The 115343-nt window shown below is 48.4% G+C and carries 103 protein-coding genes and 1 other RNA gene (2 of these 104 only partly in view); 59 read left to right on the top strand and 45 right to left on the bottom strand.

Annotated features, from left to right (window positions below):
* The 13 genes from ACO0LC_RS06045 to bamC form a co-directional block, all read left to right on the top strand.
* Positions 1-69: the 3' end of an SPOR domain-containing protein gene (locus ACO0LC_RS06045; RefSeq protein WP_423001635.1), read on the top strand. It extends 984 nt beyond the left edge of the window; the window shows 69 of its 1053 coding nt (coding positions 985-1053); its start codon lies off the left edge, out of view; the stop codon is at positions 67-69.
* 23 nt (positions 70-92) lie between these two features.
* Positions 93-581, top strand: a complete 489-nt coding sequence (locus ACO0LC_RS06040) for a CvpA family protein (RefSeq protein ID WP_423001633.1) — start codon at positions 93-95, stop codon at positions 579-581.
* Between the two features lie 22 nt (positions 582-603).
* Positions 604-2124 (top strand): amidophosphoribosyltransferase, encoded by a 1521-nt coding sequence (gene purF / locus ACO0LC_RS06035; RefSeq protein WP_423001631.1) that lies wholly within the window; start codon positions 604-606, stop codon positions 2122-2124.
* Between the two features lie 178 nt (positions 2125-2302).
* Positions 2303-3250, top strand: coding sequence for an ABC transporter ATP-binding protein (locus ACO0LC_RS06030; protein WP_423001629.1), 948 nt, complete (start codon positions 2303-2305; stop codon positions 3248-3250).
* 52 nt (positions 3251-3302) lie between these two features.
* A complete protein-coding gene (locus tag ACO0LC_RS06025; protein ID WP_423001627.1) occupies positions 3303-4619 on the top strand; it encodes an ABC transporter permease in 1317 nt (438 codons plus the stop codon).
* A gap of 188 nt (positions 4620-4807) precedes the next feature.
* A complete protein-coding gene (locus tag ACO0LC_RS06020; RefSeq protein WP_423001625.1) occupies positions 4808-7123 on the top strand; it encodes a TonB-dependent receptor plug domain-containing protein in 2316 nt (771 codons plus the stop codon).
* Positions 7124-7300: 177 nt separating this feature from the next.
* Complete coding sequence (locus ACO0LC_RS06015; RefSeq protein WP_423001623.1) at positions 7301-8155, top strand: 3',5'-nucleoside bisphosphate phosphatase; 855 nt, start codon at positions 7301-7303, stop codon at positions 8153-8155.
* Positions 8156-8230: 75 nt separating this feature from the next.
* Positions 8231-9106 carry a protease HtpX gene (gene htpX, locus ACO0LC_RS06010; RefSeq protein ID WP_423001621.1) on the top strand — a complete coding sequence of 292 codons (876 nt, stop codon included), beginning with the start codon at positions 8231-8233 and terminating at the stop codon, positions 9104-9106.
* Between the two features lie 50 nt (positions 9107-9156).
* Entirely contained in the window at positions 9157-9780 is a 624-nt protein-coding gene (locus tag ACO0LC_RS06005) for an L-threonylcarbamoyladenylate synthase (RefSeq protein ID WP_423001619.1), read from the top strand.
* Positions 9781-9833: 53 nt separating this feature from the next.
* Positions 9834-10508 (top strand): site-2 protease family protein, encoded by a 675-nt coding sequence (locus ACO0LC_RS06000; RefSeq protein WP_423001617.1) that lies wholly within the window; start codon positions 9834-9836, stop codon positions 10506-10508.
* A 31-nt stretch (positions 10509-10539) separates the two neighbouring features.
* Positions 10540-11109: a class I SAM-dependent methyltransferase gene (locus tag ACO0LC_RS05995; RefSeq protein ID WP_423001615.1), complete on the top strand. Its 570-nt coding sequence runs from the start codon at positions 10540-10542 to the stop codon at positions 11107-11109.
* 99 nt (positions 11110-11208) lie between these two features.
* The gene (dapA, locus tag ACO0LC_RS05990; protein WP_423001613.1) at positions 11209-12093 is read left to right on the top strand and encodes a 4-hydroxy-tetrahydrodipicolinate synthase; all 885 of its coding nucleotides are present in this window, start codon (positions 11209-11211) and stop codon (positions 12091-12093) included.
* 76 nt (positions 12094-12169) lie between these two features.
* Positions 12170-13333: an outer membrane protein assembly factor BamC gene (bamC, locus tag ACO0LC_RS05985; RefSeq protein WP_423001611.1), complete on the top strand. Its 1164-nt coding sequence runs from the start codon at positions 12170-12172 to the stop codon at positions 13331-13333.
* A gap of 72 nt (positions 13334-13405) precedes the next feature.
* On the opposite strand, the gene ACO0LC_RS05980 is transcribed toward bamC, so the two are convergent.
* Positions 13406-13834 carry a DUF1841 family protein gene (locus ACO0LC_RS05980; protein ID WP_423001609.1) on the bottom strand — a complete coding sequence of 143 codons (429 nt, stop codon included), beginning with the start codon at positions 13832-13834 and terminating at the stop codon, positions 13406-13408.
* Between the two features lie 111 nt (positions 13835-13945).
* Between ACO0LC_RS05980 and ACO0LC_RS05975 the strand changes: the two genes are divergently transcribed.
* Complete coding sequence (locus ACO0LC_RS05975) at positions 13946-14527, top strand: malonic semialdehyde reductase (RefSeq protein ID WP_423001607.1); 582 nt, start codon at positions 13946-13948, stop codon at positions 14525-14527.
* Between the two features lie 79 nt (positions 14528-14606).
* Here ACO0LC_RS05975 and nth read toward each other — a convergent pair whose 3' ends face one another.
* The 3 genes from nth to ACO0LC_RS05960 all read right to left on the bottom strand — a co-directional run bounded on the left by nth (position 14607) and on the right by ACO0LC_RS05960 (position 17296).
* Entirely contained in the window at positions 14607-15254 is a 648-nt protein-coding gene (nth, locus tag ACO0LC_RS05970) for an endonuclease III (protein WP_423001605.1), read from the bottom strand.
* Positions 15251-15958 carry an electron transport complex subunit RsxB gene (gene rsxB, locus ACO0LC_RS05965; RefSeq protein ID WP_423001603.1) on the bottom strand — a complete coding sequence of 236 codons (708 nt, stop codon included), beginning with the start codon at positions 15956-15958 and terminating at the stop codon, positions 15251-15253. Before rsxB ends, nth begins: the two co-directional genes overlap by 4 nt.
* Before the next feature lie 102 nt (positions 15959-16060).
* Complete coding sequence (locus tag ACO0LC_RS05960; protein WP_423001601.1) at positions 16061-17296, bottom strand: polyhydroxyalkanoate depolymerase; 1236 nt, start codon at positions 17294-17296, stop codon at positions 16061-16063.
* A gap of 476 nt (positions 17297-17772) precedes the next feature.
* Here ACO0LC_RS05960 and ACO0LC_RS05955 point away from each other — a divergent pair, with 476 nt between their 5' ends.
* Together ACO0LC_RS05955 and ACO0LC_RS05950 are read left to right on the top strand one after the other, a co-directional pair.
* Positions 17773-22065 (top strand): response regulator, encoded by a 4293-nt coding sequence (locus ACO0LC_RS05955; RefSeq protein WP_423001599.1) that lies wholly within the window; start codon positions 17773-17775, stop codon positions 22063-22065.
* A gap of 71 nt (positions 22066-22136) precedes the next feature.
* Positions 22137-23261, top strand: a complete 1125-nt coding sequence (locus tag ACO0LC_RS05950) for a response regulator (protein WP_423001597.1) — start codon at positions 22137-22139, stop codon at positions 23259-23261.
* Positions 23262-23330: 69 nt separating this feature from the next.
* Here the strand turns inward: ACO0LC_RS05950 and ACO0LC_RS05945 are convergent, their stop codons facing one another.
* Both ACO0LC_RS05945 and fdxA read right to left on the bottom strand, forming a co-directional pair.
* Entirely contained in the window at positions 23331-24401 is a 1071-nt protein-coding gene (locus tag ACO0LC_RS05945; protein WP_423001595.1) for an NAD(P)/FAD-dependent oxidoreductase, read from the bottom strand.
* Positions 24402-24475: 74 nt separating this feature from the next.
* Positions 24476-24799 (bottom strand): ferredoxin FdxA, encoded by a 324-nt coding sequence (fdxA, locus tag ACO0LC_RS05940; protein WP_186951675.1) that lies wholly within the window; start codon positions 24797-24799, stop codon positions 24476-24478.
* 404 nt (positions 24800-25203) lie between these two features.
* Between fdxA and ACO0LC_RS05935 the strand changes: the two genes are divergently transcribed.
* Positions 25204-26175: a 2-hydroxyacid dehydrogenase gene (locus ACO0LC_RS05935; protein ID WP_423001592.1), complete on the top strand. Its 972-nt coding sequence runs from the start codon at positions 25204-25206 to the stop codon at positions 26173-26175.
* 9 nt (positions 26176-26184) lie between these two features.
* Here the strand turns inward: ACO0LC_RS05935 and ACO0LC_RS05930 are convergent, their stop codons facing one another.
* Positions 26185-26439, bottom strand: coding sequence for an acyl-CoA-binding protein (locus tag ACO0LC_RS05930; protein WP_423001590.1), 255 nt, complete (start codon positions 26437-26439; stop codon positions 26185-26187).
* Between the two features lie 107 nt (positions 26440-26546).
* A complete protein-coding gene (locus ACO0LC_RS05925) occupies positions 26547-27248 on the bottom strand; it encodes a UPF0149 family protein (RefSeq protein WP_423001588.1) in 702 nt (233 codons plus the stop codon).
* 111 nt (positions 27249-27359) lie between these two features.
* Between ACO0LC_RS05925 and ACO0LC_RS05920 the strand changes: the two genes are divergently transcribed.
* Together ACO0LC_RS05920 and rpiA are read left to right on the top strand one after the other, a co-directional pair.
* Entirely contained in the window at positions 27360-28367 is a 1008-nt protein-coding gene (locus tag ACO0LC_RS05920; RefSeq protein WP_423001586.1) for a serine/threonine protein kinase, read from the top strand.
* A gap of 82 nt (positions 28368-28449) precedes the next feature.
* Positions 28450-29121 carry a ribose-5-phosphate isomerase RpiA gene (gene rpiA / locus ACO0LC_RS05915; RefSeq protein WP_423001584.1) on the top strand — a complete coding sequence of 224 codons (672 nt, stop codon included), beginning with the start codon at positions 28450-28452 and terminating at the stop codon, positions 29119-29121.
* Between the two features lie 82 nt (positions 29122-29203).
* On the opposite strand, the gene ACO0LC_RS05910 is transcribed toward rpiA, so the two are convergent.
* From ACO0LC_RS05910 to ACO0LC_RS05900, 3 genes are all read right to left on the bottom strand, one after another.
* On the bottom strand, positions 29204-29476 hold the full coding sequence (locus tag ACO0LC_RS05910) for an oxidative damage protection protein (RefSeq protein ID WP_186951668.1): 273 nt from the start codon (positions 29474-29476) through the stop codon (positions 29204-29206).
* A 51-nt stretch (positions 29477-29527) separates the two neighbouring features.
* Complete coding sequence (gene argA, locus ACO0LC_RS05905) at positions 29528-30838, bottom strand: amino-acid N-acetyltransferase (RefSeq protein ID WP_423001581.1); 1311 nt, start codon at positions 30836-30838, stop codon at positions 29528-29530.
* Between the two features lie 115 nt (positions 30839-30953).
* On the bottom strand, positions 30954-32105 hold the full coding sequence (locus tag ACO0LC_RS05900) for a tetratricopeptide repeat protein (RefSeq protein ID WP_423001579.1): 1152 nt from the start codon (positions 32103-32105) through the stop codon (positions 30954-30956).
* 216 nt (positions 32106-32321) lie between these two features.
* Between ACO0LC_RS05900 and hrpA the strand changes: the two genes are divergently transcribed.
* On the top strand, positions 32322-36473 hold the full coding sequence (gene hrpA, locus ACO0LC_RS05895; RefSeq protein ID WP_423001577.1) for an ATP-dependent RNA helicase HrpA: 4152 nt from the start codon (positions 32322-32324) through the stop codon (positions 36471-36473).
* 118 nt (positions 36474-36591) lie between these two features.
* A complete protein-coding gene (locus ACO0LC_RS05890) occupies positions 36592-37488 on the top strand; it encodes a DMT family transporter (RefSeq protein WP_423001575.1) in 897 nt (298 codons plus the stop codon).
* A gap of 6 nt (positions 37489-37494) precedes the next feature.
* On the opposite strand, the gene ACO0LC_RS05885 is transcribed toward ACO0LC_RS05890, so the two are convergent.
* The 5 genes from ACO0LC_RS05885 to ACO0LC_RS05865 form a co-directional block, all read right to left on the bottom strand.
* Positions 37495-38094, bottom strand: a complete 600-nt coding sequence (locus ACO0LC_RS05885; protein ID WP_423001573.1) for a hemerythrin domain-containing protein — start codon at positions 38092-38094, stop codon at positions 37495-37497.
* Between the two features lie 156 nt (positions 38095-38250).
* Positions 38251-40305: a S46 family peptidase gene (locus ACO0LC_RS05880; RefSeq protein ID WP_423001571.1), complete on the bottom strand. Its 2055-nt coding sequence runs from the start codon at positions 40303-40305 to the stop codon at positions 38251-38253.
* Positions 40306-40411: 106 nt separating this feature from the next.
* Entirely contained in the window at positions 40412-42274 is a 1863-nt protein-coding gene (gene pepF / locus ACO0LC_RS05875; RefSeq protein ID WP_423001569.1) for an oligoendopeptidase F, read from the bottom strand.
* Between the two features lie 328 nt (positions 42275-42602).
* Positions 42603-46184, bottom strand: coding sequence for a M1 family aminopeptidase (locus ACO0LC_RS05870; protein WP_423001567.1), 3582 nt, complete (start codon positions 46182-46184; stop codon positions 42603-42605).
* A 9-nt stretch (positions 46185-46193) separates the two neighbouring features.
* Positions 46194-47096, bottom strand: a complete 903-nt coding sequence (locus tag ACO0LC_RS05865; RefSeq protein WP_423001565.1) for an ABC transporter ATP-binding protein — start codon at positions 47094-47096, stop codon at positions 46194-46196.
* Positions 47097-47324: 228 nt separating this feature from the next.
* On the opposite strand from ACO0LC_RS05865, the gene ffs reads away from it, so the two are divergent.
* An RNA gene (gene ffs / locus ACO0LC_RS05860) (signal recognition particle sRNA small type) lies at positions 47325-47423 on the top strand.
* A gap of 86 nt (positions 47424-47509) precedes the next feature.
* Here ffs and ACO0LC_RS05855 read toward each other — a convergent pair.
* The 7 genes from ACO0LC_RS05855 to ACO0LC_RS05825 all read right to left on the bottom strand — a co-directional run bounded on the left by ACO0LC_RS05855 (position 47510) and on the right by ACO0LC_RS05825 (position 55711).
* Positions 47510-49783: an ATP-binding protein gene (locus tag ACO0LC_RS05855; protein WP_423001563.1), complete on the bottom strand. Its 2274-nt coding sequence runs from the start codon at positions 49781-49783 to the stop codon at positions 47510-47512.
* A gap of 148 nt (positions 49784-49931) precedes the next feature.
* Positions 49932-50417: a cache domain-containing protein gene (locus tag ACO0LC_RS05850; protein ID WP_423001561.1), complete on the bottom strand. Its 486-nt coding sequence runs from the start codon at positions 50415-50417 to the stop codon at positions 49932-49934.
* A gap of 703 nt (positions 50418-51120) precedes the next feature.
* Positions 51121-52446: an MFS transporter gene (locus ACO0LC_RS05845; protein WP_423001559.1), complete on the bottom strand. Its 1326-nt coding sequence runs from the start codon at positions 52444-52446 to the stop codon at positions 51121-51123.
* 17 nt (positions 52447-52463) lie between these two features.
* Positions 52464-53504 carry a MerR family transcriptional regulator gene (locus ACO0LC_RS05840; protein ID WP_423001557.1) on the bottom strand — a complete coding sequence of 347 codons (1041 nt, stop codon included), beginning with the start codon at positions 53502-53504 and terminating at the stop codon, positions 52464-52466.
* A 175-nt stretch (positions 53505-53679) separates the two neighbouring features.
* Positions 53680-54096: a DoxX family protein gene (locus ACO0LC_RS05835; protein WP_423001555.1), complete on the bottom strand. Its 417-nt coding sequence runs from the start codon at positions 54094-54096 to the stop codon at positions 53680-53682.
* A gap of 150 nt (positions 54097-54246) precedes the next feature.
* The gene (gene hslO / locus ACO0LC_RS05830; protein WP_423001553.1) at positions 54247-55173 is read right to left on the bottom strand and encodes an Hsp33 family molecular chaperone HslO; all 927 of its coding nucleotides are present in this window, start codon (positions 55171-55173) and stop codon (positions 54247-54249) included.
* Positions 55174-55186: 13 nt separating this feature from the next.
* Positions 55187-55711 (bottom strand): gamma carbonic anhydrase family protein, encoded by a 525-nt coding sequence (locus ACO0LC_RS05825; protein ID WP_423001551.1) that lies wholly within the window; start codon positions 55709-55711, stop codon positions 55187-55189.
* 82 nt (positions 55712-55793) lie between these two features.
* On the opposite strand from ACO0LC_RS05825, the gene ACO0LC_RS05820 reads away from it, so the two are divergent.
* Positions 55794-56597: a ferritin-like domain-containing protein gene (locus tag ACO0LC_RS05820; protein WP_423001549.1), complete on the top strand. Its 804-nt coding sequence runs from the start codon at positions 55794-55796 to the stop codon at positions 56595-56597.
* Between the two features lie 30 nt (positions 56598-56627).
* Here the strand turns inward: ACO0LC_RS05820 and ACO0LC_RS05815 are convergent, their stop codons facing one another.
* Both ACO0LC_RS05815 and ACO0LC_RS05810 read right to left on the bottom strand, forming a co-directional pair.
* On the bottom strand, positions 56628-57248 hold the full coding sequence (locus ACO0LC_RS05815) for a GIN domain-containing protein (RefSeq protein WP_423001547.1): 621 nt from the start codon (positions 57246-57248) through the stop codon (positions 56628-56630).
* A 107-nt stretch (positions 57249-57355) separates the two neighbouring features.
* Positions 57356-57892: a GNAT family N-acetyltransferase gene (locus ACO0LC_RS05810; protein WP_423001544.1), complete on the bottom strand. Its 537-nt coding sequence runs from the start codon at positions 57890-57892 to the stop codon at positions 57356-57358.
* A 183-nt stretch (positions 57893-58075) separates the two neighbouring features.
* On the opposite strand from ACO0LC_RS05810, the gene ACO0LC_RS05805 reads away from it, so the two are divergent.
* The gene (locus tag ACO0LC_RS05805; RefSeq protein ID WP_423001542.1) at positions 58076-58618 is read left to right on the top strand and encodes a flagella assembly protein FlgT middle domain-containing protein; all 543 of its coding nucleotides are present in this window, start codon (positions 58076-58078) and stop codon (positions 58616-58618) included.
* Between the two features lie 11 nt (positions 58619-58629).
* Here the strand turns inward: ACO0LC_RS05805 and ACO0LC_RS05800 are convergent, their stop codons facing one another.
* Entirely contained in the window at positions 58630-60345 is a 1716-nt protein-coding gene (locus tag ACO0LC_RS05800; protein WP_423001540.1) for an acyl-CoA synthetase, read from the bottom strand.
* Positions 60346-60490: 145 nt separating this feature from the next.
* Between ACO0LC_RS05800 and ACO0LC_RS05795 the strand changes: the two genes are divergently transcribed.
* From ACO0LC_RS05795 to ACO0LC_RS05770, 6 genes are all read left to right on the top strand, one after another.
* Positions 60491-61384 (top strand): alpha/beta fold hydrolase, encoded by an 894-nt coding sequence (locus tag ACO0LC_RS05795; RefSeq protein ID WP_423001538.1) that lies wholly within the window; start codon positions 60491-60493, stop codon positions 61382-61384.
* A 98-nt stretch (positions 61385-61482) separates the two neighbouring features.
* Positions 61483-62736, top strand: coding sequence for a cystathionine gamma-synthase family protein (locus ACO0LC_RS05790; protein WP_423001536.1), 1254 nt, complete (start codon positions 61483-61485; stop codon positions 62734-62736).
* Positions 62737-62845: 109 nt separating this feature from the next.
* A complete protein-coding gene (locus ACO0LC_RS05785) occupies positions 62846-65344 on the top strand; it encodes an ABC transporter permease (RefSeq protein WP_423001534.1) in 2499 nt (832 codons plus the stop codon).
* A gap of 38 nt (positions 65345-65382) precedes the next feature.
* Positions 65383-66015 carry a glutathione transferase gene (yfcF, locus tag ACO0LC_RS05780; protein WP_423001532.1) on the top strand — a complete coding sequence of 211 codons (633 nt, stop codon included), beginning with the start codon at positions 65383-65385 and terminating at the stop codon, positions 66013-66015.
* A 12-nt stretch (positions 66016-66027) separates the two neighbouring features.
* Positions 66028-66441 carry a group II truncated hemoglobin gene (locus ACO0LC_RS05775; RefSeq protein ID WP_423001530.1) on the top strand — a complete coding sequence of 138 codons (414 nt, stop codon included), beginning with the start codon at positions 66028-66030 and terminating at the stop codon, positions 66439-66441.
* 52 nt (positions 66442-66493) lie between these two features.
* A complete protein-coding gene (locus ACO0LC_RS05770) occupies positions 66494-67963 on the top strand; it encodes a DNA recombination protein RmuC (RefSeq protein ID WP_423001527.1) in 1470 nt (489 codons plus the stop codon).
* 16 nt (positions 67964-67979) lie between these two features.
* Here ACO0LC_RS05770 and soxR read toward each other — a convergent pair whose 3' ends face one another.
* Positions 67980-68450 carry a redox-sensitive transcriptional activator SoxR gene (soxR, locus tag ACO0LC_RS05765; RefSeq protein ID WP_423001525.1) on the bottom strand — a complete coding sequence of 157 codons (471 nt, stop codon included), beginning with the start codon at positions 68448-68450 and terminating at the stop codon, positions 67980-67982.
* An 89-nt stretch (positions 68451-68539) separates the two neighbouring features.
* Here soxR and ACO0LC_RS05760 point away from each other — a divergent pair, with 89 nt between their 5' ends.
* Positions 68540-69598, top strand: a complete 1059-nt coding sequence (locus tag ACO0LC_RS05760) for a questin oxidase family protein (protein ID WP_423001523.1) — start codon at positions 68540-68542, stop codon at positions 69596-69598.
* Here the strand turns inward: ACO0LC_RS05760 and ACO0LC_RS05755 are convergent.
* The 10 genes from ACO0LC_RS05755 to ACO0LC_RS05710 form a co-directional block, all read right to left on the bottom strand.
* Positions 69577-71229, bottom strand: a complete 1653-nt coding sequence (locus ACO0LC_RS05755) for a diguanylate cyclase domain-containing protein (protein ID WP_423001521.1) — start codon at positions 71227-71229, stop codon at positions 69577-69579. The two genes, ACO0LC_RS05760 and ACO0LC_RS05755, sit on opposite strands and share 22 nt — an antisense overlap.
* 11 nt (positions 71230-71240) lie before the next feature.
* On the bottom strand, positions 71241-71669 hold the full coding sequence (locus tag ACO0LC_RS05750) for a hypothetical protein (RefSeq protein ID WP_423001518.1): 429 nt from the start codon (positions 71667-71669) through the stop codon (positions 71241-71243).
* 9 nt (positions 71670-71678) lie between these two features.
* On the bottom strand, positions 71679-72926 hold the full coding sequence (locus ACO0LC_RS05745; RefSeq protein WP_423001516.1) for a hypothetical protein: 1248 nt from the start codon (positions 72924-72926) through the stop codon (positions 71679-71681).
* Between the two features lie 100 nt (positions 72927-73026).
* Complete coding sequence (locus ACO0LC_RS05740) at positions 73027-73377, bottom strand: ComEA family DNA-binding protein (RefSeq protein ID WP_423001514.1); 351 nt, start codon at positions 73375-73377, stop codon at positions 73027-73029.
* 91 nt (positions 73378-73468) lie between these two features.
* Complete coding sequence (locus ACO0LC_RS05735; protein ID WP_423001512.1) at positions 73469-74311, bottom strand: peptidylprolyl isomerase; 843 nt, start codon at positions 74309-74311, stop codon at positions 73469-73471.
* Positions 74312-74419: 108 nt separating this feature from the next.
* A complete protein-coding gene (gene glp / locus ACO0LC_RS05730) occupies positions 74420-75721 on the bottom strand; it encodes a gephyrin-like molybdotransferase Glp (protein WP_423001510.1) in 1302 nt (433 codons plus the stop codon).
* A 1-nt stretch (position 75722) separates the two neighbouring features.
* On the bottom strand, positions 75723-76346 hold the full coding sequence (mobA, locus tag ACO0LC_RS05725) for a molybdenum cofactor guanylyltransferase MobA (RefSeq protein ID WP_423001507.1): 624 nt from the start codon (positions 76344-76346) through the stop codon (positions 75723-75725).
* Between the two features lie 44 nt (positions 76347-76390).
* Complete coding sequence (gene moaA, locus ACO0LC_RS05720; RefSeq protein ID WP_423001505.1) at positions 76391-77509, bottom strand: GTP 3',8-cyclase MoaA; 1119 nt, start codon at positions 77507-77509, stop codon at positions 76391-76393.
* Positions 77510-77593: 84 nt separating this feature from the next.
* Positions 77594-78901: a chromate efflux transporter gene (gene chrA / locus ACO0LC_RS05715; protein ID WP_423001503.1), complete on the bottom strand. Its 1308-nt coding sequence runs from the start codon at positions 78899-78901 to the stop codon at positions 77594-77596.
* Positions 78902-79050: 149 nt separating this feature from the next.
* A complete protein-coding gene (locus tag ACO0LC_RS05710; RefSeq protein ID WP_423001501.1) occupies positions 79051-82023 on the bottom strand; it encodes an Rne/Rng family ribonuclease in 2973 nt (990 codons plus the stop codon).
* Positions 82024-82659: 636 nt separating this feature from the next.
* Here ACO0LC_RS05710 and ACO0LC_RS05705 point away from each other — a divergent pair.
* The 7 genes from ACO0LC_RS05705 to ccoS all read left to right on the top strand — a co-directional run bounded on the left by ACO0LC_RS05705 (position 82660) and on the right by ccoS (position 88967).
* The gene (locus ACO0LC_RS05705; protein WP_423001499.1) at positions 82660-83667 is read left to right on the top strand and encodes an RluA family pseudouridine synthase; all 1008 of its coding nucleotides are present in this window, start codon (positions 82660-82662) and stop codon (positions 83665-83667) included.
* Between the two features lie 93 nt (positions 83668-83760).
* Complete coding sequence (locus tag ACO0LC_RS05700) at positions 83761-84420, top strand: HAD-IIIA family hydrolase (RefSeq protein ID WP_423001497.1); 660 nt, start codon at positions 83761-83763, stop codon at positions 84418-84420.
* Between the two features lie 15 nt (positions 84421-84435).
* Positions 84436-84801, top strand: a complete 366-nt coding sequence (locus tag ACO0LC_RS05695; RefSeq protein ID WP_423001495.1) for a Rieske (2Fe-2S) protein — start codon at positions 84436-84438, stop codon at positions 84799-84801.
* Positions 84801-85799: a S49 family peptidase gene (locus ACO0LC_RS05690; RefSeq protein WP_423001794.1), complete on the top strand. Its 999-nt coding sequence runs from the start codon at positions 84801-84803 to the stop codon at positions 85797-85799. Before ACO0LC_RS05695 ends, ACO0LC_RS05690 begins: the two co-directional genes overlap by 1 nt.
* 490 nt (positions 85800-86289) lie before the next feature.
* On the top strand, positions 86290-86532 hold the full coding sequence (locus ACO0LC_RS05685) for a heavy metal translocating P-type ATPase metal-binding domain-containing protein (RefSeq protein WP_423001493.1): 243 nt from the start codon (positions 86290-86292) through the stop codon (positions 86530-86532).
* Positions 86533-86536: 4 nt separating this feature from the next.
* Complete coding sequence (locus ACO0LC_RS05680) at positions 86537-88801, top strand: heavy metal translocating P-type ATPase (RefSeq protein ID WP_423001491.1); 2265 nt, start codon at positions 86537-86539, stop codon at positions 88799-88801.
* Positions 88802-88823: 22 nt separating this feature from the next.
* Entirely contained in the window at positions 88824-88967 is a 144-nt protein-coding gene (ccoS, locus tag ACO0LC_RS05675; RefSeq protein WP_423001488.1) for a cbb3-type cytochrome oxidase assembly protein CcoS, read from the top strand.
* 3 nt (positions 88968-88970) lie between these two features.
* On the opposite strand, the gene mnmH is transcribed toward ccoS, so the two are convergent.
* Together mnmH and ACO0LC_RS05665 are read right to left on the bottom strand one after the other, a co-directional pair.
* The gene (gene mnmH / locus ACO0LC_RS05670) at positions 88971-90041 is read right to left on the bottom strand and encodes a tRNA 2-selenouridine(34) synthase MnmH (RefSeq protein WP_423001486.1); all 1071 of its coding nucleotides are present in this window, start codon (positions 90039-90041) and stop codon (positions 88971-88973) included.
* 4 nt (positions 90042-90045) lie between these two features.
* The gene (locus ACO0LC_RS05665) at positions 90046-90705 is read right to left on the bottom strand and encodes an arylesterase (protein WP_423001484.1); all 660 of its coding nucleotides are present in this window, start codon (positions 90703-90705) and stop codon (positions 90046-90048) included.
* 13 nt (positions 90706-90718) lie between these two features.
* Here ACO0LC_RS05665 and ACO0LC_RS05660 point away from each other — a divergent pair, with 13 nt between their 5' ends.
* Positions 90719-91411: an ABC transporter ATP-binding protein gene (locus ACO0LC_RS05660; protein WP_423001482.1), complete on the top strand. Its 693-nt coding sequence runs from the start codon at positions 90719-90721 to the stop codon at positions 91409-91411.
* A 12-nt stretch (positions 91412-91423) separates the two neighbouring features.
* Here ACO0LC_RS05660 and ACO0LC_RS05655 read toward each other — a convergent pair whose 3' ends face one another.
* Genes ACO0LC_RS05655 through ACO0LC_RS05635 form a run of 5 tightly spaced genes read right to left on the bottom strand, consistent with a single transcriptional unit; the run spans position 91424 to position 95753 of the window.
* Positions 91424-92209 carry a UDP-2,3-diacylglucosamine diphosphatase gene (locus tag ACO0LC_RS05655; RefSeq protein ID WP_423001480.1) on the bottom strand — a complete coding sequence of 262 codons (786 nt, stop codon included), beginning with the start codon at positions 92207-92209 and terminating at the stop codon, positions 91424-91426.
* A gap of 18 nt (positions 92210-92227) precedes the next feature.
* Positions 92228-92716 carry a peptidylprolyl isomerase gene (locus tag ACO0LC_RS05650; RefSeq protein ID WP_423001478.1) on the bottom strand — a complete coding sequence of 163 codons (489 nt, stop codon included), beginning with the start codon at positions 92714-92716 and terminating at the stop codon, positions 92228-92230.
* Between the two features lie 35 nt (positions 92717-92751).
* Positions 92752-93423: a peptidylprolyl isomerase gene (locus tag ACO0LC_RS05645; RefSeq protein WP_423001476.1), complete on the bottom strand. Its 672-nt coding sequence runs from the start codon at positions 93421-93423 to the stop codon at positions 92752-92754.
* A 48-nt stretch (positions 93424-93471) separates the two neighbouring features.
* Positions 93472-94740 carry a L,D-transpeptidase family protein gene (locus ACO0LC_RS05640; protein ID WP_423001474.1) on the bottom strand — a complete coding sequence of 423 codons (1269 nt, stop codon included), beginning with the start codon at positions 94738-94740 and terminating at the stop codon, positions 93472-93474.
* The gene (locus ACO0LC_RS05635; protein ID WP_423001471.1) at positions 94740-95753 is read right to left on the bottom strand and encodes a L,D-transpeptidase Cds6 family protein; all 1014 of its coding nucleotides are present in this window, start codon (positions 95751-95753) and stop codon (positions 94740-94742) included. The genes ACO0LC_RS05640 and ACO0LC_RS05635 overlap by 1 nt, the downstream gene beginning before the upstream one ends.
* A gap of 479 nt (positions 95754-96232) precedes the next feature.
* On the opposite strand from ACO0LC_RS05635, the gene ACO0LC_RS05630 reads away from it, so the two are divergent.
* The 3 genes from ACO0LC_RS05630 to dnaQ are packed head-to-tail and all read left to right on the top strand — an operon-like array spanning position 96233 to position 99333.
* Positions 96233-97207, top strand: a complete 975-nt coding sequence (locus ACO0LC_RS05630) for an acetyl-CoA carboxylase carboxyltransferase subunit alpha (protein ID WP_422637547.1) — start codon at positions 96233-96235, stop codon at positions 97205-97207.
* Complete coding sequence (tilS, locus tag ACO0LC_RS05625) at positions 97204-98592, top strand: tRNA lysidine(34) synthetase TilS (RefSeq protein ID WP_423001468.1); 1389 nt, start codon at positions 97204-97206, stop codon at positions 98590-98592. Before ACO0LC_RS05630 ends, tilS begins: the two co-directional genes overlap by 4 nt.
* Positions 98593-98625: 33 nt before the next feature.
* Entirely contained in the window at positions 98626-99333 is a 708-nt protein-coding gene (gene dnaQ / locus ACO0LC_RS05620) for a DNA polymerase III subunit epsilon (protein ID WP_423001466.1), read from the top strand.
* A gap of 22 nt (positions 99334-99355) precedes the next feature.
* Here the strand turns inward: dnaQ and ACO0LC_RS05615 are convergent, their stop codons facing one another.
* Positions 99356-99631: a hypothetical protein gene (locus ACO0LC_RS05615; RefSeq protein WP_423001464.1), complete on the bottom strand. Its 276-nt coding sequence runs from the start codon at positions 99629-99631 to the stop codon at positions 99356-99358.
* Between the two features lie 238 nt (positions 99632-99869).
* On the opposite strand from ACO0LC_RS05615, the gene flhD reads away from it, so the two are divergent.
* From flhD to ACO0LC_RS05530, 17 genes are all read left to right on the top strand, one after another.
* Positions 99870-100187 (top strand): flagellar transcriptional regulator FlhD, encoded by a 318-nt coding sequence (gene flhD, locus ACO0LC_RS05610; protein WP_110254236.1) that lies wholly within the window; start codon positions 99870-99872, stop codon positions 100185-100187.
* A 39-nt stretch (positions 100188-100226) separates the two neighbouring features.
* On the top strand, positions 100227-100781 hold the full coding sequence (flhC, locus tag ACO0LC_RS05605; protein ID WP_423001462.1) for a flagellar transcriptional regulator FlhC: 555 nt from the start codon (positions 100227-100229) through the stop codon (positions 100779-100781).
* Between the two features lie 15 nt (positions 100782-100796).
* Positions 100797-101603 carry an SAM-dependent methyltransferase gene (locus ACO0LC_RS05600; protein ID WP_423001460.1) on the top strand — a complete coding sequence of 269 codons (807 nt, stop codon included), beginning with the start codon at positions 100797-100799 and terminating at the stop codon, positions 101601-101603.
* Positions 101604-101721: 118 nt separating this feature from the next.
* Complete coding sequence (motA, locus tag ACO0LC_RS05595; protein WP_423001458.1) at positions 101722-102582, top strand: flagellar motor stator protein MotA; 861 nt, start codon at positions 101722-101724, stop codon at positions 102580-102582.
* Between the two features lie 17 nt (positions 102583-102599).
* Positions 102600-103523 (top strand): flagellar motor protein MotB, encoded by a 924-nt coding sequence (gene motB, locus ACO0LC_RS05590; RefSeq protein WP_423001456.1) that lies wholly within the window; start codon positions 102600-102602, stop codon positions 103521-103523.
* Positions 103524-103576: 53 nt separating this feature from the next.
* On the top strand, positions 103577-104125 hold the full coding sequence (locus tag ACO0LC_RS05585; RefSeq protein WP_423001454.1) for a chemotaxis protein: 549 nt from the start codon (positions 103577-103579) through the stop codon (positions 104123-104125).
* 51 nt (positions 104126-104176) lie between these two features.
* Positions 104177-104542, top strand: a complete 366-nt coding sequence (locus tag ACO0LC_RS05580) for a response regulator (protein WP_110253733.1) — start codon at positions 104177-104179, stop codon at positions 104540-104542.
* A gap of 50 nt (positions 104543-104592) precedes the next feature.
* On the top strand, positions 104593-106620 hold the full coding sequence (cheA, locus tag ACO0LC_RS05575) for a chemotaxis protein CheA (protein WP_423001452.1): 2028 nt from the start codon (positions 104593-104595) through the stop codon (positions 106618-106620).
* A gap of 35 nt (positions 106621-106655) precedes the next feature.
* Entirely contained in the window at positions 106656-107165 is a 510-nt protein-coding gene (locus ACO0LC_RS05570; protein WP_423001449.1) for a chemotaxis protein CheW, read from the top strand.
* An 82-nt stretch (positions 107166-107247) separates the two neighbouring features.
* Positions 107248-108975, top strand: coding sequence for a methyl-accepting chemotaxis protein (locus tag ACO0LC_RS05565; RefSeq protein ID WP_423001447.1), 1728 nt, complete (start codon positions 107248-107250; stop codon positions 108973-108975).
* Positions 108976-109103: 128 nt separating this feature from the next.
* Positions 109104-110003: a CheR family methyltransferase gene (locus ACO0LC_RS05560; protein ID WP_423001445.1), complete on the top strand. Its 900-nt coding sequence runs from the start codon at positions 109104-109106 to the stop codon at positions 110001-110003.
* Positions 110000-110608: a chemoreceptor glutamine deamidase CheD gene (gene cheD / locus ACO0LC_RS05555; RefSeq protein ID WP_423001443.1), complete on the top strand. Its 609-nt coding sequence runs from the start codon at positions 110000-110002 to the stop codon at positions 110606-110608. The genes ACO0LC_RS05560 and cheD overlap by 4 nt, the downstream gene beginning before the upstream one ends.
* 48 nt (positions 110609-110656) lie before the next feature.
* Complete coding sequence (locus ACO0LC_RS05550; RefSeq protein WP_423001441.1) at positions 110657-111733, top strand: protein-glutamate methylesterase/protein-glutamine glutaminase; 1077 nt, start codon at positions 110657-110659, stop codon at positions 111731-111733.
* Positions 111734-111836: 103 nt separating this feature from the next.
* Positions 111837-112226, top strand: coding sequence for a chemotaxis response regulator CheY (gene cheY, locus ACO0LC_RS05545; protein WP_110253727.1), 390 nt, complete (start codon positions 111837-111839; stop codon positions 112224-112226).
* Between the two features lie 29 nt (positions 112227-112255).
* Positions 112256-112888 carry a protein phosphatase CheZ gene (gene cheZ, locus ACO0LC_RS05540; RefSeq protein ID WP_423001439.1) on the top strand — a complete coding sequence of 211 codons (633 nt, stop codon included), beginning with the start codon at positions 112256-112258 and terminating at the stop codon, positions 112886-112888.
* Between the two features lie 39 nt (positions 112889-112927).
* Positions 112928-114145: an EAL and HDOD domain-containing protein gene (locus ACO0LC_RS05535; RefSeq protein ID WP_423001437.1), complete on the top strand. Its 1218-nt coding sequence runs from the start codon at positions 112928-112930 to the stop codon at positions 114143-114145.
* 146 nt (positions 114146-114291) lie between these two features.
* On the top strand, positions 114292-115343 hold the 5' portion of the coding sequence (locus ACO0LC_RS05530; protein WP_423001435.1) for a glycosyltransferase family 39 protein. It continues 634 nt past the right edge of the window; the window shows 1052 of its 1686 coding nt (coding positions 1-1052); the start codon lies at positions 114292-114294; its stop codon lies beyond the right edge, outside the window.

The raw sequence follows: 115343 nt of genomic DNA, 5'->3' as shown, positions 1-115343 counted from the left end.
GAAGAGGCTGAGAAAATGCGTGCCAAGTTAAGCAAGTTGGGTTTGAGTGCCAGCCTGCCACCGAACTGAGTGAAAAGTAAGGAATACCCGGCGTGACCCTGTTTGATTATCTCGTATTGTTGATCCTGGTTTGCTCTATCGTTATCAGCACCATGCGCGGCTTGATCAAAGAAATTTTGTCGCTGTTGAGCTGGATAGTCGCATTTGTCATTGCCAATGCCTATAGTGATGTATTGGCGAGCTGGTTGCCATCCTCAGTGCCAGGGCAAGTATTAAGGCTGATTGTTGCCTTTATTGTCTTGTTCATCGGTGTGCGGCTGATCATGGCCCTGATCATGATGGCAGTGGATGCCTTGATCAAGGCCAGTGGCCTGACTCTGGCAGATCGCGGCCTGGGAGGATTATTTGGCCTGGCACGGGGCTGCATCCTGGTGCTGGCTGGCGTACTGGTATGTGGGATGACTTCCATACCTCAGCAGACATTTTGGACTGAAGCATGGCTCAGTCCGCTTGCAGAAGCCGCAGCGCGCACAGTGATACCGCTGTTGCCGACCTCGGTTTCGGAGCACGTAAAGTTTTAATTGTTTTTTTTAGGAGTCCACCATGTGTGGCATCGTAGGCGTATTCTCAAATAATCCTGTCAATCAATTGATTTATGACGCGCTGCTGTTGTTGCAGCACCGCGGTCAGGACGCAGCCGGTATCGCAACAAATCATGGCAATAAATTCGCCATGCACAAAGCGAATGGCCTGGTGCGCGACGTATTCCGTACCCGCAATATGCGTTCTCTACCCGGTAATGTTGGTATCGGCCAGGTTCGTTACCCAACTGCTGGTTCTACCAGCGAAGAAGAAGCGCAACCATTTTATGTCAATGCACCGTTTGGTATAGTGCTGGCACACAATGGCAACCTGACCAATGCGGTAGAGCTGAAGATAGAATTGTTCAAGAATGACCGCCGCCATTTGAATACGGATTCTGATTCTGAAGTTTTGCTCAATATCTTGGCACATCAGATACAGGAAGTCACTAGCGGTTATTCGCTGGATCCTGAAGGTCTGTTCCGTGCGGTATCCATGCTACATAGACGTGTACGTGGTTCTTACGCTGTCGTGGCGCAAATTTCCGGTTATGGCTTGCTGGCTTTCCGTGACCCATATGGTATTCGTCCTTTGTGTATCGGTGTTTCGCAAAGCGAAACCGGTGCCGAGTACATGATCGCCAGCGAATCTGTTGCCCTGGAAGGTCTGGGCTTCAAGTTCCTGCGTGATGTGGAGCCGGGTGAAGCCTTGTTCATCGACATGGATGGCAAACTGCATACCCAGCAATGTGCTGATAACCCTAGCCTGAATCCATGCGCATTTGAATACGTGTATCTGGCTCGTCCTGATTCGATTATCGATGGTGCTTCGGTCTACCTGACACGCCTGAAAATGGGTGAGTACCTGGCAGAGAAAGTGCGCCATCAATTCCGCGATGGTGAAATTGATGTCGTCATGCCTATCCCTGATTCTTCTCGTCCATCGGCGATGGAACTGGCACTGAAACTGAATCTGGATTATCGCGAAGGCTTTATCAAGAACCGTTACATAGGCCGCACCTTCATGATGCCAGGCCAGGCGATACGCCGCAAATCTGTGCGCCAGAAACTCAATGCCATTGGCTCTGAATTTAAAGGTAAGAGCGTCTTGCTGGTAGATGACTCCATCGTGCGTGGCACAACCAGCCGTGAAATTGTGCAAATGGCGCGTGAATCTGGTGCCAAGCGTGTGATTTTTGCTTCTGCTGCACCACCAGTGCAATTTCCTAACGTCTACGGCATAGATATGCCTACCCGTAGTGAATTGATCGCCTATGGTCGCAGTGAAGAAGAAGTTTGTCGCGAAATCACTGCCGACGCCCTGGTGTATCAGGATGTTGCCGCCATGAAGCGTTCGATTTCTGATGTCAATCCACGCTTGAAAAACATAGAAGCTTCTTGCTTTGATGGTTTTTACATCACTGGAGATGTCACATCTGCTTATCTCGATAAGCTGGAAACTGCACGTAATAGCCCTCGTCCCGAAACGGAAGACTTGCTGCGCTCGCAATTGAATTTAAATTTGGCTGCCCAGACTGACTAAGATATAGCTTCGCTCATTCAGCGAAAGAAAGCCTGTACATGTAAAGCGTGCAGGCTTTTTTCATTTTTTTACAGTATTTGTTGCAATCAGGTGCGCGCAGAGAGGATTCTTGTTTGCTGAAAAAGCAATGTTTGAATTACCATTGCCTACACCTGTTCTCCAAAAAAAAGGCAATCCCATGACTGCTATGCTGCTGGATGTGCAACACCTGACAAAAACCTATGGAAGCCGCAAGGTAGTCGATAACATCTCGTTTTCTGTCATGCGCGGGCGAACTCTGGGTTTGCTGGGGCCAAATGGGGCCGGCAAGTCGACTACGGTCAGCATGATCTGTGGTTTATTGCGGCCTGACCAAGGGCAGGTTTTGCTGGATGGCCAAACCATGGGTGCGGGTAATAATGCCGTCAAATTCAAAATAGGGCTGGTGCCACAAGACCTGGCGCTGTATGACGAATTGCCAGCAAGAGAAAACCTGAAGTTATTTGGTGCCTTGTACGGCCTTTCTGGCAGCAAGTTGCAAGAACGCTGCGATGTGGTGCTGGAATTGGTTAACTTGGCCGACAGGGCGGGTGACAAGCCTGCGACTTTTTCTGGTGGCATGAAACGGCGCCTGAATATTGCAGCAGCACTTTTGCATGATCCTGAATTGTTGATCCTTGACGAGCCAACAGTAGGTGTCGATCCGCAAAGTCGCAATGCCATTTTTGATAGTCTTGACGTACTGAAAGCGCAAGGCCGCACACTGATTTATACCAGCCACTACATGGAGGAGGTCGAGCGCCTGGCTGACCATATTGTGATTATCGACCATGGCAAAGTGATCGCCAATGAAACCCCGGCCGATTTGTATCGCCAGTTGCCTGCCAAGGCTGCACTGGAAGTGGACTTGCATAGAAAAATATCAGATATCGATGTTGCTGCCTTGAGTGTATTGCCCGGGGTGGATAGCGTGCATATGAATGATCATGGCAAGCATTTGCATGTGGCGCTGACTGAGCATGAGCTGGCGATGGGCTTGCTGAACTGGCTGGATAAAGCTGGTTACAAGACCAGTCATTTTGCCACTGCGAAGACCAATCTGGAGGCCGTGTTTCTGACCCTGACCGGACGCAGTTTGCGCGACTGATTGTATTTAATAAGCCCCACTCTATAACAATGCGGCAAACTGAGGAGCTACGATGACTGCCTTGATCGCACTGATCAGAAAAGACTTGATCCTGTTTCTGGCTGACCGCCGTGCCTTATTGCTAAATCTGGTGATGCCTATCTTGCTGGGTGCATTCTTTGGGTTCATCACTGGTGGTAGGGATACAAAAGATGCGGCCAAGATAGAGATTGCTGTAGTCAGCCAGGATGACCATGTCATCAGCCAAAAAATCGTCAAGGGTTTGAAAGAAGAATCTACTCTGCTGGTTAAGGAGATGTCTTTGGAGGAAGCCAAGGCTCTGGTATTAAAAGGCAAGCTGAATATGGCAGTGCTGATCCCGGAAAAATTTGGTGAGCGCACCGGTGGTGCTCTGTTTGGTGGTAGGGAAAAGCCCGAACTTGATATTTTCTATGACCCTTCACAAACCGCAGTGCTGGCCATGGTCAAGGGTATGTTGACGCAGCAAGTCATGCAAAGTGTCAGTGCTGAAATGTTTGGTGGCAAGACCGGCACTGCTTTCATAGACCAGAGTTTGAAAGAGCTGGAAAAGATAGATCAAGCTAAAAAAGACAATGGTGAATTGCATGATTTTCTGGGTAGCTTAAAAAAATTCCAGGTAAGCCAGCAAACTGGTAAGGACGCTAATGCTGCCGGCACCCCGGCATCCACTACAAATGCTGCAAATGCAGGATTAAGCATGCCCTTTGTCACCAGGGACCAGGCCATGACGGCAGGTGATCCCGTTGCGAATAAATACAATGGTTTTGCGCATTCTTTTGCTGGTATGAGTGTGCAATTTATTTTATTCATGGCCATTGATGCTGGCATAGGCATATTGCTGGCCAGGCGCCTGGGTTTGTGGAGTCGTTTATTGGCCGCGCCGGTAGGCTTGAATACCGTGCTGATCGCAAGAGCACTCTCATGTGCCTTGATCGCTTGTGGCCTCATGTGTTTTATATTCCTCGTCGCTGTTTTTGTATTTAACGTGCATATAGCAGGAAGCCTGCCAGGCTTCTTTGGTGTAGTCATTTCGTTTTCACTCATGACCGCCAGTTTTGGTTTATTGATTGCCGCCTTTGGTAAAACCCCCGAGGCTGCGCGGGGTATCTCTGTTTTTGCGACCTTGATCATGGTCATGCTCAGTGGTGCCTGGATGCCATCCTTCATGTTTCCTCAATGGTTGCAAAGCCTGACACTCATCGTGCCTACACGCTGGGCAGTGGATGGCCTGGATGCCATGACATGGCGCGGCCTGGGATTGGATGCTGCCTTGCCAGCCGTGGGCGTGCAACTGGCTTTTGCTGCGGTTTTTGGGGTGATTGCACTATGGCGTTTCCGTAAGGTCTGAGTTAGCCACGATTAACCACAGCTATTGTCTGGTATCGCAAAGTAACGGTAAAGTGCCTGCTGTTTCAATTCCATACAAATATGCGCCTGGCTTTACTGGTATTCATTCTTGCTTAAAAATACAATCTGGGCATGAGGGCGCGAGACTTGCTCACGCTCAAGCGGTTTTGTTTTTTAAGTTTGAAATCTATGTCTCCCAAATTAAGATTGCGTACCCTGGCATTGGCAGTTGCCAGTGTTTTTTCAGTAAGCTCATTTGCTTATGCGCAAACCACTCCTCCCGAATCTGTCAAAAATACTGAAGAAAATACTCAGGATGGCAAAGCCAGAGAAAAATCTGGCAATAAAAAAGTAGATGTATCTGCTGTCAAGGAAGGCATACAAAAAGTCACCATTAGCGGTGGTCGTACTGATCAGGAAGAGCGTCGCCAATCGACAGCTGCAAAAATTATTTTCGGTAGGGAAGAGCTCGATAGAAACGGCGATAGCAATCTGGGTGAAGTGCTCAAGCGCTTGCCTGGCGTGACCGTGGGTGGGCGGCCTGGACGAGGTGGCGATATACGCATGCGCGGCATGGGTAGCGGCTATACCCAGATTTTAATCAATGGTGAAAGAGCGCCACGCGGTTTTTCCATGGATAGCCTGTCGCCAGATCAGGTGGAGCGCATAGAAATCATCCGCGGTACTGTGGCGGAATACAGCACCCAGGCGGTAGCGGGCACGATCAATATCGTTTTGCGCGAAGAATACAAACAAAAAAACACAGACCTGAAACTGTCGCTTGGTGTAGAGCAGGGCAGGCTTGCTCCTAACGTGTCGGTTACGGTGCCGGGGGAATTGGGTAACCTGTCGTATGCCTTGAGTGGTTCGGTTTCCCAAAACCGCCAGCACGATGATGGCAGCACATTGACAGACGAAAAAGATCCGGTCGGCAATCACATGCTAGTGCAAAATCAGCATGACCAAACCAATCGCAAGACGACGGGCATACATCTGACTCCGCGTTTCAATTATAAATTTGAGAATGGCGACACCTTGATGGTGCAACCTTTCTTGATGAATTCACGCAGTGACTCCAATACTCACAGTGACGTTGCCGAGATTTTCCGAGATCCAAACGCGACCAATATCACCACGCAGAGTTTTGCCACGGCAAGCTCGGTCGCTCATGGGGAAACCACTTTCCTACGTGGTTTTGGTAACTGGCAGCACAAGTTTGAAGACAATGCCAAGCTGAATATCAAATTTGGCGGTGGCTTGGGCAAGATGGAAAGTTCCTCGCTGCGCTACCAGTTCGATAGCGCTGGCAATCAACTTGATGTCATCAGTGATGTCAATAATACGCGTGACAGCAGCCTCAATACCGGCGGCAAGTTCAGCAAGCCTTATGGGGAAGGCCATACTCTGGCGGCAGGCTGGGACCTGGAAATGGGTAAACGTAGCCAGACCCGTGTTTCGCTCGATAACGGCAAGCCACAATTTGCCGAGTCGGGTGATAATCTCGATGCCAGTACGCGGCGCATGGCGCTGTTTGCGCAAGATGAGTTTGATATCAATCCACAATTTTCTGCCTATGCTGGCTTGCGTTGGGAAGGTATCAAGACCAGTAGCACGACGGTCAATGGTGTGATAGAAAATACCAGTAGTGTCTGGAGCCCGGTGTTGCACGGTGTCTGGCGTATCCCCGGTGCTGGCAAAGATCAGGTCAGGCTGAGCCTGACACATAGCTATCGTGCGCCAGCCTTGAATGACTTGATTGCCTTGCCCAGCTATTCGAATCAAAACAGCAGATACCGTCCTGACCGCACTGGAAATCCTGACTTGAAGCCAGAATTGTCCAAGGGCCTGGACCTGGCCTTTGAGCATTATCTGACACGTGCCGGTATCATCAGTGCCAATTTCTTTGTGCGTGATATTGACAACTTGATACGCAGGCAAACAGATCCGGTGACTACCCTGGTGAATGGCCTGCCTGTGACTCGTGAAGTGTCCAAGCCGATCAATATCGGTCATGCCACGACCCGTGGCATAGAGCTGGAAGCTAAATTCCAGTTGCAGGAATTTTTCCCTGATGGCCCGGCGGTTGATGTGCGCAGCAACTATAGCCATTTCTGGTCCAAGGTCGATGAGATTCCAGGGCCAAATAATCGTCTGGATCAACAACCTAGTCAGACGGCAAATTTCGGCCTGGATTATCGCCCCGCGGGACTGCCTTTGACGCTAGGCGGCAATATCAACTGGACCCCCGCTTATGGGGTGCAGAGTAGTGCGGAGCAATTGAACACTACCGGCATAAAACGTCAGTTGGACTTGTATGGCTTGTGGAAATTCAGTTCGACTTTGCAAGTGCGCTTGTCTGCCAATAATCTGCGTGCCAATGACTACCTGACAAGTAGTTCGATAGTGGCTCCTGCTACACCTGTGTCTCCTGCGACCAACCGGGCTGATTACAATACATCAAGAACCTATACTACCTGGAGTTTGCGCGTAGAAATGAAGCTGTAATATAGCTAATGGAATGATGCTGTAAAAGCCTTATCGTGCAGTGCAGCACGAACCAGGCTGGGGGAGTACAATACTTGCTTATTGCGGTCTTGTGCACCTCCCCCTTGCTGCTAAGAGCAAATTATTGAAGGGGCGTTTGCAAGTCTGCCCTCTGTTTGCCTGCTAATATTACTCATCATGTTATCTCCAGAACTAAATGCCGATTTACATAGTCACTCCGTCGTTTCTGATGGTGTGTTGACACCTTCGCAACTGGCAGAACGCGCCAAGCTAAATGGGGTGGATGTCTGGGCGCTGACTGATCATGATGAGGTGCGTGGCATCCCTGAGGCGCGTGCTGCTGCCCTGGACCTGGGCATGGGATATATTCCTGGGGTAGAAATTTCCATTACCTGGGCTGGCAAGACCATTCACATTGTTGGCCTCAATATCGATGAAACCTGTCCTGACCTGGTCAATGGCCTGGCGCAAACACGCTCAGGCCGTGAGCGTCGTGCGCGTGATATGGCGGCAGAATTATTAAACAAGGCAGGCATTGCAAATGCTTATGAGGGCGCGCTCAAATATGTCGGCAATCCTGACTTGATTTCACGTTCGCACTTTGCCCGCTACTTGGTGGAGATTGGCGCTTGCGCTACGGTGTCGGATGTGTTCAGGCACTATTTGGCAGATGGCAAGCCAGGTTTTGTTCCTCATCGCTGGGCGATGTTGGCGGAAGCAGTTGGCTGGATACGTGGTGCCGGGGGTGTGGCCGTGGTGGCGCACCCTGGGCGTTATGATCTTAGCCCACTGGCTTACGATGCCTTTTTTACCGAATTCAAGAATCTTGGTGGTCTGGCAATAGAAACTGTGACTGGTAGTCATACGGTGGATCAGTATGAGGAGTACACCAGGATCGCTGCTCATTATGGTTTCTTGTCCTCACGCGGTACTGATTTTCATTCTCCTCAGGATGCCGAGATCGATATAGGGCGTTTGCCTCCTTTGCCAAAAATGGCCAGGCCTGTGTGGGAGCAGTGGTCTCTGGCTTGAGGATGCTGCCTTGAAAACGCGGGCTTAAGCCATATTTAACAGGGCATGAATCGTGTGTTCCTTTGGGAGGTATTCATGAAACGCATAGTCCTGTTCTTGTTGACAAATCTGGCGGTGATTGCCGTCATGTCTGTCGTACTGTCCGTACTGGGCGTTAACCGATTTTTGACGGCGAATGGCCTGCAATTATCGACCCTGCTGGCATTCTCTCTGGTAGTTGGTTTTACTGGCGCTATTTTCTCCTTGCTGATCAGTAAGCCCATGGCAAAATGGTCAACGGGTGCCAGGGTAATAGAATCTCCATCTACATCAACCGAACTCTGGCTGGTTAATACTGTCAGGGTCTTGTCTGAAAAAGCTGGCATCGGGATGCCAGAGGTGGCGATATATAATGGCGAGGCCAATGCCTTTGCCACTGGTGCTTTCAAGAACTCTGCCCTGGTTGCTGTTTCCACTGGCTTGCTGGAGGGCATGACGCGGGAGGAGGTAGAAGCCGTACTTGGTCATGAAGTGGCGCATATCGCCAATGGTGACATGGTGACCATGGCACTGATACAGGGTGTGGTGAATACTTTCGTGGTATTCCTGGCCCGGGTGGTTGGCTACGCAGTAGATAAGGCAGTATTTCGTAATAATGATGATGACAGGCCCGGCATAGGTTATATGCTCACAGTATTTGTATGTGAGATACTGTTTGGTATCGCTGCATCCATGATCGTTAACTGGTTTTCGCGTCAGCGTGAATTTCGTGCAGATGCCGGTTCGGCGAAGTTGCTGGGTAACCGCCAGCCCATGATGCATGCGCTGGCAAGACTTGGTGGTTTGCAACCGGGGGAGTTGCCAAAATCGATGGCGGCATTTGGTATTCGTGATACGCCTGGCTGGAGTGCTTTATTCTCCTCCCATCCGCCGCTTGAGCAACGTATTGCCGCATTACAGAACATGCGTTAATTTTATAATTATTTTGCGGCGGTAGCTGTGCTACCGCCTTTCTTCTTTTTATGAGCCAATTTTTTCAAATTCACCCTGATAACCCGCAACTGCGCTTGATCAGGCAGGCTGTACAGATTATTGACGATGGCGGCATCGTTGCCTTGCCTACCGATTCTTGTTATGCACTGGTTTGTCATCTGGATGATAAGGATGCTGTCACGCGCCTGCGCAAAATCCGTGGGGTCGATGAAAAACATCACCTGACCTTGTTGTGCCGCGACTTGTCTGAAATTGCACAATATGCCAAGGTTGATAATAGTCAGTACCGTATGTTGAAAGCAGCAACTCCGGGGCCGTATACCTTCATTCTGGAAGCGACCAAGGAAGTGCCGCGTCGTCTCAGTCACCCATCGCGCAAGACCATAGGCTTGCGCGTGCCAGAAAATTCCATCACTCATGCCTTGCTGGAAGAGTTGAAGCAACCTTTGCTAGGCACAACACTGATCTTGCCAGATGAAGAAGAGCCTTTGACTGATCCTGAACAAGTCAGGGAGAGGTTGGCAAAACTTGTTGACCTGGTAATCGATGGAGGTGCCTGCAGTCTGGTACCGACCACCGTGATCGATATGACTGGCGATGCCCCCGAACTGGTTCGACAGGGGCGCGGTGATGCGGCTTTGTTTGGATTGTAATGACTGGTTTTTGCTGCTGTTGCCTCAATGATTTACTTAAATAGAAATTCCCAATGGAACAAATAATTCAAACGATTGCCATTTTTGCCTTGCCTGTCATCTTCGCGATCACTTTACATGAAGCAGCTCATGCCTATGTGGCCAAATATTTTGGCGACCTGACTGCGTATAGCCAGGGGCGGGTGAGTTTAAACCCCATGGTGCATATTGATCCGGTTGGTACTATCCTGATACCGACAGTGCTGGCTATTATTTACGTTTCTACAGGTAGTGGTTTTTTGTTTGGCTATGCAAAACCTGTTCCTATCAATTACTCCAATTTGAAAAAGCCCAAACGTGATATGGCATGGGTTGCATTGGCCGGCCCAGGAGCAAACTTCATCATGGCATTTGCCTGGCTTTTACTTGCCACTTTGTTGCAGGTGCTGCATGTTCAGGAAGAATTTTTCATGAAAATGGCAAGCGCGGGAGTGACCACCAATCTGGTTATGTTTGCCTTTAATCTTTTCCCCATTCCGCCGCTGGATGGCGGCCGCATACTCTTTAGTCTTTTACCACATAAGCTGGCTTATCAATTCGCACAGATTGAACCCTATGGTTTTTTTATTGTCATGGGTCTGGTGATGATGCATGTGCTGCAATTTTGGATGGAGCCAGTGATGTTGATTGCCAATATCTTGCTATCACTGTGCATGTATCCGTTTAATCTGCTATTGGGTGCATTTTGAGTACGAGAAATGATCTTTTGGGGATTCATTTTTGATTGCGCAACAAAGTGCTCCCTCAGCCTGGCTCCGGCGCTTTCATCATTTGCTTAACGCAAATGCCGGACAAGTACTTGATCTTGCCTGTGGAGCAGGTAGAAATAGTTTCTACCTGCATTCCCTTGGTTTGCCTTTGCTGGCTTTAGACAGGGATACTGACAGCCTGCTTGGTTTGCAGGCCGAAGGTATAGAAACTAAAACGCACGATCTGGAAGCGGGTGATGAGGGGTATGACTGGCCGTTCGGTGAAAATCATTTCGCCGCCATCATCGTCTGCAATTACCTGCACCGGCGACTATTCCCGCATTTGCTCGCCAGCCTGAAGCCAGACGGCATCCTGATTTATGAAACCTTTGCTGCTGGCAATGAAAATTTTGGTAAACCCTCTAATCCGGCTTTTTTATTGCGTCCCGGCGAACTTCTGACACAAATGCAGTCTAATCCTGAAGTTGGCATGGCCGTTATCGCTTACGAAGATGGCTATGTGGAACAGCCCAAAGCTGCCATGGTGCAGCGTATTTGTGCCAGAAAAGCTGGAAAAGTCGGCGTTTTAAACCAGCTTTGAAGCAAATGCTCACAAGTTTAGAGGCTTATTCCAGCTATTTGCGCCCCGTTTAGCAGTGTATCCGCTACAATCAGGGTTTTACTTTTTTCTTGCATTAACATGACAAAGATTCAGGGTAGTCTGGTTGCGATCGTAACCCCCATGCATGCAGATGGCAGTCTTGATTTGCCATGTTTGCGCAAATTGATTGATTGGCATATTGCCGAAGGTACAGATGGTATCGTCATCGTTGGTACGACAGGTGAGTCTCCTACTGTTTCTGTCGAAGAACATTGCGAGTTGATACGTGCCGCTGTGGAGCATGCCAATAAGCGCATTCCTATTATTGCTGGCTCTGGCGGTAATTCAACTGAAGAAGCCATCAATCTGACCAAATTCGCCAAGCAGGCTGGCGCTGATGCTTCCTTGCAAGTCGTGCCTTATTACAACCGTCCTACCCAGGAAGGCATGTACCAGCATTTCAAAAAGATTGCTGAATCTGTTGATATTCCTATCATTTTGTACAATGTGCCTGGCCGTACCGTTGCAGACATGTCGAATGAGACTATACTGCGTCTGGCACAAGTCCCTGGCATTATTGGTGTCAAGGATGCTACCGGCAATATCGCCAGAGGCACCGACCTGATACGTCTGGCACCCGCTACTTTCGCTGTGTATTCCGGTGATGATGCAACTGCTGTGGCATTGATGTTGTACGGTGGTAAAGGCAATATCTCGGTAACGGCCAATGTTGCTCCTAAAGCCATGCATGAATTGTGCGCGGCCGCCATGCGTGGTGATGTCAAGGAAGCCATTGCCATCAATAATCGCCTGATTCCTTTGCATAATAAATTGTTTATTGAACCCAATCCTTTACCGGTGAAATGGGCGATGGTGGAAATGGGCTTGATACCAACTGGTATTCGTTTGCCTTTGGTGACTATGGCTGAGCAATATCATGAAACCGTTCGCGCAGCGATGCGTGAGGCTGGTGTATTACAATGATTCCCCTGAACGGCCGGGAAACCTGGCCGTTTGCTTCACGCAGTTTTAATTGATACTAATACGTAGGGACTTTCACATGGCAAAAAGCTTTGTTGCTAAAAACGGCATCATAGGCGCATTGGCGCTGGCAGGTTTGACTGGCTGTAGTTCAATCGGCAATATTCTCGAACCTAACAAGATCGACTATAGAAGCGCCAGTAAGGCAACGACCGCATCCCTGGAGGTGCCCCCCGATTTGACGCAAATTCGACGCGACAATCGTTTTTCTATTCCTGAAGCAAATAAAAGTAGTGCTACAGCATCCAGTTACAATCTGGAAAAAGGAAATAAAGTTGCCAGCAGTGGCGGCCTGGTCGCTGCCAAGCAAGTCCAGAACATGCACATAGAACGCAATGGCAATAGCCGCTGGCTGGTCGTGAAAGATACACCTGAAGCCCTGTGGCCACAGTTGAAAGACTTTTGGCAAGAACTGGGTTTCCTGATCAATGTGGAAAATCAGGAAGCGGGCGTCATGGAAACCGATTGGGCAGAAAATCGCGCCAAAATCCCGCAAGACATTATCCGCAATACCTTGGGCAAGGTATTGGATTCACTGTACTCTACTGGCGAGCGTGATAAATTCCGTACCCGCCTGGAACGTGGTGCCAATGGCGAGGTAGAAATCTATATCAGCCATCGCGGCGCTCAAGAAGTGCTGGTTGGTTCGCAAAAAGATGGTACCGTGTGGACGCCACGTGCAGCAGATCCTGGCCTGGAAGCTGAATTCCTTGCACGTCTGATGGTACGCCTGGGTTCAGATGGCGAAAAAGCTAAAACTGCTGTGGCTGCACCAAGTGCATCTGGCAAAGCCCATTCGCAATTGTTGAAAGATGATGGCAAAACCTACGTGGAAGTGGATGAGGCATTTGATCGTTCATGGCGCAGGGTAGGCCTGGCCCTGGACCGTATCGGTTTCACAGTCGAAGATCGTGACCGTTCACAAGGCTTGTACTTTGTCCGTTATGTAGATCAGGACATTGATGCCAAGACCAAGGGTGCCAGCGAAGGCTTCTTCTCACGTCTGTTCTCGTTTGGTTCTTCCAGCGACGCGGCCAAGAATGCGCAGAAGTACCGCATCCTGGTTAAAAACGCAGCAAATGGCGAAGTCAGTCATGTATCCGTGCATGGTAGTGATGGTAAGGTCGACTCTTCAGCAGTCGCAGAGAAAATCCTGCAATTGTTGAATGATCAACTGAAGTAATTTGTAGGCTGCATAAAAAAAAGCGAGGCTGGCCCTCGCTTTTTTGTTGTGTGCTGCGTTTTTATTGCTAACTTAACTGCAGCGCCGCTTTAGCGCTTCTATATAAGCTTGCCCATCTGGTGGCAAACCCGTTCTTTGGGAATTCCATATCATCTCACCCAGGCATTCCATGATTTCATGGTGAGCTTCATGCTCAGACTGATGCTTCCTGGCTAATATCTGAAATGCCTGCTTGATGCCCGGTGGCTGATCGACCGAAATTTGTTCGGCTATCGACAGATGCATGGACAGGTGCAGGAATGGATTGGTCTGCCCCTGGTCGACGCTGTAATTGGCTTGCAAGGCTTGCTCTACATCTGCCAGGTCGTGCTCATACTCGGGATGTTGCCGGATCCAGTCAGAGGCAATGATCTCCAGTGGGGTCAAGACCAGGTTTTCATGGGTTTTCCTGAAGGTTTCGCAAAAAAAGCGGCGTACATCGTGCTGGCTAGGGGTGAACATGAACAAGTCCAAATGAAAAAGTGCGCCTATTGTAAAAGGTATTTTCTTTTGCTGCCCTGAAGCTTTTGATGACTTGGGTTATTATCCACGGATTATTTGAAAGGGACTCCCATGTTATCCAAAGAAGCGCTGGACATTCTATTTACAACTGCACGCACACATAACGCCTGGCTTGATAAGCCAGTCACAGATGCGCAATTGCAAGAAATATATGATTTGATGAAGTGGGGCTCTACTTCAGCCAATTGTTCGCCTGCCCGTATCGTATTTGTCAGGTCTGACGCTGAAAAACAAAAATTGCTGGACTGTGTTTCCCAAGGTAATTTTGAAAAGACCAAAACTGCGCCAGTCACTGCCATCGTAGGCATGGATATGGAGTTTTTTGAAAAGCTGCCACAATTATTCCCACATGCGGATGCCCGTTCCTGGTTCGCTGGCAACCAGGCCAACATTGATGCGACGGCTTTCCGTAACTCGTCGCTGCAAGGTGCATACTTCATGCTCGCCGCACGCGCCTTGGGTCTGGATTGCGGTCCTATGTCGGGTTTTGATGCAGACAAACTCAATGCGACCTTTTTTGCTGGCACTACGGTTAAAGTCAATTTCATTTGCAACCTGGGTTATGGCGATGCACAGCAACTATTCCCACGTTCACCTCGTTTGAGTTTTGATGAGGCTTGCAAGATAGTTTGAATATCCTGATGTGCCGTAAAAAACAAAGAGCCTGCATTTTTGCAGGCTCTTTGTTTTTGTATGCGTGATGCGTGCTTCTTTAAACTGAATCAGGTAAGGGCGTCTTTTGCTTGAATTCACATAAGTCAGCGATCATGCAATTCCAGCATTTGGGTTTCCTGGCGATACAGGTATAGCGACCATGCAGTATCAGCCAGTGATGCGCATCCTGCTTGAATTCTGCCGGGACAAATTTCATCAACTTCTGCTCGACGATGTCGACATTTTTTCCGGGTGCTAAGCCAGTGCGGTTGGATACCCGGAAGATATGGGTATCCACGGCGATGGTCGGCTCGCCAAAGGCTGTATTCATGACCACATTGGCGGTTTTCCTGCCTACGCCGGGCAAGGCTTCCAGTGCTTCGCGCTGACGTGGTACTTCACCACCATGCTCTGCCATCAGGATGCGGCAAGTCTCGATGACATTCTTGGCCTTGGTACGGAACAGACCTATGGTTTGTATATAAGGGATCAGGCCGTCGACACCCAGGGCATGAATTTTCTCCGGAGTATTCGCCACAGGATACAGCAGGCGGGTAGCCTTGTTCACCGACACATCAGTGGCCTGGGCCGACAACAAGACGGCAATCAGTAATTCGAAGGGGGTGGTGTATTCCAGTTCGGTGGTAGGGTGCGGGTTTTGTTGTCGCAGTCGTTCAAAAATGGCCTGGCGTTTTGCTGCATTCATTGCTTGTCACCTTGTGCTTGGTCTTCTGATTGCGCTTGCAGTTTTTTGATGCGCGCTCTTTCTATGGCTGCTGCAATAATGGCTTTCTTGCGCTCTTTGCTGGCGATTTCTTCTTCGCTCAATGCTGGTTCAGCTTCCAGTGCAACAAGCTTGGCTGCAGCTTTGGCGGCCAGACGTTCATCATTCTCCTGCTTTTCGCGGATCAGGCGCTGATTGCGCAAAGTATAAAGCTGACGTGAGTGATCTGCTTGTGCCTGGCTCCAGGCATCCCAGCCAGTTTGCCCTATCGTGACAGGCAGCATGCTGATGCAATCGACAGGGCAGGGTGCAACACAAAGGTCGCAGCCAGTGCACAGTTCACTGATGATGCTATGCATTTGCTTGGGTGCGCCTATGATGGCATCGACAGGGCAGGCTTGTATGCATAGGGTGCAGCCTATGCAGTAGGCCTCCTCTATTATTGCTACTGGCCTTTCTCTTGCTAGCCCGTGGCTGGTATCTAGCAGAATAACTGGCTTGCCCAAGATGTTGGCAAGCCGCACTACGCCTTCCTGGCCACCAGGCGGGCATTGATTATAGTTGGCTGTGCCATTGGTGATGGCTTCAGCATAGGGGCGACAGGCTGGATAGCCGCACTTGGTGCACTGGGTTTGCGGCAAGGCGTTTTCAAGCTGGTCTGCGAGAGAATCTGACACGGTGTTCACAAAAAGCAATAAAGAGTCGTGATTATCCCCCTAAACATCAGCGCCCACAAACAAAAAGCCACGACGCTTTGCGGGTCGTGGCTAAGTTTTGTCTTGGATTTATCAAGAGTGCTGCTTGATGAAGTCACCAATTTTCGGGCAAATGATATCGCGCCAGCGACGGCCAGAGAAGATGCCGTAATGACCTGCGCCTGGTGCCACATAATCCTGCTTCATATTGGCTGGGATGCCACTGCACAAGTCATGGGCAGCCTGGGTTTGACCAGGGCCGGAAATATCGTCCAGTTCACCTTCTACGGTGAACAAGGCCACGCTCTTGATATCTTGTGGCCTGACCAGCTTGCCCTCGACTTCCCAAGTGCCAGTCGGCAAGCGGAATTCCTGGAATACGGATTTAATGGTTTCCAGGTAATACTCAGCTGGCATATCCAGTACAGCATTGTATTCATTATAGAATTTACGATGTTGCTCTGCCGACTCGTCGTCACCCTGTATCAGGTGCTGGTAGAAATCCCAGTGACTTTGCGCATGGCGGTCGGGATTCATGGCGACAAAGCCGGTATGCTGCAGGAAACCCGGATACACCTTGCGACCATAACCAGGATAATTTGCTGGCACACTGTAAATGACGGTGTTTTCAAACCAGGAAAATTTCTTTTCCGTTGCCAGGTTATTGACCTGGGTTGGTGATTTGCGTGGATCTATCGGCCCACCCATAAGCGTCATGGTTTTTGGCAGCAAAGGATCTTTGGCAGTCGCCATCAGCGAAATTGCAGCCAGTACCGGCACGGTAGGCTGGCATACTGAAATCACATGCGTGCCTTCGCCCAGGAAATGGATAAAGTCTTGAACGTAATAAATATAATCATGCAGATGGAAAGGTCCTGCAGATAAGGGCACCATGCGCGCATCTGTCCAGTCAGTAATATACACATCATGCTTGGGCAGCAAACCACGCACAGTGTCGCGCAGCAGGGTTGAGTGATGGCCTGACAAAGGCGCCACCAGCAAAACTTTTGGCTGATTCAGTTTGCTCAGATCTTTGTCGCTCAGGACTTTTTTGAAATGCAGCAGTTTGCAGAAAGGCTTGATGACAGCCGTGCTTTGCGCAATTTCTACTTCTTGTTTTTCTATGGTAGTAGAGGTGATGCCGAATTCTGGTTTTTCGTAATCTTTGCCCAGGCGAAACAGCAATTCATAACCCGCAGCAATGCGTTGCGAGTAGGGAGTGTGCGCCAATGGGGATACGGGATTGGTGAACAGTTTTGAAGATGCTTCTGCCCATTGAGTCAAGGGATTCAGAAAGGCACGATTGAGCTCATGAAATTGATAAAGCATAGTGAATCTTTCAAATAGGGGGCCATGCATTCATTAGTCAGAACGGGATAGCCTGGACCAAATGACACAGGGCGAAACAAGCTTAGAAAAAACACTTAATCGAACTGTTGCAATGCATCATAAACCAGTTTTAAAAATTTGTGGCTGGGCAAAAGACTTGCTTAACTTGTTGGTGTGAATTAATGTTAAATCATTGATTTAAATACAATCATTTCTTGTGGAAATGTTGAAATTTAAGTTATTTTTCATGAATCACTTGTCTTATTCGCTTTGTGAAACTGAATAGTGTTTGCTTTGTTGATTTGTTCGGATAAAAGACACAGTTATTGGCAATCTGTATCCATAATCGAGACTCTGGCATTAATATTGTCATATTGTCAGACAGACTCATAAATGTATGCCTGAACTTAGTGCAAGTCATGTTCAGGTTTAATTTGATTTTCAATGCATCATTTCTATCTGAAGAGCTGAGCAGAATGAGTAAAGATAGTTCTCTAGCAGAAATCCATTGGCGCGAACTTTGTCTTGATGCCCTGGACCTGATGCGCGATAACCCTGCAGATGGTCGCAAAATTGCTGCCAGCATGCGTCAGCAAGAGCCTGGAAAATCCAATCCCACCGCCATGATTGCTGCGGATCTGATTGAAGCCTTTGCTGATTATTTTGACGATCACATGGAGCAGGCTGCGCCTGTGTTTGAGCGTGCCGCGACCTTGTTTGAGTCAGTGGATGAACACGAGGGTATGGCATTCGCCCTGTTTGGCACAATTGCTGTCTGGCGTCGCCGTGGCCAGGTACAAGAGGCCTATGGACTGTGCCACGCACGCATCGTGCCAGCATTGCGCATGCGGGTGAGTCGTATCTCTGTTGTGGTCTATAACACCCTGGGTATTTTGTCACAGGAACTGGGTTATACCGAAGAAGCCATACGTCACTTTTACACAGCGCTCAATGATGCGCGTGCCTTGCAGATACCAAATCGCGTAGCGCAAGTGACGGCCAACCTGGGAGAGATTTTTTACGTTAGCGGGAATGCCGAAGATGCAGAAGTTTTATTGCAAGAGGCCAGGGATATTGCTGTTAATTCCAGTGAGCGCTGGCTGGCACCTTTTGTGTCTACTATGCTGGCCTTGTGCAAGGTTTCGCTGGACAAGTATGAAGAAGCCTATCAGACCATTGCATCGTATATAGGCGGGATAAAGAGCGGCGAGAACACCGATAACTCCAGCAGGGCATTTTGTTTATCAGTAGCAGCATATACCCTGGCCATGCGTGGTCAACTGGAGGAGGCCGACAAGCTCAGTGAAACCGCGATGAGTTTGCTCGATAGCTTTGAAGACAAGCATCTGAAACCCTATAGCTGGTGGGTCAGTGGCCATTTGCATCGTTGCCACAAACGCTACCCTGACGCTATTCGTGATCTGCGCAGGGCAGTCGATGAGGTTGGCGGCAATGGTTATATCTACATGCCCCTGAGGGCTATCAAGGAATTGTCCGAGATATTTACCGAGCTGGGCGAATGGAAGGAAGCCTATGATGAGCAAAAACGCTATCTTGATCTGTTCGCCAAGGCGCAAGGACTGGCGACCCGTGTCCACGTGCAGACTTTGCACATCAGGAATGAATTAAAAGAAGCCGAGTTGGCAAGGCGCATGGCCGAGCGTGCCATGGTCGAGCGCCGTCAGTTGGAGGATGAATTAAAACGCATGCTGGCCGAGCGGGAAACCGTGTTGGAAAATTCCATTGTTGGTATGGTTTTCCTGAATAATCAGGGGCGGGTGCAGTGGGTTAACACTCCCTTGTGCCAGATATTTGGCGTGGCACGCGAACAAGTGCTGGGTTCCTCGTTGGAACCTTTTTATGAATCGCGTGATGCTTATCTGGATTCAGGCGCGGCAGTCAATCAGTCTGTCTTGAGAGGTGAGGCTTACGAAACTGAATTAAAGATGCGGCGCAGTGACGGCAGCCTGTTCTGGGTGCATTTTTCCGGGCGTGCTGTTGATAAAACCAATCTGACCCATGGCACGGTCTGGGTTGTTATGGATATTTCTGCCCGTCGCCAGCTCGAAGAAGACTTGAGTAAGTCTGAGCAGCATTATCGACAACTCATCAATAACGTCACGGAGGGCATCCTGGTCGTGCAGGATGGCCGCATCGTCTTTGCCAATCCACGTGTGCAAAGCCTGACTGGTTATCAGTCTGAAGAGTTGGCGCAAATGTCTTTTATCACCGCTATCTATCCTGACGACAGACCCATGGTGATAGACCACCACACCCGGCGTTTGCGTGGTGAAAATGTCGAGCAGTACTACCATTTTCGCATAGAAAATCATCGGACTCGTTCCATCATCTGGGTGGAATTATCTGCCGTCATGATAGATTGGGAGGGGCGCCCCGCGACCCTGTCTTTTGTGTCGGATATCACGCAGAGAAAATTACTGGAATCGCAACTCAAAGAGAGCATGGCTGAGCAAATTCGCTTGCAAACCTTGCAAATGCAAAATGAGTTGAAAGAAGCAGAAATGGCGCGCCGTCATGCAGAAGAAACGACGGAAGCGAAATCCATGTTTCTGGCCAATATGAGCCATGAAATCCGCACACCTATGAATGCCATCATAGGCATGGCACATCTGGCTTTAAGGACGGATCTCAATTCCAAGCAAAAAGACTATGTAGAGAAAATCCATAAGGCGGGTATTTCTTTGTTGGGTATCATCAACGACATTCTCGATTTCTCCAAGATAGAAGCAGGGAAATTGAATATCGAACAAGTCGATTTCAATCTCGATGACGTACTCAACAATATTTCGGCAGTGACCACCGACAAAGCCGATGAAAAGGGCCTGGAGTTCCTGTTCCGGGCGCCGCCGGATATTCCGCGTTATCTCAATGGCGACCCATTGAGATTGGGGCAGGTCTTGATCAACCTCATCAATAATGCCATTAAATTCACAGAGCAGGGTGAAATCTATGTCACTTGCCAGACCATGGAAATGGCGGGTGGCAAGGTCAAGCTCAAGTTCGAAGTGCGGGACACTGGCATAGGCATGTCAGAAGAGCAGTCAGATAAATTATTCCGCCCCTTTAGCCAGGCCGATGAATCGACGACCCGCAAATTTGGTGGTACAGGTTTGGGTTTGTCGATTTCCAAAGGGATGGTTGAATTAATGGGAGGGGAAATCGCTTTGCGTAGCGAAGCAGGGCGTGGCACCTGTGTATACTTCACGGGCTGGTTTGGTATTGCACAGCCGGTAGTCCAGCGTCAGGTCGTGCCTGGTGCGATTAATGGCATGCGTTTGTTGATCGTGGATGATAATCCCGCCGCTGCCGAAATTTTGCAGGAAATATTGTCCGAGTTGCCTGTTGATATTGATGTCGTCAATAGCGGTGCTGCTGCTTTACAGGCGGTTCGGGAATGCAGTCTTACTCATCCCTACGGCGTAATATTCACTGACCTGCGCATGCCTGAAATGGATGGCCTGGAACTGATTACCTATCTGAAGCGCGACGGTTCCTTGCAACCTGCACCTTTGATGGTATTGGTCAGTGCGCACGGGCGTGAAGAGGTCAGCTACCGCGATGATATTGCCTTGCCTGATGGATTCTTAACCAAACCCGTCAATGCCTCTACCCTGGTGGATTGTCTGGTTGAATTGTTTTCTAGCAGCAGTTACACCATTCCTGTCAGTCATGGCGTGCTGGTGCCCAAGTATACGGATTTGCGCGTCTTGCTGGTTGAAGACAATGAAATCAATCAACAAATTGCCCGTGAACTGATGGAGGCTGCGGGTGTCGCCGTTGATATTGCTCGTAACGGCAAAATTGCGGTGGATATGGTGAGCAAAACCAATCCTGAGTATTACGGCGTCGTGTTTATGGACGTACAGATGCCTGAAATGGATGGGCACGAGGCAACCCGCCTGATACGCGCGGATACACGCTTTGATGATTTGCCCATTGTCGCTATGACGGCACATGCCATGGTGGAGGAGCGCGAGCTCTGTTTTGCGTCCGGCATGAATGCACATCTCGCTAAACCCATTAATCCCAAAGAGTTGTATCACGCTATTTCACACTGGTGCCCGGATCATGTGACTGGTAGCAATTTTGATAATGTACAACTGCCGATACAAGACATCAGCAATAGCTTGCTGATTGAAGGTATTGATGTAGAAGAAGGTCTGAGTCGCACCTTGGGCAACCGCTCGTTTTATCTGGAGTTGTTATCGCGTTTTTGTGATGATCAGCGCAATGTTGTTGAACATATCCGTAATGCGCTGGAAGCAGGGGATATTTTATTGGCAGAGCGCCTGGCACATACCCTCAAAGGGGTGGCTGGTTTGATAGGGGCAAAAACCATACAACCTTATGCAGCTGAACTTGAATTGAAATTGCATGACAATGCCAATATAGTGGAGCTGATGCCGGTGTTGGATAGATGTGCGCAAGCAATGCTGACTACTATCAATGCGATAGACCAGGTATTGACGCTGGAAAAAACCGCAAATAAAGCGGAAGCCAAGCCAGTCGAATTGTTGCCGGTTGATCATGAGCTTATGCAAAACTTACTTGTAAAATGCTGTAACTTGTTGCGTGATTACGATGGCGAAGCAGTCGACTTGCTGTTAGAGTCAGGTGACATGATAGCCAATGCATTTGGTGTTGACGTGCAAAAGCAAATCATGCGTGCGGTCAGGCAGTTTGACTATGATGCAGCCTTGAATTTATTGAGCAATAGTGCGAAAAACCTCGGTTATGAAATACTTTGATTTGATGAAATCCAGTTTGATGCATGGCATACACAGGAATGTGGGGCAATTACTTCTTATCGAGGTGATCTATGAGTGAGGTATTTGATCAAAATGCCAAGCAGGTGGTGTTGATCGTGGATGATACACCCGACAATATTTCACTCTTGTCGGGCTTGTTGAAAGACCAGTACAAAATCAAGATCGCTACCAATGGTTTGAAAGCCTTGCAAATCGCTTCCAGCTTGCCAGGTCCCGACCTGATTTTGCTGGATGTCATGATGCCAGAAATGGATGGTTATGAGACTTGTCGACGTCTCAAGGCAGACCCGGCTACTTCCGATATTCCTATCATTTTCCTGACCGCCAAGAGCCAGGTGCAGGATGAAGAAATGGGCTTGCGTCTGGGGGCTGTTGATTACATCAGCAAACCTATCAGCCCGCCCATTGTATTGGCGAGAGTGGCGACGCAATTGAATCTGGTACGTGCCCGCCACTTATTGCAAGACCAGAACAAGCATCTGGAGAGTCTGGTGCAGGACAGAACCCGTAAGCTGGCCAAGATGCAGGACGCCATCATCATGGCCATGGCTTCGCTGGCTGAGACAAGAGACAATGAAACTGGTAACCACATACGCCGGACCCAGAATTATGTCGCTGCACTGGCACGCAAACTCAAAAGCCATGCGCGTTTCAGTAATGAGCTGACAGACGAAAACATCGATTTGCTCTATAAATCCGCTCCTTTGCACGATATCGGCAAAGTCGGTATTCCCGATAATATTTTGCTCAAACCTGACAAGCTGACATCAGAGGAATTTGAAGTCATGAAATTGCATACGGTGTACGGGCGGGAAACCATTATTTCGGTAGAAAAATACCTGGGCGAGAGTAATGAGTTTTTGCGCTTTGCCCGTGAAATCACGTATTCGCATCAGGAAAAATGGGATGGCTCAGGTTATCCGGAAAATCTGGTTGGTAATGCCATCCCTTTGTCAGCACGCCTGATGGCTGTGGCCGATGTGTATGATGCCCTGATCTCGCGACGCGTCTATAAACCAGCGTTTTCGCATGAGGAAGCTATCAGCATCATGCGCAAGGGGCATGGCACGCATTTTGATCCGGATATCCTGGATGCCTTTTTGCAAATTACGGATGAATTTAATCAGATTGCCAATCAATTCAAGGAATCTGACTCCCACGTCCCGGCAAATTAATAGCATGCGTTTGGATAAGAAAAAAGCGCAAAGATTTCTTTGCGCTTTTTTGTTTGAGCTGTTTCCTGATTAATCGAAAACCGGTGTTTCCACGCCCAGGATTTTGTGTAGCTTTGGTGATGTGGTGGTGTATTGCATGTGGATTTTCTTGTCAGGGAAAATATACGGTGCAGCACCAAACGCAGCCAGCGCAGCTTCATGGAAGCCGGACAGGATGAGTTTTTTCTTGCCAGGATAGGTGTTGATATCACCTACTGCAAAAATGCCAGGAACATTGGTTTCAAATTTCTCGGTATTGACGACCTTCAATTGCTTGCGCTCTATGTCCAGACCCCATTCGGCGATAGGGCCAAGCTTTGGTGACAGGCCGAAGAACACCAGCAGAGTATCGAGTGGCATGCGGCGAGTGACGCCATCTGCACCAGTGACCTTGATTTCAGAGAGCACATCGTCTTTGGTTTCTATGCCTGTGACCTGGCCTATGGTGAGTTGCATTTCATAGTTGTCGCAGAGTTCTTTCATCTTGGCCACAGAAGCGGGAGCAGCGCGGAAGTCTTCACGGCGGTGCAATACCACGACGGATTCGGCCTTGCCAACCAGATTCAATGCCCAGTCCAGCGCAGAGTCACCGCCACCGCATATCACCAGGTTTTTGCCGTGGAACTGGGTAGGGTCTTTAACGCGGTAGAACACCTGCTTGTTTTCAAAGGCTTCTATGCCTTCCACTTTCAAAGTGCGTGGCTGGAACGAGCCAACACCAGCAGCGATGAAGATAGTTTTGGTGATGAAGCGTGTGCCCGTTGATGTCTCCAGGTCAAAACGGCCATCTTCACGGCGTTCAACCAAGGTCACTTCCTGACCCAGATGGAAAGTCGGTTCGAAAGGTTCAATTTGCTTCAACAGATTGTCTGTCAATTCCTGACCTGTGCAAACAGGTACGGCAGGAATGTCATAAATCGGCTTATCGGGATACAGCTCTACGCATTGGCCACCGACGACTGCCAGAGAGTCAATAACGTGTGCTTTGATTTCGAGCAAGCCAAGTTCGAATACCTGGAACAGGCCGACTGGGCCTGCACCTATGATGACGGCATCTGCTTCAATGGCGGCGTTGGCCGCGGTAGTTTGTTTGTTTTCCATACGACGAGATGTTTCCTGATATTGCGGATTTGTTTGAGCCGATTAGCAAAAGCCCATATTGCTTTCCCGGATACTTATTTGTCCAGATATTGCAATTTGTCTTTGACGTCTTTCCAGTCGTCAGCATCTGGCAAAGGGGCAACTGTCTTGGTAATCGACGGCCATTTGCGGGTCAGGTCGGCATTGATCTTGATGAATTGCTGTTGATCTGCTGGCACATCTTCTTCAGCAAAAATGGCGTTAGCCGGGCACTCTGCAACGCACACGGCGCAATCAATGCATTCGTCTGGATCAATGATCAGGAAATTCGGGCCAGCACGGAAGCAGTCCACCGGGCACACATCCACGCAATCGGTATAGCGGCAGCGGATGCAGGATTCGGTCACAACGTGGGTCATAACAGTCCAATCTAAACTAAAAATTCGGGATTTAGGCGCAGCCAAGGCGCAAAAATAGGCTCAGGGCTGCAAAGCCTTGTATTTTAAGGCAATTTAGCAGTTCTCACAAATCAGGCTTATATAGTTTGCGCATAAGCAAATGCAGGCATATCAAGGGAGTTCGCCGTTCAGCTTGCCGCAAGTGCGTAATTTTAGTATTGGCTGCAGTCTGTCAGCTTGATTTGCATCATCTTCATGAATTTTCTTGCATGAATTATAGCCTGCGTGAAAATTGTTGAGCTGGCATATCCTCATGAGAAAAAAGGGTATTTAGACGGTATTATGCAGTATCAAGCTTGTCTGTTATTAAACAAATGGACATCTTAAGCCTTTTCTTTTTGATATTTTCACATGTAAGGTCAGATATGAAGCCCGCAATCCTGGTAACACGTGCCATTTTCCCTGAAGTGTTGACGAAGCTCGAACAGTATTTTGATGTGGAGTCGAATCAGGATGATATTGTTTTCTCGCCAACTGAGCTCGCTGCAAAACTAAAAGCTAAGGCTGGCACTCTGGCGACAGCCAGTGCCAAAATCAATACAGAGTTGTTGCAGCAGTTGCCTGATTTGAAAATGATAGCAAGCATGGCCGTTGGTTATGACAATATTGATGTGCCAGCTTGTACTGCTCATGGCGTGATGGCCAGCAATACGCCTGAGGTCCTGAATGAAACTACCGCCGATTTTGGCTGGGCCTTGCTGATGGCAACTGCCAGGCGGGTAACAGAATCCGAACATTGGCTACGTGCCGGTCACTGGACCAAATGGCGCTATGATTCTTTCCTGGGCGCAGATGTCCATGGAGCTACCCTGGGTATTATAGGTATGGGCAGGATAGGGCAAGCTATCGCGAGGCGTTCCACAGGTTTTGACATGAAGGTCATGTATCACAATCGCTCCCGCCTCAGTGCTGAGCAAGAAGCCTATGCAAATAATGCACAATATGCAAGCAAGGAAGAGCTGCTGAGGCAAGCTGATCACGTCGTGTTGGTATTGCCCTATTCAGCAGCATCACATCACACCATAGCTGTGGCAGAATTGGCAATGATGAAGCCAGGCGCGACGCTGGTGAATTTGGCGCGTGGCGGTATTGTCGATGATCAGGCCCTGATTGCAGCCCTGCGTGAAAAGCGGATTGCAGCGGCTGGCCTGGATGTATTTGAGAATGAACCCAAATTTCATCCAGATTTCTTGACCTTGAGTAATGTCGTCCTGACCCCGCATATTGCCAGTGCCTCTGAGGCAACACGTCGTGCAATGGCAAACCGGGCTGCAGATAATCTGATCGCCGGTCTGACCGAAGGAAGGCCCAGGGATTGGCTGAATCCTACGGTTTAAGGCTGGAACTCAATCCTTGAGCGAAGTGATCAGATCTACATACTGCTGCATTGCTGCATCCTGGGTTGTACCTTTCAGGCCAGCCCAGGCATCAAACTTGGCACGGCCGACAAAGTCGGTCATGCCAGGGCGGTCGCCAGTGGCATCACCTGTGCTGCCTTGTTTGAACAAGGCATAAATTTTCAGCAGAGTCATATTGTCCGGACGCTCGGACAGGCTTTTGGAATCGGCTTGTGCCTGGGCGAATTGTTCTTGCAAGCTCATGATAGTCTCCAGCATGTTATTGAGAAGCGCAAAAATAGCATGAAGACATGCTGGCCGGGCAGTTTTGCGCTAGAGGTTTCCCTCCAGCGCTTGAGGTTTGCAGCTGATTAATGCAGCGTAGGTTCTGCACCGCAGCAGACTTTGTATTTCTTTCCACTGCCACAAGGACATGGGTCATTTCTGCCTACCTTGGGTGCTTCTCGTTTGACTGTGGTGACGCCAGACTTGCGCAAAGGTGCCCAGAAACGGCGTATGGCGGGGATGGACGCTTCCAGTGTCAATGCCAGTTCATGACATTTTTCTGGCGTGTCGACGAATTTTAACTCGCTTTCTTCTATCTCTTCTGCGCCCAGCAGGTAGATAGGCTGCAGCAGGGGGCCGATTTCCTCAGATTCCCAGGCCGCTTCCCAAGCCTCTTCGCGTAATTGCATGCCTTCCCAAAAACCCCAGGCCCAGGTTTCACCGTCGATCAATTCCTTGCCATTTTGTTCCATGACACAAAACAAAGGCTCGTATTCCTGAGGTGCGACTTCAAAGGTAATCTGGATTTCATTCATGAAGCGGGCTACCAGGCTGGTCACGCGCTGCATTTCCTTGTCATTTTTAAACTTTGGTTCACCTTGTTCAGGCAAGCCCCAGATCAGGGGTAACCACTCAGCCATAGGTATCATTTCCGGGCCAAGGGCAATGGCAGTCAGGTAGCCATGCAAGGCATCCATGGTCATGCCATCGTCGCCGACCTTGTCTGACATCAGGAATTTGTCGAGTTCATTGAATTCTTTGTCGCTTAGTGGTTCGTCGAGATGCATGGCGTGACTCTTGAAAAGGTAAATATGAAAATAACGGCAGTTTAGCGCTTTGTTTGCTGGCTGTGCAGGACTTTTATGTCATCGAGCGCAGTGGGCACGTACAATAGCGCTATGACAGATTTTACTCCCCCAGATTCCTTCGCCGGGCTAACGCCCGAATTCGTCCTTGATGCCGTAGAAAGCAGTGGCTTGCGTAGCGATGGTCGCATGCTGGCCCTGAATAGCTATGAAAACCGGGTTTATCAGATAGGTATAGAGGACGCAGCTCCAGTCATTGCCAAATTTTATCGCCCTTTGCGTTGGTCCGATGCGGCAATACAAGAGGAGCATGAATTCGTGCGCGAATTGCAAGGGCATGAGATTCCCGTGTTGGCTGCATTGCAGGCTGAGGATGGTAGTAGTCTCAGGCATTATCAGGGTTACCGCTTTTCCTTATTCAAGCGCCAGAGTGGCCGTGCGCCCGAGACAGGTGATCCGGCCACCTTGGAATGGCTGGGTCGTTTCATAGGGCGCATACACGCTGTAGGTGCCACGGCCAGCTATGCGCTCAGGCCAGCCCTGGATGCGCAAAGCTTTGGTGTCTTGCCACGTGCCTGGCTGCTTGAACATGATTTCATTCCGCCTGATTTGCTGGCAGCCTATACCAGTGTCAGCCAGCAAGCCCTGGATGGTATCCAGGCTTGCTATGACAGGGCAGGGGACGTGCAGCAATTGCGCTTGCATGGAGATTGTCATTTGGGCAATGTTTTGTGGTTGGAATCCGGGCCAGAAGCAGGGCCGCATTTCGTTGACTTTGACGATAGCCGCATGGGGCCAGGCATACAGGATTTATGGATGCTGCTGTCGGGCGAGCGCAGTGATATGCAGAGCCAGTTAACGGATATCCTGGCCGGCTATGAGGATTTTTTTGAATTCGAGCAGCGACAACTTTACCTGATAGAGGCTTTGCGCACACTCAGGCTCATCCATTACTCGGCCTGGCTGGCGCAGCGCTGGAGCGATCCTGCCTTTCCTGCGGCCTTCCCATGGTTTAATAGTCAGCGTTACTGGCAAGACCGCATACTGGAATTGCGAGAACAGGTTGCCTTGATGGAGGAGCCACCTTTGTGGCCAATTTGATGGTATTTGCAGTGAGGCTGGCAAGAAGCTTGTTCGCTACTGTAAAATCCCGCCAATTTTATAAACCAGATGGATAAGCACCATGACCCAAGATGAATTGAAACTAGCAGTTGCCCAGGCTGCCATTGCCTACGTCGTTGAAGGCGAGATCGTTGGTGTGGGTACAGGCTCGACAGCCAATTTCTTTATTGATGAACTGGCCAAGATCAAGCATAAAGTCAAGGCGGCAGTGGCATCTTCAGAAGGGACGGCGGCCCGTTTGCGTTCCCATGGTATTACCGTGCTGGATTTGAATGAGGTGACATCCATGCCCGTGTATATCGACGGTGCCGATGAAATCACGCCATCCGGTGCAATGATCAAGGGCGGTGGTGCAGCATTGACACGTGAAAAAATCGTTGCTTCAGTGGCAGAAAAATTTATCTGTATCGCCGACGGTTCCAAGCTGGTGGACGTGCTGGGTAAGTTCCCTTTGCCGGTAGAGGTGATCCCCATGTCGCATGCAGTCGTCGCCCGCAAGCTTAAGACCCTGGGGGGAGAGGCGCGTTTGCGTATGAAAGATGGCCAGGCCTTGTTAACAGACAATGGCAATATGATACTGGATGTGCATGGCATGCAAATCCAGGATCCGCTGGAGCTGGAAGCACAGATTAATAATATCGTGGGTGTGGTAACGGTGGGTCTGTTCGCCCGCCAGGGTGCAAATGTGTGTTTGCTAGGCACGGCTGAAGGTGTAAAGACTTTGCAGTTTTAATACGCCCTGGTTATCAGTGAAAAAGCCCGCAATCTCATATTGCGGGCTTTTTTGTCTGATTTGAAGCTGAAATAAGACTGATTTACTCAGTAGGTGGCACGTAACCAGTTGCAGCATCAGCGCCATCGCCAAAGAAATGCTTTTCCATCTGAGTTGCCAGATACTTGCGGGCGCGGGTATCTGCCAGATTCAGGCGGTTCTCATTGACCAGCATGGTTTGATGCTTGAGCCAGGCGGCCCAGGCTTCTTTGGACACGCTTTCATAAATTCTCTTGCCCAATTCACCTGGGTAAGTGGGGACGTCCAGGCCTTCGGCTTCTTTGTCTAATTTAATGCAGTGGACCATGCGGGCCATGTTGTTGCTCCTTCATATCTTGAAAACAGCCTGAATTATACGACCACTGGCTTAGAGTTGCTTGATCAGAACCAGGGATTTGCGTTGCCAGTTATACATTTTCTGCCGGTCTTTTGGTAAATCGTCAACTGAGGCACTGACAAATCCACGTTTCAGGAACCAGTGTGCGGTACGTGTCGTCAACACAAACAGACTGTGGAAACCAGCGCGCCGTGCACGTTTTTCCATATGTTTAAGTATGCGTTCGCCATCCCCCTGGCTTTGTACATCGGGATTGACAGTCAGGCAAGCCATTTCTGCCATTTTTTCGAAAGGGAAAGGGTATAACGCGGCACAACCAAAAATCACACCATCATGCTCGATGACCGAGAAATAATTGATTTCGCGCTCTATCAATTCGCGGCCACGCTTGACCAGGGTGCCATCTGCTTCCAGAGGTTCTATCAACTTGATGATGCCACCGACATCTTCAATGGTGGCTTCACGCAGGCTTTCCAGGTTTTCTGAAGACACCATGGTGCCCACGCCATCATGGGTAAATAATTCCAGCAATGCCGAGCCATCCATCTCGTAAGGCACGATATGTATTCGCGGTACGCCGCCACGTGAAGCCTTGATCGCATGTTCCAGGTAAAAAGCAGAATCAAGTGGCAAGTAGCCAGCTTTCAATTCCTGCTCTGCCTGCATGAAAGACAATTCACGGATTTCATCCTTGTCCTGATCCATCATCATCGGTGTTTCAGTGATGAAAATCAGTTTGTCTGCACGCAGGGCAGTTGCAGTCGAGACGGCGACGTCTTCCATGGTCAGATTGAAGGCTTCGCCAGTAGGCGAGAAACCCAACGGCCCCAGCAAAATCAGATTACCTGCGTCGAGAATGCGGTGGATAGTGTCGTAAGCGACTTTGCGGGCAATACCCGTCAATTGAAAATCCACACCGCCGACTATGCCTATGGGTTTTGCTGTAACAAAATTGCCAGAAATAATACGTATGGCAGAATGTGCCATAGGTGTGTTAGGTAAGCCCTGGCTAAATGCGGCCTCGATATCCAGACGTAATTCGCCTGCAGCTTCTTTTGAGCATTCCAGCGCGGCAGTGTCGGTAATGCGTATGCCATTATGAAAGCGGCCTTCTACGTTTCGCAGGGCCAGTTGCTCGGCTACCTGGGGTCGTGAGCCATGAACAATGACAATTTTGATGCCAAGAGCATGTAAAAGTGATAAATCTTGTGCCAAAACTGGCAGGGCACCTGCCATGACCAGTTCCCCGGGAAAGGCAACCACAAAGGTTTTTCCACGGAAGGCATGAATATAAGGGGCGACTGAACGCAACCAATGAACGAATTGAACGGGATTTTCCATTCTCCAATTATAATCTGAGTCGGGAAAATGGATGATCAATCAAGGTGATCGAATTTCCACATATTCATACATCCCGAAAAATGCAGATTGATGAGTTTTGGCGTTTTCACTGCTTTCAATGGGTATACGTTGCTTTAATACGCTCCAGTTTATTCGCATATAAATCATGAGCTTTACGTGTGGTGCTATTGGCCTTGGCAAGAATCAGTTCATCAGTAGCGTCTGATATTTCGCCAAGTTTTAAATGCGCCAATGCCAGCCATAAGTGAAACTCATCATAGTTGGCATCACGTTTTATTTCGCGTTTGAATAAGGCTTTTGCTTCCTTGAAATCGCCACGCTGCATGGCTGACAGGCCGCGCTGGAAAAAAAAGAAAGGTGGATAAGGCTGTAATCTTTCGAGAGTGCTGAGATAAGACTGGGCTTCATCATAATGGGCAGACTTACGCAAAACCTCGACCAGGTTACTCAATGCGAGGGTGTTTTCTGGTTCTTTTTGCAGTATTTGTTTGAATACATTTTCTGCTAATTGCAAATCATCGTGCTGGCGGTAAATCACACCCAGAGTATTGTAGGCAATCATGAAATCAGGGTCTATGCGCAGGGCTTCACGTGCAAACCAATATGCGTCATTGACATTATGTTTAGCCAGTAACTCGGCGGCCCGATTGTTCATATACATGGCGAGGACCGTCGCTTCCCCTATCGCCATAGACTTTTGACCGCGAATTTCACCGGGTGGCAAAAAATCTATTACCATGGATTGTTGATATTCTTCTGTATTGCGTAAAAACCCAGGACGCCTGCCAAGTACGATGTTGACGTGGCCAGCTGCAAAATACAAATCATCGATGCGGCTCCAGGACTCGTCTATGAGGATGTTTTGATATTGCACATCCAAGCCCAGTTGCTTGGCAAACGCAGACGTCATGAGCACCAGCGACAGGCAATTGCCGGAGCGTGCAGCAAAAGCTTCGGTAGCATTGCGTGTCATTTCTGCATCATATTCCAGCTTGATTTGCTGCTTGCTGGATAAGGCTTCAAACAGGGCTTTCTGTGGTCCGCGCCTGTGCGCAAGTGGCATGATCACATCTCGCAGATATGCATGCATTTCTTTGCTGACAGTAAGCACATTCTCAGCGTTGACGGGAGTTGAACTTGGACTAAATCCCTGATCGTGAAAATGTATATTGCCGAGTTTTTGCGCAGTAGGAGTTGCGCAGGCAGTAATCATGCAAGTGAAAAGCAATAGCATCCAGGTTTTCATCTTAAACTCCATTTATGTCTCAATAAATGATGACCGGTTTGGACCGATTTTGATCTATTCAGTATAGATTAATTTTTGGAGAAATTAGTTCATACTATTTTCTAGTTTCTAGTGCCAACAAAATTTGAGCGCGCCAAAATCTGTTTCGATTGATAGCCATAGATAAAAAACAACATTGCGCACCCCGCCTGAAAATCTGGGATAATGCGCAGCGCTATGTCTTCAAATCAAACACCAAAAAACTCCCCCAAAAAAGCAATTCCCGGTGCAATAGATGGTTTATCGGGTTTGCGTGAACTTCGACAACAATTGCGCGTCACTGCTGCAAAGTCTGAGGAAACTGGAACTACACCGTCCGCTGCGAGCGGTATGGCATCGACACGCCCGTCAAAAGCGCAGAATGGGCAGGTACGGCAAGCCACAAGGCAAGCTGGTCGCAATAAGCCATCGACATCGTCAACAGAGCGTTCAAGTGGGAAGGCAAAAGCCCCGGTTTCGCCTGCTCCGGCGACAGATGCACCAACTTCACCTTTCCGCAATGTTTTGCCGCCTATTACTTTCCCTGAAGAGTTGCCGGTATCTGGCAAGCGGTCGGAGATTGCCGAGGCTTTGCAAAAGCACCAGGTCATTATTGTTTGCGGTGAAACTGGCTCAGGCAAGACCACGCAATTACCAAAAATCTGCCTGGAACTGGGACGTGGGCAAAAAGGCCTGATAGGCCACACCCAGCCACGCCGTATTGCTGCTTCGTCTACCGCCAAGCGTATTGCGCAAGAATTGAATTCGCCGCTGGGCGAGCATGTAGGTTTTAAAGTCCGGTTTACCGATACCCTTAGCAAGGGCGCATCGGTCAAGCTGATGACCGACGGTATCTTGCTGGCAGAAACCCAGACCGACCCGCTGTTAAAACAATATGACACTATCATCATCGATGAGGCGCATGAACGCAGCCTGAATATTGATTTTCTGCTCGGTTATCTGAAGCAATTGCTACCCAAGCGCCGTGACTTGAAGATCATCATCACCTCAGCCACGATAGATGCACAACGCTTTGCCAATCATTTTGCTGATACCAGAGGTGCTGAGCCCAAACCTGCACCTGTGATTGAAGTGTCAGGTCGGCTGTACCCGGTAGAAGTGCGCTATCGCCCGATACAAGATACAGAAAAAGATAAAGAACGCGATTTGATGACGGCGATTACCGATGCCGTTGATGAATTGTGTCGTGTAGGTTCTGGTGACGTGCTGGTATTTTTACCCGGCGAGCGTGAAATCCGCGATGCTGCTGAAGCCTTGCGCAAACACCATCCACCGCATGTAGAGATTTTGCCCTTGTTCGCCCGCTTGTCAGCGCAAGAGCAGGAGCGGGTATTCAAAACCTCGAATGCGCGTCGCATCGTGCTGGCCACCAATGTGGCCGAAACCTCGCTGACCGTACCTGGCATACGTTATGTCGTTGATGCCGGTCTGGCGCGTGTCAAGCGCTATAGCTACCGGAATAAAGTCGAACAATTACAGATAGAGGCAGTGGCTCAGTCAGCAGCCAATCAGCGTGCTGGCCGTTGTGGCCGCGTTGCAGCTGGTGTTTGCATACGTTTGTACGATGAGCAGGATTATCTGCAAAGGCCAAAATTTACTGAGCCTGAGATTTTGCGCTCGTCACTGGCTGCTGTTATCTTGCGCATGAAGTCCCTGCGCCTGACCGATGTAGAAACTTTCCCATTCATTGAGCCACCACCAGGCCGGGCGATTGCTGATGGTTATCAGCTCTTGCAAGAACTGGGGGCGATGGATGAAGTGAATCAGTTGACGCCGGTAGGCAGACAACTCGCCAAACTGCCGCTGGACCCGCGTGTCGGTCGCATGATTTTGGCGGCGCGTGACAACCAGGCCTTGCAGGAAGTATTGATCATTGCGGCGGCCTTGTCGGTGCAAGACCCGCGTGACCGCCCCATGGAGGCGCAGGCTGCGGCTGACATGGCGCACAAGAAATTTGCTGATGAAAAGTCTGAATTCCAGTCTTATCTGAAGATATGGAAATGGTTTGAAGATGCCATCGAGCACAAAAAAACCAATCGCCAGTTGCAAGATAATTGCCGTGCCAATTTCCTGAGCCAGATGCGCTTGCGCGAATGGCGTGAAGTGCATTCGCAATTGCTGACCATTGTCAAAGAGCAGGGCTGGCGCTTGAATGAGGCACCTGCCACTTATGAGCAATTGCATTTGTCATTGCTGACGGGTTTGCTGGGCAATATAGGCTATAAGTCAGATGAAGAAGCGCATTACCTGGGCGCACGTGGTATCAAGTTTTATATCTGGCCGGGTTCTACTCTGGTCAAAAAAGCCGGGCGCTGGATCATGGCGGCTGAGCTGGTGGATACCACACGCCTGTACGGCCGCTGCATTGCCCAGATCAATCCGGAATGGCTGGAGAAGATAGGCGAGCACCTGCTGAAAAAATCCTATGGCGAACCACGCTGGGAAAAACGTGCAGGCCAGGTATCTGCCTTTGAACGCGCGACCCTGTATGGTCTTGTTGTATATAGCCAGCGTCGTACCCAGTATGGTTTGACGCACCCAGTAGAGGCGCGCGAGATGTTTATTCGTGATGCCCTGGTCGAGGGTGAATTTGACACTCGCGCCCCTTTCTTCGCGTATAACCAGAAACTGGTACGTGAGATAGAAAATCTCGAACATAAATCGCGCCGCCTCGATGTATTGGTCGATGAAGAGCTGATCGTAGCTTTTTATGATCAGCACTTGCCAGCCGATGTGTGGAATGCAGTCTTGTTTGAGCAATGGCATAAAGAAGCGACCAAGGCCAACCCCAAGCTCCTCTACCTGAACAAGGACGAGTTGATGCGCCATGAGGCAGCAGGCGTCACTACCGACTTATTCCCCAAGACCATGCAGGTCTCGGGTGTGGCTTTGCAGCTCAGTTATCACTTTGAGCCAGGCAGCCCACGCGACGGTGTGACCCTGACTGTACCTTTATTTTCTCTGAATCAGGTGTCGGCAGACCGCTGCGAATGGCTGGTGCCTGGCATGCTCAAAGAAAAAGTGCATTTGCTGATCAAGTCCTTGCCGCAAAAAATACGTCGTCATTGTGTGCCTATACCTGAATATGCAGCAGGTTTTTGCGAGCGCAATGATTTCGGTAAAGGCAATTTCCTTGACGCCGTAATTGCCGATATACGCGAGCAAAAAGGTTTGCTATGCAAGACCACGGATTTCAAATTCGAGACCGTGCCCGTGCATTTGACGATGAATTTCAAGGTCGTCGATGAACATGGCCGTCAACTGGAAATGGGCCGTAATCTGGCCAGCCTGCGCGCTGAGTTTGGTGGTCAGGCACGCGAGAGTTTTCAGCGTATTGCCAGTGCCGAGAAACTGGCGCTATTGGATACCAATCCAGTTGTGACCAAACAGGCTGTTGTCACCGAAGACAAGTCAGTTCGTAATGCTGGAAAACCTGCAACTGCGAACATTCAGACGAACGCCGCAGTACCAGCATTCAAGCAAGAAAACCTGACCGCCTGGACCTTTGACAGCCTGCCTGAATTGCTGGAAGTCCAGCAAGGCAAGCAAACTCTTATTGGTTATCCAGCGCTGGTCGACAAACTCACGCATTGCCATATCGAAGTGTTCGATGACCCGGACGAGGCAGCGCGCATACATCGCATAGGCATGCGACGCCTGTTTGCCTTGCAGTTGAAAGAGCAGATCAAGTTCCTGGAAAAAAATATTCCCGGCTTGCAGCAGATGGGCATGCAATTCATGGCGCTGGGCTCGCAAGAAGAGTTGCGGGATCAGATTATCCAGGTCGCGCTAGAAAGCGCTTTCCTGCAAAGCCCTTTACCTGCCAATTCGGGTGAATTTAATAAGCGTCGCGATGAAGGCAAAGCCAGATTGAATTTGCTGGCCAATGAAATTGCCCGCACAGCTGCGCAAATACTGGCGGAATACCATGGTCTGCCCAAGAAGCTGCAAGGCATCAAGGCGCATGCACAAGCGGCTGCAGATATGCAGACGCAATTGCAGATGTTGGTGACCAAGCGTTTTATTGCAGAAAATGATTACACCCAGTTATCGCATTTCCCTCGTTATTTGAAAGCGATCACGGTGCGTATGGACAAGCTGCGTGCTGACCCTGCGCGTGACCAGAAGTTGCTGGCTGAATGGAATAGTGTGGCGCAAGCCTGGCAACGTCATCCACGCAAGACTGGCGCTGATGCAGACCCCAAATTGCTGGAGTTCCGTTGGTTGCTGGAGGAACTCAGGGTTTCCTTGTTTGCCCAGGAACTGCGTACCCCCATGCCTGTCTCGGTCAAGCGCTTGCAAAAAGTGTGGGAGAGTTTGCAGCGTTAGTCTCTATTGGATAAGGATAAGCATGGCCGCAGGCAAAGCTTTTTTGCTTGTTGTATGCTGAGGGCAGGCTTCAGGCTAATCAAGCTGAAGCCTGCTTTTTTATCGCTCAAAAAAATCCATGAATCATAAACTGAACCCCGCTACGATATTTTTGCTTGTTATTCCACCTTTACTATGGGCTGGCAACGCTGTAGTCGGGCGCATGATACATGAGCTGGTGCCACCGATTACTCTGAATTTCATGCGCTGGGCGCTGGCTTTTTTGATACTCCTGCCCATGGCTTTCCACATTTATCACCGCGACAGCATGTTATGGCGTAACTGGCGGCGCTATGCTCTATTAGGTTTGCTGGGAGTGGGTTTGTACAATGCCTTGCAATACCTGGCCTTGCAGAGTTCCACCCCGATCAATGTCACTCTGGTTGCGGCTAGCATGCCAGTGTGGATGTTGATTGTGGGGCGTGTGTTTTTTCAAGCCAAAATCTCGCGCTGGCAATTGGCTGGCGCACTACTGTCTATCACTGGAGTGCTGATCGTCCTGAGTCGCGGTGAGGTGAAGCAATTGCTAGCTTTGCATCTTGTGCCAGGTGACATTTTCATGATTGTCGCCACTATCACATGGTCAATTTATAGTTGGTTGCTAACACGCGGCAATGACGGAGAGTTGCGCAATCACTGGGCTGATTTCTTGCTGGCGCAAGTCAGTTTTGGTGTGTTGTGGTCGGGCGTATTTTCCGCAGCTGAATGGTGCATCACCAAGCCAGTCATGCACTGGACTCCAGTCTTATTTGCTGCGCTGGCTTTTGTCGCGATTGGCCCAGCAGTGATTGCATTTCGTTGCTGGGGCTTGGGCGTGCAAAGAGTGGGGCCGAATATCGCTGCTTTTTTCAGCAATCTGACACCTTTGTTTGCTGCAATGATGTCATCTGCTTTTCTAGGGGAAACGCCTCATGTTTTTCATGCCGCGGCTTTTTCTTGCATAGTTGGTGGCATAGTCCTGTCTTCACGTCGTTAATGCTATTCAGAGTGGATCTGCCAGTCCTATAGGTGCGGGCGTGATGTTGACGATAAGTGAGAATAACTGCTCATATTTATAGCGTTGGCCAGCGTCATCAAGCATCTTGCGGTTTTCCAGAAAGGCAGCATCCACTTCTTTCCAATCGTGATCATTCAGAACTTGCCTGGCGACAGGGATAATGCGCTCTTCTTCTGTCCGCATATGGGCAAAATAGAAGTGTGCATACTGTTCCACCAGTTCACGAAACTGTTCGAACGCTGGCGGCCCACTAAATTCATAATCCAACAAGGCATGAGATAATCTGTGCACCATTAATTCGCCTTTGCTATGTTGCTCGCTCAAGGCATCAAGCTCGCTGTCAAGTTGATGTGTTCTTTCCTTGATTTTGGCAAACAGGTACAGATCTTCTTTTGGGTGATGTACTTTTTCAGGATATTCCATGATGTAATAAAGCATGGCCCGGAATACCTTCAGATCAGGGGCTATGCCACCCCCTTCGATTTGCCGGATGAAATACAGCATGCCTTGTATAACAGACGACAAATGCTCGTGTTCGTCCTGTATGACACTGAGTGATGCAGGGTAAATATTTCTGACAGACATGCTAGGCCTCCTTGCTTTTTTCCTTACTTTACTTTGGCAAGAGGCGGGGGCTGTTGATCAGGATCAAAAACTGGAGTCTGCGATCTGTTTACTTGGCTAAAAAGCCATGTCAAATTTATCCGACATGGCTTTTCGAAGTTCTGGAGGTAGTAAGTATTACTTGCTACTTAACTCCTTCAATAATTCCTGGGCATTATAAATTTTATCCATGGCTTCCAGGATGGCAGCGCTATGAACGGCAATAGTACGGTTGCTACGCCCATCAAACCAAAAGGCACCACCTAAAGAATGGATATTGCCATCGAAAGCGAGGCCGACGATTTCACCATTCTTATTAATAAGCGGACTGCCTGAATTGCCACCTATGATGTCGTTATTGGTGACAAAATTATATGGCTGTTGCAAGTTCAGTTTGTTTTTTGCTGCAAGCCAGGAGGCTGGCAGAGCAAAGGGGGCGGTGCCTGTATCATGTTCAAATGCGCCTGCAAAAGTGGTGAAAGGCTTGATGCTTCGCTCACCAAGCTGCCAGCCTTTCACTTCGCCATAAGACAGGCGCAGGGTCGCGGTGGCATCTGGATAAACGCTGGTGCCTGATTGCAGGAAGCGTGCCTGTGCTATCAGTTCAGAATTTTTCTGTACAACAGATTGCACTTCCTGTTGCATGCGTTTGCTTGCGTTGCGTGACTCGGTATCAATGGCCAGCGCCAATTTGATGAAGGGGTCATCGGATTGTACAATGGCTTCCTTGCCGCCATTCCACAGGGTTTTCCGGTATTCAACATCTGCCAGGCGAGTCTTGCTGATCAGTTTTTCAGTCAATTGCTCTGGTGATAGTTTGCCTAAAACCTGTTTGACGAAAACATGATCGGTTCCCAGGTCTTCGCGCATCTTGGTCAGGGAATGAGTCAGTTTGATTTTTTCAAATTCCGGGTAAATTGGCGCTTTGGAGAATAGCATTTGTTGTACACCAGCCAGGCGATTGTCCGTAAATTCTGGCAAGCGGTCTGCACTTGCCTTCACTTTTTCATCTGCAGCACGCACCAGAGTGCGGGCGATACGGAAATAATTACTTGAAAAAGCGGCCGCTCCTTCCGTCATACTGGTTATTCTATGTAGTTGACGGTAGCGCTCCTGCGCTTTGTTAATGGCATCCCAGGCACCACCGATTTTTCCTTTTAACTCTGGCCTGGCATCAACGAACTGGCGCAAAGCCAGTTCTTCAGCCTCCTTGCGGGCGATGAATTCCGGGTCCAGCAGGGTTTTCAGCCTGCCTACACCAGCTTTATAACTGTTCTCTATGCCGAACAACATTTGATCTGCTGTACGTGCCGCTTCAGGGCTGGTTTTGCGATATTGCGTCAGCACACCGCGCAATTCGGCCATATGTTGCAAACCATCGATCAGGCCAATATCACGTAAGCTATTGAGTTGAGAGACGGTTAATTGACGCTGGGTAGATCCAGGGTGACCGGTAACAAAAGTTAATTCACCTTCTTGTGGGCCAATTTTGCTGAAAGGGAAAAAGTATTTGATGTCAGCCGGTTTGCCGTCTTCATAGACGCGCAACATGGTGATATCAAGGTCGTAGCGTGGGAAATTGAAATTATCCGGGTCGCCACCAAAAAAAGCGATGGCTTTTTCGGGAGCCCACACCAGGCGGGTATCCGCATAACGATGGTATTTGTAGAGGTGATAGCGGCCACCATGATACAAGTCTACGATATCGCAACGGGTTTTTTCTTTGTCTTCTCCGACGCAGGCAGAAGTCAGTCTGTTACTGATGGCATTTTGTGCTTGTTTAAATTTGCCATCTTCCAGGCCTGCGGTGGCTTTTTTGATTTCTTCAGTAACGTCGGTAATTTCTTCAAGACGATTTAATTCCAAAGCTGGACAGGTCAGCTCTTCTTCACGCTTCTTTGCCAGAAAACCGTGTTCTATATAGTTTTGCTTCGCCGTTGACAATTGCTCTATACAGCTTGATGCGCAATGATGGTTGGTCATAACCAGGCCATCCCTGGAAACAAAAGAGCCAGAACAACCCGGCAGCTTGACTGAACTTAACATGGTATTTTTTACCCATTCTGCGTTGGGTTTGTAAGCATATTCAGCTTGCAGTTTGTTATTGGGCAAATTGTCCATGGTCCACATGCCCTCGGCTGCCAAGGATAAGGTGGGCAATACCAGGCTCAGCAATAAGAATTTCTTTTGCATCGTTTTTCCATTACTTCAAAAATAAATTGCCACTCACCATAGCTGGTGAATGGCAAAGGCTATTCATATAAATAAAGCATAGGCTGCAGAGGCGTTGCGCGAGTGCTTAGCGTTTTGCCTGTATAGCTTCTATTTGGTCCATGATTTTATTCATGCGCGCAAATACTGCCTGGTAGGGAGCTGGCGAAGCCAGATCGACGCCAGCACTCTTGACTAGTTCATAGGGATAAGCAGAACCACCGGCTTTCAGGATATTGAGGTATTTATCCTTGGCACCAGCTTGTCCTTTCAAGACTTCTTCCGCAAACATCGAGCCTGCCGCGATCGAGGTTGCATACTGGAAGACATAGAAACGGTTATAGAAGTGCGGGATGTAAGCCCATTCTATCGCGTAGGTATCATCAATTTTCATGATGCCTTCTTTGTCGCCGTGATAGCTTTTCAGTATGTCGCCATAAATCTTGGAGAGTGCCTCTCCAGTCAGTGATTCACCTTTATCGACCTTGGCGTGGACTTCACGCTCAAAGTCGGCAAACATGGCCTGGCGGAAGAAAGTGCCGCGCAGGTTTTCCAACGCTGAGCCCAGGTAGAGCAGGCGCTCATCATCGCTCTTGGCGATTTTCAGCATATGGTCCAGCAAGAAGACTTCATTGGTTGTCGACGCTATTTCTGCCGTGAAGGTAGGGTAGTCAGCGCTGATAAAAGGTTGATGTTTGTTGGCCAGATAAGAATGCATGGCATGACCCCATTCATGTCCCAGGGTCGATACTGATTCATAGTCATCGTTGTAGTTCAATAGCAGGTAAGGATGGACATCATAGGCAGCACCATTCATATAGGCACCAGAGCGCTTGCGCGGACGTGGATAGACATCCATCCAGCGCTCGGTCGTCGCTTTGGCCATGGCCTTGGCATAGTCATCACCCAATGGTTTGACGGATTCCAGCATCAGCTTGACGCCATCCTTGATAGGATATTTGAAGTCTCCAGATACCAGTGGTGGATAGATGTCGAAATAGCGCAGATCTTTTACCCCTAGCAATTTCGCACGCAGTTTGAAATAGCGGTGCAGGGTAGGCAGGTTGGCCCGGGTTTGCGTTACCAGCGTATCGTAAACTTCACGTGGTAACTTATTATTGTCGAGGGCCTGTGTCAATGAGTCAGGATAATTGCGTATCTTGGCATAGGCTGCGTCGCGTTTCAATTGCTCGTAAAAGGTCACGCCATAGCTGCGCTCGAACTCTTTCCATTTGCCCCAGAATGCATCAAACACCAGTTGGCGGTCGGCCCGGTTGGGCGCGGCGCGATATTTGGTGTAGGCAGCCTGATCGATGCGTACTTCTTCACCTGTCGATAATTTGACTTTTGGCCATGGCATTTCGGCATTCGAGAACGTCGAGTAAACGGCGCTGGCGGTATTGGTGGCCATACCGAAGGTGGCGATCAGCTCTTCACCTTTTTTGTCCAGAGTATGTGCGCCAGAACGCAAGATATCATCGAGCTGGTGTGCATAAATCTTCAAGCCTTTGTCCTTGGCCTGGAAAGCTTGTATCTTTTTCACGCCCATACTGAGAATTTCTGGCCGCAAGAAAGAAGTTGCTTCTTCCACTTTGCTGCCGAGTATATCCGAGCGTTGCCCCAGGTCCATGCCTGCATTGTCACCAGTATCCTGATCACGGAACTGAGATGCATAGCTGGACAGGCGTGAGTAGCGCTTCCACAAATCAGAATTCAAATCCAGACAAGTCTTGAAACGTGCCAGACTGTCACCCAGGTGACCGCTACAGGTCTGGAATTGCTTTAACTGTACTTCCAGGGTCATGGCATCCTTGTCCCAATCAGCCTTGGTCTGGTACATATCATTCAAATTCCAGCGGTCAGCTTCCGTCTCACTTGGATGAGCAGCAAAGGTTAAGCCGGGTAGTATCAATGCAACAGCGAACAAGTTGCGAACAAGATGTTTATGCATGGTTTATGGTCCAGTTTGGATTAATGGATGTGGAGTAAATGCAGGGGAGACAGTTTTGTTTATTTAATATAGATGTTTCTTGTCATCGCTTGGCCCCTGTATTTGGGCATTATTTTGTTCTGAAAGTTCTTAATTGAAAAGCAAATTTGGAAATATATTTCCTGTTTTTTTGCTTTTTCGCTGCAAATTGATTGATTTCAATTGTATAGGCAGTAATATATATTAAATAGTGTCAAATTAACCATGCAGTGTAATAGGTAATTTTTTTGATAAAGTACAACAAAGGCGAACCTGGATTCGCCTTTGTTTGTGATGCAGGCTTCGTCAATTATTTGCTGTTGAATTCAAGTTTGATCAAGTTATCGTCTGGTTTTCTGTCTACATATTTGATATCCGGATCTATGCCTGCCTTGGCTGGCTGGCCTTTCACCATCATCGTGAATTCCATTTCCTTTTGATTAATGAGTTTGCGCACGCGTAACATGGGTTTGCCATCCTTATCATCGACGCCGATATCCATCCAGTCATTAAGAGGCACTTCTTTTTCCACGCCCAATTCATCTGCCTTTAATTTGTTACTGCTGACTTTGAGGCTGATTTCATATTGTCCGTCAGGCATGGCCTTGGCTATAGCAGAAATGGCGCGATTTTCATACAAGGTGATGGACTCAAATAAATCATTGATCACATATTGTTGTTCCGTAGGAGTAACTTTGCGTAGTGCCGTGAGCAGGGCTGTGCTACTAGCATAGGGGGCCCCTTTGTTAGCGTGCAGGGCAAGTATTTCGCGTAGCGACTGATTGACTTTGTCTTCACCGATCAAGTCTTGCAGCAGATACATGGCCAGACTGCCTTTTGCGTAGTGGATATAATCCTGATTTTCATTGTCCGCCAGTGGCAACTCCTTCTTTCTTTCCTGGGCACGCCCATGAAGATAGCGATCCAGTTCAAACTTGAGGAAGCGACGCATGGTCGCCTCACCATAAGTATGTTTCATCACCATCAGGGCAGAATATTGCGCCAGTGTCTCTACCAGCACAGTGCCACCTTTGCTATTCCCGGAAATGAGCTGATGTCCCCACCATTGATGTGCGACTTCATGTGCCGTGACATAGAAGGGGTAATCCACATCCTTGGGATTGTTGTCATCTACATGGGCAATGAAACCTATACTTTCCGAAAACGGTATGGTGTTTGGAAAAGCTTGGGCATACCTGGCATAGCGAGGAAATTCAACGATACGGACCAATTTGTGCTGATATGGGCCAAAATTTGTGGTGTAGTAATCCAGTGATTTTTGTACGCCTTTGACCATGCGCTCCAGATTATATTCATGTCCTTTGTGATAATCGATTTCTATAGGTATGTTTTGCCACTGTGCTTGCTTGACTTGGTAGCGGCCAGACTGGAATGCATAAAAATTCAAAATGGCTTGCTCAGGCACATAGTGATAATAGTTGCGGCCATGCTCTTGCCATTGACGTTTTAAAGTACCAGGGGCAATGGCCATTTGATCTGCTGAAGTTGATATGACAGCGTCAAAATTGATCCAGTCTGCGTCATTGGCAAGGTAGCTGTTCTGCAGCGCCTTGGGGTCATCGCGAGATGCCATTCGCTCTTTTTCTGGTAATCCATGCTCACGCCTGCTTTTATCTTCTTTGAGTTCCACCTCAGGCTGATAACCTATATGCGGCATTGATATGCTATTGAAAAAGCTGCCATTATGATAAATATCATGGCCCTGACTCATACCCAGGAAATCCCTGGGGGCGAGCTCCAGTTCAAATTGCAAATCCAGTTTTTCACCTGGAGGCAGCGGATTTTTTAGTTTATAGCTATAAAATCCCAATGCTTTGTCAGCTATATTTTGTGCAAAAAGGGAACCCAATTCCATTTTGATGATGCGGGCATTTTCTGACTGGGTAATAAATATCTCTTCTATAAGCTGCTGGCTCTGGTTGACGAGTTGGTAGCTGCCTTTGATATGGGCGCTACGCGTTTCGGGAAAAATGTCCACGTCCAGTTTGACATCACTGATGCGTGGCTGTATTTGCCTGGAATATTGTTTATATCGTTTTTCATACTCGGCATTTTCATTTTCTTTTGCAAATTGATTGCGATAGGGATTGAGGATGTTCGTAAAATAAAAGATGGCTGAGCCTGTCAATAAAAACCCGCAAACACTGATCAGAACCAGGGCTAGATGAGCACCGGCACATGCCTGTTTTGCTAATTGCAGACGCAGACGGAATTCCGTGTTCGTGCCACGCACCCATAGCATTAAAGACCAGGCGATCAACAGCAAAGCAGCGCTAGCCCAATAGCTCAAATACCATCGCGCCAAAGGCAGTGCATGACCGTAGGCATTCATGTCTGAATAAATCATGGAGGGCGTTACTGCATAGCGGAACATAGGATGCTCCACACCCATGGCTGGCAGGGCTATCATGGCGACGTAATAGATCGCCATCAAAAAGTAAGCCAGATATTTATGATTGACGATAACTTGCAGGGACATTGCCAGTGCTGCGATGAGCGCATATTCTGGCCATTGCATAAGAAAAAGCTGGTGTACATACAGACCAATTTCATAATTGGTATAACCGTAGATAGTCTGTATCAACATGCCACATAACATCAGCACCAGGAGCATGATGCCTTGCAAAGTTATCAGTGCGATCAACTTTGCTGTAAATGCCAGGTAGTTGGGGGAGGGCAATGCGTCTAGCAATTGTGAGATACGTGCATCTCTTTCACGCCAGATCAATTCGCCAGCGTAAAAACTGGTGATGACCAACATGAAAAGACTGAAGCCACCCCCGAGTATTTCCAATACGGCATAGGTGACTGGATAGGTCGAAGTGCCAAACAGTTTGGTGGTAGAGCTGGAGATGGCAAACATGAAGAGTATGCCCGCCAGCAGTAAGACGATGAAATAGACATTTTTGACTGATTCACGCAGATTTAGCATGCTTTCGGCAAATAATAATTTCCAGATTCCGCTCCTTGCAAAATCAGGCTTCAGTTTTGCTAAGGCGATATTGGGTGATGTGGCTGGCGGTGCGACTGCAAGAGTTGCTTTCTTTTGCTTGCCGGTGTTGATGACGGTACTGAATTTGAAGCGCCAGTAACAAAACGCCAGGCAGCCACTTGCCAAGCCCAACCATAACAAGCGATTAAGGAAGAACAATCCTTCAAGGCTTATTTGCCGGGTATTTTTATCGCTGATGCTCCAATATTCTGTCACGTTACTGACCGCTGTGGAGCCAAATGGGTCCAGTAATGCGGCGACCACCTTGTTGTCGAGATCCGATTTCAAGGAAGTTGCGATCAAATAGCCTATGATCAGGACGACACTAGAGACATACACCGGCATCATGCGCCGCGTGAGTGCGCCCATGCTAAAGAAAATACCACCAAGGATGATGAAGTTTGGCAGAATTGCGTATAGATAGGGTGGCAAGTAAGATAATGCCTGTGCCGGCCCCAGTCTCATTGCTTCCAGTCCGGGCAGGTAACAACCCAACCAGGTTCCCAAACCCAAACCTGAAAAAATGAGCATGCAGGTCAACAGTGCACCCAAAAAGCGACCAGTCAAATATTGAAATTTCGTGATGGGTGCACTATAAAAAAAATGCCAGGTATGATGTTCTATATCCTGGTGGGTAGCTTGACCCATCAATGCGGCTACTGTAGCTAATCCCAGGTAACCAAGTATGGTGATGCTTTGGAAAATTGCCAACGGTGAGTTGATGTGTACTTTGCCACCAAAGCCTATGGACGCATTGGGAATCGCACCGCCAGCCACAGCCATCCAGAGCAGGGCCAGACAAAAGAACACCAGAAAATACACATAGCTGGACAGGCTACGAGATTTTTGACGCAGCTCAAACAAGAGTATCGCTAACATGACGACTCCCTAAGCTGCACGTTGAATTGGCATGGCACTGGGCAGCAAACCCGCCATTGCTGAAAAATACACATCTTCCAGATTGCCTTGTGCAGGGTTGAAACTATTGTCTGGCCTTTCATCTGCATAGACATGTATCAGGGTACGGCCCGATGTCAGGCGACTGGAGATCAATGGATATTTTTGCTGATAAGCGGCGAGTTCAATTTTTTCTATGAAACGCTTCCAGATTTTTCCCTGTATTTGCTCTATCAGCCTAAGTGGTTGTCCGCTCAGTATCACGCTTCCCTTGTCGATGACAGCCATGTTGTTGCACAAATCAGCGACGTCTTCAACGATATGGGTGGACAGGATGACGATTTTTTCTGTGCCTATATCTGCTAACAAATTGTGGAAGCGTACCCGTTCTTCCGGATCCAGACCTGCCGTGGGTTCATCCACAATGATCAGTTTGGGGTCGCCGAGCAGGGCTTGCGCGATCCCGAAGCGCTGCCGCATACCACCGGAAAACCCACCAAGATGCTTGTTTTTGACGCTATAAAGATTGGTCTGGTGCAGTAGTGCATCGACGGCCTCTTTGCGTTGCTTACGATTGAGCAGTCCCTTCAATAATGCGAAGTGATCCAGCAGGTCATAGGCGCTGACTTTGGGGTAGAGGCCAAAGTCTTGTGGCAAATAACCTAGCAAGCGGCGAATCTGATCTTTTTGTTCGCTGATTTTGATATTGTCCAGCGTTGCAGTACCTGCATCTGCGTCTTGCAAAGTCGCCAGAGTGCGCATCAAGGTCGATTTTCCCGCACCATTCGGTCCCAATAAGCCAAACATGCCCGAGGGTATGGTCAGGTTGATGTCTTTAAGGGCTTGTACACCATTGCTGTATTGTTTTGAGAGGTGCTGTATGCGTAGTTCCATGCTTTGTCCTTTATGATTGAACTTCTCCTTGCGCAATCCGGCGCGGGCAGGGCTATCTTATGCAATTGAAATGTGGAAAAGGGAAAGATGCGATGAAACGGGGATAGCCGGGGATGGAAATAGAAAATTGTGGATTGAATTCAGCGCTCAGCAGAGTGCTGCTATACACGCAGGCTAATTATGGCCAAAGTGCTGCAAGTTTGCGTTTGATGCGATATAATATTGCTTGGCGGGCCCCTGCGCATTGCGGCATGGCCAATCTGGTCAGGTCGGGAACGAAGCAGCCACAGTCATTTCCCGCAAGTGCCGCAGACCAGGCTCGCCAACTTCTTCTTTCGGTCTCTCCTGTTTTTCCTCCCAGTTTATGTTCTCTTGAGCAGATGCCGTGATTCTTTGTTATCAACAATGAGACCCTAGGCAGCAAACTTGTCAGTTTGCTTTACTGGCGCAATAAGCGGCAAGATCAAGCTTATCGTTGTACCTTTACCAAGCTCACTCCCCAATTCAATTTTCCCACCCAGAACATCGGTGACCAGGTTATAGACGATATGCATGCCCAGACCAGAGCCGCCCTTACCAAGCTTGGTGGTAAAGAAGGGATCAAACACGCGGGCCAGATGCTCAGCTGATATGCCTGCACCATCATCGCTGAAGATAATTTTCACCAGATGCTGGCCAGAAAGCCGGGTTTTCAGATGCATATTTCCATGTTCCATGCCTTCAAAACCATGAGTGAGGGAATTGTTGACGGAATTCGTCAAAATTTGCGCCAAGGCACCTGGGTAGCTCTCCATCGCGACATTGGGTTCCAGATCGATATGCAGGCTATGTGTAGACCTGCTGTACATGGGCTCCAGAGTGACCAGGATTTCATTCAAGGTGGTGCTCAGATCAAAGTTGCGTCTATGATTGCTGGACTGGTCTACTGCAACTTGTTTAAAACTGAGGATAAGTTGTGCGGCTCTGTCCAGGCTGCGTACAAGTATATTCGCGCCTTTACTGGTTTCCCTAGTAAGTTGAGCCAGGACGGAGCGGCGCGGTTGCGTAGTGGATAATTCATTCTCCATATTTACCGCGTGGTCTTGCAAGGTCGAGGCGACGGTAACACTATTACCTATCGGCGTGTTGAGTTCATGTGCAATACCGGCAACCAGTGAGCCTAATGCCGCCATTTTTTCTGAGCGTATCAATTCGCCCTGCATGGCCGTCAAGCTGTCTAGCGCATTCCCCAGTTCTCTATTGGTTTCTTCCAGGCTCTGGGTGCGCTGCCTTACCCGCTCTTCGAGGTCGGTATTCAACTGGCGAATTTCATTTTCTATTGCACGTATCTGACTGATGTCTATGGGGGTAAAAATGACCATCTTGTTGCCATTGGACTCGAACAGCCTGGCAGATAGCAAGCAGGTGGCAACGGTGCCATCCTTGTAACGGAAACGCATTTCAAATTTGTCTACAAATCCTTGCTCTTTTAATAGATTCAAGTAATTAGCTCTTAAGGAAATGTCTTCCCAAAGCTGCAACCCTTGCGGTGTTTTCCCCAGTATTTCATGGGCTTGAAAACCGGTTTGCCTTAACAGGCTATCGTTGATTTCAACCAGGTGATCATCTGCCAGACTGATCAATGCCAAGGGGACGGGGGAAAATTTAAACAGATTGACGAATTTGCTTTCACTGATACGTAATGACATTTCTGATTTTCGTAGTGAATCCTCTGAGTGGTGCAGGCGTCGTATATGTAGCCATAATGAAAATGTCAATATGCATAAAAGCAGTATCGTAATTCCCGAAAACACCAGACGGTCGCGAGTGCGTTCACGCCATGGGATAAGAATGGCGTCATTATCACGGGCAAATACGGAAACTATGGGGAAAGCAGCGATTTTGCGATAAGTGTAAAGCCGTTCTATCTGATTGTTTTCGTCAAGAAATTGTTTGTCTGTGAAATTGCCCTCTATCGGTTTATGGGCTAACTCTTTGATGACTGGGGACTGTTTGATGTCCTTACCCACATATTGTTTTTCAAGAGGAAAACGCACTATCACTGTGCCATCTTCTGTGAGCAAGGAGACGATAGCCTTACTGTCTTTGGCAACCCGTGCATAAACGGAACTGAAATAAGACACACTGATATCCGTGCTGATAATACCCAAATGTGTTCCATTGTCTGAAAACAGGTTACGGGCAAGTGGAACAACCAGTTCAGTGTCGTAAAAGCGCTGGAAAGGGTGGCCGATAATTGCTTGTTTGATTTCAGGATGCTTCAGTAAATAGGGAATGTAGGTCCTCTCATCGGCGTCAACCTGGTAAGCTGGATAGTCGACGGTACTGACAAAGGCTTTGCCTGAGGTATTTACATATTGGAGTGCTTTGAGTACTTTATTAAATGGCTGAGCTTTGGTGATGAGTTCGCGGATGATATCGTCATTGAGTTCCTTCTCCCTGCTGATGGATTGGATGGCGTTGATGACGGTGCTTAAATTGCTATCTGCTTCGCTCAATGTTTGTGTGGCATGTTCTTCCAGTAAACGAACGGCAACGAGACCATTTTCGTATTCTGACTTGAAGGTGATGCCACGGTCTTGCGAAATGGCCCACCAGGTTTGCAAAATAATGGCGGCAATTGCCACACCTGCGAGTAACAGGAAAATAACGCCAGCAATTTGGGGCCGAGCAGCCGATACTGCCATGCAAATTCCTTCTTACAGCTACTTTCCAATTGCTGCTTGTAAAAACAGTAGACCGGAAAGCATCCTTGAGAAATGAGTCAGGTAAATTAGAAAAATGGTAAGGGAAAGTGCGGGCACTTTCCCTTACCAGGACTGAACAGGCGATGAATTAATAATATATACCGGTTCCGAGACAGAAATCCTGACCAGGTACTCTTTCAACATAGCCTTTTTTCTTTTCCAGATCCTTGGTGACAGGGTTGGGCCAGCGATAGGCAACCCATCCTTTGCCTGCAGAAAAGCATTTTTCTGCCATTTCCTTGATCAAATAAACGCCATCCTGATCACGCATATCTATCATGGTCTTGCCAACAATTTTTGGGTTTTTCCCATGAACTGCCTGAAATCCCTTTTGATCCAGCGTGTATATGTAAAGATCACCTTTCTTGTTGATGTCGCTGGTACTGTTGAATGGACTATCGAGTTTATTGAATTCCACGATGGATTTTTCTACGCCATTCTTTTTAATGTATTCCTGCGCTTTTTGTATCAATGCAACAGCTTCGGCTTCTGTGCTTCTTTCGGCAGCTGCGGCGTTCCAAGACAAAGTGACAATGAATAATCCCAAAGCGTATGCGAGGTAATTTTTTTCCATGGGTGTCTCCCTGATTAGTTGCTGATGAAGGAACTAAAACTAAATGCCTTGAAACAAAAGAGGAAAAATCCTGGATTTATCAAAGACCAATTGAATCCTGATTGTGGTTTTCCAGGCAACAGCCTAATCTAGCATTCTCATGATAGGCAGAAATGTAAATATCAGGGCGTATTTTTAGATGTAATTGCTACTATCCAATTTAATTATCCAGTAGTTCCATCATAGGACTAAAGATAGTGAAGTTAAGTTGAATGGAAATAATTTGCTATTCAAATTAACCCGATTTAACATTGAAATTGTTGTTTTTCGAAAACTGGAAACAGATTTGATGCAGCACTTGGATAATGCGACATTTGAATTGAGCGTTGCCTGCCGCCAGGTGAGTGGCCAGTAAGACAATGCCTGTGCCACAGTGCCAGTTTTTTCAGGTTTTATACCAACTTACGCGGCAATCAATCTTGGTGCCTGAAAACTGCCAATTTGCATTATGGATGGCCCCATGGTTTCTGCCAGGCAGAAAAACAGGATATCTTCTTGATCTCGACATTGCTTTTTACATTGAAAACTTATCCCGGTTGTGATGCATGAAGTCCAGGGTAAATGTCATTTTGACCTTGTCCTGGACTTGAATGATATTAGGCTCAGCTTTCTCGGGCTTTATTGCGGGAGATAGTGCGAACTCGAGCTGATAAGGTGTTTTTTTTCAGACGGAGGCACGCTTGTCTGTAACGCTTATCATGGGGCTAAATTGTGTAGCCATAATAACGATCAATATCAGCAAACTGCCGCTACCCATGAAAAGTTGAGGGATGTTGATGCTGCGCAGCAACCAGCCCGTGAATGCGGCTGAGATTGGGCCTATGCCCATGAAGATGAACATGAACATACTCATGGCACGGCCTATCATATGCGGCGGCACCTGTTTTTGCACCCAGGTGAAAACTGCCACATGCAAGAAGCCACCCAGGATACCGACGCTTAGCAGTATGCCTGCACCTTGCCAGCTTGCGTTGATGAGGCCCATGGGTATAAACAATATGCCAACAATAAAATCCACTAGCAAAATGGTGCGCCCCAGATTGCCAAAGCGCAGATTCGGTTTCATCCCTGCCAAAGCCATGCCCAATAAAGTGCCAGCCCCATGAGAACCCGCCAGCAAGCCAAGTGCACTGGCACTATTGCTGAGTTGATTCGCCATGACGGGCAAGGCAATCTGTATCGGCCCCATGATGAAGAAAGCGATAGCCGACCAGTAGAGAAAGCAGCTGCGCAAATGTTTCTCATTCCAGCAATAACGCAAGCCTTCTGCCAGTGAATGCAGCAGCGCTGGTTTTGGTATCGCAGGAGCGCCGCCAGTTGGCGCGGGCATGCCACTGTTCATCCTGACTTTACTCAGCGTCCACGAGGAAAAAGCGTAAGTGAAGCAATCAAAAAAGAAGGCCGCTGACAATCCTTGTGCATCATTGAGCATGCCTTGCTCATGCGTGCCATTGTGTGAACCAAACAATGCGATCAGCAAGCCTGCCAGTACGGGACCTATGAACATGGTCAACTGGCGTATGCCCAGCATGATGCCATTTGCAGACTGTAACTGTGCAGGTGCGACTACCCTGGGTAACATGGACGTGCCTGAAGGTATGCTGAAGGCAGTTGATATTCCCAGACCCAAGGCCAGGGCATACACCATCCATAATTCCAGCTTACTGTAAAAAATCAGTGCACTCAAAATACCTAACAGCAGCGTATTGATGTACTTGGTTTGCATCATCACTGTCTTGGGGGAATAACGATCCACCACAGCGCCACCCAGCAAAATAAGCAATGCACGCGGCACGCTGATCAGTGCCAGGACGATACCCAGTATAAGAGTATCACCTGTCATTTTCAGCACCAGCCAGGGCAGAGCGATTAAAGTGAATTGGTCGCCCAGCATGGAGATCGCACCACCGCCTATCATCCAAAGGAAATTACTATCCTTGAATATGCCCTTGGGGTGGCCGCCGGCTGTATTTTTGTTCATTTCATTCATGCTGTTTTCCTTAAAGTCTATTTCAAGGGGTAATTCTTTTCAAGAATTGCCATGCCTTGACGAGCGTAGGCAATGATAGACGGCGTCAATCCGCCACCTATGCTTAGCTCTGGTTCTTTTTCGTGGATGCTCCTGACCTTGAGCATGGTTGGCAGATGGTTGCCCCAGGCGTCCATGAACAGGGTGCGCCATTTGATTAAAATGACTTGCACGTCTGGGTGTTCAGGTGACAGGTTCAGGGCCATTTTTTGCCTTACCTCAGAAAAGATCCGTGTCCAGGATTCGGCATTTTTAAAAAAGGAGTGACGAAAATACTGTAACTCATCTTCACTCAGGTGCTTCCTGTAAATGTCGTATCTGACCTCTACTGATGCCTGGGTGATAAAGTCCATCATTTCATCATCGACACCGCTTAATGACTGCAGGGAAGGTTCTTTTCTGTGCATCAGGGTGAATTTGCTGAGTAATCTGGGATCGGGCATGATCTGACTCATGGCCAGCACCCATTCCCTGGCCAATTGCTTGGCCGCAGGATCTAGCGGTGAAGTTTTTTGATCCAGCAAGCTCCTGGCTGCCTGAATAAGGGGCGACATATGCGTTTCAAGCTTGCTTTTCGCCTGTAGCTCCAGTTCACGCATATGCAAAATCTCCTCGCGGCTGAAATACTTGCCTATCAAACTCATCATTTCCAGCGTCGAAAGCCAGTATTCCAGATTGGGTTCGCTTTTGGCTTTCAATAAGCCAGACAATTGTTGCAGCCTGTCGCGTAACTCCATGCTCTGGGCTATCTGTTGATCCAGTCCGGAAATCTGCTCGTCTATGACGTAGTGCAAATCATTGCCAGCACCGTTGATGACATCGCCCACTTCTGCCAGCGATAAATCCAGGCGGCGCAGGGCTTGAATGTGATGCAGGCGTTTAATATCTGACCTGTTATAGAGACGATAGCCCGCCTCTGAACGTACAGATGGTTTCAATAAGCCAATTTTGTCGTAATGATGTAGCGTACGTATAGTCAAGCCAGTACGGCTGGCTAATTCACCGATTTTCAATAACATGCCTGGTCTCCTCAATGAGACAGACTATAAAGCCTCACCCTGTGTCAGGGTCAAAGGGTTTTTGAAAATATTTTTCTTGGAAGATGTGAAGGAAGGCGGAACGGGGAGGTTTGGCCATCCCGGCAACAGTCGAAACTGTTTGCCGGGCTATACAGTCGCTTGTATGAAATGGCGATTAGCGAGTTTTTTGCGGCCAATATGCCCACATGACGCCTAGCAAGCTGGTCATCAGAATAAAACCCCATTCCATACCACCTGAGCCAGGGCCGACGACATACCAACCGTATTGTGCATGCACATGGATTTGACCAAAACAAATGACGATGAGATGGCCTATGCAGGCAGGCACGACAAAGCGATTAGCCAGCAATGCCAGGCTGCTGGCAGTTTGTACTAGCAAGACCAGCCACGCCAGAGCAGTACCAAAGGGATAACCGAGCTCCGTCAGGAATTCGCCAAAGCGTGGGATGTTCGCTATGTGAGAATAGCCATGTAGCGGGTGCATCAAAATAATCAAGGCCACGCCTATACGCACGATGTCCATGCCGCGATGCAAATTGACTGGATCGGTTTTATACCATTGTTGAATCATGGGTTTCTCCTGAATAATAAGCTTTCAACAATGGCATGAAAATAAGTGAAAGAATCAGGTAGTGTGACCAAACTGAGGTATGGAGTGATAAGCGCAATGCAATTTTGATTTGCTGGATCTGGCGAGGAATGTGCGCCAGACCAGCACAAATCAGTGCTTTATTTCTGGTGCTGTCAAAGTGCCTTCGGTCAGCGTTGTAGCGACAAATAGTTGTGCACAGTCAACTTTATCGAAGCCATAGTGTTTGCCGCAGAAATCACAATTGATATCCAGCGTACCCAGATCAGCGATAGCGGACTGTATTTCTTCCTCACCCAGCAATTTGAGCATGTCACCGACTTTTTCACGGGTGCAGTTGCATTGGAATTGCGGATGCAAGGGGTCGAATACGCGTATGGTTTCTTCCCAGAACAGGCGGTGCAAGAGTATGTCTATGCCTGTGCTCAGTAATTCGGGGCGTTTCAGGGTATCTCCCAGCATAACGGCATGATTCCAGGCTTCGGTTTCATCTTCCACCTGGGCCTCAGCACCGCCGGTTTTGGGTAGTTTTTGCAGTAGCATGCCGCGTGCTACCTGGTCATCAGCTGCCAGCCATAGTTTGGTATCGAGCTGTTCTGAACGTTGCATATAGTTTTCTATGACAGTCGCAATGCTATCGCCATCCAGTGGCACTATGCCCTGGTAAGCTTGCTGACCTGGCAATTTATTGTTTGGGTCCAGGGTAATGACGAAGCGACCTTTACCATGGGAATGGACGAGGTCCGACAAACTGGCGTCGTCAGCAATAGAGGCATGCTCACTAAGCTTGGCGGTTGCACGCATTTTCAGTTCGGCGTCACATTCCACCACCAATAACTTGACCGGGCCATCACCATGGATTTGCATGATCATGGTGCCATCAAATTTCAGGTTGGCTGACAGCAGGGCAGATGCTGCCATCAATTCACCCAGTATGGTTTGTACGGCAGCCGGATAAGTCTTGCGTGTCAGGGTCTGTTGCCAGGTGTGGGTCAGTTCTACCATTTCGCCGCGTACACCGGCATGTTCGAACATGAATTTTTGTAGAGTATCAGTCATTGTTATCGCTAAATCAGTCTATGCGTTTGAGTTGAGTTTTAAAAGCTTGTCCGCGCTTGACATAAGTGTCGGCATTGCGCTGCAGGCCGGCAATATCTGCTTCGCCCAGTGTTCTTACCACTTTGGCGGGCGAACCTATGATGAGGGAATTGTCCGGGAATTCCTTGCCTTCCGTGACCAGTGCACCAGCACCAACCAGGCAATTCTTGCCTATCTTTGCGCCATTTAGTATTACCGCCTGTATACCTATCAATGAGCCATCGCCAACGGTGCAGCCATGCAGCATGGCCTGATGGCCGACAGTCACATTTTTACCTATCACCATGGGGTAACCAGGATCAGTGTGTAAAATACTGCCTTCCTGCACATTGCTGTTTTCACTAATGGTAATCAATTCATTGTCACCACGTATGGTGACATCAAACCAGATGCTGGCATTGGCTTCTATCTTGACTTTGCCTATGATGTTGGCACTGTCGGCAATATAGGCAGATGCATCAATTTCAGGGGCTAGGTCACCGAATTGGTAAATGGGCATGATTATTCCGTAAAATGGCGCATTTTGAGCTAAAACACTATTGTAAACCCCTGCGCGCTTACTTGCCTGGCTTCACATGTATATGAAAGATAAAGTTATTAATGAGTTAAGAGCATGCGCATTGGCTGCGGTACTGGAACCAGATCCTCATCGTAAATGTGAGGCTATCCATGCAATTCTCAAGGAATCCTTGCTGGATGTCGTGACAGTTTTTGCTGAGCCTGAAGGCATACCGGGGCGTTTGAGCAAGCCTGAGCTGGTACCGCCGGGTAAGGTGGGACGGCGCGCCATGAACACGGTTGAGGGCAGGGCTGTGCTGATTCATGCACTGGCACATATAGAATTGAATGCAGTCAATCTGGCAGCAGACATCATCTGGCGTTTTGCCGGCATGCCTGCGCAGTTTTACCTGGATTGGCTGAAAGTGGTCAAGGAAGAAGCTTATCACTTCCAATTGCTGATTGGACATTTACATACTCAGGGTTTTGCTTATGGAGACTTTCCCGCGCATAACAGCATGTGGGAAATGGCAGAAAAAACCAAAGGTGATCTATTGGCCCGCCTCGCCCTGGTGCCACGCACGCTGGAGGCGCGCGGCCTGGATGCCACACCAGCCGTGATGGCCAAGCTGGCGCAGGCAGGTGACCAGGCTGCTACCGATATTTTGGCGATTATATTGCATGATGAAATTGGTCATGTTGCCATCGGCAATTTTTGGTACAAGAAGCTGTGTGTAGAGCAGGGGCTGGATATCATCTCGACATATGCCGAGATGACCCGCAAATACAAGGCCCCGCCAGTGCGAGGACCTTTTAACCTGGAGGGCAGAAGAGCAGCAGGGTTTGATGAGGACGAATTGCGTGCCTTGCAAGAAGCAGCAGGCTGATCACGGCAGGGTTTTTCTGCTCATCTTCGATTAGTCACCTGCCCGTACTGAGCCTATACCCTCTACAGTTTTACTGATGTTGCGTGGATGGCCATAATAAGTCAGGCTTCCTATACCCTGGACCGAGGCATAGAGATTGTCGCGGGCATTGACGGATACAGAACCTACGCCTTCCAAACGGGCATCCACTTGTTCGGCAATCAAGTCCTTGGTTTCTACCAGGCCTACACCTTGGGCCCGCAAAGTAAATGATTTAACCTGGCCACTTGCGACCAGCATGCCCGCACCTTCATAAGAAAGGGCAAAGTGAGGACCGGAAAGATTATTCAGTATGGTTTTACCCGCGCCTTCCATCTTGAACCTGCTGAGTTCTGGAATGCTGATGATGACCTGAGTATTGTCGTTGATTTTGATAGTATTCTTTTCTTTATATGAAATCACCAACTCATCACCAATGACTTCGGTCACGATATTGTTGATAAACCGCTCATTGCCCTTGATTTGCACAGACTGAGGTTTGCCGACTTCTACTACAAGGCCAAAGGCGCTGCGGGTTTTAATGGATTTGAAGGTGGGCAGGTTACGGGTTTGCTCTTCGGCGAATGCGGTAGAACTAAGCAGCAAGGCAGATATCAACAATAAACGGCGCATGAATTTCTCCAGAGATGAGTAGGTTACGACGCCTTAGTATTACCAATCTTATCTACACTCGCGCTAGCTTTGCGATGAACTGCACAATTCTGGGGATGAGCAGTAATTCAGGCCGGACGCACGGTGTTGAGCTTTTCATAGTGCAGCATGTCCATCCATAAGCCATTTCTGAATACGGACGCGTGAGAATGACCATATTCTGTGAAACCGCATTTGCGCATGATGGCCTGGGATGGCAGGTTGTCGATAATCACTACAGCTTCTATACGATTGAGCATGAATTCATTAAATGCCTGGCTTACCACGGCATTGACTGCAGCCGTCGCATAGCCGTGGCCACCGTGGCGCTGACTGAAACGATAGCCCAAAAATGCCTTGTGGTATTGCTCTTGCTCAACGCCACGTAAGGTGATGCGGCCTACCACTTCATTTTCTACCCAGGCCAGGTAATGATATTCGCGCTTGGCATTGGCCAGGTATTGCGCTTGCTCCAGACTGGAACGTACTTCTTGCAAGCAATAAAAATCATTACCACGGCTGGCTATCCATTCTTCAAAATGCCGGCGATTTTCCTGTTCAAATGCCAATACAGCGGCTGCATCATCGGCTGTGACCAGCGCAATTTTCAGAGTTGGGTTGATCATTCTGTTTAGGCTAAGAGGTTGATGATTCATAGATTGTAATGGATGCTTAAAGTTGTCGCCAATGCTGTCGTAATCAAAGCAATCAATCCTGAAAAGAACAAAATGACAGGCTTAAGCTCAATGGTAAACCGGTTCGCGTTAATTTTACTCGGCGTATTCTTTTCTACGCACTCCATCGCACAAATGACCGATTCTGGTTTGCCACCCAATAAAGCATTACTATTGACTGGCTTTGCCGTCAATAAACCGGTGCAGGTAGTCGATATTGATGACGCCGCCCAGGGCTTTCCCAAAGCCATTGCCCGCAGGCTTATGCGTGAGCGGCAAGTGCAGGTGCGCACCTGCACTGATTTATTGTCATTTGATTGGCAACAGGATCAACCACCGGTGAATCTTCTGCAGCAACTGGGCCAGGCTTATGCCAGCCGCTATATCGTCTCTGGCGAGATTCGCAACGCTGGTGCCAAGATAGATGACGTTCTTTTTGGCTTGCTGCAAAAACGAACACGAGCCATAGAACTGGATGTGCGCATCTATGATGCGCGCACTGGTCAGATGCTGGTACAGCAAGAATTTTCAAGCACGGTTGGGGGAAATATCAGCATAGGACGGGAACATGTCTTTGATGGGGTAGCTTTCAATAGCACTTTGTATGGCAAGGCCATTAGCGATATGCTCGACCAGGTTGCCAGTCTGGTCAGTGCCACGGTATTAGCGCAGCACTGAGTTGGCCAGAACTATTTTGCTGCGCGCTCCTCTTCACGTAGCCGTAAGATACGGCGTTGCACTTTGCCGGTGGTTGTCATCGGCAAGGCATCGATAAATTCTATTTCCTTGGGATATTCATACGGTGCCAGTTTGCCACGCACATGGTCTTGCAATTCCTTGATAAGATTATCGTCGCCTTGATAACCTTGGCTTAAAACTACATAAGCTTTCACCAGGTTGCCACGTTCTTTGTCTGGTTTCGGCACGACAGCAACATTTGCCACTGCCGCATGTTTGACCAGGCAATTCTCGATTTCTGAAGGACCTATGCGGTAACCGGCAGCCTTGAACATATCGTCGGCCCGACCCTGATACCACAGGTAGCCATCAGCATCGCGGGTAGCCAGGTCGCCCGTCCTGCACCAGTCTCCAGAGAATTTATTACGGGTTGCAGTATCATTTTTCCAGTAACCCAGGAAGAATACAGGGTCAAGATGGCCGTAGGTATCATAGCGGCTCATGGCAACTTCGCCAATTTCACCATCTCTCACTTCATTGCCATCATCGTCGATGACTGCCACCTTATGACCGGGATAAGGCCGCCCCATGCTACCAGGTTTGGCTGGCCATAATTGATGGCTGTTGCCGACGATGTAGTTCATTTCAGTCTGACCAAACATTTCATTCGGTGTGATATGCAAAGCTTGTTCACACCAGTTGAAGACGGCATCACCAACTGCTTCACCTGCCGTCATGATGGCGCGCAGGGCAAGCTTGTATTTTTTTCTGGGCTTGGGCTCCGCCTTCATCATCATTTTCAAGGCGGTGGGGAACAAAAAGGTATTTGTGACCTGGTATTTTTCTAGCAAATAATAGGCAGTCTCGGCAGTGAACCGACCTTGGTAGCCAACGATGGGTTTGCCAAAATACAGGGTAGGCAATAAGGCATCCATCAAGCCACCAGTCCAGGCCCAGTCAGCTGGTGACCAGAATACATCTTCGTCTTGCGGGAACCAGTTTTGCGAAGCCACGAAGCCAGTCAGGTTGCCGATGATGGCCGAATGCGGGATCAGTGCACCCTTGGGTGCGCCAGTCGTGCCGCTGGTGTAGATCAGGATGGCCGGATCGCTGGAACGGGTGTCGGCTATACGGGCGGTGACAGGCATATTGGGCACATGTGTTGCCCAGTCTATACAGGGTGGTAAGTCATCGCTGGTAGTGCAATCCAGGCTGATCACTGTTTTCAGATCGGGACAACGGCTGCGGATTTCTTCAAATGCCTTGATGCCACTACCATCCAGCACGATGGCGATGGACTGGCTATGCTGCAGCCTATATTCCAGCGCCTCTGGTCCGAACAAAAAGGACAAGGGCATGACGATGGCGCCAATCTGCAGGCAAGCCATGATGGTGATGGCGGTTTCTGGCCTTTGTGGCAAGATGCAGGCGATCACGTCACCACGCTGTATACCTTCTTGCAAGAACAAATTGGCAAGCTGGTTGGCTTGCTCATGTAACTGCTGATAAGTCAGGCGGCGGCTATTGCCTTCGCTGTCTTCATACAAAATGGCCGTCTTTTTTGCATGCTTGTGCTTTGTAGCCCAGCGGTGACAGCAGGCTTCTGCGATATTGAAATTGCTAGGCACATCCCATCTGAATTCGTGGTAAAGCTGCTCGTAATGATTAACTTCGTCAACTTTTGTAACGTTTGCTGTCTGGTCTTTGAGTTTGTTCAACTGCTTCATCCTGTCTCCGTTATAATAATCGAACGGTCGTGCTATTGCATGGTTTTGCTGCAAGTGCCCTGAGGCATTAGTATCATGCTACTTGATAATATGCTTTGCAGGCTGGCGTTTCCCTGTATTTCCAGATGAAAAATATTAAATTCTTATGAATACTCCATTCAAGCCTTCACGCACGTCTTTTCTTGATATCCGTGGCCTGCAATACCATGTGCGCAGTTGGGGGCGGGAAGATGCACCCAAGATTATCATGCTGCATGGCTGGATGGATGTGTCTGCGTCTTTCCAGTTTGTCGTCGATTGTCTCAAGCAAGACTGGCAAGTGTTAGCACCTGACTGGCGTGGCTTTGGATTAACTGAGCCGCAAAAGGTAGACACTTACTGGTTCCCCGATTATTTGGGTGACCTTGATGCGCTGCTAAGACATATCTCACCGGATGAACCTGTGAATCTGCTGGGACACAGCATGGGTGCGAATGTCGCTGGCTTGTATGCAGGCGTGCGTCCAGAGCGCGTGCGCAAGTTCATCAATCTGGAAGGTTTTGGTATGCCAGTGACCCATCCCAAACAGGCTCCTGGCCGCTACAGGAAATGGCTGGATGAGTTGAAAAATCAGGCGGGCCTGCGTACGTATGCCACGCAAGCAGAGGTGGCTGCCCGTTTGCAAAAAACCAATCCACGTCTTTCTGATGAAAGAGCGGCATTTTTATCTGCCCATTGGGCTAAGGAAACCAGCCCCGGTTACTGGGAGATTTTGGGTGACCCTGCCCATAAACAAACCAGTCCACTCTTGTACAGAGTGGAAGAAGTCATGGCTTGCTGGCAAAAAATTACCGCACCAGTATTGTGGATGGAGGCAGATGACACCAATGTCTGGCAATGGATGGGCCCAAAAGAAGAGGCGCGCGTAGAAATAGACAGGCGCCTGGAGCATATACTGCAACTGCAAAAAGAGATGATCATGAATGCCGGACATATGCTGCACCATGACCAGCCTGAGAAGTTGGCTGAATTGATAGAGGCTTTCTTGCTGAAGGACTGATTTAGCCAGCTTTACGGTATCGGTACAAGAATGAAAAAGCGAGTTCTGGGTTAAACTCCAAGAACTCGCTTTTTATTTTCTATTCATATCCCGGCACTATGAGCACAACATCTCAACCACCGAAATACGGTTTTACCACCACCATCCTGCATAGCGACAGACAAAAAAACATAGAGCATGGCTCTGTCCATAAGCCTATTCATACCTCGGTCATGTATGGTTATCGCGATGCCCGTGATCTGGCTGCAGTGTTCCAGAATAAACAATCTGGCTACCGTTATGGCCGCCAGGGTAATCCTACTGTTTCTGCGTTGGAAGAAAAAATCAGCAAGATGGAAGGCGGTCTGGCTACCATTGCATTTGCAACCGGCATGGCTGCCATAGGTGCAGTGTTCCAGGCCTTGTTGCGCCAGGGTGACCATGTGGTGTCATCCTCATTCTTATTTGGCAATACCAATAGCCTGTGGCAAACCGTGAGCGCCCAAGGTGTTGATGTATCCCTGGTAGATGCAATCGATGTAAGCCACGTTGCATCTGCACTGACACCAGCAACGCGCATGGTATTTGTCGAAACCATCGCCAATCCACGCACACAAATTGCTGATTTGAAAAAGATAGGCGAGTTGTGTCGTGAAAAAGGCATTTTGTTTGTAGTTGATAACACCATGACTTCGCCTTATTTGTTCCAGCCCAAGACTGTACATGCAGGCCTGGTGATCAATTCCCTCACTAAATTCATTGCCGGCCATGGCAATGTACTCGGTGGTGCCTTGACAGATACGGGTCTGTTTGACTGGAGCACATTTCCAAATATTGCCGCCAATTTCCGCAAACAGCCTGCACAAATGCAAGGCCTGGCACAAATCAGGACCAAGGCTTTGCGCGACTTTGGTGCCTCGCTTTCACCAGATGCAGCACATCAGGTGGCCGTAGGTGCAGAAACCATCGCCTTACGCATGGACAGGGAGTGCGCCAACGCTCTGGCACTGGCAAAAATGCTTGCTGCCGACTCACGTGTGGCGGCGGTGCATTACCCTGGCTTGCCAGACCATCCCCAGCATGCGCTTGCCACTGAGTTATTTGCTGCCTATGGTGCCTTGTTCAGCTTTGAGTTAAAACCCGAGATTGATTGCTTTGATTACCTGAATCGCCTGAAGCTGGCGATTAATGCAACCCATCTTGGTGATACCCGCACCCTTGTTATTCCGGTTGCGCACACCATTTTCTTTGAGATGGGGGCAGAACGTCGTGCCGATATGGGGATAGCCGACTCTCTGATACGTGTTTCTGTCGGCATAGAAGATACCCAGGATTTGCTGGATGATTTTGCGAAAGCGCTGGCATCTGAGTAAAAAAACAAGGCAATCTTTGAACTAAAACCTGTTTTGCGGCACTACTGGCAGTAGTGCCGGATGGTGCTGCGTTGTATTTGATTTTAATTTCTGTATTGGCAAAGTGACTATGTTCAAACTCTCTCTCAGTATGACGATGCGTGACTGGCGTGCTGGGGAGCTGCGCTTTTTACTGATTGCCTTGATGATTGCCGTGGCCTCCCTGGCCTCGGTCGGTTTTTTTACCGACAGGATGCGCAGCGGCCTCAACCGTGATGCGCATCAGTTGCTTGGTGCTGATTTGCTGGTCGCTGCTGACCAGCCTATCAAGCCAGAATGGCGACAAGAAGCAGAAAAACGCGGCTTCAAGACGGCAGAAACGGTAGTTTTTCCAAGTATGGCGCTGGCGGGCGAGGGCGATGAAGCCATATCCCGTCTGGTTTCTTTAAAAGCGGTGAGCGCCGATTATCCCTTGCGTGGCAAGTTAAAACTCAACAAGGGCGAAACAGAAGTCGCTACCGATGTCGTCCCGCAGCCTGGCACAGTGTGGGTAGACCCAGTCTTGCTGTCAGCCCTGAATTTGAATGTAGGCCAAAAAATCAAGCTGGGTGAGCTGCAATTGACCGTGACCCAGACCATAGGCACGGAACCTGACCGGGGCGCAGGCTTCATGAATTTTGCGCCACGTGCCATGATATCGCTGTTGGATATACCGGCCAGCAAACTGATACAAAATGGGTCGCGTGTGACTTATCGTTTGCTCATGGCGGGCGATGCCAAATTGATTGCTGTCTATCAAAAAGAGTTGCAGGGCAAAATAGAGGCTGGAAAACTCAAAGGTATACGCCTGGAGTCACTTGAATCAGGTCGCCCGGAAATGCGCGCCACCCTGGACAGGGCAGATCAATTTCTGTCGCTGGTGAGCCTGTTGTCAGCCATGCTGGCCGCAGTTGCCATTGCCATGGCGGCACGCCGTTTCATGCTGCGCCATCTGGATGCCTGTGCCATGTTGCGTTGCCTGGGTTTGACACAAAACCAGGTCATGTCCATGTATCTGATTGAATTCCTGATTCTGGGTTTGCTGGGTAGTATCGCTGGTGTGTTGCTGGGTTATGCAGGTCATTATGTCTTGCTGGAATGGCTGGGCAAGCTGGTCGCCAAGGATTTGCCGGATGCGAACTTCTTGCCTGCCGTGCAGGGCATAGCCACAGGTTTATTGCTGCTGATAGGTTTTGCCTTGCCACCGATTTTGCAATTGCGTAATGTGCCGCATAACCGCGTCATACGACGTGAACAGGATGCGCCCAAAGCCATGACGCTGCTGACTTATGCCTTTGGCCTCGGCATGTTCGTGGCTTTGTTGCTGTGGCAAACGGCGGATATCAAACTGGGCTTGATGACAGCTGCTGGTTTTCTGGTGGGTTTGCTGGTATTCGCGCTGGTCGCCTGGCTGGGCATGTTTTCACTCAAGCGCATGCGTACATTATTTGCACATTCTGCCTGGCGTTTCGCTATTACAGCGCTGCAAAGACGACCTGGTGCAACAGTCATACAAGTTGTCTCCCTGGCCCTGGGTTTGATGGCATTGCTGTTGTTGACTGTGGTGCGCGGTGACCTCATCACTGCATGGAAAAAAGCCACACCAGCGGATGCACCAAATCAGTTTGTCATCAACATACAACCAGATCAAAAAGCAGATATTGCCAGGCAAGTGCAGGCTTTTGGCAAGCCTGAGCTTTACCCCATGATACGTGGTCGCCTGATCGCCTTGAATGATAAACCTATCACTGGGGACACTTATGCAGAAGACCAGGCCAAGCGCATGGTGGACCGCGAATTCAATTTATCAACCATGGCTGATATGCCTGCTCTGAACAAGATCACTGCCGGTCGCTGGTATGACGATAGCAAGGCAACCGAGGCTGAGGCGTCGGTGGAAGAGGGCATAGCCAAAACCCTGAAGCTCAAGCTGGGTGACAAGATGACTTTTGATGTCGCAGGTCAGCAGGTGACTTCGACTATCACCAGTCTGCGCAAGCTGGACTGGGGTTCCATGCGTGTGAACTTCTTTGTCATCATCAACCCCAAGGCCATGGTTGATATGCCGCAAACCTGGATTACTGCTTTCCGTTTGCCTGAAACAGATAAAACTTTCGTCAATCGCTTCATGCGTGATTTTCCTAACCTGACCGTGGTGGATGTTGGTGCCATGATCAAGCAAATGCAGGATGTGCTGGACCAGGTGATTACGGCAGTAGAATTTTTGTTCCTGTTCACACTGGCATCTGGTGTGCTGGTATTGTATGCGGCACTGGCTGGCTCGCAAGATGTACGCATGCGTGAGGCTGCGCTCTTGCGTGCTTTGGGAGCAACCCGCAAGCAACTCTCGCAGGCACAGTGGATAGAATTCTTGTTGATAGGTGGCTTGTCTGGTGTATTGGCAGCTTCTGGTGCATCAGCCATAGGCTGGGCACTGGCACGCTTCAGTTTTAATTTTGAATGGACTTTCTCGCCCCTGGTCTGGCTGGCAGGCTTGTTTGTTGGCGCGACTTGCGCCGTGGTGGGTGGCTGGCTGGGTTTGCGCAATGTCTTGAATCAGCCACCTTTGCAAAGCCTGCGTGAGGCTTGATGGCAGCGCGCTACTCAATTAATTTAAAAGGATATATCTTGCAAAAACAAGACATCAAGCTTTATGTAGACTCACAATTTACCAGCCCTTATGCGATGTCGGTGTTTGTCACCCTGCATGAAAAAGGCCTGGACTTTGATTTGCTGACAGTAGACCTGGACGCTGATGCACAGCATGCACCAGATTATGCTGCTACATCCTTGACGCAGCGCGTGCCTACCCTGGTGCACAATGGTTTTGCCTTGTCTGAATCTTCAGCGATTACCGAGTATCTGGAAGAAGTATTCCCACAACAGGCTGTTTATCCCAAAGACACGCATGCCCGCGCCACGACAAGACAAGTACAAGCCTGGATACGCAGCGCCCTGATGCCTATACGGGTTGAGCGCAATACCCAGGTCATCTTCTATGGCAAAAAGCTGGAACCCTTGTCTGATGCTGCGAGGGCAGCAGCGGCGCAATTGTTCTTGGTTGGCGAATCATTGATACCAGACAGTGCTGAAAACCTCTTCGGTGACTGGTCTGTCGCTGATCTCGATCTCGCCTTAATGATCAACCGTCTGGCACTGCATGGTGATCATGTACCTGAAAAATTAGCCAGATTCGCAGCCCAGCAATGGCAAAGACCTGCGGTGCAATTATGGGTGAATCAGACAAGGCCAGCACTTTAAGTAATAAATGATATGAATACTGAAGTTGAAAATAATGAAGAAGCCCAGGTCAATTTATATGAATTGTTGGGTGGTGCAGAAAAACTGCGCGAGATGGTTGACCGTTTTTATGACTTGATGGAACTGGAGCCAGAATTTGCTGGTATACGTGCATTGCATCCCACTCCCATGGATGGATCACGCGACAAGCTGTACTGGTTCTTGTCTGGCTGGATGGGCGGCCCCAATCTGTATATAGAACAGTTTGGTCATCCGCGCCTGCGTGCTCGCCATCTGCCTTATGCCATTGCCAGCAGTGAACGCGATCAGTGGTTGCGCTGTATGGCCTGGGCCATGCAGGATGTCGGCGTCAGTGAAGATTTGCAGCAGCATTTGATGCAATCGTTTTATCAGACCGCTGACTGGATGCGTAACCGCCCTGGTTAAGTTTCCAGGCTTCACAATTTGAAATCCCTTTTTTTCACCTGAATATTTTTCTATGAGCCTGTTTGAGGTACTGATACTTTTGCTGGCTGCGCTGGCCGTGGTCCTGAATATTGTGCTTCTGCTGCGCAAGACAGGTAGTCAAGACATGGGTGGGATCCTCGCCATACAGGAACAATTGCGCCAAACCCAGCAGCAATCCCAGATGTCGCAGGAACGCAGTGAACGCGCATTAAGAGAGCAGGTGCAATTGACAGCCCAGACTGGTCGCCAGGAACTGGCTGGTAGCTTTGGCCAATTGCAACAAAACCTGGCAGCTCAGTTGACCAGTGTGGCGACGCTGCAAAATAACCAGATCGATGCATTCTCCCAGCAATTGGTAAAGCTCAATGAAACCAATGCCCAGCAACTGGAACAGTTCAGGCAGGCTTTCATTTTGCAAGGACAGGTTGCCCGTGATGAACAAGGCCAAAGCCTGAAACGTTTTGGTGACAGCCTGAATCAAACTCTACTTGCACTGACAGAATCAAATGCCCAGCGCATGAATGAAATACGCGCAACGCTGGAACAAAAAATTCAGCAACTGCAGGCTGACAATGCAGGCAAACTCGAAGAAATGCGCAAGACCGTCGATGAAAAACTGCATGCCACGCTCGAGCAGCGTCTGGGTGAGTCATTCAAGCTGGTCTCTGACCGTCTCGAAAAAGTCCATCAGGGCCTGGGTGAGATGCAGCAGCTTGCGATAGGTGTTGGTGACCTCAAGCGCGTGTTGACCAATGTGAAAACCCGTGGCACCTGGGGTGAAGTGCAACTGGAAATGGTGCTGGAACAAATGCTGACGCCAGACCAGTATGCCAAGAATGTGGAAACCATACCCGGTTCAGGTGAGCGGGTGGAATTCGCCATCAAGCTTCCAGGCAAGGTAGAGAACAGAGCGCCGGTATGGATGCCCATCGATGCAAAATTCCCCAAGGAACAATATGAGCGCCTGATTGATGCCGCAGAGCGTGCCGATGCAGAAGGGGTGGCGCAGGCGGGCAAGGAACTGGAGAGGGCGATACGCCTTGAAGCTAAAACTATTTCAGAGAAATACCTGTCACCACCGTTGACGACGGATTTCGCCATTTTGTTCCTTCCAACGGAAGGCTTATATGCTGAAGTCATGCGCAGACCAGGTCTGGCCGACGAATTGCAACGTACCTGCCGTGTCTCCATCTCAGGTCCTTCGACTTTATCAGCCTTGCTGAACAGCTTGCAAATGGGCTTCCGCAGCCTGGTGCTGGAGCAGCGTTCATCAGAAGTCTGGCAAGTGCTGGGCGCCGTCAAAACAGAGTTTGGCAAATTTGCGGATGTGCTGACTGCTACAAAAGTAGCACTGGAAAAAGCAGCAAAAAATATCGATCAGGCAGAAGTCAGAACCCGACAAATGACACGTAAGTTAAAGAGTGTAGAAGCCCTGCCTGCGGATACTGCGCAAAGCCTGCTGGGCACCAGTATTGATGCTGGCGATGCTGATACAGAATAAATATACTTCGACTTGATTAAACCAGGTCGGAAGATTTATCACCCATTAAATAACGCGGCCCAGTACCTCGGGTATTGGCAATATCTTGTGGGTTATATAGTGCGCAGGATTTGAGCGACAGACAGCCGCAACCTATGCAGGAGCTGAGCTGGTCACGCAAGGCTGTCAATGCCCTGATGCGCTCTTCTATCAGAGAATGCCATGATCTTGACAGCTTTTCCCAATCCTGTTTCGTTGGTGTCCGCTGGCCGGGTAGGGTGGCTAAACTGTTTTCTATTTCTTCCAGAGTCAGTCCTGCCGTTTGCGCCGCCTTGATAAAGGCAACGCGGCGCAATACTTCTCGCGGGAACTGGCGACGTTGTGCAGGGCTGCGTATACTCTTTATCAAACCCCGGCTTTCATAAAAGCGCAAAGCGCTGGCAGCGATGCCGGAGCGCTTGGCAAGTTCGCCTATACTGATTAAATTTGCATTGTTTGCATCAGTCATCATTTCTCTCCCGTATGAAAAAGTGTTTGACTTCAAGTTAACTTGAACTTGCATACTACAGCAAGTTCAATCATTCATGGAGTGTGGAAATGACAGCTTCGATGGCAGGTATCAGTCGCAATGCGGTTTTACAAGGTTTGCTGGACAAGAACAGGGAGTTTGCCTTGAATGGCAAGGGCACGACCAATCACTGCCCCATGGCCTTGGGTGCACTGGCTGGCATGGGGGCGAGCGACAATCGTTTGCAGGAATTCTTTGCGCATTGGCATGATACATATGCTTTGCCAGTCTTGCCTCTTAATCAGATAATCAGGTATGAAGATTTTCAGAACTATCTTGGTAAGAGGGAATACTTTGCAGATTTGCAGTCCTGTTTTGCCAGCCGTATCGCTGAACGTGGAGAAAACGAAGTCATCCGAGATGTTTTTGGCCTTGTTCCATTTGCTCCTGCGACAACAGCATTCCATGCCCTGATAAGGCTAGCCTATGCATTGCAAGCAAACCACGCAGGGGAAATCGCTGCCAGCCTGGCTGCTCTGGTAGCCGCAAATTTTGATATCAATATCGATATGACAGGACGGCAAGCAGCAAGTTCGGTTGCGGCAGGCTTTAAAGAACTCTCAAATCATATGAGCGGTCAAACTTATCCAGACAGGATGATTGTCGAAAAAATGCGGGCGGTCGTGAATGATGAACAATTTCTCCAATGTTTGCCTGGCGTACCTGTCACGGATAATTTGCTGGAGGAATTGGCGTTATGGGCTATTTCAGCATATGGACAGACCGGAGATTTTACGATTTTGCATATCGTTACCGGTATCAACGCTACCCGGCAGTTGTTGCCGTATCTGGATAAGAATGTGCTGACCAGCAGGCTGCAGGATTTATGGCTTGCGCTATGTGCAGCATATGTATCTGTCGGCGCACCGGCCTTGGTCGATGCAGCTGTGTATGAGAACCACATGCGAGCAAAACATGGGCAAGTTCGTAGCTGGGCTGTGTTATTTGCAATGGCAATCAATAGCAATGACGATCATGTCATCAAATTTACCTATACCTGTGCCCTGGAAATAAGTTTGCGACCGAATATCCTGTATCAATTAGTCGTCATGGAAATGCAGGATGCTCACACTGTGTCTGCTTCCTGATGATTTTCATAGCCAGCCAGATGGACGACGCGATAGGCATTTCTGCCACTGCGCTTGACTTCATACATGGCGGCATCAGCCTGCCTTAACAAATCTTCTGCATTGAATTCTGTCGGGCCGGTATAGCTGATACCTATACTGGCACCGATTTGCACTGACAGGTTTTCGTCGAATATGATGGGTTGACTGACTTGTGTAATAATTTTTTGTGCTATCTCTTCTGCTTTGACCAGATACGTCAAATCTTTTAGCAGGATGATAAATTCATCGCCACCCAACCTGGCGACGAAATCGGATTTTCTGACAGTATTACTGACAAGTCTGGAAAAATGTATTAATACCTGGTCGCCGACTGTATGGCCATGACTGTCGTTGACTTGCTTGAATTTATCCAGGTCTATCATCAACAGAAAAAAGCCATGGGCATTGCCATGAGCATGCTCTTTGGATAGACGGCTAATCTCTTTTTCAAAGCCCAGGCGATTATTGAGGCTGGTTAAATGGTCAGTGATGGCTAGTTGATTGGCACTTTCTTCCTGCGATTTACGTTCAGTAATGTCGTTAGCCAAACCTTGTAAAATACCGTCTTCAGCAGGGCTGATAACAAGATTGACCCATTTTTTGTGAGTGGAAGCTGTGAGTTGGATATAAAAATCGTCAGACATGACCCGGGCTTCATTGATGGCTGTATCTATCATTAAATGCAGGCGCAATTCCTGGCCTTCAAGCAGGGAGGTGAGGGCATTGGAAATGCTGGCATCCCCTTCATGATGGTCCAGGCAGAACATACGCAGGAAGGCGGGATTGTAAGACAGTAATTCGCCTGCAAAATTGAGTTGGAAAATGCCGGTTTCCGCATTTTCAAAGATGGTTTGGAATTTTTTTTCCCCAATCGCATGCTTGATGCGCAAAGTCCGTTCTTCATTCAAGGTTTTCAATAAGCTGGTAACCAGGGTATTGACGTCACGCACGAGCTGGCCTATTTCATCTTTTTCATTGCCATCTGGCAGACCCAGTCTGTCGCCTGATTCTGGTGCCAGGGTATGCAATCTGTCAGAAATATTCTTGATGGGTTTGGTGATCATGTTCAGCACAACATAGACCACCGCTGAGGCCATGGCAATGGCTTGCAACAATAGCAGGTAGACGATAAAGCGCGCCTTGGAAGTGCTTTGCTCGCGAATAAAGTCAAGATTGGGATCGAGGTGGATTTCACATACTTTTTCTTTGGGATTAAATGGGGAAAACACTTCATGCACAAGCTGATTGGAAGCATTGATACCTGGCAGTATGGCAAGTGCAGAAGCTTCGGTTTTATTCGTGCTTTGCTTATTTGCCTCGGCCAGGACTTTTCCATCCGAGATGATCTGTACCCGGCTGATATCACCATTCTTCAAGAGACCACGGGTGAGTTCTGCTGCCAGGTTTTGATCAAGTACAAAACACGCAATGCTGGCGGTGTTCTCAACTGTACTCAGCGAGGCTTGCATGCGTTGGCGAGCTTGTTCTTGCTCAGATTTTGCCGAGAAATGGTAGCTGAGCAAGGCAAAGAAGATGCCAACGAACAGGGCGATGCCAAGCACAATAAATGCGCTGCGATAGACGATACTGGTACGTAACAGTCTCAACATGCAAAAATCACTTACTGTGTAGGGTCATAGATCAGTTTTACCCGCTTATCGAGCTTCTTGCGCTCTATATAACCAATTGCTGCCTTGTTACTGCCTACTATATCCAAAACTTCATCTGCTGTCTCTACTTGCAAAGGAGGAGAGCCCTGGCCTGAGAACATGAGCCTTGCCCAATAGGAGTTGATTTCAGGCAAATTCTTATTGACCAGCATGGCATAAAACTTGGCCTTTTCTACATTGACGGCTGCCAGGTCCAGCGGCATGGCGTTCACACCGGTGGCCAATTTGCGGTTTCTACCCATGTACAAGTTGATGACTTCATCCTTGCTTAATTTTTCTATCCCACTTTGCGAATTGGCGATTACCACCAAGTCTGCTTGTGCAGCCTGGCAACAACCCCAGAAGCTGATATATAAGAGAAGATGACATGCGGCTTTCATCATGCTCTCCTAAAATATGAAATTGTAGGCAATGCTGATCAAATTGGCCTTTCCGTTCCATCCCGGTTGATTATTACGCACCAGAAAATAATCACTGCTATTGATCCTGTCATACTGTAATTTAATATTTGACTTCTCTGTCAGGTCGTAGCGCAATCCCAGGGATATCGTGGTTTGGTGATTAAACTGGTTGTCAATGGCTTCGTTAATGCCTGCCCCCAGCATATCAATCTCAGGGCTGATGCCAACTGGCAGGCGATGTGGTATTTTGCGGTCGACAGGACGGGATGCTGAATAGGTAAAGTAAGGAGTCCATTGCTCGATTCTGTAACCGACAGTCAAGTAGGCGGCTTTGTTGGTGGGGAAAAGCAGGGACTCTGAACTGAGTTGATTGAGCATTAACTGCGCTTGCAGAGGCCCCTGGTCATAGGCAATACCTGCAGACAGATATTTGAATTTTTTGCCTTCCAGGGAGACATCCCTTGCCAGACCTGCAGCACTTGGGATGAAGGTATTCAAAAAGGGGGAGCGCAGATTATCCAGCAGGCTTTGCAAGGGGGGAAATTCATTCCTGAACTTAAGTTCAGCATAACCTATGCGGTATATCCAGCTCTGGGTCTGATACTCCAGGTGTCCACCCAGCAGTCTTGAGCGATTCAGCGAGAGAAATTCACCGGGGTTGCCAGTCGAGGTCTTCTCTCTAGCCACTCCGGCAAATACCTTGCTGCGTAATATGCCATCTCCAAGTTGTTTGGAGACAACCATATCCATACCATCAAAGTAAGAAATAATCAGGCTGCCAAAAAAATCTATGGGAGGCCTTACCCATTGATAAGAATAACCAACATTGCGCGAGTCAGCCAGTAGATATACATCGAACCCTAGGCGACCCGCACGCAATTGCAGATTGTCGTTGGGAAGGTAGCGAGCGTAAGCCCAGGTCACATCTGGTTGAAAGTTGTTGGTTGAACGACGGCTGACAATTTGCACTGCTGTATCGAGATTGTCGTTAACCCGCTTATTGACCTGGATGCCAAAGTTGGAGTCCATGCCAAAATCAGTCTGTCTGCTAAACCCAACGCCATTGTTTTGTGTCAGATCGCGGACTATGTCGACGTTTCTGGTGTCATTATGGACCAGGCCAAGAGTACCAAAGCCACTCACAGTGAATGCTGTGCTGTCGTCGGCAGCCAATACCTGGGTCGACAGTCCCAGTAAGCTGAAGCTCAGAAGGAGACGTGAAAACCTGCTTGACATAGAACCTCACTGCGGCGGCAAAGTGCTACACAATCAAAGGCATCTATTTTTTTCAGTATCTGTAAAATCAATTTTACAGATACTGCACCTGACTACATATTTATTTTTTTTCTACAGGCTTTTGCTTGGCAATGACCAAGTCTTTAATGCCGTTATAAACATCTTCAGGCAGTATTTTTTTGCTAAGCAATTCATCTTTGCCTTTGTAGGGCCGTCCTTTGATGATGGCATCAGAACGCACATCACCAATTTTAGGTAGGGTAGCCAATTCTTTTTTGGTTGCGTTATTCAAATCTATGAGTTCTGCTTTGGCGGAAGCGGATACTGAAGTTGATGCGCTAGCGGAAGCAGATGAAGAAACCTTTTTTGCAGTATCTGCCGCAGATGTTGTGCCTATAGTCAGTGCAGTCAGAGCTGCCACCAACAAGATTGCTTGCCATTGTTTTTTCATCTTTACCCCAATCCCAAAAAGTAAAACAGGAGCACGACGGCTCCTGTTTTAAGACAAATTCCATGAGAGCTGCTAGGTGCAGCATAACATGTTATTGTGTTTGTACCATTGAATTAATGAATACCGGTGTTACAGGAACATCAGTCATACCTGCAGCTGTTGTCGTTGGCACGACATTGATCTTGTCCATGATGTCCAGACCAGTAACAATCTTGCCAAAGACAGCATAGCCAGTGCCTGCAGTCAGGCCATCAAAACCAAGATTGTCAGCAGCATTCAGGTAAAACTGTGCTGTGGCAGAATTGATGTCGCTGGTGCGTGCCATTGCAATGGTGCCACGCAAATTGCTCAGGCCATTCGGTGTTTCCAATTTGATGGGGGAAAGTGTCGTAGGTTGCTGCAAGTCTGCAGTAAATCCACCACCCTGAACGATAGTGTTTTTGATGACGCGGTGGAAAATCTTGTTTACATAAAAACCACTTTCCACATAGTTCAGGAAATTATCGACACTGATAGGTGCTCTTGCTGGATTTAGTTCCAGTACGATAGTACCCATGCTGGTTATCATCGTCACTTGGGGCTGTGCTTTTAAAGTCAGATCCAATATACCTGAATACAGGGTAGTGCCATTTCCTGCTGTGATCGTATAGTTAGAGGAAGCACCAACACCTACCAGTTTGCAGGACAAGACTCTTTGTGTGGCTGTGCCGCCAGCCAATTCAGTAATCGTCAGACAGGCAGGAATGGTAGCGTTGTAGCCTTTATCCAGATTTTGCCCTGTAATCGTGAAATTGGTGATCTTGCGATAAACCACTTGATCTGTTGTGACTTTGGTCACAGATGGTATTACTGTGGTATCCGATTTCGAACCGCCGCAGCCACTAAGTAATACGATAGATGCACAGGCACCCAAGAGCCATGTTGTCGCTTTCAAACTGTTCTCCAAAATTATTTAAACGCTAGTATTTTACTTTGCCTGGCCGGTTTTTTATCGCCCTGTTAGACGCTGTTACGATTTCTATACAAATACCTGCCTATTTCTTTAAATTAATCCCTCAAACAAGAGAATGCGGACTTTGTCATCAGGGGCGACGCTGCCTTGATCATGAGGCAAGACTATCATGCAATTTGCCTCGGACATGGAGCGTAAAATTCCTGAGCCCTGTGAGCCAGTAGTGCTGACGCCAAGCTCGCCGTCATCACGCATTGCCAAAATACCGCGCTGAATTTCAGTACGGCCAGGGCGTTTGCGTATGGCTGTGTCCGATTTGACACTGATTAGTGGCAAGGGCTTGGTGTCTGCCCCCATTAATTGCTGCAAAGCCTGGCGGGCAAAGAAGTAAAACGATACCATGACCGCCACTGGGTTGCCTGGCAAGCCAAACAAATAAGCACTCTTGCCTGAGGAGTTGATTTTACCGAAAGCCATAGGTCTGCCAGGACGCATGGCGATGCTCCAGAAGCTTATATCGCCCAGTCGCTCCATCATTCTCCGGGTATGGTCAGCATCACCGACAGAGACGCCACCTGAAGTGATAATGGCATCGGCATTTTCGCAGGCGCTACGCATGATGGCCTCCAATGCTTCCGGACTGTCCTGAACTACGCCCATATCCAGTACTTCGCAGCCCAGACGTGTCAACATGCCGTACAGAGTATAGCGATTGCTGTCATAGACACTGCCTGCTTCCAGTACTTCGCCCAGGGAGCGTAATTCGTTTCCGGTAGAAAAAATGGCGACACGCAGGCGTCGCTGCACGCTAACTTCCGGGATGCCCAGAGAGGCTAATAAACCCAGGTCTGCTGGGGTCAGTATTTTGCCTTTGCGCACGGCGATTTTGCCCATTGCCAGGTCTTCGCCTTTCAGGCGACGGTTGTCACCTGCTCGCAAATTGCCCACACTGAACCTGATTTCACTATCACTGACTTTGCTAGTAAATTCTTGTGGTATTACTGTGTCACATCCTGCTGGCAGGACAGCTCCCGTCATGATGCGCACACATTGATGGGGTTCTATGGTTCCGGTAAACGCTATACCTGCCAGAGCAGCACCGATAACTTTCAGGCTCAGCTCTTGGCCGCCTGATAGGTTTTCGCCACTTAAGGCATAACCATCCATTGCAGAATTGTCGTGCGCAGGCACATTAATGGGTGACGTGATGTCAACTGCCAGTACACGCCCAAGGGCCTGGCGTATAGTGAGTTTTTCTGTGCCGCAAACAGGCTGGATGTATTCACGTATGATGTCTTGCGCCTGCTCTACTGTAAGCGCTTCTGGATCGCAATCAGACATGCATCCGGTAATGTCTTGCAAGTTCATGACAGATGCTGATGGGGTATTCATATCAGTTCTCAAGTTCCCGTAATTCTTCCAGTGTATTGATATTGCGAAAAGCCGTATTGTCTTCGAACAAGACCTCGCACATCTGTAGACTGGCATGCCATACCTGCATTTTACGTCCGCCATTTTCCAGATAAGCTGTCAGGCCCGTCAGTACAGTGGTTTTCATTAGCGCAAATACAGGATGACTTTGTTTTTGCTGCATGCCATTCCGGCTTTCCTGCGTTACCGCCACGGCAAGGTCGGCATTGTTCTGTAGTAGCGCAGATGATAATCGGTTACCCAGGTCAGTTGGCAAAAATGGCGAATCGCAGGGCGCGCAGAGCAGATAAGGTGTCGTGCAATGCAGCAGGCCGGTTTGTATGCCTGCCAGGGGGCCAGCAAAACCTTGCATGTGATCAGGCCAGACTGGAAAGCCAAATTCCTGATAAGTGTCTATGTTCTGGTTGGCGCTGATCATGATGCTGACAGATTGTGCTGCCAGGCTTTGCAGGACATGTAAAACCATGGCTTTGCCATGAAGGCTTTGCAAGCCTTTGTCTAATTCTCCCATGCGTGTGCCACGACCGCCTGCCAATACCAGGCCGGTGATAAGGTCTTTATTTAAGGATGCATTGGAAATTGACACTGAAATCGACTTGCTGAAATCATAAAGTACTTATGATACTGTTATCAGCCACCTATGTAAGACATTTCTATTTTCTTTTGCTGCTGGCCTGGAGTGTTTTGGCTGCGCATTTCTGAGTAGCGGTCTGTGCGTTGTTGCCAGATTTGGGCAATGATATTGGCGATTGCCAAGTCTGAATGCTGGTCTGTATCACGTAGCAAGGCGCGCAAATCGTGGCCGTGACTGGCGAACAGACAGGTATAGAGCTTTCCTTCCGTTGATAGTCTGGCTCTGCTGCAGTCATGGCAAAAAGTTTGTGTGACGCTGGATATAAAACCCAGTTCACCACTGCCATCGGCATGACGCCAGCGCGCTGCAGTTTCGCCGGTGTAATTGGCATCCATAGCAATCAACGGCATGCCAGCGTCCTGTATGCGTTGTACCACTTGTGACGAGGGGATGACTTCATCGAGTTTCCAGCCATTCGAAGCGCCGACATCCATGTATTCTATAAACCTGAGTATATGGGGTTTCCCCTTGAAGTAGCGAGTCATGGGAATGATTTCACGATCATTCAAGCCCGCTTTGACAACCATATTTACTTTTACTGGCCCTAGTCCGGCCATTTCCGCGGCAGCAATGCCTTCCAACACTTCATTGACGGAAAAATCGACATCATTCATACGTTTGAAAATGGCATCATCCAAGGCATCCAGTGAAACTGTGACACGGGTCAGGCCAGCGTCCTTCAAGCTTTGCGCCTTGCGCGCCAGTAGTGAACCATTCGTTGTCAGCGTCAGGTCCAGCGGTTTACCATCAATGGTCCTGAGCTTGGCCAGCATTTCTATGAGACGTTCCAGGTGCTTGCGCAATAAAGGTTCGCCGCCGGTCAGGCGTATTTTCCTGACGCCATGTGCTACAAATATCTTGGCGACACGGGCGATCTCTTCAAAGTTCAACAGAGACTTGTGTGGCAGGTATTGATAGTCTTTATCAAAAACTTCTTTTGGCATGCAATACACACAGCGGAAGTTGCAGCGATCCGTTACGGATATGCGCAAGTCATGTAGTGGGCGTGACAAAGCATCCTGCAATTGACCATCGGGTGTTTTTAATACTTCTGGAACAGACAGTGCAGGACGAAATCGTTTTAATTCTGATAGCGGAATAAATTTTTCCGTCATAGCTGGAACAAGTAATTTTTAAGCTTAATGAAGAACAATAGCACGACTTGAAAGCTCATGTAGTTGCAATGATTTTTGTTAAAATTAAGATAATAAGGATAAAAGGTATCCCGCACTGGCGCTGGCTGCCAGTAGCCTGACGGTAGAAAGCTTGAATTTGAAAACGGCCACACTGGCCAGGGCGGTGAGTACTATGGCTTGAATATTCAGGCTCGCCACATCCTTAAAGAAAACATGGCAGGCAAACAACCAGACCAGGCTGATTATGACGCCGACTACCGCTGCTGAAATGGCATTCAGGGGTGCATTCAAATGTAAATTATTTCTGCCGGATTCAACCAGTGGGCCACCTGCCAGGATGAAAATAAAAGAAGGAAGAAAGGTGAAGAAGCAGGCAACACTAGCCCCCAGGCTCGCTGCCAGTAGTAGATGACCGCCGCCTAAAAATGCTTGGTTCCAGCCGCCAATAAAACCGACGAAAGCAACGATCATGATTAATGGCCCAGGTGTGGTTTCACCCAGAGCCAGGCCATCCATCATTTGCGCTGTACTCAGCCAATGGTATTGCTCAACTGCTGCCTGTACCATGTATGGCAGTACTGCATAAGCACCACCAAAACTGAGTATGGCGGCCTTGGAAAAAAAACTGGCCATATCAGCTAATGGATGATGCAGGCTAAAACTGCATGCAAGTAACAGCCATACTGAAACGGCAAACATGGCACCCATGCTTAATGTGAAGATTAGTTTTAACCAGGAAAAGCGCGCATGTTCTGGTGTGGGGGTGTCGTCATCGATGATGGCTGGCAGATGTTGATGTGTGGTTTGGTGATGGACTGATTCTTTTGTGTTGCAGTATTTGCGAAAAACCAGGCCTGTGCATGCGGCGGCAATGATAACCAGGGGGAAGGGCAGATGTAGCCAGGCGATGGCAACAAAGGCAGCTAGCGCGACGACAACCAGGACCCGCGTTTTTAAAGTGCGCTGCGCTATGCGCCAGGCAGCAGCCAAAACTATGGCTACTACTGCCGGTTTGATGCCGCTCATCATTGCTTTGAGCACAGTGTTATCGCCAAAAACCATATATATCCACGATAGCAGCATCAATATCAGGAGGCCAGGTAGCACAAATAACAGGCCCGCCATGATGCCACCCCTGTTTTTATGCATGAGCCAACCTATATAAATGGCGAGTTGGGTCGCCTCAGGTCCGGGTAAAAGCATGCAGTAATTCAGGGCGTGTAAAAAGCGAGCCTCGGATATCCAGCGGCGCTTTTCTACCAGCTCTGTATGCATCAGCGCAATTTGCCCTGCCGGACCACCAAAGCTGATGAATCCAAGTTTGAGCCAGTAAAGAAACGCGGCTTTAAGGGTTATCTCATGCGTGTGCAAGGACAGGCTTTCTATATTTTATTTGCAGATATTTTTCTACCATATTGCTGATTATTTGGTAAAGCGCATAAAAAAACCGGCTTTTCATAAGGAAAGCCGGTTTTTTCTTAAGCCTGTATTTAAGACTGTCTACAGACTGTTCATCAACATCATGAGCGACGTGTTTCTACCATAACCAATGGCTCATCAGCAGTGGCTGGCGCCGGTTTGCGTTCGCGGGGAACACGTACTGGCGTTACCAATTTTTCTGCTTCTGCTTTGGCAGCCTGCAACTTGACAGGGTCAGTGCTGGCCAATTCCAGCCCAGCTTCTTTCAGCATACTATGCAGTGTTTCCAAAGGCATGGCAGCATCCTGAGTTTTTGCTGCTGGAGCGCTGGCTAATGGAGCCGGAGTTGCGGCGATTGGTGTCACTTCAACGGCAGCAGCTTGAGTTGCCACTTCTGCTGGAGCAGTAACGATTACTTCCGGTGCTGGCGTTGCAGCAGTTTCAACTGCTGCAGCAGATGTAGGCGCAGCAGCAGGCGTGGCTACTTCAACAGGCATTGGTGCTGCTTCTGCCGCTGCAGGTACTTCAATAGCGACTGGCGCGCTGATGACTTCCTGTGGGGCAGCAATAATCACGACTGGTGCTGTAACTGCCTCAGGCTCAGTGGTAGCAGGATGTGCGACCATGGGTGTCGCCTCAGGTGCTACAACGGCGACTGTTTCTACAAAAGCCACAGGCTGGATGATCTCTGCTATCGGGCTTGCCGAGGTAGTCACTTCTGGTGCTGCAACTGCTGGAGTGCTTACTTGTGGGTTCACTGCAGTGTTCACCAGTGCTTCATTGCCAGTTGCATCAACTGCATCACTGCCATCTATCTGCAATTCACCTTGCTCATTGACTTGCTCGTTACCATCACGGTCGCGGCGATTGCGGTTACGGCCACCACGACGGCGACGGCGGCGACGCTCTTCACCTTGTTCGCTGTTGTCATTTTCGGTGCCAGATTCCAGTGCTTCCAGTTGTGGTGCAGCAGGCATGACATCAACAGGCACGGGATCTACATGCTTGTGGATAGGTTCTTCCTTGCTTTCCTGAGCCTGGTTTTCCTTGCGCTCATCGCGTTGACGCTGTTGGCGTTCGCGGCGGGTTTCCTGGGATTCACGCTCTTCACGCGGTGGCTTAGGTGCTTTTGGTGGACGTGGATTTTCCGTTGCTACCGGTTTGGCTGTTTCCTGCTCTGGTTTTTCAGCCTTTTCTGCCTTTGCCGGGCGGTCTTCGCGTTCATCGCGATCACGGTTGCGGCGGTTGCGGTTGCGCTGGCTGTTGCTATTGCCATTGCGGGGGCCACGTGCAGTGCGGTCGCGTTCAGCAGTTTTTTCTTCTGCTGGTTTTGGCGTTTCTGCCTTGGCTGCTGGTTCAGACTTGCCAAACAGGAAGCCAAACAGTTTGCCGAAGAAACCGGGTTCTGCCGGGGTCGCAACTGGTGCAACGACCGTTGGGGCGACTTCCTTGCGTTCCACGATAGGCGCAGTCTCAGGCGTGATGCTCTTGACCATGGCTTCCTGGCGTGGTTTGACGTCTTCTTTCTGACGTTTGCTGTAGCCAATGTCGGTATCAGCCTGCTCAGCCATGGCATAGCTGGCGTGATGGTCTTCGAGGCGAGGATCATCTGTTTTCAGACGGTCCAGCTTGTAATGTGGGGTTTCCAGATGCTTGTTAGGGATCAGGATGACAGTTACGCGATGGCGCGTTTCTATTTTCAGGATCTCGCCACGCTTTTCATTCAACAGGAAAGCGGCAACGTCGACAGGTACCTGGACGTGGATTGCTGCTGAGTTTTCCTTCATGGCCTCTTCCTGGATAATGCGCAGGACTTGCAAGGCAGAAGACTCGGTGTCACGGATGTGGCCAGTGCCGTTGCAACGTGGGCAAGTTACATGGCTGCCTTCGGACAGGGAAGGGCGCAGGCGCTGACGTGATAATTCCATCAGGCCAAAGCGGGAAATCTTGCCCATTTGTACACGTGCGCGGTCGTAGCGCAGTGCATCTTTGAGGCGGGTTTCAACTTCGCGCTGGTTCTTGGCGTTTTCCATGTCGATAAAATCGATCACGATCAAACCACCCAAGTCACGCAGGCGCAATTGACGGGCTACTTCTTCAGCCGCTTCCAGATTGGTATTGAAAGCGGTTGTCTCGATATCGCCACCGCGAGTGGAGCGGGCCGAGTTGACGTCGACAGATACCAGGGCTTCCGTATGATCGATAACGATCGCGCCACCGGATGGCAGAGGTACGGTACGGGAATAGGCAGTTTCGATCTGGTGTTCAATCTGGAAACGCGAGAACAGCGGCACATCATCGCTATAGCGTTTGACACGGTGCACCATATCGGGCATCACGTGGCTCATGAATTGCTGGGCTTGTTCGTAGATTTCGTCGGTGTCGATGAGGATTTCGCCAATGTCAGGCTGGAAATAGTCGCGTATAGCGCGGATCACCAGGGAAGACTCTTGATAAATCAGGAAAGCACCAGGAGAAGATTTTCCAGCGCCTTCAATCGCGCGCCAGAGTTGCATCAGGTAATTCAAATCCCATTGCAATTCGTCAACATTGCGGCCTATGCCGGCAGTGCGGGCAATCACAGACATGCCACCTGGCAAGTCCAGTTTGTCCATGGTTTCGCGCAATTCCTGGCGATCTTCACCTTCAACGCGGCGGGAAACACCACCACCACGCGGGTTGTTAGGCATCAAAACCAGATAGCGGCCTGCCAGAGAAATGAACGAGGTCAGGGCAGCGCCCTTGTTGCCACGTTCTTCTTTTTCTACCTGGACCATGATTTCCTGGCCTTCGCGCAGTGCTTCTTTAATGGAAGCATTGCGTACGTCCACGCCTTCTTTGAAATAGGTGCGGGCAACTTCTTTGAAGGGGAGGAAGCCGTGACGTTCTTCGCCGTAGTTGACGAAACAGGCTTCAAGGGAAGGCTCGATACGAGTGATCACGCCTTTGTAGATATTGGACTTGCGCAGTTCGCGACCGGCAGTCTCGATATCTATGTCAATCAGCTTTTGCCCATTGACAATGGCAACGCGCAACTCTTCTTGCTGCGTCGCGTTGAACAGCATACGTTTCATGTTTTACTCCGTGACCTGGTGGTCATCTTGTGTTGCCTTCTATTAAAGAGGCAACTGTACTGATACGGGATGTACGCGGGAGCGGAGTGTTTGAGGGGGAGGGAAATGCCTGAGGCAAAACAGGGCGAAGTCTATGTGGCCATGAAAAGCCAAGTAGAACTGATGATATGGCAATACGGCCATCTGTTTTGCGTTGGGCGCGGACGGTCAAGGTAAGAAAGTTCGAGTGCACATGTCCCCCGCGTTGTCTGACTCGCTTATTGATTGAACAAGCAAGTACAACGCCAGGCGATGAGCAACTTTGGTGCCAGACCATCTTATTGTGTTGTGTCTGGCGAAATCGACCCTATTACTTCAACCATCAACCGGCAAGCTCGCTGGCTCATATTTAAACCTGCGCCTCTTGCCAGACTAATATCCTTACAATTCAAACTCTCTGATCCAACTTCATTTATCTATGCCCGACAACAACAATTGGCTGTTACCTTGACATGCAAATGACGTTGCATACACATCTTTTCCATCAAATTTGCAAACAGGCGAGGCCGATGGACATGCCCCTGTGTAAAATAGGCGTTTATTCCTCTTACACTGCTAAAGCATAAATGCTGAAGCGAAAATGATTATATATTCAAAATGAAGGACTTAGCGACAATTAATAGGGGAGCACATCAAATTCAGATGGAAAAGACTCCCCCTCAGCAGCCTTCGGCCTCACAACCCAAAGTTCAAATGCTCACGATCTCTGAAGAAGAGGCGGGGCAGCGTATCGATAATTTCTTGCTGCGCATCTGTAAAGGCGTGCCAAAAAGCCATGTTTACCGGGTGTTACGCTCTGGTGAAGTGCGTGTCAACAAAGGCCGCATAGACCAGTTGTACCGCCTGGTGGAGGGAGACGTTGTCCGTATCCCGCCAATCCGCATGGCAGAACCAAGCGAACAGGTCGCACCCAAGCATGAATTTCCTATTCTGTTTGAAGATGCTCATTTATTGATTATTAACAAACCGGCCGGTGTGGCAGTGCATGGTGGTTCCGGTATCAGTTATGGTGTCATCGAGCAATTGCGTGCCTCCAGGCCAGATGCCAAGTTTCTTGAACTGGTGCACAGGCTGGACAGGGAAACTTCCGGCATACTTTTATTGGCAAAGAAACGCAGCGCCTTGACAAATCTGCATGAGCAAATGCGTGATGGCGTTACTGACAAGCGTTATCTGACTCTGGTGCACGGCGACTGGAAAAATGCTCGTCAGCATGTCAAGCTGGCTTTGCATAAATACACAACGGCAGAAGGTGAGCGCCGGGTGCGAGTGCAGGCTGATGGCATGGCCTCACATACAGTGTTTACTTTGCAGAAAAAATATCGGGATTTCGCCTTGCTGGAAGCTGAACTGAAAACCGGCCGCACCCATCAAATTCGTGTGCATCTGTCGGCCAGTGGCTTTGCAATTGCGGGTGATGATAAATATGGCGACTTTTCCCTGAACCGCGCTTTGCTGAAGGCGGGCGAAGGGCGTGGTGCACTGAAGCGCATGTTCCTACATGCACATCAGATCAGCTTTGTTCATCCAGAGACAGGTAAAACACTTACTGTGAACGCAGGTTTGCCCAAAGAATGTGAAGATTTTCTGAAAAGCCTGGCTTAGTCCAGGAAAGTCTTAATGGTTTAGTAATGGTATGATGCCGTTATTGATGAGAAACATGTCGCGCATGCTGATGTATGCGCGTTTAATGAATATATGGCAAAAAAGCAATTCGATTTAATTGTATTTGATTGGGACGGAACCTTGATGGATAGCACGGCTGCTATCGTCACCTGCATACAGTCTGCAGCGAAAGACCTTGGTTTGCCTGTTCCCAAAGAAGATATCGCTTCCTATGTCATTGGCCTCGCTTTGCCTGAGGCAATACAGGTGGCCATGCCGGGCATAGACCCTAAACTGTATCCCAGAGTGGTTGAACGTTTTCGTCACCACTTTTTGACCCGGGACCATGAGCTCCCTCTATTCAAGGGGGTCAGGGAAATGTTGGCCGAATTGGCGCAAGAGGGTTATTTTTTGGCAGTGGCAACAGGCGCGAGTCGTGTTGGTCTGAGTCGTGCTTTGCATACAGCCAAGCTGACTTCTGTCTTTGATGCGACGCGTTGTTCTGACGAGACGTTTTCCAAGCCGCACCCTGCCATGTTGCAGGAGTTAACACGTGAACTGGGTCAGGATATGCGTCGCACTGTCATGATAGGCGACACCACGCATGATTTGCAGATGGCCAATAATGCTGGTGCGGCGGCGATCGCAGTTGAATATGGCGCGCATGATGTGTCGGCCCTGCAAAGCATGCAGCCCTTGTTTTCTGCGAAAGATGTGGCGCAACTGCATGAATGGCTGCGTGAAAACGCCTGAACTTTAGAGGTAGAAATGACGGCAATTTCCGTATGTAAGTCTGATGAATTGATAGAAGGCGGTAAGGGCGTGCGTTTTCCCGTTACTGCCGGCAGTGATGATGCTGTTGGCTTTGTGATCCGTTATGACGGTGCAGTGCATGGGTATTTAAACCGCTGTGCCCATGTGCCTGTGGAACTGGACTGGAACCCGGGCGAATTCCTCGAGTCCAGCGGTCTTTACATCATGTGTGCCACTCATGGTGCGATTTATCAGCCGGATACCGGTTATTGCACAGGTGGCCCTTGTCGTGGTGGTCGCCTGCGAAAAATTAATGTCAGTGAAGAAGATGGGCAGATTTACTGGCATCCCGATGATTATATACAAGCTGTCATTGCCTGATTTCTGGAAAAATTATGGATGAGCAATTATCGAATTTGCCAACGGGCGAAAGCGACAAAAAAGAAGCTGGCTGGGAACGTCAGTTGTTAGAAAAACTGGCGACAGATTCCTTGCGCGAGCAGCGCCTGCGCAGGCGCTGGAGTATCTTTTTCAGGTTCGCATTTCTGTCGGTCATTATTTTCGCGTTTTACTATTTCAGCGATTATGCAACTGATGAAATGGAGAATCTGGGGCATCATACTGCCCTGATAGAAATTGACGGCACCATAGAGTCTGAGGGGGCAGGCAGTGCGCACACGGTAATCCCGGCATTGAACAGGGCCTTTTCTGATCCAGGCTCAGTTGCTGTCGTCGTTCGTATCAACAGTCCTGGTGGTAGCCCAGTGCAGGCAGGCATGATCAATGATGAAATGGGCAGGCTGCGTAAAGAATACCCTGAGAAAAAGCTGTATGTCGTGGTTGATGAGATTTGCGCGTCTGGTGGTTATTACATTGCTGTTGCCGCAGATAAAATTTTTGTCAATAAAGCGAGTGTGGTTGGTTCTATTGGCGTGCTCATGGATGGCTTTGGTTTTACCGGCTTGATGGATAAACTGGGGGTGGAACGTCGTCTCATGACTGCAGGTGAAAACAAGGGTTTCATGGACCCTTTCTCACCGCAAACAGAAAAACAGAAAGCATTTTCCCAAACTATGCTTAATGAAATTCACCAGCAATTTATAGATACCGTGCGTGCTGGCCGTGGCCAGCGCTTGAAAGAAACGCCAGACATGTTTTCTGGTCTTTTCTGGATAGGTAGTAAGGCAGTGCAGATGGGGTTGGCAGATGATTTTGGTTCTGTAGATTCCGTGGCGAGAGATATCATCAAGGTAGAAAACATCGTTGATTACACCCAAAAAGAAGGTTTGCCAGAGCGCGTCCTGAAAAAATTTGGCGCTTCCATAGGTGCTAGCGCCGCAACTACAATGCTGAAGGGAAATATTCCCAGCATGCATTAAATTGGTTATTTTGTTTGGTTGATTTTCTTAATCTGGTTGGCTGCTTGCATAGTTATTTTTTTCTTTCACTCGTTAGTGAGTTGGCATATATTAGGGGCGTAACTGGTTCAAAAGAAGGAGGTCGATATACAAAATAAATTTTTGTATCCTAGGCGGATTGAATTTGAGCTCCGGTAATGTCTTGTGTGCCGGTTATTAATGAAGTGGATAGTCCTACAATTTGTGCAGTCCCCATCCGTGTAGTTTGCGGACCTGAGGTTTCTCGGATTCCTCGCTATGTATAGCATCGTGGTAGCAATTTAGTCGTAGTATTAACGTATTTACGCAGCATCTATGTAGTATCCATGAAGTAAAAAAAACGGTAGTGCAACGCTACCGTTTTTTTTCGCCTGTCGATTTCTTATTTTACTTGACGTGTATCAAGTACCATCCAATTTTTTCCTGTAATATAAAACACTGCGTCCCATAGGGATTGTCCATTTTTGGAAATATGGCATTTACATTTTCATCGCTTTTTGAGGTAGTACTTCTTTCTTTTTCCGCAGTGGAAAAGATAGACTGTTTTCATTGCGGCGAAAAAATGCGTAAACACAATGCTTTGACTACCTGCTTTAATCATCGTATGCAACCGGTATGTTGTCATGGTTGTCTGGCCATCTTGCACGCAGTCGAGCAAAACAATCTGGTCTCCGAATATATGCAAAACAAAGCCAGTCAGGTTGTCGTCGGGTAAATGTATGACACATTCCAATGGCAGTATATCTTTGGTGGGGGAAACAGGGCGGCAGCAAGAGCTTGTTAGCGAGAAACTTAATCTCTCGGGTATGCGGTGCGCTGCCTGTGTGCAATTGATTGAGTTTCGTGTCAGGCAATTGCCGGGAATTTCTTCATTTAAAATCAACCCTGCTATTCATCGTGCCGAGATTTCCTGGAACCCGGATTTATTGACACTCAAGCGCATACTCGCTGCCATCACTGATCTGGGTTATGGTGCTTTGCCGACCCATCAGTCGCCAGATGCGCTTGAGCAAAAGGAAAACAAGCGTGCCCTGTGGCGTTTATTTGTCGCAGGTTTTGCCATGATGCAAGTCATGATGTATGCTTTTCCTGCTTACCTGGTTCCTGTGCCGCAAATAGACGGGGATTTGACGCCAGACCTGGACAAGTTGCTCAAACTTGCCAGCATGATTATTACTGTTCCTGTTATAGGCTTTTCAGCCTCATCTTTCTTTTCTTCCGCCTGGCGCGATTTAAAAAATCGCCATATAGGGATGGATGTGCCAGTTTCCCTGGGCATATTGCTGACTTTCTTTGCCAGTGTATGGGCGACATTCCATGGCGGTGCTGTGTATTTTGACTCAGCCATCATGTTCGTTTTTCTCTTGCTCGGCGCACGTCTGATTGAGTCCAAGGTGCAAAAACGTACAACAGTTGCACTGAGCATATTGACTCAGTTATCGCCAGCAATGGCGCAGCGCTTTATTGCTTATCCCCAAGTGCAAATGGAGATGGTTGATGCAGCTGTCTTGCAAGCTGGAGATTATTTAATGGTGACTGCAGGTGATCATATTCCTGCAGACGGTGTGGTCATCTCTGGCGACAGTAGTTGTGATGAGGCCTTGATGACAGGTGAATCTTTACCTGTGAGTAAAACTGTCGGTAGTCTGGTCTTGGCTGGATCGGTGAATATTCATGGTGCGCTGGTGATGCAGGCAAAACAGGTTGGCGGTGCAACACAATTGTCAGCACTGATAGGCATGATGGAATCTGCCTCGCTGGAAAAACCACCACTGGTTTTGCTGGCTGATAAGCATGCCAGCCGTTTTCTGATCATCATACTTTTATTGGCATTGATTAGTGGCTTGGTCTGGTGGCAAATAGATCCTGACCGCGCTTTGTGGATAGCAATCAGTATTATCGTCGTGACTTGTCCATGTGCCTTATCCCTGGCCACGCCTGGTGTTATGTCCGCCGCCGTAGGCATTCTGGCTAGGAATGGGGTTTTGCTGGCAAAATCCAAGGCTATACAGGCAATGGCGTCGGCCACACATATAGTCTTTGATAAAACAGGCACTTTGACCATGGGGCGAATGCAAGTCAAGGAGGTATTGGCTGCCGATGACTTGTCTATGGGTGTAAATGCAGCTATTGCCATGGCGCTGGCTGGCAAGTCGTCACATCCGGTGTCAAAAGCAATTGCTGATTATCTGGTGCGGAGTCAGCCGGGTAAGGAGGTGACCGGCTTAAGTAAAGTCAGGGAGGTGCCTGGTGCTGGCATAGAAGCTGAATTTGAAGGCAAAATTTATCGCCTTGGCAGTGTGGAATTTGTCAGTACGTTGCATGCTCAGGAGATGAAGATTCCCTCAGGCTTTGCCGGACAGACATTGACGGTGCTGGCTAATGAATATGGTTGTCTCTTGTGGTTTGCGCTAGATGATGCATTGCGTGATGATGCTATTGAAGCGATCAGGAATTTAAAAAATAAGGGCAAGAAAATATTACTGTTATCTGGAGACAGGTTGGAAGTGGTCAATGAAGTCGCCGCGCAATGTGATATTCAGGATGCACATGCAGGACTGAGTCCGGCAGGAAAATATGAGATTGTACGAAAGCTCCAGGCTGACGGCGCCACGGTAGTTATGGTTGGCGATGGCATGAATGATGGCCCTGTACTAGCGCTGGCTGACGTATCCGTAGCGATGGGTCAGGGTGCACCCATTTCGCAATCGCGCAGCGATGTGCTACTGATGTCGAATCGCTTAACGGATCTGGATTTTGGTATGGCTGTCGCCAGCAAGGCCTACCGGCTGATACGTGAAAACCTGGCTTGGGCCGTACTTTATAATTTGCTGGCAATACCAGCTGCCATGTGTGGATGGCTGGAACCCTGGCATGCAGCCCTGGGCATGTCACTGAGCTCATTGATCGTGGTCTTGAATGCCTTGCGCCTGTATTTGTTACCGCAACCTGTTACACAGTCCATCTATCTGACGCAAGACTGATATAAAGGACATACTGGAAATCATGGATATACTTTATTTACTGATACCGCTCAGTCTGGTGCTGGTATTTGCCATTGGAGCGGTATTTTGGTGGGCACTCAATCACAAGCAATTTGACAGACTTGAGGATCAAGGTCAAAGTATCGTTGACGATGTTGATGGTTGATGCTTATTCGGGTGCCCTGGCACCCAATATTTGCAGGGCTGTACGCGTGAAGTCAGATTCTTTAATATCGTCTTGTGCTATCAATTCTGCATGCGGATATTTTAAAAAATTTCTGGCAACGGATTTACCATAGGCAGGATCGTAGTGCTGCTCCAGTAATTCACTCACCAATTGCTGTACTTGCCCATTTTCTGCCATTTGCTTCCAGCGAGATATTCTTTCTTTGCCATGCAGAGAAGTCAAAAAATGCAATTGCTCATTCAAACTTTCAGTATTGATGATGAAATGGGCGTACTCCTCCAATAATAGTTCTACCCGTTTCCCCAGTGGCAGACTGAGTTGCACGCAGCTTGACGCGCGCATGGTTTGCATCAAATTCTCCGGCACTCTCAGGTTGCCAATTTTTTTGCTTTCTGCTTCTACATAAATAGTTTTCCGTGTGTCAAATTTCTGGATTTGTTCAAAGATGCGGCTATCGAATTGCTTTTGCGAAGGCTGTGCATGCCCAGGCATGCCACCGAGCACTGAGCCGCGGTGGGCCGCCAATAATTCCAGGTCCAGGACTTGTGCGCCTAGTGCCGCGAGAGCTTGCAGGCTACGGCTTTTACCACTGCCGGTAGGGCCGCATAATACCCGCCATTGAAATTGCTGTAGTTCAGAATCCAGGCTTTGATTGACATACTGACGGTAGGCTTTATAACCACCGTTCAATTGTGTTACTGGCCAACCTATTTTTGCAAAAATATGGGCCATGGCGCCACTACGATTGCCGCCGCGCCAGCAGTAAATCAAGGGCTTCCAGTCGCGTGGCTTATCCTGAAACAGGTTTTCTATGTGCTGTCCTATATTTTTTGCTACCAGGGCAGCGCCCAGGCGCTTGGCTTCAAAAGCGCCGACCTGTTTGTACATGGTGCCAATGACGATGCGCTCTTCATTGCTCAATACCGGGCAATTGATAGCATTGGCAATATGGTCTTCGGCAAACTCAGCCGGACTGCGCACATCAATGATGCTGTCAAATTCTGCGCGCCGCTGGTATACATCAGAAAAATTCAGTAATTCAGGATATTTCATACTCTTACTTGCTCAATAACGGCATTAAGTGCGGCCAGACATTGTTGAGTATGGCTGGGTGAGCTTCAGCTATGGGGTGGATACGGTCAGCCTGAAACAGCGTGTCTTTTTCTACTATACCCTCCAAAAGAAAAGGCACTAATGCCGTCTTATTTGCTTTCGCCAGTTTTTCATAGAGGGAAAAGAAGCGTTCAGAATAATCAGGGCCATAATTGGGTGGGATGCGCATGCCAGCTAACAGTACTTTGCTGTGCTGTACCTTGGCCATTTCTATCATGGCCTTGAAATTATCTTCTGAGGCCTTAAGTGATAAACCGCGCAAGGCGTCATTGCCGCCAAGTTCAATGATGAGGATATCTGGACGATATTTTTCCAGTAAATTTCCCAAGCGTGCTTTTCCACCGCTGGTAGTGTCACCACTGATACTGGCATTGATGACAGTGGCTGTTATACTTTTTTGTTGTAGCCTTTGTTCTAGCAAGGCTACCCAGCCTTTGCCGCGTGCCAGGCCATATTCAGCCGATAAGCTATCGCCGAGCACGAGGATGGTTTTTGATGCAGAATGAGCAGGTAAAGCAGTGAATGTAAATGCAGTAAACACGACGAACATCAGGGCTTGTTTTGATAAGCTGCTGACGTGACCTGACAATTGAGAAAAAAGCATACGCAAAGACCTTATGGAATCAAACAAAGCGGCAATCGAAGTAAAGCGCCTGAGCAAGCGCGTCGCAGATGCGACGGGTGAGCTGAGCATACTGAATGGCATAGATTTTACCGCGCAAGCCGGGCAGACGCTTGCAATTGTTGGCGCTTCTGGTTCTGGTAAGTCCACTTTGCTGGGTATATTGGCTGGCTTGGATACGCCAACTGAAGGCAAAGTATTGCTCGATGGCGTTGATATTTTTGACTTGGCCGAGGATGGCAGAGCGCAATTCCGTAAAGAAAATCTGGGTTTTGTGTTCCAGTCTTTCCAGTTGCTGATGCATTTGAACGCGCTGGAAAATGTCATGCTGCCGCTGGAGTTGCGTGGTGATAAACAGGCGCGTGCCAAGGCAGAAAAAATGCTGGAACATGTGGGCTTAGGCTCAAGGCTCAGGCATTATCCCAAGTTTTTGTCGGGGGGCGAACAGCAAAGGGTAGCTTTGGCCAGGGCCTTTGTTACCGAACCACCTTTGCTGTTTGCTGATGAGCCCACTGGCAGCCTGGATGCAGCCACTGGTGAAGCGATTATCAATCTGATGTTCACCTTGAATCGCGAACGTGGCTCAACCCTGGTTCTGGTGACGCATGATTTATCGATTGCTGCCAGATGTGGCAGAGTGCTGACGATTAGTGCAGGTCATTTGCGCTCAGATACAGTGAATCAGTGATAGGAGTATCGATTATTTGAGGCTGCCATTCCAATCAAAAGTCTGCATGCTGCCATCGCTATAGGCTGCCAGCCAGCCGCCGCGCTTGTCCTGGCTGTCGCATTCCCAATCTGGCAATACGTAACGGGTTTGACCATGACTGCTATGTATTGCCGGTCTGTGCGTATGTCCATGTATCATGGTATTGGTGCTGGTTTGTAAAAATAAAGCGGCGATTGCATCAGCATTGACATCCATGATGGCGACAGATTTTTGTTTTTGCTCCATCTTGCTTTCAGTGCGCAGACCTTCTATGATTTTTTTGCGTTGTTCCAGTGGCATGGTCAGGAATGTTTTTTGCCATTCTATGTGTCGGACTTTTTGCCTGAATTCCATATAAGCCTGGTCATCCGTGCATTGCGCATCACCATGGCTGAGCACCACTTTCTTGCCTGCTAAATCAATCACGCTGGGGTCATTCAATAAGGCGGCACCGGTTGCCGCAGAAAAATCACTGCCTATCAAAAAGTCGCGATTGCCAGCGATCCAGTACAAGTGCACGCCGTGATCATGGACTTTGCGCAATGCCTGGACTATCGCTAAATTATAGGTATCGCTGATATTGTCATCACCTACCCAATACTCAAACAAATCTCCTAGTAAATAAAGTGCCTTGGTCTGCATGGCCTGCTTTTCGAGAAAACTCAAAAAAGCTTCTGTAGTAAGTGGGAGGCCGGGATTTAAATGCGTGTCAGAAACAAAAAGCGCAACCGGAATTGGTTGCGCTTTTGTCTGATTCGCGTGCTGGTCTGCGATCATGAATTGTGCTGATAAAGATTAAACGATTTCCGCTTTTTCGATGAGGACGTTTTCAACTGGAACATCCTGGAACATGCCAGTACGTGTCGTTTTGACACCCTTGATTTTATCAACAATATCCATGCCTTCAACAACTTTACCAAACACACAGTAGCCCCAACCATCCTGACCAGGGTAGTCGAGGAAGCTATTATTGGCAGTATTGATGAAGAACTGGGCAGATGCCGAGTGAGGGTCGCCAGTGCGTGCCATGGCCAATGCGTAACGTTCGTTTTTCAAGCCGTTCTTGGCTTCATTTTCGATGGGCGCATTCGTGGATTTTTGGTTCATGCCTGGCTCAAAACCACCGCCTTGTATCATGAAGCCATCGATGACACGATGGAAAATAGTGCCGTTATAGTGACCGGATTCAACATAAGCCAGGAAATTGGCGACAGTTTTTGGTGCTTTTTCTTCGTTCAGGTCAATCTTGATGTTACCGAAGTTGGTGGTCAGAATAACGGCCATGATAGTCTTTCGTTTCAAAAAGTTTAGAGATTTGTTTATTTTAACAAGGTAGCGGATTGAATGATAACTGGTTTGACAGGCACATTTTGCATCATTTTAGCGTCACCAGTTTCTACCACTTTAATTTTTTCAACCACATCCATGCCTTTGATGACTTTACCAAATGGCGTATAGCCAGCAGTCATTGCCAGTGCGCGGGCGCGTCTTTCAGTGACAGTGCTGCCACGGTACTGGAATTCAACCGGGTCACCTTCAGGCAAGACTTGATGGTTCAGGAAATCATTGTCTTTGACATTGATGTAAAACTGAGCACTTGCAGAATTAGGGTCTTGTGTACGTGCCATGGCAACCACGCCCAGATCATTCTTCAGTCCATGGTCCAATGCTTCACGGGCTTCCAGCGGCACAGGTTTATTGGTTGGCTTCTCTTTCATATCCTTGTCGAAGCCGCCGCCCTGTATCATGAAGTTGTCTATAACACGATGGAAAATCGTCCCTTTGTAATGTCCGCTTTTGACATACTTGAGGAAGTTTTCCACGGTTTTGGGGGCTGCTTCAGGGTAGAGTTCAATGACGATTTCACCCATATTGGTTTTAAATGCCACTTTTGGTTGCCCTTCAGCAAAACTGAAGGCACTCGCCATCATCAGGCAAGTCCCCAGCAATATACTGCTTACCCCGGATTTTGAAATTTTCATATTCAGCATGCGTTATTGATGGTTGAATTAAAGTTTATAGTAAATGCTTCAAATTGTTTAGACCGTGGTCTCGTAAATGATGCGCCATCTGGCAGCTTCTTTCATCCAGTACTGACGCTTGCGGACTGCTGCCTTGGTTTTTCCATTTGTGGTTTCCTGGGTAAAGGTGCTGACGATAAGCTCATCTTTGCCTGGGTAACGGAAATGGGTGACATCTTTTAATTTAATAACAGGATTATGCCAGTTATCCCAGCTTTGCTGCTGCTTGGGGAACCAGGTATTGAGGTTGTCACCCTGGGTAGTCTTAAAATTGCGCGAATAATTGGTCAAAATGCGATTGGCATTCTGGCTTTCCATGTCCAAACGCCAGTCATCCACCAGCTTTTCTGCCTGGTTTCTATCCAGCATCCACTTATTGCGGCTGACGAACTCCAGTTGTTCACTGATGATCACCGGGGTTTTACCTATGTCCACCATGGCCGAGATTTTCAGGAAATCTGGATTTGTCAGCACCACGCATCCATCTGAGGCCAGCGGCGGGCGACTGAAGCTTTCGGGCGGCATGCCATGCAACCAGATACCAGAACCATTGCGACCATTAAATTTGTCCCATTCATTAGGATAGTTCAAGGGCAGGGCGCCGGGGCCATAAAAACTAGGTAATTTGGTGCCAGCAAGGCGGCTAGTGATGTAATACACGCCGATAGGCGTTTTTTGATCGCCTTCTTTGAGTTTGTTAATACCAAATTTACCCTGGCTCACGTAGAAATCATTGACCAGACGTGGTTGGCCAGCAGCATTTTCATACACGTACAGGCGCGATTTTTTAGCATCAACGACGATGGCTTGCTTTTGGTCATCGCGCAATTGCAAGATCGCCCTGGGAATAAGGTCGGGGTCAGGGCGCTCGCGGTAAGAACGTATGCGCACCGCTGCTTCATCCCGGAGGTCTTTCAGCTTGTCAGGTTGTGTCAAGGCGCCTACACCAAAATTGCGCACTGGACGGGTATGCATTAGCAGCAGGTCTCCCTGTATCAGGTGAGCTAATTGAAAATGTGGGTAGGCTTCAACCAGGGCATCGATCTTGTATTGCGCCTTTTGCAAATTATTGGCAGCCAGGCTCTTATAGACTTCTATGAGTAAGGCATCAGGGTCGGGCGCATTCGGATTAATTTCAGCAGGGGCGACTTTGTTGGGGCGTGACTTGGCAGTGGCGATGGCAGGGGAGTAGCCAAACGCCAGGCATGACAATGCAAGAATAGCAAAAAAGCGCGATTTCCCGGCTTTGCCAGCAGCCGGAGGATCAGAGTGGACTGCGAAAAACATTAGCTACCCGCGCGCTCCTGTTTGATCTGCCATTTGCCATCCTGCTTCACCATGTGCAAGGTCTTGCGGCTATTGGCGGTCAACTGGTCTGAGGTATAAATTTGCCGGAATTTCACGGTGGCAGTGTTGCCATCAACATCAATTTTGGCAGTTTCAATTTTGACGTTAATGCGGCCCTTGCCTTCTATGCGGTTGCGGCGCTCTTCTGCCCAAGCTTTATAAGGTTCGCCCTTCGGTGTCTGGAAATCTTTTGCATAATGGGCCAGATAGGCATTGGTATCTTTGTTGCTCCATGCTTTGGCCCAGTTTTCAACTGACTTCAGCACGTCTTCTTCCGCCTTGTCTGCTGTTGCGACAACGGGGGCGGGTTTGGCCTTGGGCTCAGGTTTGGCAGTTTCTGGTTCAGGCTTTGTCATGGCGACTGCACTTGCGCTGGCTTTGGTTACAGAAGCCACAGGTGTTGCTGCCGCCACAGTAGCTTTGGGATTGGTGCCGCCAGTAGTATTGCCAACCAGATTCTTAACCAGAGTAAGCTTCAATTTGGCTGTATTATTACCAGAATCGAGCTGCAATGCCTTGTCATAGGCCTGACTAGCCAGCTTGGCATAAACATCCCCAAGGTTTTCGTGGGCTGTACCATAAGTGGGGTTGGTCCTGATGGCCATTTCCAGCGCCGCACGTGCCTTGTCATACTGACCGGAGGAAGCGTACAGGACGGCCAGATTATTATATGGCTCGGGTAACTCTGGATAATCGTCGGTCAGTTTTGAGAAAACCGTGATGGCTTCCGCCGATTTATTCTGTTCTGTCAGTATCAGTCCCTTAAGGAAGCGCATCTGGGCATCCTTGGGGCGCTGTGCCAATGCGGCATCCACTTTCTGCATGGCTTCATTCACCTGGCCAGCCCTGAGTAATTTGCCAACATCGGCAGCTTCATCTGCACGCACATAAGCAGACATCAACAGCAGGGACAAACTGGAGAGAGTAAGTACATTCTTTAAAATGTGGCGCATGGTGTTCGGTCTTGGATTTATAGGAGTTTGGCAGAACATGTAAGCAGCAATGTTATACTGGCTATTAAGCAAAGCGCCATCTTATCAAATAAGTTGCCGACTATGGGTGTTTGACAAACAAACAGCATTTTACCTTCACTATATTTTTCAGTTTTGAATGAAACTGTGGTGTTCTGTGAATGAGGGATGGCAAAAATTTGTAGGGACGGGTGACCTCAAAACTAGTATTTATATACTGATTTTCATTGTTCTGATGCAAGCTAATAGCGGGGAACACTGGACAGCGAGGATAGTTTTGATATCTAATCTGGTCCGTCAGGACAAATTGTCCCACAAAAGCATACGAATTTTGCAAAAAAATCATCTAAATGGTTTGTTTGCACGCTTAGCATAGCGACACATTATTCAATTAAACATTGCGCCCGCGCCAGAATGAAATTGGATTTTTTTATCAACTCGTGTGATGTTAAGGAGGCACGATGACTAAAACGACATTTTTAAATTTTGAACAATCAATTGCAGAGCTGGAAACAAAAATAGAAGAATTGCGTTTTGTTCAGGATGATTCCGCAGTCGATATTTCTGAAGAAATAGATAGGCTGTCGAAGAAAAGCCAGATGTTAACTAAGGATATTTACGCCAAGTTGACCCCATGGCAAGTGTCGCAGATTTCCCGCCATCCCCAACGTCCATATACCATGGACTACATTAATCAGATGTTTACTGATTTCCATGAGTTGCATGGCGATCGTAGTTTTTCTGATGATCAATCCATCGTCGGTGGTCTGGCCAGGTTTAATGGGCAGGCATGTATGGTCATGGGTCATCAAAAAGGTCGTGACACCAAAGAGCGCGCTTTGCGCAACTTTGGCATGCCCAAGCCTGAAGGCTATCGTAAGGCCATGCGCCTGATGAAGCTGGCCGAGAAATTCGATATTCCCGTATTCACCTTTGTGGATACCACAGGTGCCTGGCCTGGTATAGATGCTGAAGAGCGCGGCCAGTCTGAAGCCATTGGTCACAATTTGTATGTCATGGCAGAGCTCAAAGTGCCGCTGATTACTACCATTATTGGTGAAGGCGGTTCTGGTGGCGCATTGGCGCTGGCAGTTGGCGACGCTGTATTGATGTTGCAATACGCAACCTATTCCGTGATTTCACCAGAAGGTTGTGCCTCCATCTTGTGGAAGACTTCTGATCGAGCATCAGATGCAGCAGAAGCGCTGGGCTTGACTGCCCACCGACTGAAGGCAATGGGTTTGATCGACAAGATCATCAATGAGCCTCTGGGTGGCGCTCATAGAGATCCCAAGCAGATGTGTGCCTTGGTCAAGCGCGCACTGGCAGATACCTTGCGTCAATTTCAGGGAGTGAAAACCAAGGACTTGCTGGCTGCCCGTCATGAAAAATTACTGAGCTACGGTAAGTTTAAGGAAACGAAACTTGCTGAATGAGGCCAGATCAACATTGCTCTAGTCTTGAGCAAACATTCTCAAAAAAACTCGATGCCATTATTGCTGATTTCTGTGAAGGAAAGCTGCAAAATGGCCTCGCTGTAGCTTTTAGCGGCGGTCTGGATTCCACAGTTTTGCTATCTCTGGCGATAAATTATTGCCGCCATAACAATATCCCTCTGTTTGCCTTTCATGTACACCACGGCTTGAGCCCTAATGCCGATGCTTGGCTGGATCACTGCCGTGCCAGCTGTGCTGCTGGTATCAACTTTCAATCTGAATGTATACAGGTTAGCCGCGACAGTGGTGATGGGGTGGAGGCGTCTGCACGCAAGGGGCGCTACCTGGCGTTGGGGCGCATGTCAAAAAATACCGGCATTCCATTAATCCTGGCTGCTCATCATCAGGATGATCAGGCCGAAACCCTGTTATTGCAGTTGTTAAGGGGGAGTGGCGTAGCTGGCATGTCGGGTATGGATGTTTGTCATCGTGCGCCCAATTTGTTCGGTCATGATGAAGTCATGCTGGGACGGCCGCTGCTGACAGAGAAACGAAGCACACTCGAAGCTTATGCGATTCAGCAAGGTTTAAGCTACATCGAAGATGAATCCAATACTGACCAGCGCTATCTGCGCAATGCCATACGCCACAGTGTGATGCCGGTGCTTGAGGGTTTGTCACCCGGCTATTCGGAGCGCATCGCACGTTCTGCTACCCATTTCCAGGCGGCACAAGACTTGCTGCTGGAAGTTGCTGAGCAGGATTTTGTCAGTTGCACGCATGATACTGGTCTGGTAATTGCGGCCATGCGCGCACTGAGTCCTGCGCGCAGGGACAATTTGTTCCGCTACTGGTTTTCCAGGACTGGTGTGCGCATGCCAACGACTTCGCGTTTGAAAGAGATGCAAAGCCAGTTGTTTGATGGACGTGAAGATGCGCGTATTACAGTGCAGCACGATACTATTGCCATACACCGCTATAAAGACACGGTCTATTTATCAGCGCAGCAAGCTGGAGTGGCAGAGGAGGGGCGTTTGCAGGAGTTTGTCTGGCAGGGGCAGGCACATATTCATTTCCCTGAGTTTGCTGGCAGCCTGCATTTTGACCAGAGTGATCATGGCCTTGAAGCGGCCTGGTTACAGTCGCAGGCGCTTTCCTTGCATTTGCGCAGGGGAGGGGAGCGATTGAAGCTGGCAGAAAACCGTTCGACCCGCGACATGAAGAGTCATTTCCAGTCCTTGCACATACCATTCTGGCAGAGGGAGCGTTTACCCTATGTTTCTATAGGCCAGGATTTACTGTTCGCTGCCGGCGTCGGCATGCAAAGCCGGTTTTGCCAGGCTATGCCGGGCGCATGTATTTCGCTGCGCTGGGTTTTTGATTAAATTAAGTATTGTCGTCTTATAGGAATATTCAATATGCGTAGGCAGCTAGTCCTCGATACCGAAACCACAGGTTTGAATGCGCGCAATGGCGACCGCATCATAGAAATTGGTTGTGTAGAATTAATTAACCGCAAACTGACTGGTAATAACTTTCATCGCTATATCAATCCCGAGCGTGATTCAGAAGAGGGCGCGCTGGCAGTCCATGGCTTAACTACTGAGTTCTTAAGTGATAAGCCCAAATTTGCTGAGGTGGCTGAGGAATTTTGCGCCTATATCAAGGGTGCGGAAATCATTATCCATAACGCACCTTTTGACGTCGGTTTTTTGAATGCAGAACTCGCGCGCCTGAATTTACCGGTGCTGACTGAATATTGTCCTGGCATTGTAGATACACTGGTTCAGGCAAAGGAATTGCATCCTGGCAAACGAAATTCTCTGGATGCACTTTGTACCCGCTATGAAATTTCAAATTCGCACCGCAAATTGCATGGCGCTTTGCTGGATGCTGAATTGCTGGCAGATGTTTTTCTGGCAATGTCGCGTGGGCAAAACAGTTTTGAGATCGATATTGAAGAAGATGACGCACCAAAAGTGCAGGAAGTCGTTGCTTTTGATGTGCCAGTTGGAGAGATCGCGGTTTTAATGGCAACAGCTGAAGAGATGGGCGAGCATGAAGCATTGTTGTCAGGCTTGGATAAGCAAATCAAAGATAAATGTATTTGGCACGCGACTGTGTAGGATGTAATGGCAAATATTGTGCTTATAGAAATGTATGAGATGCAATAAATGTAAGAATTAGTTGCTTTAATAGCCATTTGGAAAACTCAAAAAGGATCACCTGTTGCAAACGGGTGATTTTTTTTGAGTTTTTTTTGATCTCAACCCTAAAGTTTTCACAATTCGTTGCCGTTAGAAGGGTATGAAAATAAATCGAAAATATTTTTAAATTTTCCCTAAAGTTTTCTAAAGTGCTGCCGTTAATGATTATATGACGACGAAGTAAAAGACCATCTTTTGCATAAGCTGTTGTTTTCATTGATATTTTTTGAATTGGCTAATTTTGCTGATCCGAAAAAATAAAAATCTGTTTTCTACGAAATTTCATTTTGTAGATGTCTAAATGTGCCTGTAGGATATTTTCCTACGGCATGTCTTCGTTTTATTCTCGGTTTAAATACAGAATTCCGCTTATACAGTCGCCTTTCACCAGCCTGCACAATGTATCTCACTGGCAACGCAAACATGCCACCGATAACAAACTGGAGGGTGAGAAAATGACGCAGAACGATATGATGGCCGAGATTCGGGATGCCAATTTGAGTTATTTGATGTTGGCACAGCAAATGATTCGCGCTGACAAGGCGACCGCTATTTTCCGTTTGGGTATTGGTAAAGAAATTGCAGACCTGATCGAGGGTTTGAATAATGCTCAGATTTTGAAATTGGCTGGATCCAATATGATGTTGGCGCGCTTCCGGTTCGAGGATAGTTCCATTTTGTGTATGTTGACAAATTACAACAAGGAGCGCGCCCTTGCGCATTCCCATGCTGCGATTTTGATGGCTGGTCAGCCAGTTGAAGAAATCCATTAATTTGTCGAGCGTTTACATCAAGGTGGATGGAGAATAATCATGGCTAGCAAAAGCGTAGTAAACGAAGCTCACGAAATTCAATTGGCAATTGAACTGGTTAATCTGGGTGCCAGATTGCAATTGCTAGAGTCTGAGACATCCTTGTCGCGTGAGCGCCTGCTGAAAATCTACAAGGAATTGAAGGGCGTCTCGCCGCCGAAAGGTATGCTGCCTTTTTCTACGGACTGGTTTATTACCTGGCAGCCAAATATTCATTCTTCCCTGTTCATGAATATCCATAAATATCTGCGTGAGCATGCTGGTGTGGATGGTATTGATGCTGTCATCAAGTCGTATCGCCTGTATCTGGAGCAGATGCCAGTGCCAACTGGTGAGGAGCCAGTATTATCTTTGACACGGGCTTGGACTCTGGTGCGCTTCTTTGAGGGTAAAATGCTGAGTTTTGCAAAATGTTGCAAATGCAGCGGGCAATTTGTTGCGCACAGCCTGGATTTGCATGATGATTATGCTTGTGGTTTATGCCACGTCCCATCACGGGCAGGTAAAACAAAAAAAGCAAAAGATGCGGAGGCCGCGTTGGAGATGGTGGCTTAAAATTCAGGAGGAGCCTTGGAGGTAGTAGCGTCAAAAACCCGCAAAGGTAAGCTCCTCCCGACTAACGGAGTTTTTTCTTCGCCTGTATTTCTTGCTCTAAGCTTACAGTTACTCGCTTTTATCTTTTCTTATTTACTGTATGCAGCCGACAGGTGGCAATTCGGTGGCGTACTCTCCCCCTATGTTTTGCTTGCTATTCATGCGAGCGTCGCCGCAAGCCTCAGTTTCTTACTCGGTATGAGTTGGTGGTGGTGGCTAATACAATTTGCTTTCCCTTTTGCGCTTGTCGTCTCCTTGGTTTTTCAACTGCACCCAGGATTCAGTTTGTTCGTCTTTTTATTGCTGGTATTGTTGTTTTGGTCAACTTACCGCACTCAAGTCCCATATTTTCCTTCCAAATCCAGTTTGTTGCCGTGTATTCTTGAGCAACTACCTGCGCGCAGTGATTTGCGTTTTATTGACATAGGTAGTGGTTTTGGAGGAGTGTCCATCAGCCTGGCAAAAATGCGGCCTGAACAATCATTCTTTGGCGTAGAGGTGGCACCTATTCCCTGGCTGGTAAGCTGGTTCAGAGCTGCGATGTTAGGTAAAAAACTGCGGTTTTACTTATTGGATTATCAGGAGTTGGATTTTGCCGACTTTGATGTGGTTTTTGCTTATCTGTCTCCAGTGGCCATGCCAGCGCTGTGGGAAAAGATCAGGTCAGAAATGAAGCCAGATGCGATATTCATGAGTTATGAATTTAAAGTGCCTGGTGTCGAAGCGGATTTAATTATAAAAAGCAATCCGAATGACCCCGATCTCTATGTCTGGCGCATATAATGAACATAGTGAAATGTATTCCTGAAGCAATATTTAACCTTCCATTTCTGGTGAATGTTTCGGGTCTGAGGTAGTGTAGTCGATATTATAAAAAATCCTCTCTAAGGAGTAAAAGCTCGTGTTAGTTATCGTCGGCTATATCGTCGTATTGGGCTCAGTCTTTGGTGGCTTTGTCATGTCTGGTGGGCATATTGCAGTGTTGTTTCAGCCTCTGGAATTATTGATGATAGGTGGTGCGGCTGTTGGCGCTTCTCTGGTCGGTAACAATGCAAAAACCTTGAAGTCTACTATGAAGGCGCTTCCTGGCGTGCTGAAAGGTTCCAAATATACAAAGTCATTGTATATGGAACTCATGACCATGCTGTTCGATGTTCTTACCAAGGTGCGCAAAGAAGGCCTGATGTCCATAGAGGGCGATATTGAGCGCCCTGAAGAAAGTCCACTTTTTAGTAAATATCCTGCAATTGTCCACGATCATCATATGATGGAGTTTGTAGGGGATTATTTGCGTCTGATGGTTTCAGGAAATATGGATGCCTTTCAAATCGAGAATTTGATGGACAATGAGCTTGAGACGCATCACCACGAAGGTGCTGTGCCCGCCCATTTTATTGCCAAACTGGGCGATGGTCTGCCCGCCTTTGGTATCGTGGCTGCTGTAATGGGGGTAGTGCATACCATGGAGTCTGTGGGCATTCCACCCTCTGAATTAGGTATCCTGATTGCACATGCCCTGGTCGGTACTTTCCTGGGTATTTTGCTAGCCTACGGTTTCGTTGGTCCTCTGGCGGGCTTGATGGAGCAGCAACTTGATGAATCGTCCAAGACATTTCAATGCATTAAGGTGACCTTGCTGGCCAGTTTGAATGGTTATGCACCAGCTTTGGCTGTAGAGTTTGGCCGGAAAGTATTGTATTCAACCGAGAGGCCGACGTTCTCAGAGTTGGAAGAGCATATTAAGCAATCTAAATCTAAATAATAAAAACTGGATTGGTGATGGCAAGCGAAGAACTAAGACCAATTATCGTCAAACGCATCAAGAAGGTGGCTGGTGGCCATCACGGTGGTGCCTGGAAGATCGCTTATGCCGACTTTGTAACAGCGATGATGGCGTTTTTCTTGTTGATGTGGTTATTAGGTTCGACTGCCAAGGGTAACCTGAACGGGATCGCTGAGTATTTTCAAACTCCTTTGAAGGTGGCGATGGCTGGTGGTGATGGTAGTGGCGATAGCTCCAGTGTCATCAAGGGTGGTGGTAAGGACTTGAGCGCACGTGAAGGGCAAAATCGCAAGGGTGAGATAGATGCCCAGAAAAAAACCTACAATTTGCAAGCGGCTGAAGCAGCTCTGGCAAAAGTCGAAGCAGAACGCTTGAAGGGGCTGAAGACCAAGATTGAGGCAGCGATAGAGTCCAACCCAACTTTGAAACAGTACAAGAAGCAGTTGTTGCTGGATATTACAACCGATGGCTTGCGTATCCAGATGGTAGATGAACAAAACCGTCCCATGTTCGCCTCTGCCAAGGCAGATTTGCAGCCCTATACCAGAGAAATTTTGCATGAAATCGGCAAGGCTTTGAATGATGTTCCGAACCGCATCAGTTTGTCAGGTCATACTGATGCAGCACCCTATGGCAGTGGAGAGCGTGGTTATAGTAATTGGGAGTTGTCGGCTGACCGTGCCAATGCTTCTAGAAGAGAATTGATTTACGGTGGTATGGATGAAACCAAGGTCTTGCGGGTTGTTGGGCTGTCTTCTTCGGTGTTGTTTGATAAGCAGGAGCCCTTGAATCCCATCAACCGCAGAATCAGCATCATCGTCATGAATAAAAAAGCGGAGGAATCTGCGTCGCAGGATGGTGGCTCTATTGAAGTTGCAAATCAGTCTGACTCAAGCGCGGAAATTTCAGTCAAGCCTTGACGGTATCAAGACGTAGCATCATTAAGTCAAAATGCATAGATAGGATGCTTAAGATGTCCAAAAAGAAACTGTTGGGTTCTCAGGTTAAGCAACTTTTATCAGGTGTGTCTGATCATGGAAATGCACATTTGCTGGAGGTTGAGACCGACCTTGCGCAAACAACCATACTCTTGGGCGAGGCAATAGAAAAGCTGGGAGTCAGCTTTATGGCCCTGCATGCAGCCATTTCGAGTGAGCAGGAAGAAATCAATTTAATCGTTAGTTCTGGTAGTGTTTCTGATGAAAGCGTATTGCGTCTCAAGGTGATACAGGAAGATATTGCCAGGCATATCAGTTCAGCCGTGACCAGCTTGCAATTTCAGGATTTGACCAGTCAGTTGATTTCAAGAACTCTGCAGAGGTGCGAAGGTTTGCGGGAGGTCTTGGGCACTTTGGGAGTGGTAGGTAATGATATTGAACACGACGGTGAATCAGATGAATTGACGGCCTTGCTGCGTGAGACTACCGTCCGTCTGGAGAAGCAAAGTGCGGATCTGAAAAATTTGTTACGTAAAGCTGTGCATCAGAAGCATCTGGATAGTGGTGACATCGAGTTATTTTAAATCAAGTGGCGGTTTGCAGAAGCTGTCTACAATTCGTATAACGGAGTAATTATGGCCAAGACAATTTTAGCTGTGGATGATTCTGGCTCCTTGAGGCAGATGGTGGCATTCAGTTTGAAAGCCGCAGGATATCAGGTGATTGAAGCAGTTGATGGCCAGGATGGACTGGAAAAAGCACGCAATCAGGTCGTTGATCTGGTATTGACCGATCAAAACATGCCACGCATGGATGGCCTGACGTTGATCAAGTCACTACGTGGATTGCCATCGTATGCACGGGTGCCCATCTTGATGCTGACAACCGAATCCAGCGATGATATGAAGGCAAAAGGTAGGGCCGCTGGTGCCAATGGCTGGCTGGTGAAGCCTTTCGATCCCCAAAAACTGACTGAAGTAGTGAAAAAAGTGATTGGCTGAATTAATGGCCTGAAGTCTGGGCAAACAAATGTAAATCACGGAGTTTAATAATGACGATTGACATGAGTCAGTTTTTCCAGGTTTTTTTCGACGAGGCGGAAGAGCTTCTTGCCGAGAAGGAAAAATTGTTACTTGCCGTCGATATCTCTTCACCAGATCCTGAGGATCTGAATGCCATTTTTCGTGCCGCTCACTCCATCAAGGGGGGCGCCTCGACCTTTGGTTTGACAGATATGACGGAAGTGACTCATATACTGGAGTCACTGCTCGATAAAATTCGCAAGGGTGAAATGGCGCTGACTGCAGAGCATGTAGATGCTTTCCTCATCGCTAAAGATATTTTGAAGATGCAACTCGACGGGCATAAATTAGGTACGCCTGTTGACCAGGATGCAGTCGCTGACGTCAGGATGTTGTTGCAATCACTGTCGCAAGATGCGGTACCAATTGCGACTCCCATGGCCAGTTTTGCCAGTCGCAGTCCAGAACTTGACGATGCTGACGTGGTTTATAAAACTGCCTTCAAAATTGAATTGCCGGATGTCTCTGAATCAGATGCTGCTGCGATCATGTCAGAGTTGGGATTACTCGGTTCCATATCCAGATTGGATAATAATGGCAGCAATGTCGTCCTGGCATTACGAACTAGTGAAAGCAAAGATGACATTATTTCGATTTGCTCTTTCATTCTGAATCCAGACACACTCAAAATAACAGAAGAGCAGATCACCAACTTGCCGGTAAAGAAAACCCAGTCCAGCGACGATGACTTGGGCTACGGTTTTTTTGAACCTCTGGATGCCATGTTTCCTCCTGAGGAAAGCAAAGCAGATGCTGAAAAAAATGCAGACGCGGTAACTCCTGAAAAATCAGCGCCGATTACTGAGAAAAAAATGGAGAAGCCTGCGGCTTCCCAAGAGTCCTCTACGATACGGGTTGGCATAGAAAAAGTAGATCAACTGATCAATCTGATCGGCGAATTGGTCATTACCCAGGCCATGTTGGAGCAGCGTACCCAGGACTTGGATCCGATTGCCAATGAACGCTTGCTGAGCAGCGTGGCACACCTGACCAGAAATACCCGCGATTTGCAAGAAGCAGTCATGTCCATACGCATGATGCCCATGGACTATGTATTTTCGCGTTTTCCACGCATGGTCAGGGACTTGGCGACAAAATTGGGCAAGAAAGTTGAATTTGTCACTTATGGCGCCTCGACAGAGTTGGATAAGGGTTTGATTGAGCGTATTGTCGATCCACTGACACATCTGGTTAGAAATAGTATCGACCATGGCATAGAAATGCCTGCTACCAGGGCGCAGAAAGGTAAAAGTGAAACGGGTAAATTGTCCCTGTCTGCGGTACATCAGGGCGGGAATATTGTAATTGAAGTCAGTGATGACGGTGGCGGTTTGCATAGGGATAAAATCCTCGCCAAGGCAAGGCAAAATGGTTTGGCTGTTTCTGATGCCATGAGCGACAGTGAAGTCTGGCTCTTGATCTTTGCGCCTGGTTTTTCAACTGCAGAAACAGTGACCGACGTGTCCGGTCGCGGTGTTGGTATGGATGTGGTTAAGCGCAATATTGCCGCCATGGGTGGTGTCGTCGACATTCGCTCAGCCAAGGGTTATGGTACGACGATCACGATATCATTGCCTTTGACACTGGCGATTCTGGATGGCATGTCGATCAAGTTTGGTAATGAGATTTATATTTTACCTCTGGGCTTCGTCATGGAGTCTCTGCAGCCAGCCAGGGCCGATATAAAAGAAATCAGTGGCAAGGGCAGGGTGGTAAAGGTGCGTGATGAATACCTTCCATTGGTGCCTTTGTACGAGTATTTCGATATTCAGCCCAAATATACAGATCCATCTGATGGCATCGTCGTGATTGTAGAAGTGGATGGAAAAAAAGCCGCGCTATTTGTCGACGATCTGGTTGGGCAGCAGCAAGTAGTGGTTAAAAATATAGAATCAAATTACAAGAAAGTCCCTGGCATCTCAGGAGCAACTATTCTGGGTGATGGTGGTGTTGCACTTATTTTGGATGTCGCTGCCGTTTTGCGCACTGCGCGATGAAGATTGAATTAGAAATTTAAGACGAGGAAAAAGAAATGACGCAAATTTCACAGGCTGGTGATCATGGCTCCGCTGATGGAGCTAAATCAGATATTGCTGGGCATGAATTCCTTGCTTTTACCTTGGGTAATGAAGAGTACGGTATCGATATTCTCAAGGTCCAGGAAATCCGTGGCTATGAAGCGGTAACGCGGATCGCCAATGCGCCAGAGTTTTTAAAGGGCGTTATCAATTTGCGGGGCATCATTGTTCCCGTGGTGGATATGCGCATCAAATTTAACTTGGGAACACCTACTTATGACCAATTTACAGTAGTCATTATTTTGAATATTGAAGGGCGCATCGTCGGTATGGTTGTTGACAGCGTCTCCGATGTGACGACTTTGCTGCCTGAGCAAGTCAGGCCGGCTCCGGAGATGGGAACCACTTTCAGCACTGATTTCCTGATAGGTCTGGGTACGCTGGACGATCGCATGCTGATTTTGGTCGATATCGATAAATTGATGTCCAGCCCTGAAATGGGTCTGGTAGAGGCGACCGCTTGATCATGTGACTGATATTTTCTTAGTCATTGAGTTGTGAAAAAGTGCATAAAAAAAGCAGGTAAAAAAATAATCAGGAGACGCTATGAATCTGAGGAACTTTAAAATTGGTACCCGTTTGGGAGTTGGCTTCGCACTTATTTTAGCGGGTCTGATAGGCGTTATTTTGTTTGTTAATGCACTCAGTGGTAATAATCGTCAGGCCATGGTTGAGGGCTTGAATCTAGCTTCTCAAAAGCAACTTTTTGCCAATAATATGAAAAGTGCCTTGTTTGAAGGTGGCATTGCCATGCGCAATATAGGCATACAGTCCGATGTCGGTGAAATGCAAAAGGAAGAAGGCAAGGTCAAGCTGCAAAAGAAGAAATATGAAGAAGCCAAAGAAAAGATTGCTTCCCTCGGTTTGAACGAAGAAGAAAAGAAAATATTGGGTGATATCGCCAAGCTGGATAAGGATATTGATAAGCCATTGAAAGATGCGGTGGGTCAGGCCCTGGCATTTAATGGCGAAGGTGCAGCAAAAATTATCGCCACGGTGATTGATCCTCTGAGTGTTAAATCAATACAAGAGATGAATAAGCTGGTTGATTTGCAGGAAGCTGCTTCCAAGCAGGTTTTCGAGACATTTGCGGCTGCAGGAGTCAAACTGACCAGGTGGCTCTATGTCATTTTATTGTCAGCATTGGCAGTAGGCGTACTGTTTGCATGGACCATCACAAGGAGTATTACCCAACCCTTGCAAGAGGCGTTAAGTTTGGCTGAGACAGTTGCAGAGGGCGATTTGCGTAGTCAAGTCACGGTCACTGGTCGTGATGAAGTGACGTCATTGTTCCAGGCTTTGAAGAATATGAATGACAACCTGGCCGCAACCGTCGGACAGGTCAGGACAGGCACAGAAACCATCACCGTCGCCTCGCAAGAAATCGCCAGCGGCAATGCAGACTTGTCGAGCCGGACAGAATCGCAAGCCAGTTCACTGGAAGAAACTGCCAGCTCCATGGAAGAGTTGACCAGCACAGTCAGGCAAAATGCCGACAATGCAAGGCAAGCCAATCAACTGGTGGTTTCTGCTTCTGGTGTAGCGGTCAAGGGTGGGGCAGTGGTTGGCCAGGTAGTCAGTACCATGGGTTCGATCAAGGAAAGTTCACGCAAAATTGTCGACATCATAGGCGTTATCGATGGCATCGCCTTCCAGACCAATATCCTGGCCTTGAATGCGGCGGTCGAAGCAGCCAGGGCAGGTGAGCAGGGGCGTGGTTTTGCTGTCGTGGCAGCAGAAGTGCGCAACCTGGCACAGCGCAGTGCCAGTGCAGCCAAAGAAATCAAATCCCTCATCAGTGACTCGGTAGATAAGGTTGATCAGGGTAGCAAGCTCGTCGATGAAGCAGGCAAGACCATGGATGAGATTGTCACCAGCGTCCAGCATGTGGCCGATATCATGAGCGAGATCACGGCCGCCAGCCAGGAACAAAGTTCTGGCATAGAACAAGTCAACCTGGCGATTACGCAAATGGATGAAATGACGCAGCAGAATGCGGCCTTGGTAGAGCAGGCAGCCGCAGCGGCAGAAAGCATGGAAGAGCAAGCGGTCGCGTTGGCGCAGGCTGTGAGCGTGTTTAAACTAAATTCAGGTATGGCGCATGTGCCTCAGCAAGTAAAAACTGTGGTCAGTAAAGCAGTCAGTAAACCAGTCACAACAAGTAGGGCTGAAGTGAAAGCTTTGCCTAGAGCTACGCCATCAGGAACGTCTGGTGCTGGAGCCAGAGCAAGCAAGCCAGTTGCTGATAAACAGGATGATTGGGAAGAATTTTGATTTAAGCTTGAATTCGGTGCATTTGAATCAAATGCACCGGTAGTAAAGATGTACTGATTATCTGGATTTTTATTTGAAATCAGCTTTCGTCTCTGAAACAGGATGGGGAAAGTTTAAGAAAGCATTGAATGACGAAATCCATCGATAAAACCAGGTCGGATACTACAAAGGAGTTTGCTTTTAACTCCAGGGATTTTGACCGTGTCCGTGACTTGATTTATAAAAAGGCTGGCATTTCTCTGGCTGATAGCAAGCAGGAAATGGTGTATAGCCGGCTGGCACGTCGTCTGCGGGCGACCGGTATCAGCTCGTTTTCTGATTATCTGGATAGTCTTGAAAATAATCAGATTGAGTCGGAATGGGAAGCATTCACCAATGCACTGACAACGAATTTGACTTCGTTTTTCAGGGAAGAGCATCACTTCCCCATACTCGCTGAGCATATTGCCAAAAGGCAGGAAACAGTCAATATCTGGTGTTCTGCCAGTTCTACAGGAGAAGAACCCTATTCTATTGCGATGACATTGTGTGAGGCATTCGGGACTTTACGGCCACCTGCGCATATTATTGCAACAGATATAGATACCAATGTTCTGGAAACCGCGTCGCGCGGTGTGTATAACCTGGATCGCATAGAGAAACTTTCGGCAGAAAGAACCCGGAAATTTTTCCTCAAAGGTAAAGGTGCGCAAGAAGGTCTGGTCAGGGTGAGGCCGGAGCTAAGGGAATTGATCACATTTAAGCAATTGAATTTGTTGGGAGATAGCTGGCCTTTGAGTGGCGAATTTGATGCAATTTTTTGCCGGAATGTCATGATCTATTTTGACAAGCCTACGCAGGGCAAAATTTTGAAAAAGTTTGTTCCCTTGATGAAGCCGGACGGTTTGTTGTTTGCAGGTCACTCAGAGAATTTTTTGTACGTTTCTGATGACTTCAAGTTGAGAGGCAAAACGGTCTATGAACTGACCAAGTCGCATGCTCCTGGCAACAGAACGACATTGCGCCATTTGCAAAAGGGTAATCCATGAGCCAGCTAAGTGAAGAGCATTTTGCAACGAATGTTTATTATGATCGAACGTTTGATTGTGATGCTGCCAAGATTTTGCCTGGTGAATTTTATTTCACCAACAAGGATATGTTGATCGTCACGGTCCTCGGGTCCTGTGTTTCCGCATGTATACGGGATCGTGTTTCCGGCGTCGGTGGCATGAATCATTTCATGTTGCCCGATACTGGAGGGGATGCAGATAATCCTGTGTCAGCCTCCATGCGTTATGGCACTTATGCAATGGAAGTGTTAATCAATGAATTGTTGAAAGCCGGGGCCAAGCGCGAAAATATGGAGGCCAAAGTTTTTGGTGGCGGCAATGTTTTGCGTGGATTTACGGCGATCAATGTTGGTGAGCGCAATGCCAAATTCGTGCTGGATTATCTGCGCGCTGAAAGAATGCGTGTGACGGCCGAAGATTTGAATGACATTTATCCGCGCAAGGTGTATTTCTTTCCTAAGACGGGCAAGGTTTTAGTCAAGAAACTGAAAGTGGAACATAACGATACTCTTAGAAGGCGCGAGCAAGATTATGCCAGCAAGCTCAAAACGACCTCGGTGGGTGGGGAAGTGGATCTGTTCTAGTTATTTGTGCGCGATGTAATCTTCATCAATGAGTGCGGAGTATTTTGAATGAAAATAAAAGTATTAATTGTTGACGACTCTGCGTTGATACGAAGTGTCATGAGCGAGATCATAGGCAGCCAGCCAGATATGGAAGTGGTTGGCGTGGCTCCTGATCCTTTGGTCGCACGCGAGTTGATCAAGCAAACTAATCCTGATGTGCTTACTCTGGATGTGGAAATGCCCAAGATGGATGGGCTGGATTTTCTTGAGCGCTTGATGCGCTTGAGGCCTATGCCTGTCATCATGGTGTCTTCTCTGACTGAGCGAGGTTCTGAAATTACCATGCGTGCACTGGAGTTGGGGGCAGTCGACTTTGTCACCAAACCCAAGTTATCCATACAAAGTGGCATGCTCGAATACACAGAGCTGATTGCAGACAAGATCAGGATTGCCTCCAAGGCCAGAATCAGGCCAAGAAGCGTGCCTGTAGCGGATGCAGGGCATGCCAATGTTGGAGTATTGCCACAAGTACGCAATCCCCTGACCAGTAGTGAAAAGCTGATTATTATCGGTGCGTCCACAGGTGGAACAGAGGCTATCAAGAATTTCCTGGTACAGATGCCTTCAGATTGTCCTGGAATTTTGATTACTCAGCATATGCCGGAAGGATTTACACGTTCATTTGCTAAACGCCTTGATGGCTTGTGCAAAATTTCTGTATCCGAAGCTGCTGGTGGCGAGCGCGTCTTGCCTGGGCATGCATATATAGCGCCTGGCCATTCCCATCTCTTGCTGGGGCGTAGCGGTGCCAATTATGTGACGCAACTGGATCAAGGGGAGCCGGTGAATCGTCATCGTCCCTCGGTGGATGTGTTGTTCCGTTCTGCTGCCACTTATGCAGGTAAAAATGCGGTGGGAGTGATTTTGACAGGCATGGGCAAGGATGGTGCTGCCGGTATGCTGGAGATGAAAAATGCAGGTGCATACAATTTTGCCCAAGATGAAGCAAGTTGTGTAGTATTTGGTATGCCGCGTGAAGCAATTGCAATTGGCGCGACACACGAGGTTGGCCCTTTGAACGAATTGCCCACCAAGGTTCTGCATTACCTTGCCACACATGGTAGTCGAGCACTGAGGGTGTGACGATTTGTTAGAATTTGATGTCTTACTGCAATTTCAGCACCGTTTTATCTCAATTTGTCCGATAATGCTAATAACTGTCCTTAAAGAAATAGTGGAGTAATTCATGGCCGATCAAAATCTCAAATTTTTAGTAGTTGACGACTTTTCTACTATGCGTCGCATAGTGCGGAATTTGCTTAAGGAGTTGGGATATTCCAATGTCGATGAAGCAGAAGACGGCGCAATGGGACTGGCAAAGTTGAAAAATGGTGATTTCGATTTCGTCATCTCTGACTGGAATATGCCTAATATGGATGGCTTGACGATGCTGCAGCATATTCGTGCTGATCCAGCCCTGTCTAAAATGCCGGTACTCATGGTGACCGCAGAAGCCAAAAAGGAAAATATCATTGCTGCTGCGCAGGCAGGTGCCAACGGTTATGTGGTGAAACCATTTACAGCTGCCACCCTGGACGAAAAGCTGACAAAGATATTTGAAAAGCTGGGGAAATAGTCAGGCGACAGCTTGCAGTGGAGGAGAACATGAGTCAGAACATAAGTCCAAATACTCAGCATGACGATCTCCTGAACAGAGTAGGGCACATGACCAGGATATTGCACGATAGTTTGCGTGGCCTGGGTTTAGACAAGTTGCTGGAGTGTGCTGCAGAGGGCATCCCGGATGCGCGTGATCGCCTGGATTACGTCGCTAGAATGTCTGAGAAGGCGGCGCAACGTGTCCTGAATGCGACAGATATTGCGATTCCTTTACAGGAAGCATTGGATGTCGATGCCAAGAGGCTGACTGCCTATTTTTCTGAAATACAGGCGCAGGCTCCGCTGCCTGATCAGTACCAGCAATTCCTCGAGCAATTGCAAGCTTATCTGAAATTGGCCAGCACCAATAGCCTGGAAACCAGGTCCCATTTGATGGAAATCATGATGGCCCAGGATTTTCAGGATTTGACCGGCCAGGTCATCAAGAAGGTGACAGCGCTCGCTCAAAATCTTGAGCAGCAATTAGTGCAATTGCTTGTCGATTACTCGCCGAATGAACTCAGGAGGGAGGCAGTTGATGGCCTGTTGAATGGTCCGCAAATAAATCCGGAAGGGAATGCCGAAGTTGTGGCAAATCAAGAGCAAGTAGATGATTTGCTTGATAGTTTAGGCTTCTGAGTTTTTCAGTCATATTAACTAACATAAATAATAAATAAGATGATAGAAGAAAGCTTCATCGTAAGAGAACCCTTACTCGATCCTAAGCAACGAGTCATAGGTTTCCAATTCTCCTGGCAACAGCCAGATCAAAATGCAGAGGCAAGCACAGAAAGCCTGAGTGCTTTGCTGGAATTTGTGGCAGTACAATTGCAAGATGATGACAAGGGATTCTTGCTTGGCGATAGCCTATTGTTTCTTGAGGCTGTGCCGGAGTTGCTGCATGCTGAAGGTCTGAAGCTGTTACCTGCAAAGAATATTGTGCTTATCTTGCACAAGAAGTATTTTGCGGATCCCGCTACTTTGGACGCAGTGACAGAATTGCGCAAACTAGGCTATGGCATTTGTTTGCGTGGAGCAGAAGTCACTACATTGGAGCGGTCTTATTTTGCGCAAATTTCCCACCTTGAAGTCAAGTTGAATGCGGCCAATTTCGCCTCTCAAGCCAAAGTTTATGCGACTCTGAAACAATCCACTGTGCGCATGGTGGCGCGCAATGTGCTCGCGTGGCAGGATTTTGATGCTTGCTCAGCATTGGGCCTGGATAGTTTTGTAGGTAAGTTGCATTTGACACCTAGGCCGAGTACTGCGCCCAAGACTTTGAACACATCTCAAACAACTATTTTGCAATTAATGGAAATGGTCAGGAAAAATGCTGACATCCAGCAATTGGAATCAGTGGTTAAACGGGATGCTACCCTGGCTTATAAACTCTTGCGCTATATAAACTCGGCGGGTTTTGGTTTGCGCACTGAAGTGCAATCATTGAAACATGCGGTGCAAATGCTGGGATATAGTCCTTTATACAGATGGCTTACCTTGTTATTGGCGACAGCCAGTACCAGCGGCTACTCGCCGGTATTACTGGAAACAGCAATTATTCGTGGTCGCCTGGCAGAAATTCTTGGCCAAAGCAAAATATCTAAGAGCGAGGCAGAAAATTTGTTTGTTGCCGGTATGTTTTCTTTGCTTGACAGACTCTTGGGTATTCCTATGGAAGAAGTGCTTTCATCCATACAGTTGCCAGAAGTTGTCACAGAGGCGCTGATTTCGCGTGGAGGCACTTACGGGCCTTTTCTGGCTTTGGCCGAAGCCTGTGAGCTCAATAGCATGCTGGTTGGCTCACTGGCTGAATCCTTGAAGATTACACCAGCCGATTTGAACGCAGCACATATGGCAGCCCTGGTTTGGGCAAAAAATGTTGCATCCCTAGCCTGATCAAGTCGTACATCCAGGAAAAGACAAGCATTTGCTTGTCTTTTTTTTGCTTTATCCCGTAAGAATGGATACAGTTCGCTACTTGAAAAAATAATTATGACAAATTCCATTAAGACATGGTCGATAGGGCGTCATTCTTGACTACGATGAGCAACGCGCAAGCTGAAATTGAAGGGCATCAAACAAGCATTCCGGCATGGCTGGTATGGTTGCTTACCTTTTTCTTTTTGGCTTATGGACTGGGTTGTTACCCCATACTGGATAATAACGAAGGCTTGTATGCAGAGATCCCTCGGGAAATGTTGGCATCCGGAGATTGGCATCATTGGATCATTCCATATCTGAATGGTCTGGCGTATATGGAGAAACCTCCATTGCTATACTGGCTGACGGCCATTTCTTTTGCTATTTTTGGTGAAAACGAATGGGCTGCCAGGTTGGTGCCTGCCATGTCAGCATTGTCATGTGTGGCGATGATACTGTGGTTCGGTCGCCAGATAGCTCGGGTGACAGCAGCCAGGCTGGCTGCATTAATGTTCATCAGTGGCTTGGGAGTCATGGCAATGTCGCGCACCCTGATGTTCGACATGCTATTGACGGTGTTTTTGACTGGTGCCCTGATGGCAGGCTATTTGTTCAGTGTGTCAGGCGATAAGAAAAAACTCTATTGGTCACTGGGATTACTTGCTTTCGCCTTGCTGGCTAAAGGTTTTGTGGCAATCATCCTGTTTGTTGCCGTAACATTCACGTATACGATACTGCTTTCCAGTTCGCCAGCAAATTTTTTAGCAAGAATACTGACATGGTTCAATCTCAGGGCTATCGGCATTTTTTTGTTGATAGCCTTGCCCTGGCATATCGCTGCCATCGTGGCTGAACCCATATTTGCCTGGTTCTATTTTATCAATGAGCACGTGCTGCGCTTTTTGGGTAAGCGTGAGCCGCATGATTATTACGCTGGGGCGTGGTGGTATTACTTGCCCAGGATGATCATTTATCTCTTTCCCTGGTCTTTTTTCTTGCCTGTGCTTTTGTTTGTCAAAGCTAAAAAAACAAGCCCCAGAGTGCTGCATTTTTTTCTGGCTTGTGCCTGGATCATGCCCGTGCTGTTTTTCTCAGTCTCCAGTGCCAAGGCGAATTATTACCTTGTCGTGGTCATGCCACTTGCAGCCTTGCAACTAGCCATTGCTTTGGAAGA

This window comes from Undibacterium sp. JH2W, assembly GCF_049340425.1.
Taxonomy (GTDB): Bacteria; Pseudomonadota; Gammaproteobacteria; order Burkholderiales; family Burkholderiaceae_D; genus Undibacterium.
This window is presented reverse-complemented; position numbering and strand designations above follow the sequence as displayed.

Bases quoted from the DNA above. Each gene is read 5' to 3' on its own strand.
- htpX (WP_423001621.1), top strand. From the start codon at position 8,231: ATGAAACGCATAGTCCTGTTCTTGTTGACAAATCTGGCGGTGATTGCC.
- ACO0LC_RS05795 (WP_423001538.1), top strand. From the start codon at position 60,491: ATGAATACTCCATTCAAGCCTTCACGCACGTCTTTTCTTGATATCCGT.
- ACO0LC_RS05740 (WP_423001514.1), bottom strand. From the start codon at position 73,377: ATGAAAAAACAATGGCAAGCAATCTTGTTGGTGGCAGCTCTGACTGCA.
- bamC (WP_423001611.1), top strand. From the start codon at position 12,170: ATGGCAAAAAGCTTTGTTGCTAAAAACGGCATCATAGGCGCATTGGCG.
- soxR (WP_423001525.1), bottom strand. From the start codon at position 68,450: ATGACTGATGCAAACAATGCAAATTTAATCAGTATAGGCGAACTTGCC.
- ACO0LC_RS05585 (WP_423001454.1), top strand. From the start codon at position 103,577: ATGTCCAAAAAGAAACTGTTGGGTTCTCAGGTTAAGCAACTTTTATCA.
- nth (WP_423001605.1), bottom strand. From the start codon at position 15,254: ATGAATGCAGCAAAACGCCAGGCCATTTTTGAACGACTGCGACAACAA.
- ACO0LC_RS05955 (WP_423001599.1), top strand. From the start codon at position 17,773: ATGAGTAAAGATAGTTCTCTAGCAGAAATCCATTGGCGCGAACTTTGT.
- ACO0LC_RS05885 (WP_423001573.1), bottom strand. From the start codon at position 38,094: ATGTCTGTCAGAAATATTTACCCTGCATCACTCAGTGTCATACAGGAC.
- cheA (WP_423001452.1), top strand. From the start codon at position 104,593: ATGACGATTGACATGAGTCAGTTTTTCCAGGTTTTTTTCGACGAGGCG.
- ACO0LC_RS05580 (WP_110253733.1), top strand. From the start codon at position 104,177: ATGGCCAAGACAATTTTAGCTGTGGATGATTCTGGCTCCTTGAGGCAG.
- ACO0LC_RS05880 (WP_423001571.1), bottom strand. From the start codon at position 40,305: ATGCAAAAGAAATTCTTATTGCTGAGCCTGGTATTGCCCACCTTATCC.
- motB (WP_423001456.1), top strand. From the start codon at position 102,600: ATGGCAAGCGAAGAACTAAGACCAATTATCGTCAAACGCATCAAGAAG.
- ACO0LC_RS05565 (WP_423001447.1), top strand. From the start codon at position 107,248: ATGAATCTGAGGAACTTTAAAATTGGTACCCGTTTGGGAGTTGGCTTC.
- ACO0LC_RS05695 (WP_423001495.1), top strand. From the start codon at position 84,436: ATGACGGCAATTTCCGTATGTAAGTCTGATGAATTGATAGAAGGCGGT.
- fdxA (WP_186951675.1), bottom strand. From the start codon at position 24,799: ATGACCCACGTTGTGACCGAATCCTGCATCCGCTGCCGCTATACCGAT.
- ACO0LC_RS05910 (WP_186951668.1), bottom strand. From the start codon at position 29,476: ATGGCCCGCATGGTCCACTGCATTAAATTAGACAAAGAAGCCGAAGGC.
- ACO0LC_RS05930 (WP_423001590.1), bottom strand. From the start codon at position 26,439: ATGAGCTTGCAAGAACAATTCGCCCAGGCACAAGCCGATTCCAAAAGC.
- ACO0LC_RS05755 (WP_423001521.1), bottom strand. From the start codon at position 71,229: ATGTTGAGACTGTTACGTACCAGTATCGTCTATCGCAGCGCATTTATT.
- ACO0LC_RS05550 (WP_423001441.1), top strand. From the start codon at position 110,657: ATGAAAATAAAAGTATTAATTGTTGACGACTCTGCGTTGATACGAAGT.
- ACO0LC_RS05630 (WP_422637547.1), top strand. From the start codon at position 96,233: ATGACTAAAACGACATTTTTAAATTTTGAACAATCAATTGCAGAGCTG.
- ACO0LC_RS05840 (WP_423001557.1), bottom strand. From the start codon at position 53,504: ATGTTATTGAAAATCGGTGAATTAGCCAGCCGTACTGGCTTGACTATA.
- ACO0LC_RS06025 (WP_423001627.1), top strand. From the start codon at position 3,303: ATGACTGCCTTGATCGCACTGATCAGAAAAGACTTGATCCTGTTTCTG.
- ACO0LC_RS05640 (WP_423001474.1), bottom strand. From the start codon at position 94,740: ATGTTTTTCGCAGTCCACTCTGATCCTCCGGCTGCTGGCAAAGCCGGG.
- ACO0LC_RS05745 (WP_423001516.1), bottom strand. From the start codon at position 72,926: ATGTCAAGCAGGTTTTCACGTCTCCTTCTGAGCTTCAGCTTACTGGGA.
- ACO0LC_RS05900 (WP_423001579.1), bottom strand. From the start codon at position 32,105: ATGAAAACCTGGATGCTATTGCTTTTCACTTGCATGATTACTGCCTGC.
- ACO0LC_RS05560 (WP_423001445.1), top strand. From the start codon at position 109,104: ATGACGAAATCCATCGATAAAACCAGGTCGGATACTACAAAGGAGTTT.
- ACO0LC_RS05975 (WP_423001607.1), top strand. From the start codon at position 13,946: ATGTTATCCAAAGAAGCGCTGGACATTCTATTTACAACTGCACGCACA.
- hrpA (WP_423001577.1), top strand. From the start codon at position 32,322: ATGTCTTCAAATCAAACACCAAAAAACTCCCCCAAAAAAGCAATTCCC.
- ACO0LC_RS06030 (WP_423001629.1), top strand. From the start codon at position 2,303: ATGACTGCTATGCTGCTGGATGTGCAACACCTGACAAAAACCTATGGA.
- ACO0LC_RS05815 (WP_423001547.1), bottom strand. From the start codon at position 57,248: ATGCGCCGTTTATTGTTGATATCTGCCTTGCTGCTTAGTTCTACCGCA.
- ACO0LC_RS05810 (WP_423001544.1), bottom strand. From the start codon at position 57,892: ATGATCAACCCAACTCTGAAAATTGCGCTGGTCACAGCCGATGATGCA.
- ACO0LC_RS05800 (WP_423001540.1), bottom strand. From the start codon at position 60,345: ATGAAGCAGTTGAACAAACTCAAAGACCAGACAGCAAACGTTACAAAA.
- ACO0LC_RS05890 (WP_423001575.1), top strand. From the start codon at position 36,592: ATGAATCATAAACTGAACCCCGCTACGATATTTTTGCTTGTTATTCCA.
- ACO0LC_RS05920 (WP_423001586.1), top strand. From the start codon at position 27,360: ATGACAGATTTTACTCCCCCAGATTCCTTCGCCGGGCTAACGCCCGAA.
- tilS (WP_423001468.1), top strand. From the start codon at position 97,204: ATGAGGCCAGATCAACATTGCTCTAGTCTTGAGCAAACATTCTCAAAA.
- ACO0LC_RS05760 (WP_423001523.1), top strand. From the start codon at position 68,540: ATGACAGCTTCGATGGCAGGTATCAGTCGCAATGCGGTTTTACAAGGT.
- ACO0LC_RS05655 (WP_423001480.1), bottom strand. From the start codon at position 92,209: ATGATCGCAGACCAGCACGCGAATCAGACAAAAGCGCAACCAATTCCG.
- ACO0LC_RS05835 (WP_423001555.1), bottom strand. From the start codon at position 54,096: ATGATTCAACAATGGTATAAAACCGATCCAGTCAATTTGCATCGCGGC.
- ACO0LC_RS05645 (WP_423001476.1), bottom strand. From the start codon at position 93,423: ATGCTGAATATGAAAATTTCAAAATCCGGGGTAAGCAGTATATTGCTG.
- ACO0LC_RS05855 (WP_423001563.1), bottom strand. From the start codon at position 49,783: ATGGCAGTATCGGCTGCTCGGCCCCAAATTGCTGGCGTTATTTTCCTG.
- ACO0LC_RS05615 (WP_423001464.1), bottom strand. From the start codon at position 99,631: ATGAAAACAACAGCTTATGCAAAAGATGGTCTTTTACTTCGTCGTCAT.
- ACO0LC_RS05635 (WP_423001471.1), bottom strand. From the start codon at position 95,753: ATGCGCCACATTTTAAAGAATGTACTTACTCTCTCCAGTTTGTCCCTG.
- cheY (WP_110253727.1), top strand. From the start codon at position 111,837: ATGGCCGATCAAAATCTCAAATTTTTAGTAGTTGACGACTTTTCTACT.
- ccoS (WP_423001488.1), top strand. From the start codon at position 88,824: ATGGATATACTTTATTTACTGATACCGCTCAGTCTGGTGCTGGTATTT.
- mnmH (WP_423001486.1), bottom strand. From the start codon at position 90,041: ATGAAATATCCTGAATTACTGAATTTTTCTGATGTATACCAGCGGCGC.
- ACO0LC_RS06020 (WP_423001625.1), top strand. From the start codon at position 4,808: ATGTCTCCCAAATTAAGATTGCGTACCCTGGCATTGGCAGTTGCCAGT.
- ACO0LC_RS05785 (WP_423001534.1), top strand. From the start codon at position 62,846: ATGTTCAAACTCTCTCTCAGTATGACGATGCGTGACTGGCGTGCTGGG.
- moaA (WP_423001505.1), bottom strand. From the start codon at position 77,509: ATGACGGAAAAATTTATTCCGCTATCAGAATTAAAACGATTTCGTCCT.
- ACO0LC_RS05660 (WP_423001482.1), top strand. From the start codon at position 90,719: ATGGAATCAAACAAAGCGGCAATCGAAGTAAAGCGCCTGAGCAAGCGC.
- ACO0LC_RS05685 (WP_423001493.1), top strand. From the start codon at position 86,290: ATGGCATTTACATTTTCATCGCTTTTTGAGGTAGTACTTCTTTCTTTT.
- ACO0LC_RS05950 (WP_423001597.1), top strand. From the start codon at position 22,137: ATGAGTGAGGTATTTGATCAAAATGCCAAGCAGGTGGTGTTGATCGTG.
- ACO0LC_RS05750 (WP_423001518.1), bottom strand. From the start codon at position 71,669: ATGAAAGCCGCATGTCATCTTCTCTTATATATCAGCTTCTGGGGTTGT.
- ACO0LC_RS05825 (WP_423001551.1), bottom strand. From the start codon at position 55,711: ATGCCCATTTACCAATTCGGTGACCTAGCCCCTGAAATTGATGCATCT.
- glp (WP_423001510.1), bottom strand. From the start codon at position 75,721: ATGAATACCCCATCAGCATCTGTCATGAACTTGCAAGACATTACCGGA.
- ACO0LC_RS05945 (WP_423001595.1), bottom strand. From the start codon at position 24,401: ATGGAAAACAAACAAACTACCGCGGCCAACGCCGCCATTGAAGCAGAT.
- dnaQ (WP_423001466.1), top strand. From the start codon at position 98,626: ATGCGTAGGCAGCTAGTCCTCGATACCGAAACCACAGGTTTGAATGCG.
- ACO0LC_RS05770 (WP_423001527.1), top strand. From the start codon at position 66,494: ATGAGCCTGTTTGAGGTACTGATACTTTTGCTGGCTGCGCTGGCCGTG.
- ACO0LC_RS05650 (WP_423001478.1), bottom strand. From the start codon at position 92,716: ATGGCCGTTATTCTGACCACCAACTTCGGTAACATCAAGATTGACCTG.
- ACO0LC_RS05710 (WP_423001501.1), bottom strand. From the start codon at position 82,023: ATGAAACGTATGCTGTTCAACGCGACGCAGCAAGAAGAGTTGCGCGTT.
- flhC (WP_423001462.1), top strand. From the start codon at position 100,227: ATGGCTAGCAAAAGCGTAGTAAACGAAGCTCACGAAATTCAATTGGCA.
- ACO0LC_RS05820 (WP_423001549.1), top strand. From the start codon at position 55,794: ATGAAAGATAAAGTTATTAATGAGTTAAGAGCATGCGCATTGGCTGCG.
- ACO0LC_RS05790 (WP_423001536.1), top strand. From the start codon at position 61,483: ATGAGCACAACATCTCAACCACCGAAATACGGTTTTACCACCACCATC.
- ACO0LC_RS05850 (WP_423001561.1), bottom strand. From the start codon at position 50,417: ATGGAAAAAAATTACCTCGCATACGCTTTGGGATTATTCATTGTCACT.
- ACO0LC_RS05705 (WP_423001499.1), top strand. From the start codon at position 82,660: ATGAAGGACTTAGCGACAATTAATAGGGGAGCACATCAAATTCAGATG.
- ACO0LC_RS05935 (WP_423001592.1), top strand. From the start codon at position 25,204: ATGAAGCCCGCAATCCTGGTAACACGTGCCATTTTCCCTGAAGTGTTG.
- ACO0LC_RS06000 (WP_423001617.1), top strand. From the start codon at position 9,834: ATGGAACAAATAATTCAAACGATTGCCATTTTTGCCTTGCCTGTCATC.
- ACO0LC_RS05960 (WP_423001601.1), bottom strand. From the start codon at position 17,296: ATGCTTTATCAATTTCATGAGCTCAATCGTGCCTTTCTGAATCCCTTG.
- ACO0LC_RS05925 (WP_423001588.1), bottom strand. From the start codon at position 27,248: ATGCATCTCGACGAACCACTAAGCGACAAAGAATTCAATGAACTCGAC.
- ACO0LC_RS06005 (WP_423001619.1), top strand. From the start codon at position 9,157: ATGAGCCAATTTTTTCAAATTCACCCTGATAACCCGCAACTGCGCTTG.
- ACO0LC_RS05665 (WP_423001484.1), bottom strand. From the start codon at position 90,705: ATGCTTTTTTCTCAATTGTCAGGTCACGTCAGCAGCTTATCAAAACAA.
- ACO0LC_RS06015 (WP_423001623.1), top strand. From the start codon at position 7,301: ATGTTATCTCCAGAACTAAATGCCGATTTACATAGTCACTCCGTCGTT.
- cheZ (WP_423001439.1), top strand. From the start codon at position 112,256: ATGAGTCAGAACATAAGTCCAAATACTCAGCATGACGATCTCCTGAAC.
- purF (WP_423001631.1), top strand. From the start codon at position 604: ATGTGTGGCATCGTAGGCGTATTCTCAAATAATCCTGTCAATCAATTG.
- argA (WP_423001581.1), bottom strand. From the start codon at position 30,838: ATGGAAAATCCCGTTCAATTCGTTCATTGGTTGCGTTCAGTCGCCCCT.
- ACO0LC_RS05680 (WP_423001491.1), top strand. From the start codon at position 86,537: ATGACACATTCCAATGGCAGTATATCTTTGGTGGGGGAAACAGGGCGG.
- ACO0LC_RS05865 (WP_423001565.1), bottom strand. From the start codon at position 47,096: ATGGAACTACGCATACAGCACCTCTCAAAACAATACAGCAATGGTGTA.
- ACO0LC_RS05870 (WP_423001567.1), bottom strand. From the start codon at position 46,184: ATGTTAGCGATACTCTTGTTTGAGCTGCGTCAAAAATCTCGTAGCCTG.
- pepF (WP_423001569.1), bottom strand. From the start codon at position 42,274: ATGCATAAACATCTTGTTCGCAACTTGTTCGCTGTTGCATTGATACTA.
- ACO0LC_RS05805 (WP_423001542.1), top strand. From the start codon at position 58,076: ATGACCGATTCTGGTTTGCCACCCAATAAAGCATTACTATTGACTGGC.
- cheD (WP_423001443.1), top strand. From the start codon at position 110,000: ATGAGCCAGCTAAGTGAAGAGCATTTTGCAACGAATGTTTATTATGAT.
- ACO0LC_RS05845 (WP_423001559.1), bottom strand. From the start codon at position 52,446: ATGAATGAAATGAACAAAAATACAGCCGGCGGCCACCCCAAGGGCATA.
- flhD (WP_110254236.1), top strand. From the start codon at position 99,870: ATGACGCAGAACGATATGATGGCCGAGATTCGGGATGCCAATTTGAGT.
- ACO0LC_RS05980 (WP_423001609.1), bottom strand. From the start codon at position 13,834: ATGTTCACCCCTAGCCAGCACGATGTACGCCGCTTTTTTTGCGAAACC.
- dapA (WP_423001613.1), top strand. From the start codon at position 11,209: ATGACAAAGATTCAGGGTAGTCTGGTTGCGATCGTAACCCCCATGCAT.
- ACO0LC_RS05700 (WP_423001497.1), top strand. From the start codon at position 83,761: ATGGCAAAAAAGCAATTCGATTTAATTGTATTTGATTGGGACGGAACC.
- rpiA (WP_423001584.1), top strand. From the start codon at position 28,450: ATGACCCAAGATGAATTGAAACTAGCAGTTGCCCAGGCTGCCATTGCC.
- ACO0LC_RS05775 (WP_423001530.1), top strand. From the start codon at position 66,028: ATGAATACTGAAGTTGAAAATAATGAAGAAGCCCAGGTCAATTTATAT.
- hslO (WP_423001553.1), bottom strand. From the start codon at position 55,173: ATGACTGATACTCTACAAAAATTCATGTTCGAACATGCCGGTGTACGC.
- ACO0LC_RS05570 (WP_423001449.1), top strand. From the start codon at position 106,656: ATGACGCAAATTTCACAGGCTGGTGATCATGGCTCCGCTGATGGAGCT.
- ACO0LC_RS05535 (WP_423001437.1), top strand. From the start codon at position 112,928: ATGATAGAAGAAAGCTTCATCGTAAGAGAACCCTTACTCGATCCTAAG.